The sequence below is a fragment of the Croceicoccus esteveae genome (assembly GCF_031846435.1).
GTDB lineage: Bacteria > Pseudomonadota > Alphaproteobacteria > Sphingomonadales > Sphingomonadaceae > Croceicoccus > Croceicoccus esteveae.
This window is the reverse complement of the sequence record NZ_JAVRHS010000001.1, coordinates 1-115343: the sequence shown is the minus strand read 5'-3', so window position 1 is coordinate 115343 and position 115343 is coordinate 1. Positions and strand designations below refer to the sequence as shown.

At 60.5% G+C, this 115343-nt stretch carries 97 protein-coding genes, 1 other RNA gene and 1 pseudogene (1 of these 99 running past the window's edge); 44 read left to right on the top strand and 55 right to left on the bottom strand.

Going from position 1 to position 115343, the window contains the following annotated elements:
- Positions 1 to 711: the 3' portion of a [protein-PII] uridylyltransferase gene (locus RM533_RS00500; RefSeq protein WP_311339230.1), read on the top strand. 2097 nt of this gene lie to the left of the window's left edge; only the last 711 of its 2808 coding nucleotides appear in the window; its start codon lies beyond the left edge, outside the window; its stop codon occupies positions 709 to 711.
- 17 nt (positions 712 to 728) lie between these two features.
- Here RM533_RS00500 and gltX read toward each other — a convergent pair whose 3' ends face one another.
- From gltX to rpoB, 4 genes are all read right to left on the bottom strand, one after another.
- The gene (gene gltX / locus RM533_RS00495; RefSeq protein ID WP_311339229.1) at positions 729 to 2078 is read right to left on the bottom strand and encodes a glutamate--tRNA ligase; all 1350 of its coding nucleotides are present in this window, start codon (positions 2076 to 2078) and stop codon (positions 729 to 731) included.
- A gap of 77 nt (positions 2079 to 2155) precedes the next feature.
- Positions 2156 to 2416, bottom strand: a complete 261-nt coding sequence (locus RM533_RS00490) for a hypothetical protein (RefSeq protein ID WP_311339228.1) — start codon at positions 2414 to 2416, stop codon at positions 2156 to 2158.
- Positions 2417 to 2528: 112 nt separating this feature from the next.
- A complete protein-coding gene (gene rpoC, locus RM533_RS00485) occupies positions 2529 to 6869 on the bottom strand; it encodes a DNA-directed RNA polymerase subunit beta' (RefSeq protein ID WP_311339227.1) in 4341 nt (1446 codons plus the stop codon).
- 70 nt (positions 6870 to 6939) lie between these two features.
- Positions 6940 to 11130, bottom strand: a complete 4191-nt coding sequence (gene rpoB / locus RM533_RS00480; RefSeq protein ID WP_311339226.1) for a DNA-directed RNA polymerase subunit beta — start codon at positions 11128 to 11130, stop codon at positions 6940 to 6942.
- 442 nt (positions 11131 to 11572) lie between these two features.
- On the opposite strand from rpoB, the gene RM533_RS00475 reads away from it, so the two are divergent.
- Positions 11573 to 14524 carry a M16 family metallopeptidase gene (locus RM533_RS00475; RefSeq protein ID WP_311339225.1) on the top strand — a complete coding sequence of 984 codons (2952 nt, stop codon included), beginning with the start codon at positions 11573 to 11575 and terminating at the stop codon, positions 14522 to 14524.
- A 92-nt stretch (positions 14525 to 14616) separates the two neighbouring features.
- Here RM533_RS00475 and gatB read toward each other — a convergent pair whose 3' ends face one another.
- From gatB to rpsU, 5 genes are all read right to left on the bottom strand, one after another.
- Positions 14617 to 16113: an Asp-tRNA(Asn)/Glu-tRNA(Gln) amidotransferase subunit GatB gene (gene gatB, locus RM533_RS00470; protein ID WP_311339224.1), complete on the bottom strand. Its 1497-nt coding sequence runs from the start codon at positions 16111 to 16113 to the stop codon at positions 14617 to 14619.
- Positions 16110 to 17606: an Asp-tRNA(Asn)/Glu-tRNA(Gln) amidotransferase subunit GatA gene (gene gatA, locus RM533_RS00465; RefSeq protein ID WP_311339223.1), complete on the bottom strand. Its 1497-nt coding sequence runs from the start codon at positions 17604 to 17606 to the stop codon at positions 16110 to 16112. Before gatA ends, gatB begins: the two co-directional genes overlap by 4 nt.
- Positions 17606 to 17908, bottom strand: a complete 303-nt coding sequence (gatC, locus tag RM533_RS00460; RefSeq protein WP_311339222.1) for an Asp-tRNA(Asn)/Glu-tRNA(Gln) amidotransferase subunit GatC — start codon at positions 17906 to 17908, stop codon at positions 17606 to 17608. Before gatC ends, gatA begins: the two co-directional genes overlap by 1 nt.
- Before the next feature lie 105 nt (positions 17909 to 18013).
- The gene (locus RM533_RS00455; protein ID WP_311339221.1) at positions 18014 to 18562 is read right to left on the bottom strand and encodes an FKBP-type peptidyl-prolyl cis-trans isomerase; all 549 of its coding nucleotides are present in this window, start codon (positions 18560 to 18562) and stop codon (positions 18014 to 18016) included.
- 222 nt (positions 18563 to 18784) lie between these two features.
- Entirely contained in the window at positions 18785 to 18991 is a 207-nt protein-coding gene (gene rpsU, locus RM533_RS00450) for a 30S ribosomal protein S21 (protein WP_219892616.1), read from the bottom strand.
- 299 nt (positions 18992 to 19290) lie between these two features.
- On the opposite strand from rpsU, the gene RM533_RS00445 reads away from it, so the two are divergent.
- Genes RM533_RS00445 through RM533_RS00425 form a run of 5 tightly spaced genes read left to right on the top strand, consistent with a single transcriptional unit; the run spans position 19291 to position 22670 of the window.
- Positions 19291 to 19707, top strand: a complete 417-nt coding sequence (locus RM533_RS00445) for a fluoride efflux transporter FluC (protein ID WP_311339220.1) — start codon at positions 19291 to 19293, stop codon at positions 19705 to 19707.
- Entirely contained in the window at positions 19704 to 21086 is a 1383-nt protein-coding gene (locus RM533_RS00440) for an RluA family pseudouridine synthase (RefSeq protein WP_311339219.1), read from the top strand. Before RM533_RS00445 ends, RM533_RS00440 begins: the two co-directional genes overlap by 4 nt.
- Entirely contained in the window at positions 21083 to 21739 is a 657-nt protein-coding gene (locus tag RM533_RS00435) for an HAD-IA family hydrolase (protein ID WP_311339218.1), read from the top strand. The genes RM533_RS00440 and RM533_RS00435 overlap by 4 nt, the downstream gene beginning before the upstream one ends.
- Positions 21736 to 21951 (top strand): hypothetical protein, encoded by a 216-nt coding sequence (locus RM533_RS00430; RefSeq protein WP_311339217.1) that lies wholly within the window; start codon positions 21736 to 21738, stop codon positions 21949 to 21951. The genes RM533_RS00435 and RM533_RS00430 overlap by 4 nt, the downstream gene beginning before the upstream one ends.
- Complete coding sequence (locus RM533_RS00425) at positions 21951 to 22670, top strand: ATP12 family chaperone protein (RefSeq protein WP_311339216.1); 720 nt, start codon at positions 21951 to 21953, stop codon at positions 22668 to 22670. Before RM533_RS00430 ends, RM533_RS00425 begins: the two co-directional genes overlap by 1 nt.
- A gap of 99 nt (positions 22671 to 22769) precedes the next feature.
- On the opposite strand, the gene RM533_RS00420 is transcribed toward RM533_RS00425, so the two are convergent.
- The 4 genes from RM533_RS00420 to RM533_RS00405 are packed head-to-tail and all read right to left on the bottom strand — an operon-like array spanning position 22770 to position 26484.
- Positions 22770 to 23411 carry an ABC-type transport auxiliary lipoprotein family protein gene (locus RM533_RS00420; protein ID WP_311339215.1) on the bottom strand — a complete coding sequence of 214 codons (642 nt, stop codon included), beginning with the start codon at positions 23409 to 23411 and terminating at the stop codon, positions 22770 to 22772.
- Positions 23412 to 23413: 2 nt separating this feature from the next.
- Positions 23414 to 24358, bottom strand: coding sequence for an MlaD family protein (locus RM533_RS00415; RefSeq protein ID WP_311339214.1), 945 nt, complete (start codon positions 24356 to 24358; stop codon positions 23414 to 23416).
- An 8-nt stretch (positions 24359 to 24366) separates the two neighbouring features.
- On the bottom strand, positions 24367 to 25344 hold the full coding sequence (locus RM533_RS00410) for an ABC transporter ATP-binding protein (RefSeq protein ID WP_311339213.1): 978 nt from the start codon (positions 25342 to 25344) through the stop codon (positions 24367 to 24369).
- 30 nt (positions 25345 to 25374) lie between these two features.
- Entirely contained in the window at positions 25375 to 26484 is a 1110-nt protein-coding gene (locus RM533_RS00405; RefSeq protein WP_311339678.1) for an ABC transporter permease, read from the bottom strand.
- Between the two features lie 144 nt (positions 26485 to 26628).
- On the opposite strand from RM533_RS00405, the gene RM533_RS00400 reads away from it, so the two are divergent.
- A complete protein-coding gene (locus tag RM533_RS00400) occupies positions 26629 to 29481 on the top strand; it encodes a valine--tRNA ligase (protein WP_311339212.1) in 2853 nt (950 codons plus the stop codon).
- A gap of 4 nt (positions 29482 to 29485) precedes the next feature.
- Positions 29486 to 30229, top strand: coding sequence for a 7-carboxy-7-deazaguanine synthase QueE (locus RM533_RS00395; protein ID WP_311339211.1), 744 nt, complete (start codon positions 29486 to 29488; stop codon positions 30227 to 30229).
- Positions 30230 to 30234: 5 nt separating this feature from the next.
- On the opposite strand, the gene RM533_RS00390 is transcribed toward RM533_RS00395, so the two are convergent.
- The 5 genes from RM533_RS00390 to RM533_RS00370 all read right to left on the bottom strand — a co-directional run bounded on the left by RM533_RS00390 (position 30235) and on the right by RM533_RS00370 (position 36537).
- Entirely contained in the window at positions 30235 to 31950 is a 1716-nt protein-coding gene (locus tag RM533_RS00390) for an ATP-binding protein (protein WP_311339677.1), read from the bottom strand.
- Between the two features lie 141 nt (positions 31951 to 32091).
- On the bottom strand, positions 32092 to 32874 hold the full coding sequence (locus RM533_RS00385) for a TIGR02186 family protein (protein WP_311339210.1): 783 nt from the start codon (positions 32872 to 32874) through the stop codon (positions 32092 to 32094).
- Positions 32871 to 33788: a sulfite exporter TauE/SafE family protein gene (locus tag RM533_RS00380; protein ID WP_311339209.1), complete on the bottom strand. Its 918-nt coding sequence runs from the start codon at positions 33786 to 33788 to the stop codon at positions 32871 to 32873. Before RM533_RS00380 ends, RM533_RS00385 begins: the two co-directional genes overlap by 4 nt.
- A gap of 107 nt (positions 33789 to 33895) precedes the next feature.
- Positions 33896 to 35074, bottom strand: a complete 1179-nt coding sequence (locus tag RM533_RS00375; protein ID WP_311339208.1) for a hypothetical protein — start codon at positions 35072 to 35074, stop codon at positions 33896 to 33898.
- Complete coding sequence (locus RM533_RS00370) at positions 35071 to 36537, bottom strand: glycosyl transferase family protein (protein ID WP_311339207.1); 1467 nt, start codon at positions 36535 to 36537, stop codon at positions 35071 to 35073. Before RM533_RS00370 ends, RM533_RS00375 begins: the two co-directional genes overlap by 4 nt.
- 167 nt (positions 36538 to 36704) lie before the next feature.
- Here RM533_RS00370 and nhaA point away from each other — a divergent pair, with 167 nt between their 5' ends.
- Positions 36705 to 37922 carry a Na+/H+ antiporter NhaA gene (nhaA, locus tag RM533_RS00365; protein WP_311339206.1) on the top strand — a complete coding sequence of 406 codons (1218 nt, stop codon included), beginning with the start codon at positions 36705 to 36707 and terminating at the stop codon, positions 37920 to 37922.
- Between the two features lie 114 nt (positions 37923 to 38036).
- Here nhaA and RM533_RS00360 read toward each other — a convergent pair whose 3' ends face one another.
- Positions 38037 to 38474, bottom strand: coding sequence for a VOC family protein (locus RM533_RS00360; protein WP_311339676.1), 438 nt, complete (start codon positions 38472 to 38474; stop codon positions 38037 to 38039).
- A 383-nt stretch (positions 38475 to 38857) separates the two neighbouring features.
- Between RM533_RS00360 and RM533_RS00355 the strand changes: the two genes are divergently transcribed.
- Both RM533_RS00355 and RM533_RS00350 read left to right on the top strand, forming a co-directional pair.
- The gene (locus RM533_RS00355) at positions 38858 to 39604 is read left to right on the top strand and encodes a metallophosphoesterase family protein (protein WP_311339205.1); all 747 of its coding nucleotides are present in this window, start codon (positions 38858 to 38860) and stop codon (positions 39602 to 39604) included.
- 39 nt (positions 39605 to 39643) lie between these two features.
- Complete coding sequence (locus tag RM533_RS00350) at positions 39644 to 41017, top strand: UDP-glucose dehydrogenase family protein (protein ID WP_311339204.1); 1374 nt, start codon at positions 39644 to 39646, stop codon at positions 41015 to 41017.
- Positions 41018 to 41216: 199 nt separating this feature from the next.
- On the opposite strand, the gene rnpB is transcribed toward RM533_RS00350, so the two are convergent.
- From rnpB to RM533_RS00330, 4 genes are all read right to left on the bottom strand, one after another.
- Positions 41217 to 41639, bottom strand: an RNA gene (rnpB, locus tag RM533_RS00345) — RNase P RNA component class A.
- A 25-nt stretch (positions 41640 to 41664) separates the two neighbouring features.
- Positions 41665 to 42414, bottom strand: coding sequence for an N-acetylmuramoyl-L-alanine amidase (locus tag RM533_RS00340; RefSeq protein ID WP_311339203.1), 750 nt, complete (start codon positions 42412 to 42414; stop codon positions 41665 to 41667).
- Positions 42411 to 43064, bottom strand: coding sequence for a histidine phosphotransferase family protein (locus RM533_RS00335; protein WP_311339202.1), 654 nt, complete (start codon positions 43062 to 43064; stop codon positions 42411 to 42413). The genes RM533_RS00340 and RM533_RS00335 overlap by 4 nt, the downstream gene beginning before the upstream one ends.
- 169 nt (positions 43065 to 43233) lie before the next feature.
- Positions 43234 to 43668, bottom strand: a complete 435-nt coding sequence (locus RM533_RS00330; protein ID WP_311339201.1) for a M67 family metallopeptidase — start codon at positions 43666 to 43668, stop codon at positions 43234 to 43236.
- A 17-nt stretch (positions 43669 to 43685) separates the two neighbouring features.
- Between RM533_RS00330 and RM533_RS00325 the strand changes: the two genes are divergently transcribed.
- The 4 genes from RM533_RS00325 (at position 43686) to RM533_RS00310 (ending at position 47604) form a co-directional block, all read left to right on the top strand.
- Positions 43686 to 44669 (top strand): RluA family pseudouridine synthase, encoded by a 984-nt coding sequence (locus RM533_RS00325; RefSeq protein WP_311339200.1) that lies wholly within the window; start codon positions 43686 to 43688, stop codon positions 44667 to 44669.
- A gap of 148 nt (positions 44670 to 44817) precedes the next feature.
- Complete coding sequence (gene rpoH / locus RM533_RS00320) at positions 44818 to 45717, top strand: RNA polymerase sigma factor RpoH (protein ID WP_311339675.1); 900 nt, start codon at positions 44818 to 44820, stop codon at positions 45715 to 45717.
- Positions 45718 to 45912: 195 nt separating this feature from the next.
- Positions 45913 to 46569: a monofunctional biosynthetic peptidoglycan transglycosylase gene (gene mtgA, locus RM533_RS00315; protein WP_311339199.1), complete on the top strand. Its 657-nt coding sequence runs from the start codon at positions 45913 to 45915 to the stop codon at positions 46567 to 46569.
- A gap of 39 nt (positions 46570 to 46608) precedes the next feature.
- Positions 46609 to 47604 carry a cation diffusion facilitator family transporter gene (locus RM533_RS00310; protein ID WP_311339674.1) on the top strand — a complete coding sequence of 332 codons (996 nt, stop codon included), beginning with the start codon at positions 46609 to 46611 and terminating at the stop codon, positions 47602 to 47604.
- Here RM533_RS00310 and ruvB read toward each other — a convergent pair.
- From ruvB to RM533_RS00270, 8 genes are all read right to left on the bottom strand, one after another.
- Positions 47601 to 48638, bottom strand: coding sequence for a Holliday junction branch migration DNA helicase RuvB (gene ruvB / locus RM533_RS00305; protein ID WP_311339198.1), 1038 nt, complete (start codon positions 48636 to 48638; stop codon positions 47601 to 47603). The genes RM533_RS00310 and ruvB overlap by 4 nt on opposite strands.
- Positions 48638 to 49234, bottom strand: a complete 597-nt coding sequence (ruvA, locus tag RM533_RS00300; protein WP_311339197.1) for a Holliday junction branch migration protein RuvA — start codon at positions 49232 to 49234, stop codon at positions 48638 to 48640. The genes ruvB and ruvA overlap by 1 nt, the downstream gene beginning before the upstream one ends.
- Before the next feature lie 76 nt (positions 49235 to 49310).
- Positions 49311 to 49805 carry a nucleoside deaminase gene (locus RM533_RS00295; RefSeq protein WP_311339196.1) on the bottom strand — a complete coding sequence of 165 codons (495 nt, stop codon included), beginning with the start codon at positions 49803 to 49805 and terminating at the stop codon, positions 49311 to 49313.
- Entirely contained in the window at positions 49792 to 50271 is a 480-nt protein-coding gene (gene ruvC, locus RM533_RS00290) for a crossover junction endodeoxyribonuclease RuvC (protein WP_311339673.1), read from the bottom strand. The genes RM533_RS00295 and ruvC overlap by 14 nt, the downstream gene beginning before the upstream one ends.
- 47 nt (positions 50272 to 50318) lie before the next feature.
- A complete protein-coding gene (locus tag RM533_RS00285; RefSeq protein WP_311339195.1) occupies positions 50319 to 51077 on the bottom strand; it encodes a YebC/PmpR family DNA-binding transcriptional regulator in 759 nt (252 codons plus the stop codon).
- Between the two features lie 443 nt (positions 51078 to 51520).
- Positions 51521 to 52381, bottom strand: a complete 861-nt coding sequence (locus RM533_RS00280; RefSeq protein ID WP_311339194.1) for an SDR family oxidoreductase — start codon at positions 52379 to 52381, stop codon at positions 51521 to 51523.
- 113 nt (positions 52382 to 52494) lie between these two features.
- Positions 52495 to 52770, bottom strand: a complete 276-nt coding sequence (locus RM533_RS00275) for a DUF2312 domain-containing protein (protein ID WP_311339672.1) — start codon at positions 52768 to 52770, stop codon at positions 52495 to 52497.
- Positions 52771 to 52897: 127 nt separating this feature from the next.
- Positions 52898 to 53194, bottom strand: a complete 297-nt coding sequence (locus RM533_RS00270) for a DUF1244 domain-containing protein (RefSeq protein ID WP_311339671.1) — start codon at positions 53192 to 53194, stop codon at positions 52898 to 52900.
- A gap of 174 nt (positions 53195 to 53368) precedes the next feature.
- Here RM533_RS00270 and pyk point away from each other — a divergent pair, with 174 nt between their 5' ends.
- The 4 genes from pyk to RM533_RS00250 all read left to right on the top strand — a co-directional run bounded on the left by pyk (position 53369) and on the right by RM533_RS00250 (position 59172).
- A complete protein-coding gene (gene pyk / locus RM533_RS00265; protein ID WP_311339193.1) occupies positions 53369 to 54829 on the top strand; it encodes a pyruvate kinase in 1461 nt (486 codons plus the stop codon).
- 54 nt (positions 54830 to 54883) lie between these two features.
- Positions 54884 to 57142, top strand: a complete 2259-nt coding sequence (locus RM533_RS00260; protein ID WP_311339192.1) for a TonB-dependent receptor — start codon at positions 54884 to 54886, stop codon at positions 57140 to 57142.
- A gap of 97 nt (positions 57143 to 57239) precedes the next feature.
- Complete coding sequence (locus RM533_RS00255) at positions 57240 to 58241, top strand: threonine aldolase family protein (RefSeq protein ID WP_311339670.1); 1002 nt, start codon at positions 57240 to 57242, stop codon at positions 58239 to 58241.
- Position 58242: 1 nt separating this feature from the next.
- Positions 58243 to 59172, top strand: a complete 930-nt coding sequence (locus tag RM533_RS00250) for a DMT family transporter (protein WP_311339191.1) — start codon at positions 58243 to 58245, stop codon at positions 59170 to 59172.
- Here the strand turns inward: RM533_RS00250 and RM533_RS00245 are convergent.
- Positions 59156 to 59983 (bottom strand): Rossmann-fold NAD(P)-binding domain-containing protein, encoded by an 828-nt coding sequence (locus RM533_RS00245; RefSeq protein ID WP_311339190.1) that lies wholly within the window; start codon positions 59981 to 59983, stop codon positions 59156 to 59158. The genes RM533_RS00250 and RM533_RS00245 overlap by 17 nt on opposite strands.
- An 85-nt stretch (positions 59984 to 60068) precedes the next feature.
- Between RM533_RS00245 and pepN the strand changes: the two genes are divergently transcribed.
- A complete protein-coding gene (gene pepN / locus RM533_RS00240; protein WP_311339189.1) occupies positions 60069 to 62741 on the top strand; it encodes an aminopeptidase N in 2673 nt (890 codons plus the stop codon).
- Positions 62738 to 63508, top strand: coding sequence for a peptidoglycan editing factor PgeF (gene pgeF, locus RM533_RS00235; protein ID WP_311339188.1), 771 nt, complete (start codon positions 62738 to 62740; stop codon positions 63506 to 63508). Before pepN ends, pgeF begins: the two co-directional genes overlap by 4 nt.
- A gap of 93 nt (positions 63509 to 63601) precedes the next feature.
- Here pgeF and RM533_RS00230 read toward each other — a convergent pair whose 3' ends face one another.
- Positions 63602 to 64609: an NAD(P)H-dependent flavin oxidoreductase gene (locus RM533_RS00230; protein WP_311339187.1), complete on the bottom strand. Its 1008-nt coding sequence runs from the start codon at positions 64607 to 64609 to the stop codon at positions 63602 to 63604.
- A 144-nt stretch (positions 64610 to 64753) separates the two neighbouring features.
- Between RM533_RS00230 and RM533_RS00225 the strand changes: the two genes are divergently transcribed.
- Positions 64754 to 65026: a ribbon-helix-helix domain-containing protein gene (locus RM533_RS00225; RefSeq protein ID WP_311339186.1), complete on the top strand. Its 273-nt coding sequence runs from the start codon at positions 64754 to 64756 to the stop codon at positions 65024 to 65026.
- A 52-nt stretch (positions 65027 to 65078) separates the two neighbouring features.
- On the opposite strand, the gene RM533_RS00220 is transcribed toward RM533_RS00225, so the two are convergent.
- Both RM533_RS00220 and murA read right to left on the bottom strand, forming a co-directional pair.
- Positions 65079 to 65324, bottom strand: coding sequence for a hypothetical protein (locus RM533_RS00220; protein ID WP_311339185.1), 246 nt, complete (start codon positions 65322 to 65324; stop codon positions 65079 to 65081).
- Between the two features lie 84 nt (positions 65325 to 65408).
- A complete protein-coding gene (gene murA / locus RM533_RS00215) occupies positions 65409 to 66692 on the bottom strand; it encodes a UDP-N-acetylglucosamine 1-carboxyvinyltransferase (RefSeq protein ID WP_311339184.1) in 1284 nt (427 codons plus the stop codon).
- Between the two features lie 120 nt (positions 66693 to 66812).
- Here murA and galU point away from each other — a divergent pair, with 120 nt between their 5' ends.
- Positions 66813 to 67694, top strand: a complete 882-nt coding sequence (gene galU, locus RM533_RS00210; protein ID WP_311339183.1) for a UTP--glucose-1-phosphate uridylyltransferase GalU — start codon at positions 66813 to 66815, stop codon at positions 67692 to 67694.
- 151 nt (positions 67695 to 67845) lie between these two features.
- On the opposite strand, the gene RM533_RS00205 is transcribed toward galU, so the two are convergent.
- The 4 genes from RM533_RS00205 to glnE form a co-directional block, all read right to left on the bottom strand.
- Positions 67846 to 68595, bottom strand: coding sequence for a M23 family metallopeptidase (locus RM533_RS00205; RefSeq protein ID WP_311339182.1), 750 nt, complete (start codon positions 68593 to 68595; stop codon positions 67846 to 67848).
- A 173-nt stretch (positions 68596 to 68768) separates the two neighbouring features.
- The gene (locus tag RM533_RS00200; RefSeq protein ID WP_311339669.1) at positions 68769 to 69542 is read right to left on the bottom strand and encodes a ferritin-like domain-containing protein; all 774 of its coding nucleotides are present in this window, start codon (positions 69540 to 69542) and stop codon (positions 68769 to 68771) included.
- A gap of 134 nt (positions 69543 to 69676) precedes the next feature.
- A complete protein-coding gene (locus RM533_RS00195; protein WP_311339181.1) occupies positions 69677 to 70198 on the bottom strand; it encodes a peroxiredoxin in 522 nt (173 codons plus the stop codon).
- On the bottom strand, positions 70195 to 72972 hold the full coding sequence (gene glnE, locus RM533_RS00190; protein WP_311339180.1) for a bifunctional [glutamate--ammonia ligase]-adenylyl-L-tyrosine phosphorylase/[glutamate--ammonia-ligase] adenylyltransferase: 2778 nt from the start codon (positions 72970 to 72972) through the stop codon (positions 70195 to 70197). The genes RM533_RS00195 and glnE overlap by 4 nt, the downstream gene beginning before the upstream one ends.
- 181 nt (positions 72973 to 73153) lie before the next feature.
- On the opposite strand from glnE, the gene RM533_RS00185 reads away from it, so the two are divergent.
- Genes RM533_RS00185 through RM533_RS00175 form a run of 3 tightly spaced genes read left to right on the top strand, consistent with a single transcriptional unit; the run spans position 73154 to position 75155 of the window.
- Positions 73154 to 73861, top strand: coding sequence for a CoA transferase subunit A (locus tag RM533_RS00185; RefSeq protein WP_311339179.1), 708 nt, complete (start codon positions 73154 to 73156; stop codon positions 73859 to 73861).
- A 50-nt stretch (positions 73862 to 73911) separates the two neighbouring features.
- Positions 73912 to 74547: a 3-oxoacid CoA-transferase subunit B gene (locus RM533_RS00180; protein WP_311339178.1), complete on the top strand. Its 636-nt coding sequence runs from the start codon at positions 73912 to 73914 to the stop codon at positions 74545 to 74547.
- A gap of 59 nt (positions 74548 to 74606) precedes the next feature.
- Entirely contained in the window at positions 74607 to 75155 is a 549-nt protein-coding gene (locus tag RM533_RS00175) for a glutathione peroxidase (RefSeq protein ID WP_311339177.1), read from the top strand.
- Positions 75156 to 75163: 8 nt separating this feature from the next.
- Here RM533_RS00175 and RM533_RS00170 read toward each other — a convergent pair whose 3' ends face one another.
- The 7 genes from RM533_RS00170 to hisS all read right to left on the bottom strand — a co-directional run bounded on the left by RM533_RS00170 (position 75164) and on the right by hisS (position 83074).
- Positions 75164 to 75799: a lysozyme gene (locus RM533_RS00170; protein WP_311339176.1), complete on the bottom strand. Its 636-nt coding sequence runs from the start codon at positions 75797 to 75799 to the stop codon at positions 75164 to 75166.
- 26 nt (positions 75800 to 75825) lie between these two features.
- Positions 75826 to 77085, bottom strand: coding sequence for a methionine adenosyltransferase (gene metK / locus RM533_RS00165; protein WP_311339175.1), 1260 nt, complete (start codon positions 77083 to 77085; stop codon positions 75826 to 75828).
- Positions 77086 to 77125: 40 nt separating this feature from the next.
- A complete protein-coding gene (gene lnt, locus RM533_RS00160; protein WP_311339668.1) occupies positions 77126 to 78742 on the bottom strand; it encodes an apolipoprotein N-acyltransferase in 1617 nt (538 codons plus the stop codon).
- 38 nt (positions 78743 to 78780) lie between these two features.
- Positions 78781 to 79563 carry a DUF4167 domain-containing protein gene (locus RM533_RS00155; protein WP_432264996.1) on the bottom strand — a complete coding sequence of 261 codons (783 nt, stop codon included), beginning with the start codon at positions 79561 to 79563 and terminating at the stop codon, positions 78781 to 78783.
- 232 nt (positions 79564 to 79795) lie between these two features.
- Positions 79796 to 80701 carry a peptide chain release factor N(5)-glutamine methyltransferase gene (prmC, locus tag RM533_RS00150; RefSeq protein WP_311339173.1) on the bottom strand — a complete coding sequence of 302 codons (906 nt, stop codon included), beginning with the start codon at positions 80699 to 80701 and terminating at the stop codon, positions 79796 to 79798.
- A gap of 52 nt (positions 80702 to 80753) precedes the next feature.
- On the bottom strand, positions 80754 to 81824 hold the full coding sequence (prfA, locus tag RM533_RS00145) for a peptide chain release factor 1 (protein WP_311339172.1): 1071 nt from the start codon (positions 81822 to 81824) through the stop codon (positions 80754 to 80756).
- 2 nt (positions 81825 to 81826) lie between these two features.
- Complete coding sequence (gene hisS, locus RM533_RS00140) at positions 81827 to 83074, bottom strand: histidine--tRNA ligase (RefSeq protein ID WP_311339171.1); 1248 nt, start codon at positions 83072 to 83074, stop codon at positions 81827 to 81829.
- A 184-nt stretch (positions 83075 to 83258) separates the two neighbouring features.
- Here hisS and ppa point away from each other — a divergent pair, with 184 nt between their 5' ends.
- On the top strand, positions 83259 to 83798 hold the full coding sequence (gene ppa / locus RM533_RS00135) for an inorganic diphosphatase (protein ID WP_311339170.1): 540 nt from the start codon (positions 83259 to 83261) through the stop codon (positions 83796 to 83798).
- A 139-nt stretch (positions 83799 to 83937) separates the two neighbouring features.
- Here the strand turns inward: ppa and RM533_RS00130 are convergent, their stop codons facing one another.
- Together RM533_RS00130 and RM533_RS00125 are read right to left on the bottom strand one after the other, a co-directional pair.
- A complete protein-coding gene (locus RM533_RS00130; protein ID WP_311339169.1) occupies positions 83938 to 85422 on the bottom strand; it encodes a mechanosensitive ion channel domain-containing protein in 1485 nt (494 codons plus the stop codon).
- Positions 85423 to 85424: 2 nt separating this feature from the next.
- Complete coding sequence (locus RM533_RS00125; protein WP_311339168.1) at positions 85425 to 86765, bottom strand: TldD/PmbA family protein; 1341 nt, start codon at positions 86763 to 86765, stop codon at positions 85425 to 85427.
- Positions 86766 to 87050: 285 nt separating this feature from the next.
- On the opposite strand from RM533_RS00125, the gene lptB reads away from it, so the two are divergent.
- The 3 genes from lptB to ctrA all read left to right on the top strand — a co-directional run bounded on the left by lptB (position 87051) and on the right by ctrA (position 90200).
- A complete protein-coding gene (gene lptB, locus RM533_RS00120) occupies positions 87051 to 87794 on the top strand; it encodes an LPS export ABC transporter ATP-binding protein (protein ID WP_311339167.1) in 744 nt (247 codons plus the stop codon).
- 52 nt (positions 87795 to 87846) lie between these two features.
- Complete coding sequence (gene rpoN / locus RM533_RS00115; protein WP_311339166.1) at positions 87847 to 89307, top strand: RNA polymerase factor sigma-54; 1461 nt, start codon at positions 87847 to 87849, stop codon at positions 89305 to 89307.
- Between the two features lie 197 nt (positions 89308 to 89504).
- Positions 89505 to 90200, top strand: a complete 696-nt coding sequence (gene ctrA, locus RM533_RS00110) for a response regulator transcription factor CtrA (protein WP_311339165.1) — start codon at positions 89505 to 89507, stop codon at positions 90198 to 90200.
- A gap of 215 nt (positions 90201 to 90415) precedes the next feature.
- Here the strand turns inward: ctrA and RM533_RS00105 are convergent, their stop codons facing one another.
- Both RM533_RS00105 and RM533_RS00100 read right to left on the bottom strand, forming a co-directional pair.
- Positions 90416 to 91189, bottom strand: coding sequence for an SDR family NAD(P)-dependent oxidoreductase (locus tag RM533_RS00105; protein WP_311339164.1), 774 nt, complete (start codon positions 91187 to 91189; stop codon positions 90416 to 90418).
- Positions 91186 to 92421, bottom strand: coding sequence for an NADH:flavin oxidoreductase (locus RM533_RS00100; RefSeq protein WP_311339163.1), 1236 nt, complete (start codon positions 92419 to 92421; stop codon positions 91186 to 91188). Before RM533_RS00100 ends, RM533_RS00105 begins: the two co-directional genes overlap by 4 nt.
- Positions 92422 to 92687: 266 nt before the next feature.
- Between RM533_RS00100 and RM533_RS00095 the strand changes: the two genes are divergently transcribed.
- From RM533_RS00095 to RM533_RS00070, 6 genes are all read left to right on the top strand, one after another.
- The gene (locus RM533_RS00095; protein ID WP_311339162.1) at positions 92688 to 93560 is read left to right on the top strand and encodes an amidohydrolase family protein; all 873 of its coding nucleotides are present in this window, start codon (positions 92688 to 92690) and stop codon (positions 93558 to 93560) included.
- Positions 93561 to 93562: 2 nt separating this feature from the next.
- Complete coding sequence (locus tag RM533_RS00090) at positions 93563 to 94696, top strand: Rieske 2Fe-2S domain-containing protein (RefSeq protein WP_311339161.1); 1134 nt, start codon at positions 93563 to 93565, stop codon at positions 94694 to 94696.
- Positions 94697 to 94978: 282 nt separating this feature from the next.
- A complete protein-coding gene (locus tag RM533_RS00085; RefSeq protein ID WP_311339160.1) occupies positions 94979 to 95737 on the top strand; it encodes an SDR family NAD(P)-dependent oxidoreductase in 759 nt (252 codons plus the stop codon).
- Between the two features lie 310 nt (positions 95738 to 96047).
- Positions 96048 to 98231, top strand: coding sequence for a GumC family protein (locus RM533_RS00080; RefSeq protein WP_311339159.1), 2184 nt, complete (start codon positions 96048 to 96050; stop codon positions 98229 to 98231).
- Between the two features lie 34 nt (positions 98232 to 98265).
- A complete protein-coding gene (locus RM533_RS00075) occupies positions 98266 to 99579 on the top strand; it encodes an outer membrane beta-barrel protein (protein WP_311339158.1) in 1314 nt (437 codons plus the stop codon).
- 72 nt (positions 99580 to 99651) lie between these two features.
- Positions 99652 to 100644 (top strand): glycosyltransferase family 2 protein, encoded by a 993-nt coding sequence (locus RM533_RS00070; protein ID WP_311339157.1) that lies wholly within the window; start codon positions 99652 to 99654, stop codon positions 100642 to 100644.
- On the opposite strand, the gene RM533_RS00065 is transcribed toward RM533_RS00070, so the two are convergent.
- Positions 100632 to 101627 carry a hypothetical protein gene (locus RM533_RS00065; RefSeq protein ID WP_311339156.1) on the bottom strand — a complete coding sequence of 332 codons (996 nt, stop codon included), beginning with the start codon at positions 101625 to 101627 and terminating at the stop codon, positions 100632 to 100634. The genes RM533_RS00070 and RM533_RS00065 overlap by 13 nt on opposite strands.
- A 1095-nt stretch (positions 101628 to 102722) precedes the next feature.
- Positions 102723 to 102868: pseudogene (locus RM533_RS00055) on the bottom strand (transposase); the annotation flags it as partial.
- 287 nt (positions 102869 to 103155) lie between these two features.
- Between RM533_RS00055 and RM533_RS00050 the strand changes: the two are divergent.
- The 6 genes from RM533_RS00050 (at position 103156) to RM533_RS00025 (ending at position 110353) form a co-directional block, all read left to right on the top strand.
- Positions 103156 to 104565 carry a dihydrolipoyl dehydrogenase gene (locus RM533_RS00050; RefSeq protein ID WP_311339155.1) on the top strand — a complete coding sequence of 470 codons (1410 nt, stop codon included), beginning with the start codon at positions 103156 to 103158 and terminating at the stop codon, positions 104563 to 104565.
- Between the two features lie 35 nt (positions 104566 to 104600).
- Positions 104601 to 105689, top strand: coding sequence for an alkene reductase (locus RM533_RS00045; RefSeq protein WP_311339154.1), 1089 nt, complete (start codon positions 104601 to 104603; stop codon positions 105687 to 105689).
- A gap of 41 nt (positions 105690 to 105730) precedes the next feature.
- The gene (locus tag RM533_RS00040; RefSeq protein ID WP_311339153.1) at positions 105731 to 106480 is read left to right on the top strand and encodes a hypothetical protein; all 750 of its coding nucleotides are present in this window, start codon (positions 105731 to 105733) and stop codon (positions 106478 to 106480) included.
- 261 nt (positions 106481 to 106741) lie between these two features.
- Positions 106742 to 108523, top strand: coding sequence for a gamma-glutamyltransferase (gene ggt / locus RM533_RS00035; protein WP_311339152.1), 1782 nt, complete (start codon positions 106742 to 106744; stop codon positions 108521 to 108523).
- Positions 108524 to 108716: 193 nt separating this feature from the next.
- Positions 108717 to 108851, top strand: coding sequence for a hypothetical protein (locus tag RM533_RS00030; protein WP_311339151.1), 135 nt, complete (start codon positions 108717 to 108719; stop codon positions 108849 to 108851).
- A 555-nt stretch (positions 108852 to 109406) separates the two neighbouring features.
- Positions 109407 to 110353 (top strand): IS630 family transposase gene (locus RM533_RS00025; protein WP_311339150.1). Its coding sequence is split into 2 segments (ribosomal slippage): positions 109407 to 109746 and positions 109746 to 110353, totalling 948 coding nucleotides; the frame shifts between segments, so codons are not numbered across the junction.
- 186 nt (positions 110354 to 110539) lie between these two features.
- On the opposite strand, the gene RM533_RS00020 is transcribed toward RM533_RS00025, so the two are convergent.
- On the bottom strand, positions 110540 to 111547 hold the full coding sequence (locus tag RM533_RS00020) for a formylglycine-generating enzyme family protein (protein WP_311339149.1): 1008 nt from the start codon (positions 111545 to 111547) through the stop codon (positions 110540 to 110542).
- A gap of 32 nt (positions 111548 to 111579) precedes the next feature.
- On the opposite strand from RM533_RS00020, the gene RM533_RS00015 reads away from it, so the two are divergent.
- Positions 111580 to 111717, top strand: a complete 138-nt coding sequence (locus tag RM533_RS00015; RefSeq protein WP_311339148.1) for a hypothetical protein — start codon at positions 111580 to 111582, stop codon at positions 111715 to 111717.
- A gap of 109 nt (positions 111718 to 111826) precedes the next feature.
- Here the strand turns inward: RM533_RS00015 and RM533_RS00010 are convergent, their stop codons facing one another.
- On the bottom strand, positions 111827 to 113476 hold the full coding sequence (locus tag RM533_RS00010; protein WP_311339147.1) for an arylsulfatase: 1650 nt from the start codon (positions 113474 to 113476) through the stop codon (positions 111827 to 111829).
- Positions 113473 to 115343: TonB-dependent receptor (locus RM533_RS00005; protein ID WP_311339146.1), on the bottom strand; the 1871-nt coding region annotated here is incomplete at its 5' end. The genes RM533_RS00005 and RM533_RS00010, both read right to left, overlap by 4 nt.

Here is a 115343-nt window from a genome sequence, read left to right as displayed (position 1 = left end):
AGCGAGGATGTGATCGCACACAATCTGCGGCAGATCGCTGATACCGGGCAAACGCCACTTTCTGTGGTTTGCCGCTATTCACCCGATCGTGGTGGAACATTGGTAATGGTGGTGACTCCTGACCATCCGGGCTTGTTTTCGCGCATAGCGGGCGGCATCCATCTTGCTGGCGGCGATATCATCGATGCACGCATCTACACCAATCGCGACGGGCTGGCGGTGGACAATTTCCTGGTGCAGGACCCGCTTGGCCGGCCGATGACGGAACAGGACCAGATCGACCGGCTGACCCGGGCCATCAGCGATTCGCTGGCAGATCGGCTGCGTCTGGCCCCGCAGCTTGCCGCACGTCCTTTGTCGCACGCCAGATCAGCCGCCTTTGATGTGCAGCCCCGCATCACTTTTGACAATGATGCATCAAACCGCTTCACCGTCATCGAGGTGAATGCCCGTGACCGTCCGGCCCTGCTTTACCATCTGGCCAGTGTGATGTCGCAAGCCAATCTGCTGATCAATTCGGCACACATTACCCATTACGGCGAACGTGCGGCCGATACTTTCTATGTGACCGACCTTCTGGGAGGCAAGATCACTTTACCCGACAGAATTGAGAAATTGCGCCAGCAACTGCTCGACGCTGCAGGAGAAGCCGAATGGAAAAACTCTGAAACCCAAACCCAAGCGCCAGCCACAGTCGCAGATGGGCATTGAAGCGCGCTGGCGCCTGATCAGCGGGAGGCCGCGCGCAGCCGCTCCACTGCTTGGCTCTGGCCAATCAACGGCAGCAGTGCACCCATGTCCGGCCCGTGCGTCATACCCGTCAGCGCAAGGCGCAACGGCAGGAATAGCCCCTTGCCCTTGCGGTCCGTCTGCGCCTTCATCTCGTCTGTAAGCCGCGTCCAGACATCCTTGCTCCAAACAAGGCCGGCGAGCGTTTCGGCAGCCTTGTCCAGATACGCCCGGTCCTGCTCCGACAGTTCGTCTGCAAAAGCTGTCACTGTCACAGGGCCGGTAATGACCAGCGACCAATCGGCTGCTTCGGCAACAGTTCGCAGATTAGGGCGGATTGCCAGCCAGGCCTCTTCGTCCAGTTCTGCGGGCAGGCGTTCCTGGACCTCGCCAAATGGCATCGCGTGAACAAGCTGAGCGTTCATTCGCAACAGTTCCGTCTCATCGAAACGAGCAGGCGCACGGCCAAAGCTGGCAAGATCGAACGAAGCTGCCATGGCACCGATGTCGGTTTGTGCCACCACGGGCTGCGACGTGCCGATCCGGGCAAGCACTGATAGCACCGCGGCAGGTTCCAGCCCCTGTTCACGCAACGCATCGACGCCAAGCGAGCCGAGCCTTTTCGACAGCTTGCCTTCGCTGCCGGTAAGCAGCGCCTCATGTGCGAAACGCGGTGGTGCGGCGCCCAGCGCGGTGAACATCTGCACCTGAACAGCAGTGTTGGTCACGTGATCCTCGCCCCGCAGCACATCGGTCACAGCAAGTTCGATATCGTCGACTACGCTGGGCAACATGTACAGCCACGATCCGTCGGCGCGTCGGATCACCGGATCGGACAGACTGTCGGCGTCGAAAGCCTGCGGCCCGCGGATGCCGTCATCCCAAGTGATCGCTTCGGCATGATCGAGATGAAAACGCCAATGCGGCGCCACGCCCTGTTCCGCAAAGGCGGCGTGGTCCCGTTGTGTCAGCGCAAGCGCAGAACGGTCGTAAGTTGGCGGCAGGCCGCGACCCAGCAACACCTTGCGTTTGAGCTCAAGTTCCTGTGCGGTTTCATACGCCCGGTAGACGCGTCCTGCCTCGACCAGCCGCTGAAACGCTGCGTCATAGAGGTCAAGACGGAGTGACTGGCGCACCTCTCCGTCGGGCTGCAGCCCCAGCCAGGCAAGGTCGGTCCGGATGGCGTCGACAAATCGTTCCTCGGATCGTTCACCATCGGTATCGTCAACCCGCAGCAGGAATGTGCCACCGCTGCGGCGCGCCAGCAGCAAATTGTGCAACGCGGTGCGTATATTCCCGACATGCAGGCGGCCGGTGGGCGAAGGTGCGAAGCGGGTGATTGTGGTCATGGATGCTGCGGTAGCGGCTCTTTGACGATCATACGAGAGGGATGACAAGCAGCGCAGTCGATAGGACTGCGGCAGGATCAGCCGGTCTCGTCCCCAAGCAGTCGATCGGCCAGTCGCGCGATCTCTTCAGGTTCAAGAATCCATGTGCGGGTGGCGCGACCATCACGATGCACGGGCTTGGTCAGCAAGATGCGGGCGTTCTGCCGCGCATGTTCTTTATAAAGAGCGAAATGCTTCGCGCATTCGTAAATTACCCCGATGATGGGTGTGCGGCCTTCAAGGTCGATCATCGTCGCCGGCTGGTCGCCCGGAATATCGTCTTGCGTGTATTTTTCCATACAACCTATCTTTGTATCGGCACCGGCAATCGCAAGCTGTGATTGATATGAAAAACCCCTGCAGGATCGCACCTGCAGGGGTCTTTGCGTTAGTTCGAGGCGGTGAGAAGACTTATTGCTCTTCTTCCTTCTTCGCCTCGATATCTGCTTCAGGCACTGTGCCGTCGTGATCGGCCGCTTCCGGGTTCAGATAATCGCCCGCATCGGCGTCGGTGCCATGCGTTTCGCCCTCGACCGTAGCGAGCGGATCGTCGCCGATGGCAGCTTCCGGACCCTGCGCCAGTTCAGCCTCGCGTTCCTGTGCTGCCGTTTCGGCCGCAATCAGGGCCTCCTGCAGCTTGCGTTGCTGCGCCCGTAGCGCTGCATCGCGGCTGCTTGCCGCAACCCGCAAGCGGTTCATGCCCGCGCCCGTGCCCGCCGGAATGAGGCGGCCGACGATCACGTTCTCCTTCAACCCGATCAGCGAATCGCGCTTTCCTTCGACCGCCGCCTGCGTCAGCACGCGGGTGGTTTCCTGAAACGATGCCGCCGAAATGAACGACCGGGTCTGAAGCGAGGCCTTGGTTATGCCAAGCAAAACGGGCTTGCCTTCGGCAGGAGCCTGATTCTTGGTCAGCTTCGCATTGTATTCGAGCATCTCTTCATAATCGAGCTGCTCGCCGGGTAGCAGCGTGGTGTCGCCGCCATTAGTGATTTCCACCTTCTGCAGCATCTGGCGCACGATCACCTCGATGTGCTTGTCGTTGATCTTCACGCCCTGCAGACGATAGACTTCCTGAATTTCATTGACGAGATATTCCGCCAATGGCTCGATGCCGAGCACTTCCAGAATGTCGTGCGGATCGGGCGAACCGGAAATGAGATTGTCGCCCTTCTTGACGAAATCGCCTTCCTGCACGTCGATCACCCGCGTCTTGGGGATGAGATATTCAACCGGATCACCCTCTTCCGGGACGATCGCGATCTTGCGCTTGGCCTTGTAGTCGCGGACGAACTCGATCCGACCGGCGATCTTGGCGATGATCGAATTGTCCTTGGGCTTGCGCGCCTCGAACAGTTCGGCAACTCGCGGCAGACCCCCGGTAATATCGCGCGTCTTGGCCGCTTCCCGGCTGGCACGCGCCAGGATGTCACCTGCCGACACTTCCTGCCCGTCTTCGACCGACAGCGACGTGCCGGGCGCCAGCATGTAGCGCGCAGCCTCTGTTTCATCGCCTGCCTCGTTGAGTAGCGTCAGACGCGGGCGCAGATCCTCCTTCTTGGATCGACCTGCGGCACGGTATTCGGTCACGACCCGCTGGGCGATACCCGTGGCGTCGTCGATCTGTTCGGCCATCGTCTTGCCATCGGCAAGATCCTGATACCGCACGATACCCGAACTTTCCGTGATGATCGGCAAGGAGAATGGATCCCACTCGGCAAGCCGGTCGCCCTGCTTCACCTCGCCGCCATCCTCGTGCATCAGCACGGTGCCATAAGGCACCCTGTGCATCTCGCGCTCGCGCCCCTCGGCATCGATCACGATGATCTCGCCGCTGCGCGCGAGGCTCAACCGGCGACCGCGCTTGTCAGTGATAGTCGGCATGTCACGATAGTGCACCTTGCCTGCCGACACCGCCTCGAGGTGCGAGGTTTCGTTGAGCTGCGCCGCACCGCCGATGTGGAACGTCCGCATCGTCAGCTGCGTGCCCGGCTCGCCGATCGATTGTGCGGCAATCACACCGACCGCTTCACCGATGTTCACCGGGGTACCGCGTGCAAGATCACGACCATAGCAGGTACCGCATACGCCCTGCTGCGCCTCGCAGACCAGAGGTGAGCGGATCTTGGCCACCTGAACTTCGGCTTCCTCGATCGCCTGCACCATAGGTTCGTCAAGCAGGGTTCCCGCCTTCACGATGACTTCGTTGGTCTTCGCATTGACGAGATCGTCTGCCAGTGTGCGGCCAAGGATACGCTCGCCAAGCGAGGCGATGGTCGAACCGCCTTGCACGATCGCACGCATCTCCAGCGCCTTTTGCGTGCCGCAATCTTCCTCCACGATGACACAATCCTGCGACACATCGACCAGCCTGCGGGTAAGATAGCCCGAGTTCGCCGTCTTCAACGCCGTATCGGCAAGACCCTTGCGGGCACCATGCGTGGAGTTGAAATATTCAAGAACGGTCAACCCTTCCTTGAAGTTGGAGATGATCGGCGTCTCGATGATCTCACCCGACGGCTTGGCCATCAAACCACGCATGCCGGCCAGCTGCTTCATCTGCGCCGGCGAACCACGCGCACCGGAATGCGCCATCATGTAGATCGAGTTGATCTGCGCCTCGCGGCCGTTCTCGTCCTTTGGCGTCGCCTTGATGCGGTCCATCATCTCGCCCGCGACCTTGTCGCCGCACTGGGACCAGGCATCGATCGCCTTGTTGTATTTTTCCTGCCAGGTGATCAGGCCATCCTGATATTGCTGTTCGTATTCAGCCACCTGCGCCTTGGTGCTGTCGATCATCGCATCCTTGGTTTCAGGGATGATCATGTCGTCCTTGCCGAACGAGATACCGGCCTTGAACGCGTGGCGGAAGCCGAGCGACATGATGGCGTCGGCAAACAGCACCGTGTCCTTCTGCCCGGTGTGGCGATAGACCTGATCGATAACATCGCCGATTTCCTTCTTGGTAAGAAGGCGGTTGATGACTTCGAACGGCACCTTGTGGTTGGCGGGCAGGCACTCACCGATCAACATGCGGCCGGCGGTCGTTTCCACCCGCTTCATGTAGGTCTTGCCCTTCTCGTCCGTCTGCGGAACCCGGCTGGTGATCCTGGAGTGGAGCGTGACCGAACCGACCTCCAACGCCTGATGCACCTCGGCCATATCGGACAGCATCCGTCCCTCGCCCGGCTCGCCTTCGCGATCCATGGACAGGTAATAGAGGCCCAGCACCATGTCCTGCGACGGCACGATGATCGGCTTGCCATTCGCCGGCGACAGAATGTTGTTCGTGCTCATCATCAGCACGCGGGCTTCAAGCTGCGCTTCAAGGCTCAACGGCACGTGAACTGCCATCTGGTCGCCATCGAAATCGGCGTTGAACGCGGAGCAGACCAGCGGGTGCAGCTGGATCGCCTTGCCTTCGATCAACACGGGCTCGAACGCCTGGATGCCGAGCCGGTGCAGCGTGGGCGCCCGGTTCAGCAGCACGGGATGTTCGCGGATGACCTCGTCAAGGATGTCCCAGACTTCCTTGCGTTCTTTTTCCACCCATTTCTTCGCCTGCTTCAACGTCATCGACAGGCCCTTGGCGTCGAGCCGGGCGTAGATGAACGGCTTGAACAGTTCCAAAGCCATCTTCTTGGGCAGACCGCATTGGTGCAGCTTCAGTTCCGGGCCGGTCACGATAACCGAACGGCCGGAATAATCGACGCGCTTGCCCAGCAGGTTCTGTCGAAAGCGGCCCTGCTTGCCCTTGAGCATGTCGCTGAGCGACTTCAGCGGCCGCTTGTTGGCGCCGGTGATGACCCGGCCACGACGACCATTGTCGAACAATGCGTCGACCGCTTCCTGCAACATGCGCTTTTCATTACGCACGATGATGTCGGGCGCGCGCAGCTCGATCAGCCGCTTCAAACGGTTGTTGCGGTTGATGACCCGGCGATAAAGATCGTTGAGGTCCGACGTCGCAAAACGGCCACCATCCAGCGGCACCAGTGGACGCAGTTCAGGCGGGATGACCGGCACGACTTCCAGGATCATCCACTCGGGGCGATTGCCTGAATCAATGAAGCTTTCGACGACCTTCAGCCGCTTGATGATCTTCTTGGGCTTCAGTTCGGACTTGGTGACGGCCAGCTCATCCAGCAGGTCCTGCCGTTCCTGGACCAGGTCCAGTTCCATGAGCATGGTCTTGACCGCGGCGGCGCCAATGTCAGCGGTGAACGCATCCTCGCCATATTCATCCTGCGCGTCGAGGAGTTCATCCTCGGTCAGCAACTGGAACTTTTCAAGCGGCGTGAGGCCGGGTTCGGTAACGATATAGCTTTCGAAATACAGCACGCGTTCCAGCTGCTTCAGCTGCATGTCCAGCAGCAGGCCGATGCGCGATGGCAGTGATTTCAGGAACCAGATATGCGCAACCGGCGCGGCGAGCTCGATGTGGCCCATGCGCTCGCGACGAACCTTTGTGACGGTGACCTCGACGCCGCATTTTTCGCAGACAACGCCCTTGTATTTCATGCGCTTGTACTTGCCGCACAGGCATTCGTAGTCCTTCACCGGACCAAAGATACGGGCGCAGAACAGGCCATCGCGTTCAGGCTTGAACGTGCGGTAATTGATCGTCTCGGGCTTCTTGATTTCGCCGAACGACCAGGACCGGATGCGTTCAGGCGAAGCAAGCCCGATGCGGATCTGATCGAAAGTCTCGGTCTTGGCGACCGGATTGGCGAATTTTGTCAGTTCGTTCATTCTTCAGTTCCCTTAAGGGAGAAAATCAGGCGGCAACCGGGGTGGCGCACAATTGCGCCACCTCGATGCATCATTCCGCCGCGATCGACAGACCGTCCTCGTCGTCACCGTCTTCCAGTGAGGAGAGTTCGACGTTGAGGCCCAGCGACCGCATTTCCTTGACCAGCACATTGAAGCTCTCTGGAATGCCAGCCTCGAAGGTGTCGTCACCCTTGACGATCGCCTCATAGACCTTGGTCCGGCCGACGACATCATCGGACTTCACCGTCAGCATTTCCTGCAGGGTATAAGCTGCACCATACGCCTGCAGCGCCCAGACTTCCATTTCGCCGAAGCGCTGCCCGCCGAACTGGGCCTTGCCGCCCAGCGGTTGCTGCGTGACGAGGCTGTAAGGGCCGATCGATCGCGCATGGATCTTGTCATCGACAAGGTGATGCAGCTTGAGCATGTAGATATAGCCGACGGTTACCTGTCGATCGAAAGCATCACCACTGCGGCCATCGAAAAGCGTGACCTGACCCGATCCGGGCAGCCCTGCCTTTTCCAGCATTGCGGTCACGTCGCCTTCGCGGGCGCCGTCGAAAACCGGAGTGCCCATCGGCACGCCGTTCTTCAGATTGGCTGCAAGCTCGACGATTTCATCAGTTGATCGGCTGTCGATTTCCTCATGATACTGATCGCCGTAGATGTCCTTGAGCTTGTCGACCACCGCTGTCGGAGGCGCTGCCGCTTCGGGATCGGGGTTGGCTTCGCGCCAGGCATCCAGCGCGGCTGTTACTTGCTGCCCAAGCCCACGTGCCGCCATGCCGAGGTGCGTCTCGAAGATCTGTCCGACGTTCATCCGGCTTGGCACGCCAAGCGGATTAAGCACGATATCCACCGCCGTGCCGTCTTCAAGGAACGGCATGTCCTCCACCGGCAGAATGCGCGAGATCACGCCCTTGTTGCCGTGACGGCCCGCCATCTTGTCGCCCGGTTGCAGCTTGCGCTTCACCGCGACGAACACCTTGACCATCTTCAGCACGCCGGGAGCGAGCTCATCGCCTCGCTCCAGCTTTTCCTTGCGATCGTCGAACTTGGCGTTGATTGCCTTCACGCTAGCGTCGTATTGCGCCTTGATCGCTTCCAGCTGCGACTGCCGCCCATCGTCGGCGACGGCGAACTTGAACCAGTCGTGCCGCTCCACCTCGGCGAGCAGATCTTCGCTGATCTCCTGCCCCTTCTTCACCCCCTTGGGCGCCGCCGAAGCGGTCTGGCCAAGCAGCATGTCGCGCAGCTGATTGTAGGTAGCCCGGTTAAGAATAGCCCGCTCGTCCTCGCGGTCCTTGGCAAGCCGTTCGATCTCCTCGTTCTGAATGGCGCGGGTGCGATCGTCGATCTCGATACCGTGGCGATTGAACACGCGCACCTCGACCACGGTGCCCGACACGCCGGGTGGCAGCTTCAGCGATGTATCACGCACGTCGCTTGCCTTCTCGCCAAAGATCGCACGCAGCAGCTTTTCTTCCGGCGTCATCGGGCTTTCGCCCTTGGGCGTGATCTTGCCGACCAAAATATCGCCCGGGTGCACCTCTGCGCCGATGTAGACGATGCCTGCTTCGTCAAGACTGCGCAGCGCTTCCTCGCCGACATTTGGAATGTCGCGGGTGATGTCCTCTGGCCCCAGCTTGGTGTCGCGCGCCATCACCTCGAATTCCTCGATATGGATCGAGGTGAACACGTCATCCTTCACGATGCGTTCGGAGATGAGGATTGAATCCTCGTAATTGTAACCATTCCACGGCATGAAGGCGACCAGGCTGTTGCGGCCCAGCGCCAGCTCGCCAAGATCGGTCGACGGGCCGTCTGCAATTATGTCGCCAGTCCGCACCACTTCGCCCACCTTCACCAGCGGACGCTGGTTAATGCAGGTATCCTGGTTCGAACGCTGAAACTTCTGCAGGCTGTAGATGTCGACACCAGACTGACCGGCCTCGACGTCACCTTGTGCGCGCACCACGATGCGGGTGGCGTCAACCTGATCGACAATACCGCCGCGCTTGGCCGCGATGGCAGCGCCGGAATCGCGCGCCACGGTTTCTTCCATGCCGGTGCCGACAAAAGGTGCCTCGGCCCTGACCAGCGGCACCGCCTGGCGCTGCATGTTGGAGCCCATCAGCGCCCGGTTGGCGTCATCATTTTCCAGAAACGGGATCAGCGACGCGGCAACAGAGACAAGCTGCTTGGGCGACACGTCCATCAAGGTGACCTGCTGCGACGGGCTCATGACGAATTCGCCATTCTGCCGGGCAGAAACCAGATCTTCGACGAAAGTGCCTTCCGCGCTCAGTTCCGCCGATGCCTGAGCAACGGTGTTCTTCTGTTCTTCCATGGCAGAAAGATATTCGACCTCGCCGGTCACCTTGCCATCGACGATCTTGCGATATGGCGTCTCGATGAAACCGTATTTGTTCACCCGCGCAAAAGTGGACAGCGAATTGATCAGGCCGATGTTCGGACCTTCAGGCGTTTCGATAGGGCAGATCCGACCGTAGTGGGTGGGGTGCACGTCGCGCACCTCGAACCCGGCGCGTTCCCGCGTCAGACCGCCAGGACCCAATGCCGATACGCGCCGCTTGTGCGTCACTTCGGACAGGGGGTTGGTCTGATCCATGAACTGCGACAGCTGCGACGAGCCGAAAAACTCGCGCACCGCGGCAACTGCGGGTTTGGCGTTGATGAGGTCGTTTGGCATCACCGTCGATACATCGACCGACGACATGCGCTCACGCACCGCCCGCTCCATGCGCAGCAGGCCCACGCGGTACTGGTTTTCCAGCAGCTCGCCCACCGAGCGCACCCGCCGGTTGGCAAGGTTGTCGATATCGTCAACGTCGCCCTTGCCATCCTTCAGATCGACCAGCTCCTTGACCACGGCAAGAATATCCTCGATCCGCAAGGTCGTGATCGTGTCCTCGGCATCAAGACCAAGCCGCATGTTCAGCTTGACCCGGCCAACAGCCGACAGATCGTAACGCTCAGGATCGAAGAACAGACCTTCAAACAGTGCTTCTGCGGTTTCCTTGGTTGGTGGCTCGCCGGGGCGCATGACCTTGTAGATCGCCTCCAGCCCCATGTCGCGGTTTTCCGCCTTGTCCACCTGCAGCGTATTGCGCATCCAGGCGCCTGTGTTCACATGGTCGATGTCCAGCAGTTCCAGCTGTTGGATACCGGCCGCATCAAGCAATTCGAGGTTCTCGGGCGACACCTCGTCGCCCGCCTCGATATAGATGCGGCCTGTGCTCTCATCGATGAGATCGCGAGCGGCATAGCGCCCGAAGATTTCCTCTGTCGGAATGAGCAGATTTTCAAGGCCATCCTTGACCGCCTTGGTGGCAGCACGCGGACTGATCTTCTGCCCGGCGGGAAACACCACCTCTCCCGATGCCGCATCGACGATATCGAACGCAGGCTTCTGCCCACGCCAGCCTTCAGGCACATAGCCGATCTTCCAGCCGCCGCTTGTACCGGAGCTGTCCAAAGCCCGTTCCCAGACAGACGTGGCATAAAAATGGTGGAGAATCGCCTCGCTGTCCATGCCGAGCGCAAAAAGCAGCGATGTGACCGGCAGCTTGCGTTTGCGATCGATGCGGACATTGACGATGTCCTTGGCATCAAACTCGAAATCAAGCCATGAGCCGCGATAGGGGATAACCCGCGCGGCAAACAGATATTTGCCCGAAGAATGCGTCTTGCCCCGGTCGTGGTCGAACAGGACGCCCGGCGAACGGTGCATCTGCGACACGATGACGCGTTCGGTGCCGTTGATGAAAAAAGTGCCGTTATGCGTCATGAGCGGCATGTCTCCCATGTACACGTCCTGCTCCTTGATATCGAGCACGCTGCGCGCTTCGGTATCGGGGTCCACTTCGAACACGATCAGGCGCAATGTCACCTTCATCGGCGCTGCATAGGTGATGCCGCGCTGGCGGCATTCGGTCACGTCGTACTTGGGCGGCTCCAGCTCGTAATGCACGAAATCGAGCTCGGCCGTGCCGGCAAAATCGCGGATCGGGAAGACGGAGCGAAGCGTCTTTTCCAGACCCGACACATAGCCTATTGCAGGATCCGACCGCAGGAACTGCTCGTAACTTTCGCGTTGCACTTCGATGAGGTTGGGCATTTCCACTGCTTCATGGATGTCGCCGAAAATCTTGCGGATGCGCTTTTTCGCGGTCGGGCGCAGCGCGCCTGTTGCCGGATGGTCAGCCTGAGTCGCCATGAAGGATCGTGCCTTTGTCGCTTCGAGTGGAGCCGGTCATGCGATATGGTGGTCGCAGCCGGAGAAATGTTTCCGCACGTGAATGATCGCCAGATCGAAGTTGCGGCATCAGGATCAAACGATGGAACCGGTCACGGACCGAACGCACCTGAAACAAGGTGCCATCGCCAGATCTGCCGCGCTCATCTGGAATGCCGCCGCTTCCATCCTGTCCGGCCCCCGCGCAAGGGCCGCGTTGCTCGAAGCATGCGGTCTGCGTGCGATATAGAGCGTAGCGCGCCCGATGTCAAAGCCCGCACTGCATCAGATCGCGCTCGGATTGCTGCTGCAAGCCTGTGCCTGTATATCCCGGCTGCGCAGCGCCAGTTGCAATGCTACCAAGGCGCTTGAAACCGGGCCATGGCGGGCTTGACGACGCTTCGTTCATATAATGAGGATGCAGATGCTTTCACGATCTTTTCTTCTGGCCGCAGTGTCGGCGCTCGCCATGAGCGCGCTGCCCGGCCCGGCAATCGCAAAGACGGCGCAAGCTGCGCCCGGGACGACGCTCACCGGGCCTGCCAAGCAGGTGACTGCGGGGCAGATCGCATTGGCGGAACCTGCGCCGCTTTCGCAATTGCTCGCGCGGGTCGACATTCCCCATGAAAGATTTGTCCTTGATAATGGATTGACTGTATTGGTTCATGAAGACCGCTCTGCTCCACTGGTGGCGGTGTCGATGTGGTATGCGGTCGGCTCCAAGAACGAGCCGGAAGGCAAGACAGGCTTTGCCCATCTGTTCGAGCACCTGATGTTCAACGGGTCGGAAAATGCGCCGGGCGATTTCTTCGCGCCGTTGCAGGATGCAGGCGCGACCGATTTCAACGGCACCACCTGGTTTGACCGCACCAATTATTTCCAGACCGTGCCGACGGGCGCGCTCGACCGGGCGCTGATGCTGGAAAGCGACCGCATGGGTCATCTGCTCGGCGCAGTAACGCAGGAAAAGCTCGATAACCAGATTGGCGTGGTGCAGAACGAGAAGCGGCAGGGCGACAACCAGCCGTTCGGGCTGGTCGAATATGAAGCTCTGGAAACACTCTATCCTGCCGGTCATCCCTATCATCACTCCACGATCGGCTCGATGGAGGACCTGTCCTCGGCGACGCTCGATGATGTGAAAAACTGGTTTCGCGATCATTACGGTCCGAACAATGCCATACTCGTGCTGGCTGGCGATATTGACACCGCGACTGCGCTGCAGAAGGTAACCGCGTGGTTCGGCGCTATTCCCGCAGGGCCGCAGGTTGCGCCTGTCGCGGTGCCGGTGCCGACCTTGCCGGCGCCGGTGGCAAAGACCATTTACGATCGGGTCGCGACCACACGCATTTACCGGATGTGGGCAACGCCAGGGCTCGACAATCCCGACTTTCTGCCGCTGGCGCTCACAGCTTCCGTGCTTGGCGGGTTGAGCAGCTCGCGGCTTGATAACGCGCTCGTTCGCGAGGAGGAAATTGCAGTGCGCGTGGCTGCCAGCGCCAGCACATTTGCGCAGGGCGGTCAGTTCACCGTCTTTGCCGATGTGAAACCCGGCGTTGATCCGGCGGTTGTCGGCCGTGCACTTGACCGCGAGATTGCGCAGATCATCGCGCAGGGCCCCACCGAAGACGAACTGCTGCGCGCCAGAACCCGCTATGTCGCAAGCGAGATCCGGGGCCTTGGCAATCTGGGCGGTTTTGCCGGCAAGGCGCCTACCCTTGCACAAGGGCTGCTCTATCAGGGCAACCCCGATGCTTACCAGCAGGACCTGCGCCGTGCCTCTGCGCTCACCACAGGTGAGGTGCAGGAGGTGGCACAGAAATGGCTTAGCCGACCGGTCTTTGCGCTGACGGTCGAGCCGGGGGATCGCACCGAAGGAGGTGAGCAACGTGGTGGCTACGTGACCAGCTCTGATGCAGGCCTGCCCGGCCCTGCCTGGTTTGCAGAACCCGGCACGGCCAACATGTCGCGCACCGCTGTCAATGACGCGGACCGCTCGAGCCTGCCGGAGATCGGGACGCTTCAGCCGCTCGATTTTCCCGAGATCCAGCGCGCCACCCTGTCGAACGGCATTAAAGTGTATTTCGCCCGCCGAACTGACATACCGACAGTGGCAGTTCGGGTGAGCTTCGATGCGGGCTACGCGGCCGATCCGCGCGACGCGCTGGGCACACAGTCCCTGCTCCTCCAGCTGATGGATCAGGGCACCACCAGCTTTGACGCAAATGCGCTGGCGATGGCGCAGGAGCGGCTTGGCGCCAACATCTCGGCCTTTGCCACGCTTGATGAAACCGCGCTGCAGCTTGACGCGCTTGTCCCCAATCTTGCCCCGTCGCTCGAGCTTCTGGCCGATTACATCCGCCGTCCGGCGCTTGCCGCGCGTGATCTGGAGCGGGTGCGCGCGCAGCAGCTCAACCGCATCGAGAGCGAGTTGACCTCGCCGGAGGGGCTTGCACAGCGTGCGATCTTTCCCCTCATCTACGGGCCCGGGCACCCCTATGGCATTCCGCCGTCGGGACTGGGTGAACGCGCAGCGGTAGAGACGGTCTCACGCGACGACCTTGCCCGCTTCCATGACCGATGGCTGCGCCCCGATCTGGCGCGGATCCTTGTTGTGGGGGATACCACGCTTGCGCAGCTCACTCCCTTGCTCGAGCAAAGCTTCGGCAGCTGGCAGGCGCCTGCAACACCCGCTCCGCAGAAGGATTTTGCTGGCGGCGTGCCTGTCCCGCGCTCACGCATCGTGCTTATCGATCGACCCGATTCGCCACAGTCGGTTATCTGGGCTGGCCGGGTACTCGATCGCAAAGGCACCGATGATCTGGTGCCGCTGGGCAGTGCCAATTATGTATTCGGCGGCAACTTCCTGTCCCGCATCAACATGAACCTGCGCGAAACCAAGGGCTGGTCCTATGGCGTGCGCAGCATGGTGCAGCAACCGCAGGACCGCGCATCGTTCATGATCTATGCCCCGGTACAGGCGGACCAGACAGGCGCTTCACTTGCCGAACTGCGCAAGGATCTTGCCAGCTTTACAACCGGTGAGGGAGTAAGCGACGATGAGTTGACGGCGCTCGTCAACAGCAATGTGCGCGAACTTCCCGGATCGTTCGAGACGCAGGGCGATGTGCTCGGCGGGCTTGCCAATATCGTGCGGTTCGGGCGTCCGGACGATTATTATGAAACGCTGGCGGATCGTTACCGGAGCCTTGACCGGCAGCAACTCGACCGGGAGGCGCAGGCAGAGTTGCGGGGTGACGATCTCGTGTTCGTCGTGGTTGGCGATGCCGATGTGGTTGCGCCGCAACTCGACGCGCTAGGCCTTGAGGTGGAAGTGCAGGATGCCCCGGCATCGTCAACAACCGCACAGCCATAGGGGAGCCATGCAAGAAAGGGTGCCGCAGATCGTGCTGCGACACCCTTTCGATTTTCCGTCCCGCCCGCTGTGCAAGCCAACGCGCGACAGGTTCAGTCCAGCTTCTGCTTCAGAACATCGTTGACTACCTGCGGGTTGGCCTTGCCCTGCATCGCCTTCATCGTCTGACCGACGAAGAACCCGAACAACCGGTCCTTGCCGCCGCGATAGGCTTCGACCTTGTCCTGGTTTTCGGCAATCACCGCATCGGCGGCCGCTTCGATCGCGCCGGTATCGCTCTCCTGCCGCAGCCCCTCGCGTTCCACGATGGTGCCTGCACTGTCGCCCGTCTCCAGCATCCGCTCCAGCACCTGCTTGGCAATCGAGCCCGAAATCGTGCCGTCGCCGACCAGCGCGAGCAATTGCGCTGCACTGGCAGGTGATACCGGGCTGTCGCCAAGGCTGCGGCCGATCCTGTTCAGGGCGCCGAACAGTTCGGACATCAACCAGTTCGAGGCCTGCCTGGCGACCTCTGCCTGCGGCTTTGCCTGTTGGTCGGCAGTTTGTTGCAGCAATTGTTCAAACCAGATGGCGATTTCCACCTCCGCCGTCAGCACCGCCGCATTGTAAGGCGGCACGCCAAGCTCCTGCTCGTAACGGCGGCGCTTGGCATCGGGCAATTCGGGCAGACTGGCGCGCGCATCGGCCAGAAACGCTTCGTCAAGCTCGAGCGGCAGAAGGTCAGGATCAGGAAAATAGCGGTAGTCCTGCGCATCTTCCTTGGAGCGCATGGACCGCGTCGTTCCACTGTCAGGATCGAACAGGCGGGTTTCCTGCACAACGGTGCCGCCATCCTCGATTAGCGCAACCTGCCGGTTTGCCTCATGCTCGATCGTCTGCATGACGAAGCGAACAGAATTGACGTTCTTGGTTTCCGTGCGGGTGCCGAACGGCTCGCCAGCCTTGCGGACACTGACATTGACGTCAGCCCGCATCGATCCTTCCTCCATGTTGCCGTCGCACGATCCGACATAGCGCAGGATGGTGCGAAGCTTGCGCACATAGGCCCCTGCTTCTGCGGGCGAACGCATGTCGGGCATGGAGACAATCTCCATCAATGCAACGCCTGACCGGTTCAGATCGACATAAGACATGGTCGGGTGCTGATCGTGCATCAGCTTGCCGGCGTCCTGCTCCACATGGATGCGCTCGACGCCAATGCGTCGCGTGCTGTTTTCAGGGTCCTTTTCGTCAAGAACGATGTCCAGATGCCCCGCTCCCACCAAGGGATGAAACAGCTGGCTGATCTGGTAACCCTGCGGCAGATCGGCATAGAAATAGTTCTTGCGATCGAACCGGCTCCAGGCGTTGATCTGCGCGTCGATCGCCATGCCGGTGCGTACCGCCTGCCAGATACATTCCCGATTGGGGACAGGCAGCATGCCGGGCATTGCGGCATCGACAAGGCTGACTTGCGTGTTGGGCTCTGCGCCAAATTCCGTTGCTGCGCTGGAGAACAGCTTGGCCGCCGTCCTGATCTGCGCATGAACCTCAAGCCCGATGACTACTTCCCAGTCGCCGGTCGCGCCGCTGATGCGATAGCTGTTCATGCTGTCCACCAATTGTTCGGACGCGCCGTGAACGCCGCCCGTTCCTCGATCGCCAGCCCTGCATTCAGCACACCTTGCTCATCCAGTGGCTTGCCGATGATCTGCAGGCCGAGGGGCAAGCCGTGACGATTTAGACCCGCTGGCACGGACATGGCAGGCAGGCCGGCAAGGCTGGCCGGGACGGCAAACACGTCGTTCAGATACATTGCCAGCGGGTCTGACACCTTGTCGCCCAACGCAAATGCCGCCGATGGACAGGTTGGCGTGAGGATCACATCGCATTGCGCCCAGGCTTGCTCGAAATCGCGCGCAATCAACGTCCGCACCTTTTGTGCGCGCGTATAATAGGCGTCGTAAAACCCGGCACTCAGCACATAGGTGCCGATCATGATGCGCCGTTTGACCTCATCGCCAAACCCGGCCGCGCGGGTGGCGGCGTACATGTCCTGCAGACCGGCGCCGTCAGGCAGTTCGCGCAAACCGTAACGCACGCCGTCATACCGGGCGAGGTTCGACGATGCTTCCGCAGGCGCGATGATGTAATAGGCGGGCAGCGCATATTTCGTGTGCGGCAGGGAAATGTCGACGATCTGTGCGCCTGCATCCCTCAGCCACGCAATACCGTCGTCCCAGCTTTTGGCGACGTCAGCATCCATGCCATCCATGCGATATTCGCGGGGCACACCGATGCGCTTACCCTGCAAGTCGGTAGTGAGGCCCGCTTCCCAATCGGGCACCGGCAAATCGAGGCTGGTCGTATCCTTGGGATCAAAACCCGCCATCGCTCCCAGCATGATGGCGCAGTCGCGGGTATCGCGGGCCATCGGTCCGGCCTGATCCAGGCTGGAGGCAAACGCGACAACGCCCCAGCGCGAGCAGCGACCATAGGTAGGTTTTATTCCGGTGATGCCAGTAAAAGCCGCGGGCTGGCGAATGGATCCGCCTGTATCGGTGCCCGTGGCTGCCGGGCAGAGTCCGGCTGCCACCGCAGCGCTGGATCCGCCGGATGACCCGCCGGGGGCGAGATCCACGTCAGGCGCGGCGGTGTCACGCCATGGATTGATTACCTTGCCAAAACAGCTTGTCTCGTTCGATGACCCCATCGCGAACTGGTCAAGGTTGAGCTTGCCGAGCATGCCGGCTCCCGCTTCCCACAGCCGGGCGGATACGGTGCTTTCATAGGGCGGCAAGAACCCTTCCAGGATGCGGGTCGCGGCAGTGGTCTGCACGTCCTTCGTTGCGAAGAGGTCCTTCATGCCGATAGGCACACCGGCCATGCTGCCCAGCTTGCCGCCCTTTGCACGCTGTTCGTCCGTGCGCCGGGCTGCGTCGAGCGCATGTTCAGGCGTAGTCACGATAAAGGCGTTGAGGGCTGATCCAGCGGCGACGCTGGCGTTGAACGATTCTGCCACCTCAACCGCGGTGAAATCGCCAGCGGCGACGCCATTGCGGATCTGCGCCACACCCAGTCGCGCAAGTTCATGGTCAGCCATTACTCGATCACCTTGGGTACACCGAAAAAGCCGTGCTGAGGCGCAGGAGCATTGGCGAGCACCGCATCGCGCACTCCACCGCCGGTCAGCGGATCGGCATCGACGACATCGTCGCGAAGGCGCAGCGCATTAGGGATGACAGACGTGGTGGGTGCAACCCCTTCCACGTTCACCTCCTGCAATTGCTCGACCCATCCTAGGATATTGTTCAGTTCAGGAACCAGAGCTTCGACCTCGGCATCGGACATCGCGATGCGGGCGAGGCTGGCAACCTTTGCGACCATGGCTTTATCAACAGACATGCCGCCCGATAGCCACCCTGCTAACGCTTGCCAAGCGCCTCTTGCTGGCAAGCGATCATTAGAACTTGCGACCCATTCGCCGCACAGTTGCGGAATGTCACACGACTATTGCGCTGGCACCACCGGCTGCGGCACGACAGGAACACCAGCGCCGGGAATGCTGCCAGCACTCGGCCCACCAAGGCCGAGCGCCCGAAGCTGTTCCTGCAAGGCCCTGATCTCGTCCTCGCTCCGGAATTCGAGCAGTTCTACCGTGAACAGAAGATCGCTATCGGGAGGGATCGGTCCTGCCCCTTCTGCCCCATAGCCTTGCTCGGCTGGAATGAAGACTTCATAACGGCCACCGGCCTGCATCCGCGTCAACGCCTCTGCAAAACCGGGAATGACGCCGCCGCCAAGCGGGAAAGCGGCCTGCTCACCGCTGTCGAACACAGTGCCATCAGGAAGGCGTCCTTCATAATTGACCAGCACCACATCCTGTGTCGTGGGTGAAGGACCCTCTCCGACGACCAGCGTCTCGACAGTGACACCTTCATGGCGTGCAGCCCATGCGGCACCTGCCGCCAGCAATATCGCAATTGCAATACCCAGCCAAAGCTTGGTCAATATGCCTTTGCCAACCGGCTGCAGCGGAACCCGAGTCACTTCGGTCATAACGATCCTAATCCTTGTCCCGCCGTCTGGGTCCCGCCGCCTGGGTGAACCCCGCTATCACACGCAGTATCAATTGCACCAGACGCCGGTCAGGCGCAATGCCCGCCAACAGCCTTGGTCAGACCCGCAGCAGATCATGCGCCTGATAGCGGCACTTCATGACAACGCGCCGTTTACCCGAAGCGATGGCAGCCGCAAATGCAAGACCTTGCCAGGCAGGTCTTAACGAACGCCGTCACGCTCTGCGCGCTTGCGATCCATCTTCCGCGCGCGACGAACGGCTGCAGCCTTTTCGCGGGCGCGCTTCTCGCTTGGCTTTTCATAATGGCGGCGCAGCTTCATTTCGCGATAGACACCCTCACGCTGCAATTTCTTCTTCAAAGCGCGCAGGGCCTGATCTACATTATTATCGCGAACCATGATTTGCATAAGCTGAAACTACCCTCATGTATGAAATATCTGGCGGCGAACCAACTGCTCGCGCACCTGCAAAAAAAACAAGCAACCGGCCGAATCCATCTGGCTGAAGAAAGCAGCCGGAACGGCGCCGCCGCTACCACCCGGCTAGGGCGAAGGCAAGCGCCAAGCCTTGATGTATAACACAAGATAGAGTGGCAGGGCAAATAGCCAGCGTCATTTCGCCTTGCCATGCTGTTACGGCCACACCAGCAAGCGCACCACGTACTCTTTGCCAATCGAGACAACACGGCTAAGGCAGTTCGGCCGCCATGAACCAGCCTTCTTCTCTTGTCGCCCCGCTGCTTGTCGCCACAGGAGGTGGAGCAGGCGCAGTGCTGCGTTATGCAGTCGGACGGCTGGTCGCCCACCGCTTTGCAATCCCCGCAGAGGCTTTCCCCATCGCGACGGCCTTCGTCAATATCGTTGGCAGCCTGCTGATGGGCGTGCTGGTCGGCTGGCAAGCAAATGGTGGATCAGCATCCGGAACAGAAGCACAGGCCTGGCGGCTTCTCGTCGGCATGGGGCTGCTGGGCGGCTTTACGACATTTTCGTCATTCAGCCTTGATCTGGTGGTGATGTGGCAGCGCGGCGCGATCGGTGCTGCGCTTGGCTATGCAGCGCTGTCGCTTGGCGGCGGCGTGGCTGGGCTGCTGACGGGTCTTTACGTCATGCGAGGAACAGGATGAACCACGACCCCAATGCCGGATCCAAGGCCGACGCCGATCCTGCCCCAGATCCCGCACAGCCGGCTCAAGCCGTCTGGCAACCTGCCGGTCACGGCGGCACCAGTGCAGACGTGCGCAAGTTCACCGTGGGCAGCGACGATGCAGGCGTGCGGCTCGACCGCTGGTTCAAGCGGCACATGCCGCAGGTCGGCTTTGCCACCGTGTCGCGCTGGGTGCGTACAGGACAGGTTCGGGTGGATGGCGCACGCGCCAAGCTGGACGACAGGGTAAACGCTGGTCAGCAGATCCGCGTGCCACCCGTCGGCGACGCACCTGCCGGCGCCCGCGAACGCAGGCAGCTCTCGCCTGCGGAACTGGAACAGGCAGATGCGATGCTCCTCCACCGCGACCGCGCGGCAATCGTGCTGAACAAGCCACCAGGGCTTGCAACGCAAGGCGGAACAGGGACCCACAGCCATGTCGATGGCATGCTGGACGCTTATGTCGGATCAGGCGACAAGGCACCGCGGCCACGTCTGGTGCACCGGCTTGATAAAGACACTTCGGGAGTTCTGCTCATCGCGGCGACCCCGGGCAGCGCGGCGTTTTTTTCCAGAAGCTTTGCCGGCCGCTCCGCGCGCAAGATCTACTGGGCGTTGGTAGTGGGCGTGCCCAAGGTCCCGGCCGGACTGATCGACCTGGCAATTGGCAAGCAGCCTGGCACCGGCGGTGAAAAGATGATGCCGGATGAAAAGGGGCAGGCGGCACGCACCCGCTATCGGGTGATCGAACGTGCCGGCAACCGTGCGGCCTGGGTGGAGCTGGAGCCATTGACCGGTCGCACTCACCAGTTGCGTGTGCATCTTGCCGCCATTGGTCACCCTATCGTTGGCGATGGCAAATACGGCGGCCCCGACGGGTTCCTGACCGGATCGATCAGCCGCAAGATGCACCTTCATGCCCGCAGACTGGTCATCGAGCACCCCGATGGCACGCCGCTCGACATCGTTGCGCCGCTGCCGGAGCATTTTTCGGCAAGCATGGAGCAATTGGGCTTTGATCCGGGTCTGAGCGATGCCACACCCCATGACATTCCCGAACCCACACGGGAGGATCGCAAGCAGTTTGCCCGCCGTCACGCCAAGCAGGTGCGCAAGGAGCGTCGGGGCGAACGTCGCGGAGAGCGGCATGGCAGTCGCCGGGGCAAGGACGGCACCGAAGCCGCACCCGGCAAACCGGCCAGCGGCAAATCAGGGCCCGCTGCACAGGGCCGCCAGCGTCCTGGTGGGCGTCCGGCAGGTGGCAAAGCTGCTCCCGGTAAACGGCCGTCCCCTTCGGCGAGCCGCAAACCCGGCAGGGATCCGGGCCGTCGGCCGGATCAGGGCCCGCGACTCAGATGACACAGCTGGCGATATTCGACTGCGATGGAACCCTGGTGGACGGGCAGGCCAATGTCTGTGCCGCGATGGAGCATGCTTTTGGTGCTGCAGGTCGTGCGCCCCCGCCGCAGGAACGCATCCGCCGTATCGTCGGCCTCTCCCTGCCGCAAGCCATGGCAGCGCTGCTGCCCGACAGCAGCGCGCAGGAACATCAGACGCTGGCAGGGCTGTATCGGGAAGCGTTCAGGGCACAGCGTGCAGCCGGGCTGGTATCCGAGCCTTTGTTCGACGGCATTCACGCACTGCTGAACCGCCTGCATGGCGATGGGTGGACGCTGGCTGTGGCCACCGGCAAATCTGCGCGCGGGCTGGCGCATTGCCTTGCAAAGAACGACATCGCGGACCTGTTCATCAGCCTGCAGACCGCCGATGACCACCCTTCCAAGCCGCACCCGTCAATGATTATCAGCATTCTACAGCAGACCGGGATGAAATCCGATACAGCGGTCATGATCGGCGACACGTCCTTTGACATGGCCATGGCAGGTGCAGCGGGCATTCGCGGCATCGGCGTGGCGTGGGGCTATCACCGGCCAGCAGAACTCCTTGTCGCCGGGGCGGCAGGCGTGGCGCGCGATGCGGCAGACCTTAGCAAGTTGCTGAGGGCTGCATGAGCGATCCCGCGGCATCACGCTTCCTTGCGATCCAGATGGTACGGATCGCCGGTGTCTCGTTGACCGTCTACGCACTCCTGGTATTGCGCAGTCGGGCGCCATGGCCTGCCAGTGTGCCTGTGTGGTTCGCTGCGATCTTGCTGCTGACCGGCCTGCTCGGCGCCTTCATCGCACCACAGCTGCTTGCACGCCGCTGGCGGAGCAATCCTTGATGAAGCGCTTTTACAGCAGTGTCACGGTATGCGAAGCAGCGCAGGGGTGGCGCATCGAGCTCGACCAGAGGCCAGTGCAGACCGTGGGCGGCGCACCGCAGCTGCTCGGTACACAGGCGCTGGCGGACAGCATGGCTGAAGAATGGCGCCAGCAGGGGTCCGAGATCGATGTGCGCAGCTTCCCCTTTCGCGATCTGGCGGATCTTGCCATCGACGATGTTACCAACAATGTAGATGATACGGTCGCCAAGCTGCTGCAATTTGCCCAGACCGATACGCTTTGTTACAGGGCAGAGCCGGGCGAACCCCTGCGGCTCCGTCAGGACGAAGTGTGGGAGCCGCTGCTGCAGGCCGCCGAAACGCGGCAGGCTGTCCGATTTGCCCGGATCAGCGGGATCATTCACCACCCGCAGCCTGCCGATACCCTAGCCAGACTGCGTGCGCATCTTGTCGCCATGGATCCATTCACGCTTGTGGCGGTGCAGATGATGGCCGGACTTGCCGGCTCGCTCATCATTGCGCTTGCGGCACTCGAACCGGAAGCGGACGTGGAGCAATTGTGGAATGCGGCCAATCTGGAAGAGGATTGGCAGGCCCTGCACTGGGGCTGGGACACAGACGCGTTGAAGGATCGCACCATCCGCAAGGACGCTTTTGCCACGGCCAGTCGATTTGCCGCCTTGGCGCGTCACGGGAAGCTGGCTCGTCACGACAAATAGATCATGCAGCGTCAGCGGCTCTGTGTTCCTACGGTAAGAGCCCCCCGATGCTGCTGTGCCACTGCATGACGCCGCCCGATGCGCGGCTCCCGACTTTGTTCAGGAGCCGAGCCAATCCGCCACTTCTATCGCGACCACGTTTGCAGCCTGGTTCAAGGCCACGGCCACGCCAGTCGCATCTGGGGCAATACCCGGCACTGAACTGGAAAAACGACGTGACGCGATCTGTCCATCGGGCAGCGTGCGTATCGCATCGAGAGTGACCGTGACGCTGCTGTCCGGGACGTTATAACCCATTTCGATCAAGCGGCTGTAGAGGCGGGTTTGCGCCTCTACGCCCGGCTCGGCATTTTCCAGCACCAGCCGGCCGGTCCGCGCCCGCAGCGTTTCGGCCAACAGGTGCTGCATCAGCCGCGCCGGCGTGTCGACAAGAAAGGCTTCGTCGAGATAAGCAACGCTGGTCGCATCGATGCTGACCGGCACGCGCTTGAGGTTCAACCTGTCTTCCACCTGCGGTTCAACCACGGCAATTGCCTGATCGACGGAAGCTGTGCTGCCGAGCCCGGGCATTGCCGTTGCCTGCGCGGTCAGCGTGATGAGTTGCGCAGGCGGATCTTCTCCTGATCCGATGCTGAGACAGCTTGCCAGCAGGCTGGTGGCGGCAACCAGCGCAACGGCACGACCCGCCTGGACGGCAAAAGGTCTGGCGATCTGGCGCATGGGCCCGGTACGTTCCACCATCATCATTTCCTCGGCTCGTATACAGGAACCTTCTGGCCGCTCAACAGGCCGGTAGCGCCTTCGTCTTGCAGCGTATTGGTGATGTTGCGCAGCGAGGTGGTCGTTGCACGCAGGTCACGGATCGCGGCTTCGGCTTCTGGCAGGGTGCTTTGCGTTACCTGCCGTGCCACCGGGCGCACATCGCCAAGTGTCGCCTTCAGTTCAACCATGGCTTCCTGTGCCGTACCCAACGTGGTGCGCACTTCATCGGCAAGCGAATTGCCCTCCGCATTGATCAGCTGGTCAGTCGATGCCGCCACCTGCTCGAACTCCGCCAGGGTTCGGTTCGCCTGCTGCAGGGTTGTCTGCAACTGCGCCATCGTGTCGTTCAGCATCGGGCTCGCGTCAGCAAGATTGCCACTCAACCGCTCTGAATTGGACAGGATGCCGGTCAACGCCTGCTGATTTTCATCCGAAAGCACCAGGGTGAGCCGTTGCGTCAGCGTGGAAAGCCGCTCGAGGAGCAATGGTGCGTTGGACAATAGCTCGCCAAGACCGCCCAGCTTGGTGGGGATGACCGGCACCCCTTCAGGTCCAAGGGCAACAATCGGCGGAGCGCCGCGCACCGCGCCTTCCATCTGAATGGTGGAAACGCCGGTAAAGCTGCCCTGCACGGTCGCGGTGGTTCCCTGCAGGACCGGAACGTCGTCTGTCACTGCAATGCGCACGCGGACAAACTCAGGATCCTTGTCCCACAGGCGGATCTCGGTCACCTGCCCCACGGGCACTCCGGAATAGGCCACTTCGGAGCCACGGGCGAGACCGCTGACCGATTGCTTGAAGAAGATGTCGTATTTCTGGATCTCGCCTTCGTTCAGCCGGGCAAGCCAGACCACGAACGCGGCAAGAGCAGCGAGCAGCAGCAGCGTGACTACGCCAACCCACAGATGATTTGCGCGTGTTTCCATTGATGGCCCTATGCCCCCTTGTGCCCGGTCTTGTCCATGGCCCCGCTGCGATCGCCTGCATTGGCCTGGCTCCACCCGCTAGCGCCACCTGCGTCGGCAGCCTGCCCGGCTGCACCGGGACCGGCACTGGCACTGGCACTGGCACTGGCACTGGCACTGGCACTGGCAGCCAAATGGGCGTCGGTTGCCTTGGCTGCACGTCCACGCGGACCGTTGAAATAATCCTGTATCCAGGGATGTTCGGTCTGAAGCAACTCCGCGATGGTGCCCACTGCAATCACCCGCTTTTCGGCAATCACCGCGATGCGGTCGCAGATCGCATAAAGCGTATCAAGATCGTGGGTGATCAGGAACACCGTCAGACCAAGCGTATCGGTGAGCGACCGGGTCAGCTCGTCAAAGGCCGCAGCGCCGATGGGGTCGAGCCCTGCTGTCGGTTCATCAAGAAACAGCAGTTCAGGATCGAGCGCGAGCGCGCGGGCAAGGCCTGCCCGCTTGCGCATGCCGCCTGAAAGTTCAGACGGATATTTGCTGGTCGCCTCCTCCGGCAGACCGGACAGCCTTACCTTGAAGCGGGCGATCTCGTGCCGCAGATCATCGGACAGTTCGGGGAAGAACTGCTGGAGCGGAACCTCCACGTTTTCAGCCACGGTGAGCGTCGAGAACAGCGCACCGCCTTGAAACAGCACGCCCCAGCGCGCGCGGATATCTCCCTGATCGTCGGCAGCGCCCGTCATCGAATGACCCAGCACCTCGATGCTGCCCGCAGCCGGGTTCTGCAAACCGATGATGGAACGCATCAGCACCGACTTGCCGCTGCCCGAGCCGCCGACCACGCCGAGGATCTCCCCGCGGCGCACCTGGAGGTCAAGGCCGTCATGCACGACCTGCGGACCGAAGCGATTGACCAGCCCCTCGACAATGATGGGAAACTCGCCCTTGAAGAGCGGCGGGACCGGCTGCGCTTCGCGCACCGCGCGCTTCATCAGCTTCCTTGCCCGGACACTTGTCATGGTTCAGCCCCAGCCCAGCTTGGTGAAGAACACGGCAAAAAAGGCGTCAAGCACGATAACCATGAAGATGGCCTGCACCACCGCCTTGGTCGTGCGCTTGCCCACTTCCTCCGCATTGCCGGAAACCTGCATTCCCTGATAGCACCCTGCAACCGCAACGATCAGCCCGAACACCGGGCCTTTGACCAGGCCGACATAAAGGTCGGTGATCGGCACCACTTCGCGCACCCGCAACAGAAACGTCAAAAACGGAATATCGAGCGCAAAATTGGCAATGAACGCGCCGCCGATGATTGCCAGAACGGACGCATAGAAACCGAGCAGCGGCATCATCAGCACAGACGCAAGAATACGCGGCATGATCAGCCGCTCCATGGGCGACACGCCGATCGTGCGCATCGCATCCACTTCTTCTGTCAGCTTCATGGTGCCGATCTGCGCGGCAAAGGCACTGCCTGAACGGCCCGCCACCATGATCGCAGTCATCAGCACGCCCAGTTCGCGCAAGGCAAGCCGGCCAGTCAGGTTGATGGTGTAGATCTCCGCACCGAACTGCTGCAATTGCACCGCGCCCTGCTGTGCAATGACGATGCCAATGAGAAAGCTCATCAAGCCGATGATGCCGAGCGAAGACACGCCGACCAGCTCCACCTGCCGTACCAGCGCCGTGGTTGAAAAACGGCGGGGATGGCGAATGAGCGAGCCTGCCGACGTGACCACATCGCCGAGAAAGGCGACCACGCCCAACGCGCCGGCTCCCCATCTGCTGACCAGACCGCCGACCGCTGCGGGCACCCGTTGCGCAAAAGCAGCACGTACCGGGCGGATCGGTGCGCCGCTGTGCGCCTGCTCTACCGCGGCAAAAAGCCGTTGCGCCTGCTCACTGGCACCGGTGATCTCCGCCGACCTTTCCTTCGATGCGCGCCATACTGTCCAGGCGCCGACGGTATCGACGTCGGTCACGCCCGAAAGGTCGATCCGGACAGGGTCGTATTCCAGTTCGCGCAGGCGATAGTCCAGTGGCCCGACCGATGCGACCGTCAGCGGACCGCTGACGGCGAGCACCTTGCCGTCAGCGGCATCGGTGGTGTTGAAATCGGCCCATTCACGCATTCTGCGCGTCATGCGGTAAAAACCTGCCCGTCACAAGCATTTCACTGCACAGGTCACAGCACCAGATACCGCAACCAGCAGAAACGCTGCTGCGGGATCATGCGCGGTCTTGCCGCATCGGGTGCACGCTGGCAAAGCGCAGGCATGACCAGCGACAGTTCCCCGCCCTCCATTGGCCAAGCACAAGCCATGCTTTCCAAAACCTTCGACCCCGCCGCAATCGAGGCGCGCTGGTACGCGCATTGGGAGGCGAACGGCCGGTTCCGTCCCGACCGTCCCGATGCGCAGCCCTTCACCATCGTCAATCCGCCGCCCAATGTGACGGGTTCGCTCCACATCGGCCATGCGCTCGACAATACGTTGCAGGATATCATCATCCGCTACGAACGGCTGCGCGGGAAGGATGCGTTGTGGGTGGTCGGCACCGATCATGCCGGCATCGCGACGCAGATGGTCGTGGAACGCCAGATGGCCGAACGGGGCGAAAAACGCACCGACATGACGCCCAAGGAATTCGCGGAACGCGTGTGGGAATGGAAAGCCGAAAGCGGCGGCACCATCACCGGGCAGTTGCGGCGGCTGGGCTGTTCCATGGACTGGAGCCGGGAGCAGTTCACCATGGACCCGCACTTCAGCAAGGCGGTGACCAAGGTGTTCGTCGACCTGTACAATGAAGGTCTGATCTACCGGGACAAGCGGCTGGTCAACTGGGATCCGGCGCTGAAAACCGCCATTTCCGACCTTGAAGTCGAGACGCGGGACGTTGCCGGGCATTTCTGGACGTTCCGCTATCCGCTGGCCGATGGAGTGACGCTGGACGACGGGGGCGATTTCATCGAGATTGCCACGACGCGCCCTGAAACCATGCTTGCCGACATGGCGGTGGCCGTGCATCCTGACGATCCGCGATATACAAGCGTGATTGGCAAAGAGGTCGTGCTGCCGATTACCGGACGGCGCATTCCGATTGTGCCCGATCAACATGCCGATCCGGAACTGGGTTCTGGCGCGGTCAAGATCACGCCCGGGCATGATTTCAACGATTTCGAGGTGGGCAAGCGGGCGGGCATCGAACCTGCCGACATGTTGAACATGCTGAATGAGGAAGCGCGGGTCTGTCAGACGCTGGACGGCCGAATACCGGACGAGCTGATCGGGCTGGATCGGTTCGATGCGCGCCGCCGTGTGGTTGCGATGATGGACGAGTTGGGCCTGCTGGCAGGCGTGGAGGAACGCACCATCGCTACGCCGTTCGGCGACCGTGGCGGCGTGGTGATCGAACCGTGGCTGACCGACCAATGGTATGTCGATGCAAAGAAGCTTGCCGCGCCCGCCATCGAAGCGGTGAAGAGCGGCGCCATCGAGATCATTCCGAAAAGCTGGGAGAAAACATTCTTCAACTGGATGGAGAATATCCAGCCCTGGTGCATATCCCGCCAGCTGTGGTGGGGGCATCAGGTGCCGGTCTGGTATGGGCCGCGTCTTGATGGTCAAGGACATTTGCAGGTTGGCGACATCATTCAAGCCGCAGCACCGCAGGGGGAACTTGTTGCCACAAAGCGAACGAGAATGGATGACCAGCCGCTTGTCGGAGCAACGAAAACGGAAATATTGAGTTTGGCGCGGACCTATTATCCCGCCGAATACGAAATCGCGTTTGCTGACGAGCCTAGTCAGCGAAGCGACAATAAAACGATTTATTTGCGTCAAGATCCCGACGTCCTCGACACCTGGTTTTCCTCCGCGCTCTGGCCCTTCGCCACGCTTGGCTGGCCCGATGAGGATGCGCCGCTTTACGACAAGCATTATCCCAACGATCTGCTGATTTCCGGCTTCGACATCCTGTTCTTCTGGGATGCGCGCATGGCGATGATGGGCAGGAAGCTGACCGGGCAGAACCCGTGGAAGCGGCTCTATCTCCACGGGCTGGTCCGCGCCGCCGACGGGCAGAAGATGTCGAAGTCGAAAGGCAATGTCGTCGATCCGCTCGTCCTGATCGACAGGTTCGGCGCGGACGCGCTGCGCTTCTTCATGGCCGCGATGGAAAGCCAGGGTCGCGACGTGAAGATGGACGAGCGCCGCGTCGAAGGCTATCGCAATTTCGCCACCAAGCTGTGGAATGCGACCCGTTTCTGCCAAACGAACGGCATCGGCGCATCGCAGACCCTGACCGCACCCACTGCGCAATCGGCCGTCAATCGCTGGATCATTGGTGAGGTGGTCGAAACGCTTGCGCAGCTTGACCGCGCCCTTGCCGATCTGCGCTTCGATGCCGCTGCCAATGCCATTTACCATTTTGCATGGGACCGGTTCTGCGACTGGTATCTGGAGCTGATCAAGCCTGCGTCTGGCGGCAGGATCGATGCCGAGACGCGTGATGTCGCAGGCTGGGTGCTGGACCAGATCCTTGTCATGCTGCACCCGTTCATGCCCTTCATCACCGAAGAACTCTGGCATGCACAGGGTGCGCGTGAGGCGGATCTGATCGTGGCACACTGGCCTGAGCCGCAGGCAGCAGTGGCCGCGGATGCAAAGAACGAGGTTGATTGGCTCATCGCGCTGACTACCGGGTTGCGCGGGGCAAAGAATGACCTTGGCCTCCCGCCCGGCGCAATGCTGACCGCTTTTCTGGAGCATCCCTCGCCCGTTGCGGCACGTATTCTGGCACAAGATGCCGGTGCGGTCGAACGTGTCGCACGTCTTTCAAATGTCGAATTCCGCTCTGCGCCCGCAGGGGCTGCGATGCAGGTCATTGCAGGAGAGGACGTGCTGGTCATTCCCTTGGAAGGGGTGATCGACATCGCAGCGGAACGGGCACGGCTTCAAAAAGCGCATGCCACAAGCGAGAAGGAAGCCGCCGCTCTTGCCAAACGGCTGGACAACCCGTCCTTTGTTGAAAAGGCCCGGCCGGAGGCGGTGGACAAGGCGCGGGCGGATCACGCGCATCATCTTGCGGAGGCAGAGCGTCTGACACAAGCGTTGGCGCGGCTGGGCTGACACCATGCTGACGCTTGCCACGATCAGGCCGGGCGAGCCCGAGATCTTTGCGTCACTCCAGGGGGAAGGCCCGTCAGTTGGTCGGCCCAGCGTGTTTATCCGCCTGTCCCGCTGCAATCTTGCCTGCGTGTGGTGCGACACGGCCTATACCTGGCACTTTGCCGGCGATGAACGGCCACATCGCGATGGCGTTGTTTACGAGCGCGCCGGCAACCAGATGCAGATGCACGAAGAGGATGCAGCGGCACGTATTCTGGCGCTTGGCTCGGACAGGCTTGTGCTGACGGGAGGCGAACCGCTGTTGCAAGCACCCGCTGTTGCCCGGTTGCTGGTCCTGCTGCGGCGGGATCGTCCGAACTTCCATCTTGAGGTTGAAACCAACGGCACGATTGCAGCACCAGCCATGCTCGATCCGCTGATCGACCAGTTCAATGTCAGCCCCAAGCTTTCGCACAGCGGCAATGCGCCGGGCCTCGCGCTGAACCCGGAACGGCTGCGCACCTATGCCGATGATCCGCGTGCCTTCTTCAAATTCGTTGTGGCTGACCTACAGGATGCAGAGGCCGCTCTGGCCTTGCAACGTGACTATTCGATTGCGTCGGATCGCCTGTTTCTGATGCCGGAGGGTACCGACAGTTCCACACTGCTCCAGCGCATGCAGTGGCTGGCACCGTTCTGCCAGCAACATGGCATAAGATTGAGCGACCGCCAGCACATCCATCTCTTCGGAGACACACGCGGTACCTGATCACATCAGCGGCTTTGCGCCCTCCACCGCTGCACGATGCGCTCCACTGCATCGGCTTCCCCGCCAGTTTCGTTCCACAATTCAGCAAAGCTGGGATCAGCGGACGCCGGACGCCGATCCTCTTCAAGATTGTCGAAGGTAAGCCGCATGGGGATTGCGCTTCCTTCGCCGCAGACGATGCATTCCCGGTTGCGCAACGCGGGCACCGACGCGAGCAAACCGCGCGCTCCTTCCGGCATGGCGGCTTTCACGAAGTTTTGATCACGCTCATTGTTCAGCCGCATCGACAGGATGGTTCCGCATTGCGACAGCACACCTTCGGCAAGGTCGGAGGGGCGCTGCGTGATGAGGCCCAGCGAAATACCATATTTGCGCCCCTCCTTGGCAATGCGGGACAGAATGTTGGCTACGGCCGAACCGTGCTCGCTGTCATTGCCCGGAATGTAACGATGCGCCTCCTCGCAGACCAGAAGAATAGGGCGGGTGCGTTCGTCCCTGCCCCAGACCGCAAAATCGAAGACAAGCCGGGATAATATGGCAACGACAGTCCTGGTCGTTTCGGACGGCACGCCCGAAACATCGATGATGGAAATGGGCCGGCCATCGCCAGGCATGCGAAACATCCGCTGCAGGAACGCGGCCATGCTGTCTGCCACCAGCATCCCGGAAAACATGAACTGGTAGCGTGGATCGGATTTCAGCTCATCGAGCTTGCCTTTGACGCGCATGTACGGGGCAGTGTTCGTCGCCTTGTCCAACTTCCCCATCTGCGCCACAATTGCTTTCGAGAGATCCGAAAGAAGGTAGGGAATGGGCGAATCCACGGTCAGCTTGTCCATCTGCTCCGCAAGCCGGTTCCTTGAGCGCGCTTCCAACAGGCATCTGGCCAGAATGTCCATGTCTGCCTGCCGGTCCGCCCCATCGCTGGTGAGCAACATTTCGCAATGCTCTTCGAAATTCATGAGCCAGTAAGGCATCCGCAGGTTGGTCACATCGAGCAGTTCACCGTTACCGGCAAAAGCCGCGGAATATTCACCGTGCGGGTCAATCATCACGATATGACCATCAGGCGCCATGTCGCAGATCCGATGCAGGATCAGTGCAGCACTGGTCGATTTCCCGGTTCCTGTAGAACCCAGGAGAGCGAAATGTTTGCCGAGCAGCGCATCAACATAGAGGCTTGCCCGGATGCTGCCAGTCGGATAGACCCTGCCGATCGATATGGTGGCACGACCATCGCTGGCATACACCTGCTCCAGGTCGGCGGTTGAAGCGGCAAAGACCTTGGCTCCGGGCGCCGGATAACGGCTGATGCCACGACGAAAGCTACTGATGCGGCCATCACCCTGCTCATCCATTCCTTCGCCCAGAAAATCTATCTCTGCCATGATGGTGTCGCACGCATCAGCGCTGCGTTGCGTGCGCACCGAAGCAAGCAGCCACATGTTGCCGACCTGCACCTTTACCTGGCTGCCAACGAGCCCTGCAAGCTGCACCGACTGATCCTCGCTTGCAGCACATGCCCTTAAGCGGTGCAGGACCAGCGACACCTGGGCAGAAGAGCCCGCCACATCTCGAACCGCTCCGATCGCTGCGCCGTGCTCGCACACACCTGCGCCGCCTGCAGGGTTATCGCTCGCGTAGAAATCCTGCGCTGCCACGTCGATCGCCAGACCTGGAACTGGCGCCTCTGCCACACCTTGCGCAATCCTGTCCGCCATCGCCGCTTCAATCCTTGTCACACTTGCGGCAACCCTGTTTCCACACCAGCGTGGAGAGCCGCAGCAGCGTCGCTTTGATCATCAGCCCATTTGACCCACGGATGGTTAAGAATGGCCTAACCCAGGTGCGTCCTGTCTGCGCTATCTGGAGGCAAACAGACGGCCAGCACTCCAGCCCATGAAAACCGACAGCGCAACCGCTGCCAAGCCGTACCAGAACGCCTGCTGGATCGAGAACAGTTCGACGGCCCGTTCAAACCCGCGCTTCACGACTTCCACCTCGCTCGTGGCAGAAGCGACAACACGGCCATCGTCGATAGCAAAGGTTTCGGCGGTGTAATTGCCGGTCGTTACACTCGACGGCAGCGCAATCCGTGCCTGATACAACACGCCTTCACTGATCGTGACGGCGCTCTCGTCCTGCCGGTAAAGCCCGGACGCCACACGTTTTTCCACAAGTCCGGTGGCGAACTGATCCTGCTGCTGCGGATCGATGGCACCAATCGGTGACAATTGCAGCCATTCCAGGCCGAGCTCGTAAATCGCGGCCGTCTTGGCATCTACAATCTGCGAAACCGGACGGGAGGATGCCAGCGCGTAAAAGGCAGGTGCGGAGCGAAAGCTGGTGCTTTCGGCATTAACCCACATGCCCAGCTTCTTGCGCTTTTCACGAAGGGTGATCGCTTCCAGCGGCCCTTTCAGCACGACGACGATGTCATACGCCCTTCCGGTACCAACCCGCGTGCCATCCGGCTCCAGAATAGCTCCGTAAAGCAGCAGATCCGCTCCTGTAAAACCCTGCCGCACGACCACCTCATGCTGCGAGATTTCTGGCACCAGGATCGGTTCGCGCGCAGCGGCCGCCACGCTGAGGATCGACAGTCCGGTGAGAAAGCGCAGCAATATGCGACCCGGCACGATCATAGCGGCACCACGGTGAATATCTCGTCCGGTCGAAAGGTCAGTCCGACCGCCATGCGGGCCGCTACTGCCAGAACCAGCCCTGCCAGGACGAGCCGAAGCACTTCGGGACGTGCGTTGGACGCAAATCGCGTACCGACCTGCGCACCCGACACCGACCCGACGAGCAGCAGCGCTGCCAGTACGACGTCGACCGCCCGCGTGGTCAGCGCATGCATCATCGTCGTGGCCATGGTGACGAACAGAATCTGGAACAATGATGTACCGACCACGACCTGTGCACTCATCCCGAGGATGAAGAGCATCGCCGGCACCAGCAGGAACCCGCCACCGATGCCCATCAACATGGTCAGCACGCCGACGGCCACGCCCAGCAGCAAGGGTGCCAGCGGCGAAATGTAAAGTCCGGAGCGATAGAACCTCCATCGCAGCGGCAGGCTTGCAACCAGCGGATGATGGCGCCGCTTGCTCGGCGGCTTGCCAAACCTTGCCAGTCGGCCCGAGAATACCTGCGGCACCGCCTCCCGCGCCATAATGATGCCCACGCTGCCCAAGACGACGACATAGAGGATGTTGATGGCGACATCGATCTGACCGAGCGCCGAAAGCAGATTGAACAGGACCGCGCCAATGCCGGTACCGACCACCCCGCCGACCACCATCACGCCGCCGATCTGATAATCGATGCCGCCGCGCCGGGCGTGAGCAAAGGCACCTGATACACTGGCCCCGGTAACCTGGCTTGCAGCAGAAGCAGCCGCAACGGTTGGCGGAACGCCGTAGAAGATGAGGAGTGGCGTGGTCAGGAACCCGCCACCGACTCCAAACAATCCCGACAGCAGTCCCGTCAAGGCACCGAGCAGGACAATGACCAGCCCGTTGACCGCTAGATTTGCAATCGGAAGATAAACGTCCATCGCCGCACGCCAGTGATTTCCCGCTCAGCCGCGGTCCGGCCCGCTATGCACGATTGCCTCTGCGGTGTCTGCAACAGTTAGGTCTGATATGGTGCAGATGCCAGTAGTCAGAAACCTGCTGCGACCGTGAACACCGGCCCCGACCCGGGCTGCGCGTCACCTGCGACACGCTGGCGATAATCAAGGCTGGCGCGCGCGTAGACGCCTTTGCCGACTGGCGCGACAGCCGAAACGGTCGGCCCCACATCGATCCGCCCGGCACCTTTTTGAACGCCCCCCCACATGCCTGCGCCCGCGGTGACGGAAATCCTGTCGTTCAAACGGACCATGTCCCGGATCGCGCGCAACTGGCCATCTGCAAAGGCAGTGCTGAAACTGCCGCCAACGTAGCCAGCCTGCGCATAGCTTTCGGCAGTAAAGCCATAGGGCAAGCGGATCGGCGCAGGATTGGCCACCGCAATCACAGCAGGGCGCACCTTGGTGTCGCCCGAAAAGCGGCCGACCCGCACTTCTCCGAGCAGTTCGAGCGGCAAGGATACGAACGGTCTGATACTGGCGCCGCCAGCAATTTCGGCTTGCGACGATCCATCAAGCTCACTGGTGAGCCGCGCATAGATGCGGGGTCGGTAGCGGCTCTGCTGCGCCAGATCATAGCGGATGATAGCGCCTGCCTGACTGCCACCATAAGCAGCGGCGCCGATGGCTGCTGCATCGGCGCCGCTGCCACGCACCAGCACCCATCCATCGCCGGTCCAGCGCGAGCTTGCCTGCTGGCGTGGATCGACCGCAGAGGCATAGAGCGGCACCGGACGCATTGCGCCTGAGCCTGAACCTGCCGGCTGAGCGGGGCTTTCGCTCGACGCTGAAAGTGCGGCAAAGTCCGTTGTTGCACGCGTGACTACAGTATTCGGCGCCTGACCGGCTCTCGACCGGCTGCGACGATCCGAACCCGCCGTGACGCTCGCGAGGCGCGCATTCACAGGCCGCGTCGGCGCTGAGTGCCTGAGCCAGGCAGGCGCGTCATCGCCGGCCACCACATCACGCATTCCAGATAAACTGTCCCCAAGCTGCCGCAAGCCCAGCCTGATCACCTCGGCGCCGGTTGCATCAGCAGCATCGCCTTGCGCAATGCCAGTCTGCATCCCGCCCCGCATTCCTTCTAACGCAAGACTGCTTTGCGCATCGAACGGCCCGGCACCCGGCGCGACGATCCGCGTCACGACCCACACGCCGAGCACTCCGGCAAGAGCGGCCACCGGCGCGCCGCGCATGCGTGCTTTGCTCATGGCTTGACCTCGCTTGGGTGGTAGTCGTGTTCAGTCTTCTCCCACTGCGCAGGTTTACCGAACAGCGTTCCGATGTACCGGAATAGCGCCCGACGGGCCGCGATTATGGCGATGATATTCGCCAGCGGAATACGCAGCACCGCTGTAACACCCTCCAGCACGCCATATTCGTGCGACACCATCGCAAAGCGGACCAGAGCGCGCCACACAAACGCGATTGTCGTGATAACCAGCATCCAGACAATCACGGGCGGCAACGGGGCCTGCTGGTGCCAGCCTGCCCATTGTGCCACTGCCAGCACCAGGGACAACAGCAGCACCATATAGGCAACCGCAAGCACCACTGCGACCAGCGGGCCGCGCCTGTCACGCATGCGCATCCAGAGTTCGGCCGGGTGCATGCTCCACCCCAGCCTGTCCCACCCGTCAAAGGCAATGCCCTGCAACCAGCGCGCCTTCTGCCGTACCGCTGCATCGAGCCGGTGGGGAAATGGCGACCGGGTAGCAATCAGCGATCCGTCGGCGGCCCGCACGCGCAGGAACCTTCCGCCACGCCCGGGGCCGTTGCGATTCGCCCGGCCAATCGTCATGCCAAGTTCGTAATCCTCTGTCATGGCATCGGGAGTGAACGGCTCGCCCCCCGCCTGACCATCGCGGGCCAGCACCAGCCGGTCGAGCGCATTACGGTCAAAGGCGCACCCGACACCTGCCGCCGGAATGCCTGCCTGCAACCTGTCCCGCACCACCATTTCGCGGGCATGCGCTTCTGTAAACTCGTCGGTGTAATGGCCCGCGATCCAGGTGCTGCGTGCCTGCGGCTCGGGCCGGACAGGCAATTGCACGAAATCTGCGGTATCCAACCCACGATCGATGAGGCTGAGCCCTTGCGGATGGACCATGTCCTCTGCATCCTGCAGAATGACAGCACGGAAGCGGAAGCGTTCTGCTTCCTCATCCCTGCGCATCGCGCGGAAGATCGCGTTCAGGCAATCACCCTTCGTCGTGGGGCCATTGCGCCCATTCACGACCAGGCGAACGCGGGTGTCTCCTGCTGCTGCCAGGCGAACGGCCCGCGCTGTCTCGGGGTCATTGCGGTAGACGCCGACATATACGCGCAATTGCGCATGCGGCCATGCAGCAAGGGTATGGCGCACCATCGGACCAATTACCCGCGCCTCCCGCCAGGTCGGCACGAACAATGCGATCGGCGCTGCCAATTGCGGAGACAATGGCTCGAACAGGCGCGGGGTCTGCGCCTTACCGGTCAAACGCAACACAAGCCACGCTGCGTCGAGCGCGAGTTCGTCAATTGCACCGATGACAAACCAGAAGCCAGCAAACAGCAGCAGCTCCACCCGAATCAGATCGAGTGCCGCAAACAGGGCGGATGCCCCCCCATCAGCAAATCCCATCCCCTGAAACTCCCACGACGATCGCCCCATCAATCGCCTTGACTGTGTCATATGGAGATTGTGCACATCTTGCAACTCATGCAGAATTCGCAGAAGGGGTGCGCCATGATCGTATACGAACCCTGCCGCCCTGGCGCCTGTGACTTTGCGGCAGGGCGCTTTGCTGCCTGCCGCGCTGCTCATGAAGGTGGATCTATGCTGCCAGCGGGAGAAGCCGCGTGGTAAGGGAGTCCGCCGCGGTGCTTAACCAGACCCTGAAAAAGTTCTTCGACAACGAAGCGGCGTCAGGCATCCTGCTGATCGGTGTTGCCGTATTGGCGATGATTGTCGCAAACTCACCTCTGGCTTACGAATATCACGCTTTGTTTCACAACACATTGCTGTGGACACCAATCGCCAAGCTCGACAATCTGCACATGTGGATAAACGACGCGCTGATGGTGATTTTCTTCTTCGTTGTCGGGTTGGAGATCAAGCGCGAAGTCGCCGATGGCTCGCTTGCCGACCCCGAAGCCAGGCGCTTGCCGATCATTGCCGCAATTGCCGGCATGGCAGCGCCCGCCGCAGTGTTCCTGCTTGTCATCGCAGGAGAGGGCGCAACCAATCTCAGCGACGGCTGGGCCATTCCTGCCGCGACCGATATCGCCTTTGCCATGGGCGTGCTGGGGCTGTTGGGCAATCGCGTGCCATCGTCGCTGCGCATCTTTTTGCTTACCGTTGCCATTGTCGATGACATTGGCGCAGTCGCGATCATCGCCCTTTTCTACACCGCCAATCTGAAACTGGGCTGGCTTGTTGCTTCCATGCTCGTGCTTGGCGTGATGATTGCCTTCAACCGGTTTCGGGTCGACCGCTGGTGGGCGTATGCCATCTTCTCAGTGATATTGTGGTTCTGCGTGCTCAATTCCGGGGTGCATGCGACAATTGCTGGCGTGCTGGCTGCATTCACCATTCCGATGCGTCTGGATTACAAGGGTGACAGTCTGCTGCTGCGGTTCGAACACACTCTGCTGCCCTGGAACGCTTATCTGGTGGTGCCGCTGTTCGGCTTTGCCAATGCCGGGGTGGCTCTCGCCGGCATCGGTCTTGCCGGCGTCATTGCTCCATTGCCGCTGGGGATTGCAGCGGGACTGATATTCGGCAAGCAGATCGGGATCTTCAGCGCGGTTGCCATTGCCGATCGGCTTGGCATCGTGAAAAGACCGCAAGGGGCAAGCTGGATACAATTGTGGGGGACAGCCGTGCTGTGCGGCATCGGCTTTACCATGAGCCTGTTCATTGCCGCGCTGGCGTTCCCCCGTTATCCGATCCTGATCGAGGAGGCCAAGATCGGCGTGCTGATAGGGTCGCTGATATCCGCAGTGCTTGGCTATACCATCCTGCGGCTGGCATCCAATCGCGACACCAGCCTGTCAGGCACCGCCAGTGCGGTTTGATACAATCGTGCTGGCCACTTGCAGGAAGGCAGCGCTGTAACGCGGATCTGTGCCTGATCCAGTGCGTGATTACGAGCTGCCGATCTGCCTACATCCGGTCTACCAGCTGCCAGCCTACCAGTTGCCGGTATTCGGCATGCTTGCCCATGGCTCCTGTGGTGCGAGTTGCCCGTCCTGCAGCAGTTCGATGGAAATGCCGTCCGGTGTGCGCACGAACGCCATGCGCCCGTCGCGCGGCGGGCGAAGAATGGGATGGCCGGCTGCCTGCAGCGACTCGCAGGCAGCATAGATGTCCTTTACCTGGAAGGCGATATGGCCAAAGTTGCGGCCGCCGTCATATTCCTCGGCAGCAGCGCCATCGCTTGCCGGCCAATTGTACGTCAGTTCAACTTCGGCGATGCCCTCCTGCCCCGGCGCGGCAAGGAAGATCAGGGTAAATCGCCCCGCTTCATTGTCGAAACGGCGCACCTCCTTGACGTCGAACAATTCAAAAAAAGCGATGGTCGCTTGCGGATCGGCAACGCGGATCATGGTGTGCAGGAATTTGGTCATGGTCCCGACAATAGTCTCTTGTTGCCCGAAGATCAAAAGCAGGCCGGCATTGACCGGCAGCGAGACACTCATGGCGGGTGATCCGGGCGACCATCGGCATCATTGCCTGTGCAGGAAAATCAGACATGCCACATTGCAGCCCGCTCCTGCCTCTGATCATCATCCTTTGTGCGCGTCGTACTAGCGCACAGCGGCACTGGCAGAGCCGTTGACCACCCGCGGAAACCTCCAGAAACGCGATCGTCAAAGCTTCCGCATCGGGGGCACGGCGATGCTTTGAGTTGAGAAGCCGGTGCAAACCCGGTAGGATGATGTTTTGAACCAGAGCGGTCCCTATCTTCATGTTGCAAGGCTTTCGTGATCTTTTCAGGCGCGGCAGTCCCGTGCAGCCTTCGCAGCTTTGCGTCCCGGACGGGCAGCGGGTGTATGCAATCGGGGACGTGCATGGACGGCTCGATCTGTTCCGGAAGATGATCAACGCCATCGAAGCGGACAATCACGCCCGTTCGCCCGCCGAGGTGACAGTGATCCTGCTGGGCGACCTGATCGATCGCGGTCCGGACAGTGCCGGCGTCATCCGGCTGGCGCGCCAATGGTCGGAACGGCGTGACGTGCGCCTGCTCCTCGGCAATCATGAGGAAATGTTCCTTGGCGCGCTCGCCAGCCCTGACCTGCTGCGCCATTTCCTCAGGATCGGCGGGCGCGAGACGGTTGAAAGCTACGGCCTGCCGAACGCGGCCTTCGACCTGCCCGCCGACGAAATCTGCGACATGCTCGTCGAGCTCGTCCCGCCCAGCGATATCGCTTTCCTCGAGGCGATGGAGGACCAGATCCGGATTGGCGATTATCTGTTCGTGCATGCCGGCATCAGGCCCGGCGTCACGCCCGAGCAGCAGGAGACCGGCGACCTGCGCTGGATACGCGAGCCGTTTCTCAGCCATCGCCAGCCGCATGGGTTCTGCGTTGTGCATGGCCACACCATCAGCGATGAGGTGGAACAGGTGCCCAGTGCCGATCATCCCTATCGGATCGGAATTGATACAGGTGCATATGCAACAGGGCGTCTGACCGCGATCGGGTTGCAGGGTAGCGACCGCTGGTTCATGGAGACCGCGGTGCCGCAAGGCTGACGTTTTTGAACGGCCGCGGGCCGCAGATGGGATTAGCAGATGAAGATAGCAGTGGTAGGCGCAGGCTATGTCGGCCTGGTTTCAGGTGCCTGTTTTGCCGATTTCGGACATGAGGTCGTCTGCATCGACAACGATCCTGCTAGGATCGACCGCCTGCATGATGGTGTGATGCCAATCTACGAGCCTGGCCTTGCCGAACTTGTTGCCAGCAATGTCGCGGCAAAAAGGCTGTCCTTTTCAACCGATCTTGCCGCTTCCATCGCCGATGCGCGGGCGATCTTCATTGCGGTGGGCACGCCCTCACGGCGTGGCGATGGTCATGCCGACCTCAGCTTCGTCTATGCCGTGGCGCGCGAAATCGGTGCCAACCTGACCGGTCCCGCTGTCATCGTCACGAAGTCGACCGTGCCTGTCGGTACAGGCGACGAGGTGGAGCGCATCCTTGCCGAGGCTGGCGTGACATCGCAGTTCAGCGTGGTCTCCAATCCCGAGTTCCTGCGCGAAGGCGCCGCGATTGGCGACTTCAAGCGGCCGGACCGGATCGTCATCGGCGCCCAGGACGAATTCGGCAGGGAAATCATGCGCGAGGTTTACCGCCCGCTGTTCCTTAACGAATCGCCGATCCTGTTCACGGCGCGCAGGACGGCCGAGCTGACCAAATATGCCGCGAATGCCTTTCTGGCGACGAAGATCACCTTCATCAATGAAATAGCCGATCTGTGCGAAAAGGTTGGTGCCGATGTGCAGGATGTCGCCCGCGGCATCGGCCTGGACAAACGCATTGGCTCCAAGTTCCTGCACGCAGGACCTGGTTATGGCGGTTCGTGCTTTCCCAAGGACACGCTTGCCCTTCTCAAGACGGCGGAGGATTACGAAAGCCCGATGCGGATCGTGGAGGCGGTCGCTTCGGTCAATGAACAGCGCAAGCGGGCAATGGGCCGCAAGATCATCGATGCACTTTCCGCAGGCGGAGGCAGTTCGCCTAGTCATGGAGAACAGCAGAATGGCGGATCGGCAAATAATGGCGCCAAGCAGAATGGGGCACGCGGCAAGCGCGTTGCTCTGTTGGGACTGACGTTCAAGCCCAACACCGATGACATGCGCGATTCGCCTGCCATTGCCATTGCGCGAACGCTGCAGGACAATGGGGTGGAGGTGACCGCCTACGACCCTGAAGGAATGAACGCCGCCGCGCCACTGATGCCGGGCGTCACCATGACGGACAGCGCCTATAGTGCGATCGAAGGATGCGACGCGATCGTGCTGGTGACAGAGTGGGACGCATTTCGTGCGCTCGATCTTCCACGGGTGAAATCATTGGTCACCGAACCGCTGATGATCGATCTGCGCAATGTTTATAATCCACAGGAGATGCGCAAGGCCGGCTTTGCCTATGTCGGCATCGGCCGCTGATCCAGTTCTTGCCGGGCGGCAAACGCGCGCTGGCAGGCGAGGAAGCAATGTGCGGGCGCCGATCCGGCGCTTGGCAACCTGCTCGAGCATAAGGCAGCAAGGCAGCAAGGCAGGGCACAACAAAAAATGGGCTCTGCCGCTCGTTGCGGGTCGGCATCCACCCGCTTGGCGATGTGCGCGGTGACGGTGAAAGGCCCATCATGCCGGGGGGCCTGTAAGCCGGGTTCTGTATCGCGCGCCTGTATCCCGCAAGGGACAGGGCGCACAATGGCAACCATTCCTCTCGACACGGCGTTGCCGCCGTGTTCCAGCGACCAACCCGGGTGATCACGGTCCGAAACGGACCTGCCTCTGGCCAGAGCCATCGGCGCGCCACCCCTATTCGGTCTTGCTCCGGGTGGGGTTTGCCCTGCCATCACCGTTACCGGCAACGCGGTGCGCTCTTACCGCACCCTTTCAACCTTGCCTGTGCCTTGCGGCCATCGGCGGTATGCTTTCTGTGGCACTTTCCCTGAGCTTCGATCCGCAGATCCCGCCCGGCGGGCGTTACCCGCCACCCATGTTTCGTGGAGCCCGGACTTTCCTCGGCGCGGTGAAGCGACGCGGCTGCCCAGCCCCCCGGCACCGCCCGCGATAACGGCTCTGCCCTAGCGTGCAAGCCCTTTGTCACGATCAAGCAGCAGTGCGAACAGCAGTGCGCGCACCTGTCCGTCCACCTGCCCGTCGATGGCTTCAGGCCGGAACCGGCGCTGAAAGGCCCGCACCGCGGCTGCCGGATCGGTGATGTCATAGCCGAAGCGTTCAAGTGCCAGATAGAAAGCGCCATCATTGTCGAACGGGTCACCCAAGGCAATCCCGGGGCGCGGCAGGGCAAGCCGGAGCCGAGCCAGCCGCTCCCAGGGGAACCGTTCGCCCGGATCGATCTTGCGCGCAGGGGCAACATCGCAATGGCCTACGACATTTGCCCGCGCGATATCATGCCGCGTGACGATGTCCGCCAGCAGCAGGATCAGCGCCTGTATTTGCGGTTCAGCAAAATCGACGTAGCCATGGGTGTGCCCCGGGTTGTCAAGTTCGATGCCGACGCTGGCAGAATTTACGTCAGTATGGCCGCGCCAGTAGCTTTTGCCGGCATGCCATGCGCGCCGTGTCTCAGGAACGAGCCGCACGACCTCGCCTGCCCGGCTGATGCAGTAATGCGCACTGACCTTGCTGGCCGGATCGCACATGCGGGCAATCGCCTCCTCCACTTGCAGCATGTCTGTATAATGAAGGACGACCATGCTGACCGGCTGTGTGCGAACGTCGTGGTTAGGCGATGCGATCTCGCGATGGACGATTTCACCCGGCGGCGGGCCGGGTACGATCGTGCTGGAACGGCGCGGCCGGTCAGTCATGCCCCCACCACTGCACCCAGCAATAGGGTGTTGCCGTCATGCTGGTGCTGAAGCCTGCCGCCATTGCGTTCGACGATGAGCCGGATGAGCATTGCCGGCGCAGTGTGCGCTTCAAGCTCGGCAACCGGTATCAGCCCGTCAAGAGCCTGGCCAATGGCGGCAGGAAAGACGACCTTTTGACCCTCTGTGCGCAAAGCGATTTCGTGCGCGTTGCCGCTGGCTTCTGCGACGATGGCAACGCTGCCTCCGCGCGGCAGTGCCTCGATTGCGAGCAGTGCCAGATTGACCAGCACCTTGGCAGCATCCTTGGGAAAATCCGTGGCCGCAAGCGCCCAGTTGATTGTCACATCGCGCGCTTCTGCCGCCACGGCATCGACCGCCGCCTGCAGGTCCGCAGCGGGCAGATGGCTGCCAAAGCCGCCCGCGGTGCCGAATGCCAGCCTGAAAAACTGCAGCTTGGCCGATGCTCGCCGAGCACCTTGCGCCAGAAGATCGATGCACTGGTCCCGCATGGCAGGCTCGGTTTCGGCCGCCAGCAACTCCACCCCGTTCAGCATTCCGCCAACAGGAGACAGCAGGTCATGGCACAGGCGGGAACACAGCAGGCTCGCGAGCAGCGTTTCGTCAACTGGATTGTCGGCATGGGTCATGCGCTGCGCTCCTTGGCACACAATACCCTGCCGCGTCCGCCCGGACAGAAGCAGTTGCGAGACCGCCATCGGCCAGCGCCTTGCAGCATCGGTCCTGCCTGCATAGCAACAGCTGCCCGTGCCGGCAATCGGCTTGCTCCATAATGGCTGCATGTTGGCTGGGCAGCGATCATTCCCGCAGCGGCACGAACCCGGCGGGACAATCCCGCCACAGCTCCACCCGCCCTTCGCCGACGATTGCCCAGATACGCCCGTCTCTTGCGGCAAGCTCCTGATCGATCCGGGAGGGCCGCGGCGGACCAGCGGGATGAGAATGGTAATAGCCAAGCACTTGCAACCCGCCTGCGCGCGAGTTTCGATGCGCGTCGATCAGCACCTGCGGATCGATTTCGAAACGCGTCGCGCGATCGGCAGCAATATTGCGCGCAGGCTGCACCTGGATGATGTCAGCCGCGTCATACCGCGCCTTTTCCACATGGTTGGGATCTTTGTTGGTGTCACCCGCTCCACTGCCGAGCAGCAGACCGCAACACTCGTAAGGGAAGGCTGCTGCGGCATGCGCCAGCAATTGCGCTTCGATGATGCTTGGCAGAATGAGGCCCATAGTTCATCTGCCTTAGCATGACGAGCGGTGATGGCGCCAATGACGATCTTGTAACCGGAGTGCTGGCAGGTGCGGGGCGGCTCGACCGCGGACTTGCCGATGCAACCGGGCTGTCACGCGAGCGGATAAAGGCTCTGATCGCTGACGGACAGGTCACGATTGACGGCAGGCTGGCTGGCTCTGCTTCGGCAAAGGGTTCGGCAGGCGCCGCTTTCAAGATCGTCATGCCTGCCGCCAGACAATCGGCCGCAGCCGCACAGGACATTGCGCTCTCCATTGTCTTTGAGGATGAACATCTCATCGTGGTGGACAAGCCGGCCGGGATGGTCGTGCATCCCGCCGCCGGCAATGCAGATGGCACGCTGGTCAATGCGCTCCTGCATCATTGCGCCGGGCAATTATCCGGGATTGGCGGAGTGGCGCGTCCGGGCATCGTACACCGCATCGACAAGGATACTTCGGGCCTGCTGGTGGCCGCCAAAACCGATCTTGCGCATCACGGACTGGCGCGCCAGTTCGCGGACCATTCCATTGAGCGGGCATACCTTGCCGTGGTCAAAGGGTGGCCAGATCCCGCATCAGGCACGATTGCAGGCCGGATAGGGCGCAGCGCCCAGGATCGCAAGAAGATGGCCGTGCTGCCATCGGAAGCGAAACGCGGCAAACATGCGATCACGCACTATGAAACCCTGCAAAAGCTTTACAGAGCAGCGCTTGTGGAATGTCGGCTGGAAACCGGACGAACGCACCAGATCCGCGTTCACATGGCGTCAATCGGTCATATGCTAATTGGGGACCAATCCTACGGACGCCCGGACCCGGCGCTCCGGCCGATGCTTCTGAAAATCGGATTTCACCGCCAGGCGCTCCATGCGGCGGTTCTGGGCTTCGCCCATCCGGCAAACAATAACAAAATGCGTTTTTGCAGCACTTTGCCAGCCGATATTCTGGAACTTATTGAAGAACTTAATGGTTCTGATTATGAAAATCAACGGGTCTGACGGATTGAAAGCGCCTACAAGCGAAGTCTGCCCTTCATTGGTTGGGGAAGATCAGCTCAGGCACCATGAACGTGGCCCAGACTGCCGGGTGCCTCAACAGGATCTGCGACCCGGGCTGACTACAGAAAGGTTTGATGACAAAGTGGCTATCAGCAAGACAAACAGTGTTCCGGCCCTTGGCGGAGAGCAGAGTCTCAATCGCTACTTGTCGGAGATCAAGAAATTCCCGATCCTGAAACCCGAGCAGGAATACATGCTGGCCAAACGCTATGCCGAGCATGAGGACGGCGAAGCGGCAGCGCAGCTGGTCACGAGCCATCTGCGGCTGGTGGCCAAGATCGCCATGGGCTACCGTGGTTATGGACTGCCGGTGTCCGACCTCATTTCGGAAGGCAATGTCGGCCTGATGCAGGGCGTGAAGAAGTTCGAGCCTGATCGCGGTTTCCGGCTGGCGACCTATGCGATGTGGTGGATCAAGGCGTCGATCCAGGAATATATCCTGCGTTCATGGAGCCTGGTGAAGATGGGCACGACTGCTGCGCAGAAGAAGCTGTTCTTCAACCTGCGCCGCATGAAGAAGAACCTCGAAGCCTTTGAGGATACAGATCTTCACCCAGACGATGTGCGCACTATTGCCACCGATCTTGGCGTGCCCGAGCAGGAAGTCGTCAACATGAACCGGCGCATGCTGATGGGCGGCGATTCGTCGCTCAACGTCTCCATGCGCGGCGACGAGGAAGGCGCCGGGCAGTGGCAGGACTGGCTTACCGACGATCGTCCGTTGCAGGATGAAACCGTCGCCGATGCCGAGGAAAAGCATGTCCGGCATGAAATGCTGGTGAGCGCGATGGATGTGTTGAACGATCGGGAAAAGCATATCCTGACCGAGCGCAGGCTGACTGAAAACCCGCGCACGCTGGAAGAACTGTCGCAGGTTTACGATGTCAGCCGCGAGCGTATCCGGCAGATCGAGGTGCGCGCCTTCGAAAAGGTGCAAAAGGCAATGCAGCGGATCATCGGCGAACGGCTGATCCCCGCCATGGCCTGAGGCCACAACACATGACGAGGCCTGCTCCGCCAGCAGGAGCAGGCCTTTTTCATGTGCTTTGCAGGCGGATGACCGCAGATCATGCCGGGATGCTTCATTCTGCCCGCCATTGCGCGGCGGCCATGCAGCGGGTATTTGGCAGCGTGCCTTGCATTGGCGATGGCATGACCGCCAAGATGATGGATCCTGTCCTGCATGTTCTTCCTGTTCCGGCTCGCCATCCTGTTCCTGATCCTGACGGTAGGATGGGTGGCGCTTTATGCAGTCGTGCCTGTTCCCTATACGGCAACAATGCTGATGGACGAGAACCCGGTAACCAAGGACTGGACCCCGCTTGAGGCGATTGACCGCGACATGGTGCGCGCCGCCATCGCAGCCGAGGACGGCAAGTTTTGCCAGCACAACGGGTTCGATACCGAAGCCATTGCCGAGGCAGCCCGGCGCAATGCGCAAGGCGGGCGCATCCGTGGCGGCTCCACCATCAGCCAGCAGACAGCGAAGAACGCATTCCTGTGGCAGGGTGGCGGATTTTTCCGCAAAGGGCTGGAAGCCTATTTCACGTTCCTGATCGAGAACATCTGGGGCAAACGCCGGATCATGGAGGTTTATCTCAATGTCGCGGAAACCGGCATCGGCACCTATGGCGTGGAAGCTGGCGCACAGCGGTATTTCAACCATGGAGCGCAGGAACTTACCGCCAGCGAAGCCGCGCGAATGGCCGCTGCCCTGCCGCTGCCCAAGCGGCGGGCGGTTACCAACCCGACGGGTTTTACCCGCCGCTACGGCAATACAATTCAGGCGCGGATCGGTCAGGTCAGCCGCGACGGTCTCGATGCCTGTGTCTATGGCTGATCTGCTGGCGGCAACAGTTGTGATGGAAGCGCGGTCGTGATGGAAACCAAGCACGATCATGTCGCGAACGGCGATCCGGGCGGCGACTTCCATGCCGGTCATTCCCATACCGGTCACTCTCATCAGGGCCACTCTCGTCAGGGCCACTCTCATGCCCCGGCAAGTTTCGGCCGTGCCTTTGCCATCGGGATTGCGCTCAACACCGCGTTCGTGATCGCGGAAGCGGGCGCGGGGCTGTACTACAATTCGATGGCACTTGTTGCAGATGCCGGACACAATTTATCCGATGTGCTGTCGCTGCTCATTGCCTGGGGGGCAAGCGTGCTGGCCAGACGGCCACCGTCGGCGCGGTTCACCTACGGGCTGAAATCAAGCTCGATCCTGGCAGCGATTGCCAATGCCGCGTTGCTGCTTGTCGCGCTGGGCGCCATCCTGGTCGAGACATTGCGACGGTTCGGCGACCCTGCACCGGTCGCGCCGGGGCCGATCATGATCGTTGCTGCCATCGGCATCGTCATCAACACGGCCACCGCGCTGTTGTTCATGCGCGGCAGGAAAGGCGATCTCAACATCAGGGGCGCCTATCTGCACATGGTCGCCGATGCCGCGGTATCGGCAGGGGTGGTGGTGGCAGGATTGCTCATCTGGTGGACCGGCCTTGCCTGGATCGATCCGATTACCAGCCTTGCCATCGTGGGTGTCATCGCGGTCGGCACCTGGGGGCTGCTGAAGGACAGCGTGCGCATGGGGCTCCTGGCGGTGCCGGAAAACATTGACGAAGGCGCGGTGCGCCGCCGGCTGGAGGCTCTGCCCGGTGTGGCGGCGCTGCACGATCTGCACATCTGGCCGATGAGCACCACGCAAAGCGCACTGACCGCGCATCTCGTTATGCCCGATGGCTACCCTGGCGACGAATTCCTGCATGATGCCGCGCACCTGCTGCACCAGGATTTCAGCATCGAACATGCCACCTTGCAGATCGAGACCGACATGGACCGGTTCTGCGCGCTGCAGAACGCAGAGGGCTTCAGCTAGGGAACCTCGTCGAGGTCGAACAGCCCGCTTTGCGTTGCACCGCCAGGTGGAGCAAGGCCGAGATGTTGCCAGCCCCGATCGTTCAGGCAGCGGCCTCTTGCCGTGCGCGCAATCAGGCCAAGCTGGATCATGTATGGCTCGACAACTTCCTCGATGGTGTCGCGCGGCTCCGACAGCCCTGCGGCCAGTGTCTCCACCCCGACCGGCCCGCCCTTGTAGATGTCGGCCACCATCGCAAGGTAGCGACGGTCCATCGCGTCAAGGCCGAGCCGGTCCACCTCCAGACGGGTGAGCGAATCATCCGCGATTGCCTGCGTCACCAGCCGCGCGCCGGCCACATCGGCAAAATCACGCACCCGGCGCAGCAGCCGCCCTGCGACACGCGGCGTGCCCCGGGCGCGGCGGGCGATTTCGGTCGCGCCGCCGCTGTCGATGCCAAGATTCAAGAGGCGCGCGGCGCGGGTCACCACCCGTTCAAGCTCCTCCACGGTGTAGAACTGCAGCCGGACCGGAATGCCAAAGCGGTCGCGCAGCGGCGTCGTCAGCAGCCCCTGGCGCGTGGTCGCTCCCACCAGCGTGAACGGCGGCAGATCGATACGCACGGACCGCGCCGATGGCCCTTCGCCGATGATGAGGTCGAGCGCGCGGTCCTCCATGGCGGGATAGAGCACCTCCTCGACCACCGGGTTCAGCCGGTGAATCTCGTCGATGAACAGCACGTCGCCCGCTTCCAGATTGGTGAGCAAGGCGGCAAGGTCGCCCGTCTTGGCAATGACCGGCCCCGAGGTGGCGCGAAAGCCAACGCCAAGCTCCTTGGCAACGATCTGCGCCAGCGTTGTCTTGCCAAGTCCGGGCGGGCCGAAAAACAGGACATGGTCCATGGCTTCGCCGCGCGCCTTCGCCGCTTCGACAAAGACGCGCAGGTTCTCGCGCGCCGCCCGTTGACCGACGAACTCGTCAAGCGTCTTGGGGCGCAGCGCAGCATCGACATCTTCGGGCTGCTTTCCCGAAGCAAGGATGGGATTGCCGGTCATCAGCCCGCCGCCAGCCGCAATGCCACGCGAACAAGATCGTTCAACCCGGCTCCGTCACCAAGCTCGCCCTGCGCCTGTGCGACCGCATTGGCAGCCACCACTGGCTTGAAGCCGAGGTTTTGCAACGCGGAGACAGCATCAGCGTCGGCCGATCCCGGAGCGGCGACAGAAAGGCCCGGCCCGGCGACAGGCAAGCCGCCGGCCTGGTCCTTCAACTCATTGACGATGCGACTGGCAAGCTTTGGCCCTACACCATTGGCGCGTGCAACCGTTGCGGCATCCTGCCCCGCACAGGCGCGTTGCAGATCCTGTGTGGACAGCGCGGACAGGATCGCCAGCGCGACCTTCGAGCCCACTCCCTGCACTGCGGTAAGCAGCCGGAACCAGTCACGCTCGGCGCCGCTGGCAAAGCCGATCAGCCGCATGTCGTTTTCCGAGACCTGAAGGTCGGTGTAGACGGTGCAGCCGTCCCCTCTGTCGCCCAGCGACGACAGCGTGCGGGCGGAACAATGCACCAGATAACCAACGCCGCCGACGTCGATCACCGCCCAGTCGACGCCTGTGTCGTCCAGCCTGCCGGATAGTCTTGCAATCATCGCCAGACGCTAGCGCAGGCGGAACGGGATGGGAACACCGATGCGGCGATGATGCGCAAAAACGCAAAGCTGCGGATCAGCTGTTGGCTTGCTCCGTGTCCGGCACGCTGTCGTGCGGACCATAATAAAGTGCAGCGCAATCTGTTGCCAGCACGCCACCGCTGATCGTCAGGTCCTGCTTGTAGGCGTCGGCAATGTAATCAAGAGCGCCAAGGTGCCGATCCTCAAAATACATTTCGTGCACATCAGCGCGTCCCGCTCCGAACACGATACGCGACATGCCGGCCCAGATACTGGCGAAGCTGCACATGCCACAAGGTTGCAAGGTGGTGTACAGCGTCGCGCCGTCGATCTTCATGTCACCCGTTGCCGCGCCTGCGGCACGCAATGCGACCACCTCGGCATGAGCGGTGGCGTCGCAATCCTCTGCCGTGCGGTTCACCCCGGTGGCGATCAGCACGCCATCGCGCACGACCAATGCGGCGATCGGGGTATCGGCAGGATCGGTTCCCTTGCTGCTGATGGCAAGGCCGATCGCCTCGCGCATCCAGCGTTCGTCATCTTCGTTCATGTGGTTTCAGATGGGCATGGGCAATGGCAACGGCAAGCGCATCGGCGGCATCGGGACCGGCAATGCTGGCGCCAGGCAGCAGCACCTTGAGCATGGCCTGCACCTGCTCCTTCTGCGCGGCGCCTGTTCCTACCACGGCCTTTTTGACGATGCGCGTGGAATGTTCGAATACGGTCACGCCATGCGCGGCGCAGGCGGCAAGCACGCAGCCGCGCGCATGTGCCAGCTTCAGCGTGGATTGCGGGTTCTTGTTGACGAACACCTCCTCGACCGCGGCCATATGCGGGCGATGATCGGCAATCGCGGCGGACACGCCCTGCTGGATTGCCAGCAGCCGCTCCGCGATCGGCAGCTTGCTGTCCGTCGGCAGCTGACCATTGGCAATGTGCGACAATCGTGCGCCTTCCACCCGCACGACACCCCAGCCGGTGCAGGTCAGCGACGGATCGAGCCCCATCACGATCAGCGACACAGGTTGCGCATCATCTCGAGAACGTCAGCACCCGGCGGAAACTACTCGCCGAGCCGTTCCAGAACCGCGTCCGACACTTCATAATTGCCCCACACGGTCTGCACATCGTCATCATCGTCAAGCGCATCGACCAGCTTGAACAGGGTCTGCGCCGATGCTTCGTCGACATCGACGGTCAGGCTGGGCTTCCAGGCAAGCTTCACCGCTTCTGCTTCGCCAAGCGTGCGTTCAAGCGCATTGGCAACTTCGTGCAGATCTTCGGCCGCGGTCCAGATTTCATGCTCTTCCGCGCCTGACTGCATATCCTGCGCGCCTGCTTCCAGCGCGGCTTCAAGGACGCGATCCGCATCCGCAACGACCTCGTTGCCCTGTGCCGGATAGACGATCAGGCCCAACCGTTCAAATCCGTGCGCAACTGAACCCGACGCGCCAAGATTGCCGCCGTTCTTGGAAAAGGCAGTGCGCACGTTGGTGGCGGTCCGGTTGCGATTGTCGGTCAGCGCCTCGACAATGATGGCGACGCCGGCGGGACCGTATCCTTCGTAGCGGACTTCCTCGTAATCATCGCCTTCGTTCGCCGACGCCTTGTCGATGGCGCGCTGGATGTTGTCCTTGGGCATGGACTGCGCCTTGGCCGCGTTGATGGCAAGGCGCAGCCGCGGGTTCATGTCCGGGTCGGCCATGCCCATCTTGGCCGCAACGGTGATCTCGCGCGAAAGCTTGGAAAACATGGCGGAGCGCTTCTTGTCCTGCGCGCCTTTCCTGTGCATGATGTTCTTGAATTTGGAATGGCCTGCCACCTGCCTGCTCCTGCTGTATGGGGCTTTCCCTGGGTGGCACGCTGCTTAGACGGCCTGTCTTTCTTCTGCAAGTTTGCCTGTGACCACCGCCAGGTACAGGTTCGCGACAGCAAAACAGCAGTCCCGCCGTCCGCCGCCATCAGGATCGAACCTTTCTGCACAGCATTTTCAAAGAAGATCGATGCGGATATGCCATCTGCGCCAAACGCGCGCGCCCGGCTTTTGTTTTGGGTCAGCGCCTCGTTGCAGGCGCGGGCAAGCACTACCTTGTGCCTGCCCGAACGCGCCCGGGCCAGATTCGGCAATGGAGGCGAAGAATGTGGGCAACGGATGGCGCCCACGCTCACTCGCCTCTAATGATGCACCCATGTTCCCGCATCTGCCGCCCTAGCTGTCATCATTTGTCGTCAGCACCATTTGCGGGACACGCACCGCCATCCCGGTCAACCGTTGACTACGCTGCCGCCATTTGGGTGCAGAACCTGTCCTGTCATATAAGACGAGTCCGCGCACGCCAGGAACAGATAGGCCGGTGCGACCTCATTGGGCTGCCCGGGCCGGCCCATCGGTACCGACTCGCCGAAATGCTCCATCTTCTCCGGAGGAGAGCCGCCCGCCGGGTTAAGCGGAGTCCAGATCGGCCCCGGCGCAACCGCATTTACCCGGATGCCGTCTTCCACCAGATTGCCGGACAATGACCGGGTAAAGGCAGTGATTGCGCCTTTCGTGGCGCTGTAATCAAGCAAGCCAGGCGAACCCTTGTACATCGTCACACTGGTGGTGTTGATGATTGCAGCACCTTTCTTCAGATGCGGACGGGCAGCCTGCACCATATAGAATTGCGCAAAGATGTTGGTCTGGAACGTGCGCTGCAATTGTTCGGGTGTGATATCAGTGATGTTCTTGTCAGGATGCTGTTCGCCTGCATCGTTCACAAGAACGTCGAGCCGACCCCATTTTGCAACCGTCTCGGCGACGATCCGCTCGCACAGATCCTTGTGCCCAAGATCGCCCGCAAACAGCAATGCCTCGCTGCCTTCATCCTCGACGAGACGCGCCGTCTTCTTGGCATCCTCGTCTTCGGACAGGTAGGAGATTGCAACCTTCGCGCCTTCGCGGGCAAACAGGATAGCGACTGCCCTGCCAATGCCGCTATCTGCGCCGGTGATGATCGCGACCTTGTCCTTCAGCCGGCCCGATCCAGGATAGCGGGGCATGTATTCGGGAGTTGGGTCGAGATTTGCTTCCTTGCCGGGAAGCCCCGGTTCCTCGTCGACTTTCTCGACAAACTTGGCGTCGGCCATGGCTGGTTCCTTTTTCTAAAGCTTGCTTAAGAAAATGAACGACCTGCCCTTGCAGTTCCGCAAGTTGGCGCGCCGGCGCCCCGGACAGTCGGGACGAGGGTGACCGTCACGCCCTATTCGATACCGAGCGCTGCCTTGTAGGTTTCCAGAACCATATCCATTTCGCGCCGGTCATCGGCCTTCATCTTGCGCAACCGCACGATCTGCCGCATGATCTTGGCATCGTATCCGACCGCCTTTGCCTCTGCGTAAACATCGCGGATATCGTCCGCGATGCCTTTCTTCTCCTCCTCCAGCCGCTCAATGCGTTCGATCAGCAGGCGCAGGCGATCGTCATGGGTCTGAGGCTGGGCGCCTGTCTCATCATTGGCGGCAGGAACGGTGGCCATCAGGCTGTTCTCCAACTGGAAGCGGGAATCACGGGTGGACGCGGCTGATAGCGGGACACGGCCGAACAGTGAACCCGCCTCGGGCAATTTCATCCACAATCGAGCCATCTCGGGCCGGTAGCTGCGTTCAAGGCGGTGGGGTGCCTGCCTTGTTGCGCTTCATGCTGACGTCCATGCGGGCAAGCTGCTCCTCGCTTGCGGGGCTCTGATAGCGCTCCTTCCACTGTTCCATCGGCATGCCATGGATCATGGCGCGCGCTGCGTTCCTGTCACCTTCAAAGCCTGCATCCTGCACCCAATCGGCCAGACAATTGCGGCAAAATCCAGCAAGGCCCATGAGGTCGATGTTCTGCGCATCGTGACGCTGGCGCAGATGACGCACCAGGCGGCGAAATGCAGCGGCTGCCTGCGCATCGTCAAGCATGTCGAGCGGGTCTGGTTGGTGATCGGGCAAAGCAGATTTCCTCCATTTGAGACCAGATGGCATTTTGGACCATACGGCATTTTGGATCAACCGGCGCTTGCGGGGCCAGCCTGCACCAAATAGGGCAGCATTGGACATCGGCACTGGGCCGGCAGCAGCAATTCGGGAAATCTCGTGCATAAATTCGATCCTCGCGCGCGCAAGGTCAAGATCCTTGCCACCCTTGGTCCCGCCAGCCGTGAACCGCAAATGATCGACCGGTTGCTCAAGGCAGGAGCTGACGCTTTCCGCATCAACATGAGCCATGGCGAACATGCCGAACATGCCGCAACCATCGCCGCGATCAGAAACGTGGAGCAGCAGACCGGCCGTCCGATCGCTATCTTGTGCGACCTGCAAGGCCCCAAGCTGCGCGTAGGCAAGTTCAAGGGCGGCCGTGCAGTCATCCGCCATTCCGGTCATTTCACTCTCGACCGGATTGACGAACTGGGCGATGACACCCGCGTCTTCCTGCCCCATCCGGAACTCTTCGGGCTTTTGAACAAGGGACAGCGGCTCCTGCTTGATGATGGCAAGCTGCAATTGCGCATCATTCGGGCAGGACCCGACGAGATCCTGTGCAGCGCGGATGTGGGCGGCGTCATTTCGGACCGTAAGGGCATCAATGTTCCCGACGCAGAAATCCCCATCCCGGCCCTGACGGAAAAGGACCGGCGCGACCTTGCCTTTGCCGTGCAGCACAAGGCTGACTGGATCGGCCTGTCCTTCGTTCAGCGGGCCACGGATGTCGCAGAAGCGCGCAAGCTGATGGGTCCATATGGCGCACTGATGGCAAAGATCGAAAAACCGCTGGCAGTGCGTCACCTCGATGCCATCCTGGAGATTTCCGACGGGCTGATGGTGGCGCGCGGCGACCTTGGCGTCGAACTGCTGCCTGAAGAAGTGCCCCCGCTTCAAAAAAGAATTGTCGAACAGGCACGCGCGGCGGGCAAGCCGGTGGTGGTCGCCACGCAAATGCTCGAATCCATGATCGTCAGCCCCGCGCCCACGCGGGCCGAGGTGTCCGACGTGGCCAACGCGGTTTACGATGGTGCCGATGCGGTCATGCTGTCGGCTGAAACCGCCGCGGGGCAGTGGCCGGTCGAAGCCGTGACGATCATGGACCGCATCGCAGGGCAGGTCGAACGCGATCCCGGCTACGCCAGGCGTATCGCGCTCGGTCACGTAAAGCCTGATGCCACCACTTCGGATGCACTTGCCGAGGCATGTTCATCGATTGCGCGCACGCTGAACATCGCGGCGATCTGCGTGTTCACCTCCTCGGGCAGCAGTGCGCGGCGGGTGTCGCGCGAGCGGCCCAACGTGCCGCTCCTTGTCCTTACACCCGAATTGCAGACCGCGCGGCGCCTGGCTCTCTTGTGGGGCGCGCATGCCGTGCGTACGAAAGACATCGGCAGTTTTGAAGGCATGATTGCCAAGGGCAAACGCATGGCGCTGCGCAACGGCTTTGGCGAGGCTGGTGCCAAGCTCGTCGTGCTGGCAGGGGTGCCGTTCGGCCGCCCTGGCGCTACCAATCTTCTGCACGTCGTCACCTTGACAGGAGACGAGCTCAAGAGCCATCCGGAAGAAGTTTGACACCTGCGGCGTGCGCAATGCTGCCTGCATCCGGTTTCTGGAGAGCGACTGACCATGGTTCCACCTCTGCGGCGGGCTGCGCGCCTGCGCATATTTGCAGCAGCAGCTATCGGGCTGTGGGCGTCATCATGGTCCAGCGCCGTTGCAGCACAGGAGATCGTCGTTACCGGCAAGCAGGATGACACCCGTCTTGCCGATTATCCTGGCAGCGCCATTACACTGGACGACCAGGATTTGCAGCTGCGGCAGTTTACTGACCTTTCCTCCTTGAGCTTTGGTGCGCCCAATGTTTCGCTGGACCCGGTCGGCACCTTTGCAGGGGTGGCGAATTTCACCATCCGCGGACTGGGCATCAACAGCTCCATTCCCTCGATCGATCCAGCCGTGGGCCTGTTCGTGGACGGTGTTTACATGGGCGTGAATACCGGCACGGTGTTCGATGCGCTGGATGTGAGAACAGTCGAAATCCTGCGCGGGCCGCAAAGCGTCCTGTTCGGCCGCAACACCACCGGCGGCGCGGTGCTGGTAGAAACAGGGGACCCCACCTTCGATTGGCAGGGCAGCGCCCGGCTGCACGTCGAAGCGCCGATAGACCAAGGGCGCGGTGCTCCTCTTGCCGGCATGCAGGCTGTCATGAGCGGGTCCTTGTCGGATCGGCTGGCGATCAGACTGGGAGCACTCCACACCAGCGACGGAGGATATTTCCGCAACCGGTTCGACAACCGCGATTTCGGCGCTGCTCAAACCACTGTTCTGCGCGCCGCGACGACGATGCTGTTGACGCAGCGACTTACTCTTACGGCAAAAGGCGAGTGGCACGACAGCAGCGGCGACGGCGCAACGACACAGAACCATGGGCAGAACAGCCGGTTCGGATTCAATCTGTCTGTCGACGAGCCGGGATTCTACACCAGCCGCGCTGCTTTTGCAGTGCTGCGCGGAAGCTATGATCTGGGCAGAGGCAAGTTGACCAACGTGTTTGGCTGGCGCGAGTACGACCTTCGCACGCGCAACGACATCGATTCCAGCCCGCAGTTCATCTTTCACTCGGACACGGGCACCAGCCAGGAGCAATTTTCAAATGATCTGTTCTGGTCCGGAGCCGCAGCAGGGGGCACGCTGATCGCGGGCGGATATTTTTTCACGCAGAAGGTCGCCTATGACGAAGACAGATCCCTGCCGGCTCTTGGAACGGCGCGGTTCTTTGGCGGCGGCAGGCAGGACCATGATGTCTATGCCTTCTATGCCAAGGTCGACTACCCGTTGCATGATCGGCTGGACCTTACCGCGGGCTTGCGCTGGTCACGGGAGGAAAAACAGGCGGCAATCACCTATGTCCGCCCGCGCCCGGCCTGCTCCGTCATTGCGGAAAGCTGTCCGACAAGTGGCATCAATCCGATCACCAACGAGCCTAACGGGATCAGCGATGGACAAGGATGGAACAGCCTTTCGCCGCGTCTCGCGCTGTCGTGGCAGCTGAGCCGGGAAGCGCAACCTTATGCAAGCTGGACCCGCGGGCACCGGTCCGGCGGTTACAATCTTCGTGTGACGCAACCCCTTGCCTTTGAACAGATTGCAGGAAGCTTCGGCTCTGCAGCCTTTGACGAGGAGACCGTCGACAGCTTCGAGTTTGGCTTCAAGTGGCAGGATGCTGGCGGGCGGGCGTCAGTCAACGCCGCGCTGTTCTGGAGCGAGGTGCGCGATCTTCAGCGCGAAATCAGCGTGGCAAGCCAAAGCTCGGGCCTTGCGCAATCGGTGTATAATACGGCCGACGCACGCATCCGCGGCGGCGAGATAGAAGGCCGTTTCGCACTCGGGTCCGCCTTGACCATCAGCGCGAACGCCGGCCACACGGATGCAGATTACCGCAAGGTCTTCCTGGACCTTTCGGGTGACGGCGCGCTCGATGCGCAGGACCGCGCGTTGCGCCTGCCGCGTGTGCCAAGCTGGACGTACGGGATCACCGCGCTTGCACAAGCGAATGCCGGCGATGCGACGCTGACAGCGCGGCTCGCGTTTCAGCATCGTGACCGTTATGCCTATACCGACAACAATTTCGGCTATGTCGATCCATTTGACAGTCTGGATGCAAGCATCGGCCTATCGTTTGCCGATCCTGCCATACGCGTCACCATCTATGGTCGTAATCTCCTCGACAGCATCCAGTTCGGCGGAGACACGCAGCTGCCATTTGCAGGCGGCGCCTTTTCCGATGGTGAGGATACACCGTTCGATCCGCGTCCGGCTGCCGGCACGTTCAGCCCTGTTGGCAAGGGCCGGCGGCTGGGTGTTGCGATCAACATGGACCTGTGATGCGGCCATTTTTCGCGCCTTGTTGGCTTCACCGCCTGGTCATTGAAGGTGCTGCCCTGCCCTTGACTGCCAGGTGCCGGCTTCGCATGGGCGGCTGATGCAGTTCCTGTCCGACAACGCCGCGCCTGTGCATCCTGCTGTATGGGCCGCAATGGCCGCAGCAGATGACACCGACCGACCTTATGATGCAGATGCATTGTCAGCCCGGCTGGATGAACGCTTTTCCTTGTTGTTCGAGCAGGAATGCGCGGTCCTCTGGACCAGCACCGGCACTGCGGCCAACTGCATCGCGCTTGCGTGCCTGGTGCCTCCTTATGGCGGAATCGTGTGTCACAGCGAAGCGCATATTGAAGTCGATGAAGGCGGTGCGCCAGGTTTCTTCACGCATGGCGCCAAACTGCTGCTGGCACCGGGCGAAGGAGCAAAGCTCACTCCGCAGGCAATTGCCCAGATCATCGACCCAGTTCGCGACGATGTCCACCAGGTCCAGCCGCACGCCATCGCGATCACGCAGGCCAGCGAATACGGGCAGGTCTACACGCCCGGCGAACTGCATCGCATCGGTGCCTACGCCAACATGCGCAAGCTGCGGCTGCACATGGACGGCGCACGATTTGCCAATGCAGTTGCGTATCTTGGCTGTTCGCCAGCGCAGGCGTCAGCAGCGCATGGCGTCGATACGCTGGCGTTCGGCTTCATCAAGAACGGCGGCATGTCGGCAGAGGCACTGGTGTTCTTCGACCCCTCGCTTGCCGCACAGGCTCGATACCGCCGCAAGCGCGCCGGCCAGTTACAATCCAAGGGACGCTTCATGGCCGCGCAGTTGCTGTCCATGCTGGAGGCGGATCTCTGGCTGCACAACGCCCGGCATGCCAATGCAGCGGCGGGTGAGCTTGCTGGCGGGGCAAGGGATCGCCTGCTCCGGAAGGTGGAAGCAAACGAAGTCTTCATGACACTGAGCGCGCCGGAAGCTGCTGCTCTGCGTGCGCAGGGCTTCAGCTTCTACGACTGGGGCGAAAATGCAGTTCGGTTTGTCACCTGCTGGAATACCCGTGCCGAAGATGCAGCAGCGCTCGCGCGTGCAATCGCCGCCCTTTGACATGGCGCATGAACTGGTAAAACCTGCCGTCGATCCTGCCATGGCAGAGGCGATGCGCCCGCGCATCATCGTGTCCTTCATCCTAGTAACGCTGATCTGGGGTTCGACATGGCTCGTCATCAAGGACCAGATCAGCATGGTGCCGCCCGGCTGGACCGTGACCTACAGGTTTGCACTGGCGACAATCGGCATGTTTGCGCTTGCTGTCTGGCGCAAGGAGACACTGCGCCTGCTTCCCGGTGGCGTGATCATCGCCGCGTTTGTCGGCATCAGCCAGTTCATGATGAACTTCCAGTTCGTCTACCGGGCCGAACTGCACATCACGTCGGGTCTGGTGGCGGTGTGTTTTGCCATGCTGATGGTGCCCAATGCGCTGTTGGGTCGCATCTTTTTAGGCCAGCACATCACGCGCGGCTTCACCATCGGATCAGCAATCGCGATTGGCGGCATCGCATTGCTGATGACGCATGAGTATCGCGCAGCACCTGCGGGCATGAACGTGCCGCTCGGCATCTTGCTGACCGTGGGCGGTATCCTTTCAGCGTCTGTCGCAAATGTTGCGCAAGGGAGCGAACGGGCAAAGCGCCAGGCGATGGTGCCGTTGCTGGCCTGGGCCATGCTGGCAGGCACACTGTGCGATGCCGTCTTTGCCTATGCCACTTCAGGACCACCTGTCTGGGATGGGCGCTGGCAATATGCAGCCGGCATCGCCTATCTGGCCATTGTCGGATCAGTCATCACTTTCCCGCTGTATTTCAATCTCATCCGGCTGATCGGTCCTGGACGGGCGGCATATAACGGGGTGGCAGTGCCCGTGGTTGCGATGATCCTGTCAACCCTGTTCGAGGGGTATCGCTGGACAACGCTGGCAGGTGGCGGAGCGGTGCTTGCAATGGTGGGGCTGGTCATCGCGCTCAGATCCCGGCGCTGACCGGATCTGCCCGATGGGCGCGACAGTCGGTCAGGCATGCCACCAGCCCTTCCCTGAAGGTCGGAAAAGCAGGATACCAGCCAAGCACACGTTTTGCCTTCACATTGGCGACCCGCCGATTTTCGGCATAGAACCCGCGCGCCATGGGAGACAGGTCAGCCTCTTCCAAGGTCTGCATGGCTGGAGGCTTGCGATGCAGCAACCGGCAAGCCTCCTCGACAACTGCATTGTGGCTTGCTGGCAGTCTGTCGGCAAGGTTGTACGCCCCTGCAGGCGCATCAAGCCCCGCAATCACGCCGCGGGCCAGATCCTCGACATGAATGCGGCTGAAAACCTGTTCCGGCAGGTCGATACGGTGCGCCTTGCCTTCGCGCACCCGGTCAAGCGCGCTGCGTCCTGGGCCATAGATGCCCGGTAACCGGAACACCCGCGCGCCCAACGCCAGCCAGTGTGCGTCGGCGTCAACACGCGCACTGCGCCTGCCTGAACCGACCGGCGTGCTTTCATCAACCCATGCCCCGCCCCTGTCACCGTAAACTCCGGTAGAGGACAGATAGCCAATCCAGCCGGCATGGCGTTCCAGTTGCGCGCCGTAATGCAGCAGCACCGGATCATCTCCATCAGTGCGCGACGGCGGAACGGAGGATAGAATGACATCGGCGCCGGCAATGGCACTGCGCACCCGGTCGGTATCGGCAAAATCCACCATGCCGTCACGCCCGGTCGCTGTCACCGTCCAGCCGGCCTCATGCGCAAGGTGGCAGATGCGCTTGGCCGAATAACCAAGCCCGAAGATCAGCATGTGTCTCATAATGGCGTGCTCCGTCGGCTTGCATCGATGCCTGCCCTGCGCCATTTGGCTTGCACGGGGCGATGAAAGGCGCATGTAAAGCGCCATGGACATCAGCCGCAACCCCGCCATGCCTGCTGGCAATCCGCAACTTGCTGATGCAGCACCGATGCCGCAGCAGCCACTCACCGTTCACCGCAAGGATTACCGGCCGCCCGCGTGGCTTGTTCCTGAAGTGCATCTGACTTTCGATCTGGCGCTGACATGCACCTGCGTAACCGCCTTGATGACCGTGCGGCGCAATCCGCAAGCAGCGCGCGAGGAGTGCATCTGTCTCCTTGGTGATGGAATAGTTGCAGAAACGGTGATGGTTGACGGGGGCATTGCGACAGGCTGGCACATGGAAGGCGACGACCTGATCCTGCCGCTTGCACAGGATGATGCGCAAATTACCATCCTTACGCGGCTTGATCCTGCTGCCAACACCCAGCTCATGGGGTTTTACGCATCGCAAGGGATGCTGTGCACCCAATGCGAGGCGCAGGGCTTCCGCCGGATAAGCTTTTTTCCGGACCGGCCGGACGTCCTTTCCACCTACACCGTGCGCATGGAAGGTTCAGCAGCGCAGTTTCCTGTCCTGTTGAGCAATGGCAATTGCGTGCAAAGCGGCGCCCTGGACAATGGCCGGCACTTTGCAGTCTGGCACGATCCGTGGCCCAAACCATCCTATCTCTTCGCGCTGGTCGCTGGCCGGCTGGTGGCCAATCGCGATGATTTCACCACCAGATCCGGCCGCAAGGTCGATCTTGCGATCTGGGTGCGGCCGGGCGACGAGGCGGGGACAGCGCACGCCATGCAGTCGCTGAAGCACGCAATGGCGTGGGACGAGCAGGTCTTCGGACGCGAATATGATCTTGATGTGTTCAACATCGTTGCAGTTTCGGACTTCAACATGGGCGCAATGGAGAACAAGGGCCTCAACATCTTCAACACCCGTTACATCCTGGCCGAACCGGATACCGCGACCGACGCTGATTACGATGCAATCGAAGGCGTGGTCGGCCATGAATATTTCCACAACTGGTCTGGCAATCGCGTTACTTGCCGCGACTGGTTCCAGTTGAGCCTCAAGGAAGGGTTTACGGTCCTGCGCGACCAGCTGTTCAGCGCGGCGATGGGCAGCGATGCTGTCAAGCGGATAGAGGATGTGCGCATCCTGCGCGCTGCACAGTTTCCGGAAGACTCCGGCCCGCTGGCGCATCCGATCCGCCCCGACAGCTACCAGGAAATATCCAATTTCTATACCGCGACGGTCTACAACAAGGGTGCAGAAGTCATTCGCATGATGCGCACCATGGCAGGCGAGGATGCCTTCCGCAAAGGCAGCGATCTTTATTTCGCCCGCCATGACGGAGAGGCAGCGACCTGTGAGGATTTCATATCGGCAATGGAGGACGGCGCGGGGCTGGACCTTGCCGGATTCCGGCGCTGGTATGAACAATCAGGCACTCCGCATGTATCCATGACAATGAAGCATGACAGCAGCACAGGTGCGGTGACGCTGACATTCGTGCAGCGATTATCTGCCAGTGGTGATGATCAGGTGCCGCGGCCAATGGTCATGCCAATGAAAATTGCGCTGTTCGACCGCAGCGACAGTGCACCGGGTGAATTCCGGGCGCAGGAGCATCTCCTGATCCTTGATGCCAGGGAATGTCGGTTCCGCTTTGACGGATTTGGCGAGGCTCCGATGGTTTCGGCCAATCGGGGCTTTAGCGCGCCCATCAATCTTGACATCGCGCATGACGAAAGCCGCTTGCAGTTTCTGGCGATGCACGATGATGATCCGTTTTGCCGGTATGAGGCATTGCAGCAGATCCTGACGACCGAAGTTCTCGCCACGGCCGCACAGGGTGCAGATACGCAGCGCCGTCGGGCAATCACCGACATCTTTTCATTCACGCTTGCAGATGATCGGATCGACGATCTGATGCGTGGCGAACTGATGACGCTGCCGCCTATTTCCGTGCTCATCGAAACCGCGGCGCCAGCAGATCCGGTCGCGCTTCAGACTGCCCGCATTGCGCTGCAGGCGGCGATCGGCACTGCTTGTGCAGATCAGCTGTCTGCCGTGCACACCCGCACAGCGCAGCATCGCTACAGCCTTGATGCCGGGAGCCGCGGTGCTCGCAAGGTCCGAAACCACGCCTTGTTCCTGCTCGCGGCGGCCGATGGAGACGCAGCTGCTCGGCTGGCGCAGCGACAGTACGAAAACGCCGACAACATGACTGACAGGCAAGGTGCACTGGTTGCCATTGCCGGAGTGCAGACCTCGCTTCGCGATACGCTGCTGGAAGATTTTGCCCAGCGTTATCGCGACAACGCGCTGGTGATCGACAAATGGTACGCCATTCAGGCAGGCGCGCACCATCCACACGTGCTCGACCAGGTCAGCAAGCTGGCTAAGCGGGATGATTTCAGCTTGAGAAATCCCAATCGCGTGCGCGCACTTTACATGGCGATGGCAGGCAATCCGACCGCCTTCCACGAAGCAAGTGGAGCCGGTTACGAAATGCTTGCCAGGCTCATCTTGGCGCTGGATCCGATCAATCCTCAGACAGCAGCCCGCTTTGTCCCATCGCTCGGCCGCTGGCGGCGCATTGAACCGGCGCGCTCGGCCTTGATGCGTGATGCTTTGAAGCGCCTTGCAGCAAGCTCCTATTTGTCACGTGACGTGCGCGAACAGGTTGACAAGAGCCTTGGCACAGACGCAGCATGAGCGTGGAGAAAATCGTCACGCAAGGGCTTGCCGGTATCCCGCACGCGTTCATGGGCCGGCAAGGCGGAATATCACAAGGCATCTATGCCGGACTGAATACCGGCCTTGGGTCAGGCGATGAACCCGATGCTGTTGCCGCCAACCGGAACGCTGCGGTCGCCGCTGTTCGCCCCGGCGCTCAGCTATGCAGTGTATACCAGATCCACTCCGCCCGGGCAGTCACTGTCAACGCCCCTGATGCTGGCGGTGCGCAGGCCCGTCCCCGCGCAGATGCCATGGTAACGACCGCGCGCGATGTGCTGCTCGGCATTGTCACGGCGGATTGCGCGCCTGTGCTGCTTGCCGACAGCACGGCAGGTGTCATCGGCGCTGCCCATGCCGGCTGGCGCGGCGCCCTTGCCGGCGTGACTGACAACACCATCGCCCTCATGGAGAAGCACGGCGCCAGCCGCGGTTCCATCCGCGCGGCCATTGGTCCCTGTATCGGCGCCAGAAGCTACGAAGTGGATGACAGGTTCGTGCAGATCTTTGCTGCCGATGATGAAGAAAGCCGCAATTTTTTCAAGGCTGGACGCTGTGGCCATCATCTGTTCGATTTGGGCGGTTATCTTGCCGTCCGTCTGGCGCGCGCTGGCGTTGGCAAGATCGAGCTGGTGGATGAGGATACCGTCGCTCAACCTGATCGATTCTTCTCCTACCGCCGCTCCACATTGGCAGGGGAGGCTGCTTACGGCCGCCAGATCAGCCTGATCGCCTTGCCGACCTGATCCCGACTATTCGATACTTGAGCAATCGCTGGGCGGCCTGGCAGGTCCGGCACCAGGAGCGATGCCCCTGCCCGTCAACACCGGCGCAGAGGATCAGCGACGCGACAGGGCTGCTTCTGCTTCTTCCATCAACGCGAGGATGATGTCGGCAACGGGCTCCTCCTTTGTCACCATGCCGACTGACTGCCCGGCCATCATCGAGCCGTTTTCCACGTCGCCATCGATCACTGCCCGGCGCAACGCGCCTGCCCAGTAATGCTCGATCTGCAACTGCGCCTCTGCCATTTCCACTGTCTGCCCATCGAGGAGTCCAGCCACTTCGCGCTGCTTGGCAGTGAATGCTTCGGCCCCCTTGTTGCGCAGCGCCCGCACAGGAATGACGGGCAGGCGCGCGTCAAGCTGCACAGAGGTAACCGCGTCGCGGGCGCTGGCTCTGAAGAAAGCCTTCTTGAAGTCGGGATGCGCAATGGATTCGGTGGCGCAGGCAAACCGGGTTCCCAGCTGTACGCCTGCCGCACCCATCTCCAGATAACCGGCAATTGCCTCGCCGCGTCCGATGCCGCCGGCAACAAACACCAGATAATCCTTCCCCAGATGGGGCAGGATTTCCTGCGCCAGAACGCTGGTCGATACCGGCCCGATATGACCGCCTGCTTCCATGCCTTCGATCACCATTGCGTCCGCGCCGGTGCGCAGCAGCTTTTTTGCCAGCGCCAATGTCGGGGCAAAACAGATCACCTTGGCGCCGGAACTGCTGATCGCCTCCACGCTGCCCTTGGGCGGCACACCCCCTGCCAGCACCACATGGCCGACCTGATGGCCTGCGCACACATCGATCAGCGCCATGATGTCGGGATGCATGGTGATAAGATTGACGCCAAAAGGCTTCTGAGTCAGTTTTTTCGTCGCGGTGATTTCCTGATCCAGCAAGGCAGGTGTCATGGCTCCGCAGGCAATGACGCCGAACCCGCCTGCATTCGAAATTGCCGCGACGAGATGACGTTCCGACACCCAGCTCATCGCGCCGCACATGATGGCATGTTCGCTGCCGAGAAAATCGGCGCCGCGGCGCATCAGCGATGCTGTCCTTGCAAAACTCATCTTGGCTCCTTCGGGCAGGCCGGATGCCGCATCTAAAGCGGCGCGGACCATCCGACAAGCAGGGATGAAACCAGCAGCCCTGCGTGCCATGCGATCCGCAAATTAGCCTTCGCTGCAAGAAAGGCACAGCGCTATAGAGGCACCATGCCAACGCTGCACTCTCCAACGCCTCCTTACCATCCGCCTGTGAAGCGCTCGGTAGAAATCGCCGGACACAAGACCTCTATCAGCCTGGAGCCGATCTTCTGGGACATGCTGCGCGAGCAGGCCAATGCTTTGCAGATGCCGCTTAATGCTTTGGTTGCGAGGATCGACGCCGAACGGATCGAAGCGCCGACACCATCAGGGCTGGCCGGCGCGATCCGCGTCTGGCTGATGTGCGCGACCGCTGCCGCAGGGCGGCAACCAAACACGTAAAACGGGCGCAGGCCATCAAGACCTGCGCCCGTTCCAAATCTACGGCGATATGTCAGTAAGTTGCTGGCGGATCGCTGGCCGGGAAGCTTTCGTCCATGGCCTGGTCTGTCTTGGACCAGCTGTCCGGCTTGTCACGCATCGAACTTGCGCCTGCGTTGCGCACGGGGGTCGTTGCGCTGTTCGACATGCCGCCCGGTTCGCCCTTGGCGAAAGCGGCAGGCTCATCGTGCTTGTTGGTAAAATATTTGTATCCGGCATAACCGAGCGCACCAAGCACGCCCAAACGAATCAAACCCATTGCGTTTCTCCTGTAATCTTGCCGCATCAACGCGCCGGGCAGGCAATTGGTTTCCGCTATGCAAGTCTAAATTACCAGCAGCCGCTATTCGCTGCCAACCCGCTCGACCCGCGCGCCGACCAGCGCGAGTTTTTCTTCCAGCCGTTCATAACCACGATCAAGATGATACAGCCTGTGCACGATCGTCTGGCCCTTTGCCGCCAGTCCAGCGATTACCAGGCTCATCGAAGCGCGCAGATCAGTGGCCATGACCTCTGCACCTGTCAGCATCGGAACCCCGTGCACCACCGCTGTGCGCCCGGTCGTTTCGATCTGCGCACCCATGCGGCTGAGTTCCGGAACGTGCATGTACCGGTTTTCGAAGATTGTTTCATGCAGAACGCTGGTGCCCTCTGCCCGGCAGAGCAGCGCCATGAGCTGCGCCTGCATGTCGGTGGCAAAGCCGGGATAAGGGGCGGTAGAAAGGTTGATTGCTTTTAACGGCCCGTCCACCCGGACTTGAACACCGTCTGCCGCCTCTTCGACGATCACGCCCGCGCTGCGCAGAGCATGGACCGTGGCGCCCATCTGCGCGATGTTTGCCCCTGTCATGGTAATGTCGCCGCCGGTGATTGCAGCAGCGCAGGCATAGCTGCCCGCCTCGATGCGGTCTGCCATTACGCGATAGGTTGCGCCGTGCAGCCGCGGCACGCCATGGATGACCAGATCGGGCTCACCGATATTCTCGATCTGCGCGCCCATAGCGACCAGCAGATTGCACAGATCAACGATTTCCGGCTCGCGCGCTGCGTTCTCAAGGCGCGTTGTCCCGCTCGCCAGAACGGCAGCCATCAGCGCGTTTTCAGTGGCGCCGACAGAAACCACGGGAAAAGTGAAATCGCCGCCCGGCACCCCGCCATCAGGCGCGATAGCCCGCACGTAACCAGCCGCCATTTCAATCCGCACGCCCATCGCCTCGAGCGCCTTGAGATGAAGGTCGATTGGCCGGTTGCCGATGGCACAGCCGCCGGGAAGTGACACTGTCGCCTCTCCCGCCCGGCCAAGCAGCGGACCGAGCACCAGAATGGAGGCGCGCATCTTGCGAACCAGCTCGTAAGGTGCGGTGGTGCCGGTCAGGCGTGTCGCCTGCAAGGTCATGACACGGCCAAAATCTTCCGGACGTGACCCGGCGATCGCGGTGGACACTCCGAACTGGTTGAGCAGGTGCTGAAATCCGTCGATGTCCGCCAGTCTCGGCAGATTGCGCAGGGTCAGCGCTTCCTCGGTCAGCAGCGCGCAGGGCAGCAGCGCGAGCGCGGCATTCTTGGCGCCCGATATCGGCAGCTTGCCGCACAATCGCTCACCGCCTGTAATGATGATCTTGTCCATCTGCGGCTGTTTACGCACAATCGCGCCGATCACAAGACAACCCTGCGGGTTGAACCCGACGGGCTTGTCTGCGTTACTGCCTGCAACACTTCACTGACAAACAAAAAGGCTATCCACCAGATGACTGATAAATCGCGCAAACCTGTCCGCAAGGCAGTCTTTCCCGTCGCCGGTCTGGGCACTCGCTTTCTGCCGGCTACAAAGGCAGTGCCGAAGGAAATGCTGCCGATCGTCGATCGCCCGCTGATCCAGTATGCAGTCGATGAGGCGCGTGAAGCCGGTATTGAACAGATGATTTTCGTCACCGGCCGGGGCAAGAGCGCCATCGAGGATCATTTCGACATCAGCTTCGAACTGGAAGCAACGATGCGGGAACGCGGCAAGGACATGTCGGCGCTTGACGGCACCCGTCTTGCGCCTGGTCATTGCGCTTATGTTCGCCAGCAGGAGCCCATGGGCCTTGGCCACGCGGTATGGTGCGCGCGCGATATCGTGGGAGACGAGCCATTTGCCGTCCTGCTTCCCGACGAATTGATGTGGGGCAAGACGGGTTGTCTCAAGCAGATGGTGGACGCATATCAGGAAGTCGGCGGCAATTTCATTTCTGTTCTCGAAGTGCCGCGGGACGAGGTTTCAAGCTATGGCGTGATTGATCCCGGCAAGGCGGACGGCGCGCTTACCGAAGTCGTGGGGCTGGTCGAAAAGCCCAAGATGGAGGATGCGCCCTCCAACAAGATCGTGTCAGGCCGCTACATTCTTCAGCCCGAGGTCATGCGTACGCTTGAGAACCAGGGCAAGGGCGCCGGGGGCGAGATCCAGCTTACAGATGCGATGGCCCGCATGATCGGTACGCAACCGTTCCACGCCGTGACGTTCGAAGGGCGTCGATTCGATTGCGGCTCCAAGACCGGCTTTGTCGAGGCGACACTGGCGCTGGCGCTGGAGCGGGAGGACATGGCAGCACAGGTGCGTCAGATCGCCGCACGGCTGCTGCGCGGCTGATAAGGTAAATCGAAATCAGGCCGCGTTGCAATGCGCGGCCTGTATTCTGACGAGCACGCGACCCATGCAACATCAAAAAAACCCGGCGCCTGCAAAGCGCCGGGTTTTTAACCAATCATGTCAGAACATTGGTGTCCTGCTGTGGCCGTATTTACTCCGGGCCACCTGCACCAGTCAGGCCGGTTGCGCTGGCAAAAGCCTGCTGAAAGGTATCTGCCTGCAGATATGGCGTCGGATCGACCGGCTCTCCTGCGATGCGGACTTCGTAATGCAGATGGGGGCCAGTTGAACGACCAGTGCTGCCGACAAATCCGATGAGATCACCCTTTTTCACCTGCTGTCCGGCGCTGACGCTGTATTCGGACATGTGGCCATAGCGGGTCTGCGTTGCGCCACCATGTCCGATCTGAACATAATTGCCATAGCCACCATACCATTTGGCCATTTCAACGGTGCCATCAGCAGTTGCATAGATCGGCGTGCCTGTAGGTGCGGCCATATCAAGGCCATGATGGTTCTTGCGCTGGCCGGTAACCGGATGGACGCGCGATCCAAAGCTGCTGGAAAAACGTGCGTTTTCCACCGGCAGGCGTGACGGAATGGAAACTGCGGCCTGCATGGTGCCGGCAACCTGCGGCACCACTGCGGTCTTCTGTACATTGTCGAGCGTTTTCCAGCTTGCGAACAGCGTCTTGAACTTGCCGTCGCTTGCAACCCCTTCACCAATGCCTTGGCGGGCAGCGTCACGAACCGAGGTGGCTACGTCGGCGCTTGCCACCGCAGTGGCGCTTGCATTCGCCATTGCGGGGGCAGGCGCCATTGCCATGCAGCCGACCGCCGTCACGCTCAGGGTGACACCGCGTACTGCGCGCGCGCCTGAAATCTGTCCAAAAATCGTCATATGCCAAACCTTCCCGTCCGTCGGCGGATCACCCCAAGAGGCTGATATAGCTTGCGTTTACCCGACATCCTGTTGGATTGTCTGCGGCAGACGACCTGCCGCTGGGTATGTTCACGAGCGTTTGGGAACATCCCGTGCTCTGGTGCATTGGGGGTTAGAGGCGAAACGGTTAATCAGACAATACCATCGAGGTAACTGCGCGGCAGACCGGCTGACTTCCGCGCTGAACTGTTGAACGGTGGTTTGAGCGCGCCGCGAAAATGCCTTTTCAACAGCAATTGCCACTCGTGCTGCGGAACAAGGTTCTGCGTTTTGCACCAGTCGGTAAAATGAAGTGTGCCAAATCGGACGTGCCGAATCTCATCGGCTAGTATCCGTTCGAGGATGCGGACCCCATGCCGGTCGCCCTGCGCTTCGACCGTACGGATCGTCTGGGGCGTGATGTCGAGGCCCCGCGCTTCCAGCACCATGGGCACAATTGCCAAGCGCGCAGCCACATCATGTCGCGTGTCACAAGCCGCCTGCCACAGGCCGCCATGTGCCGGCAGCGCTCCGTAAAAGCTTCCCAGCGTGGTCAGCTTGCGGGCGAGCAATGAAAAATGCATCGCCTCGTCGGCGGCCACTGCCAGAAAATCGCCAGTGAAGTCCGGCCCCATCTGAGTTCCGAATCGCCCCGCCATATCAAGCGCAAGATCGATCGCGACAAATTCGATATGAGCAAGGCTGTGCCACAGGGCGATTCGCGTTGCTGGCGAACCTGCCTTGCCTCGGCGTGGCAGCTGCCGCGGCGCAACAAGTTCGGGCTGGTCGGGCCAGGCTGGCTGATCCGGCATGACGCAGGTGCCGCTGCTGCAGGGCTGCAGCCGGGCCAGTCGCCATCGTCGGGCGACACTGCGGGTGGCCATCACCTTTGCGAGCGGATCTGCGGTGAGCAGCGCTGCGCGGATCGCCTGCGCGACGCATGCCGGATCGCTGCAAGGTCTGGCAGTCGTGAACGAGCCCGATGCGAATTCACGATTGCCATGGTGCTCGGTTTTCGCCGGACTGACGACTTTCAGATCGGAAGCTGACGACCCTGCCACTAGCGTGAACCGGCGGGTTGTTCGGCTTCGGCAAGAGCGGCTGCCAGCACTTCATCGGCATGACCCTTGACCTTGACCTTGCGCCAGATCCTGGCAACCGAGCCATCACCCGCCACCAGGACAGTGGTGCGTTCCATGCCCATGTAGCGGCGCCCCATCATCGACTTCATCACCCAGATGCCGAGCGCATCGGCAAGACCATCTTCCTGTGCATCCGAGCCGAGCGGAGTGGAAAGCGCATGCTTGGCCATGAACCTGGCATGGGAGGCAAGCGGATCCTTGCTGACGCCGACCAGTGTGATGCCTGCGGCATCAAACCGGGGCTTCAACCGGGTGAAATCCACCGCCTCTGACGTGCAGCCGGGCGTATTGTCCTTGGGATAGAAGAAGAACACGACTGGTTTGCCAGCGATGTCCGCGTTGCTCATCGTGCCATTGTCGACCATCTGCAGGCTGAAAATGGGAAAGCGGTCTCCGGCACCGATGCGATCATCGGCGCCATTGGTGCTGGCGTCTGTCATGATTTTATGTCCAGTCGTTCTGAAAAAACTTCCTGCCATGCCTGCGCCACTGCGGCGCGGGCATCTTCGATCGCCACGAGCAATGCCGGCCAGTCCGCTTGTCGGCAGGCGTGTGCCATGATCCCGCGCGCGGCAGGCGCAGGCACTGCCGCATCGGGCGCGACCAGCCGCATCGTCACCAGCGCCCGAGTCAGCAGATCATGCGCGTCATGCAGAGCAGGCGGCACCATGCCTGCCTCGATGAGCATGCGCACCGCGCAGCCAAGATCAGGCGTGAGAAACAAGCCGTCACGCAGCTGCAGGAAATGGACCAGAAACTCCAGATCGACCAGTCCGCCGCGCATCAGCTTTACATCAAGCGCACCGCTCGGCGGTTTGTGAGCGCTGATCTCTGCCCGCATGGCAAGAATGGCGTGCTGCAGGATGCCGGGATCACGCGCAATGCGCAGGACATCCTGTATGCCTGTGTCGATCATGTCCCCGGCGCCGTCAGGCGCATGCAGCACTCTGGCCCGGATCAGCGCCATGTGCTCCCACGTCCAGGCAGCTTCACGCTGATAGCGCAAGAAGCTGTCAGTGCTCACGGCAAGCAATCCCTGCATGCCTGAAGGACGCAGCCTTGTGTCCACTTCGAACAGCCGTCCCTCTGCCGTTGGCACCGACAATGCGGCCGACGTCCGCTGCGCCAGCCGGTTGAAATATTGCGTCGCGCCAAGCGGCCGGCGGCCATCCGATTGCGACTCGCTGTCGCCTGTGAACAGATAGACGAGGTCAAGATCGCTGGCGTGCGTCATCACCGCGCCACCCATTCGCCCCATGCCGAGCACGACCAGCCCGCTCCCTTCGATCCGCCCATGAGCAAGAGCAAATTCTTCTGCGGTCGCATCGGCCAGCACGCGTATAGCGGCCTCTGCCATGCGGGACAGTCCGGCCGCCACTGCGAGGGGGTCATGCGCATTGTCGAGCAGTTGCACACCCAGTTCAAAGCGCAGATCCCCGACCTTGCGCCTGACGCGGTCAAGCATGGCTTCGTAGTCGCTGCGCAGCAGGTTCCTGTTCCCACCGCCGGCAAACAGATGCGTCAGCTGCTCCGCATCGGGCGGCAGGTCGTAGGCGCTGCGATCGATGAGCGTATCGAGGAGATCTCCTCTTTGCCCCAAGGCATCGGCAAGACCCGGTGCCAACGCCAGGATCCTTGCCAGCGTCTCAAGCAGAGCCGGGCGCGCTTCGAGCAGACGGAACACGTTGATGGCGGACGGCAGGCGCGCCAGCATCTTTTCCCACCGGTTGAGCGCGCGCTCGGGCTCAGGTGCGCTTGCCAGCGCCTCGAGCAGCTGCGGCTGAATGGCGGCGAAGGCTTCTCGCGCCGAATCGGACCGCAGCGCCCGGATCGCGCCGCCTTTCCACTTTTCGATGCGAGCACTCAGCATTTCGGCATCGGCAAAGCCAAGCGCGGCAAGGTGCGACTGCGCAAGATCCGGGGCTTTGCCGGCGGGATCTGCACGCGGGGGCTGCGGGCCGGTATGGGTGTTCACCAGAGCATCGAACCGCTCCCGCACCGGAGCGGTAATGTTGCAGATATGCTCTATCAGCGCTGCGCCGTCCGCATAGCCGTCCAGCTGTGCCACGTTGTCGATTGCGGCGGCAGACGCGGGGAGCGCATGTGTTTGCCGGTCCTGAACCATCTGCAGGCGATGTTCGACGATGCGCAACTGGTCGTAACTGTTGCCCAGCGCAGTCGCATCCTCGGCCCTGATGATTGCTGCATCGCAAAGCGCATTGAGCGCAGCGCGCGTACCCCGTACGCGCAGCGAAGGGTTCCGGCCACCATGGATTAGCTGATGCGTCTGTGCAAAGAACTCGATCTCCCGGATACCGCCACGGCCGCGTTTCACATCGAAATCAGGACCTGGCACTGTCGCGCCCTGGTGGCTGTCACGAATACGGGTAACCAGCCGGCCGATTTCATCAATGGCGCCAAAATCCAGGCTCTTGCGCCAGATGAACGGTCGAATGGCCTCGAGAAAGGCAGCGCCGGCAGCGATATCTCCTGCCACTGCCCGCGCCCGGATGAAGGCGGCACGTTCCCATGCAAGCGCGCTGCTTTCATAATGGGTAAGGGCCGCCTCGATGGGAATGGCAAGCGGGCTGACCTCGGATGCAGGTCGCAGCCGCAGATCGACACGAAAGACGTACCCTTCTTCGGTGTTTGCGGACAACGTCTGGACGATGCGGCGTGTGGCGATCTGCGCAGCTTCCCCCGGCTCGTCGCGTGGCCGGCGCGGGATGAGGTCAGGATCATAGAGGATGATCGGATCGATATCGGATGAGAAATTGAGCTCGCACGCGCCATGCTTGCCCAGTGCCAGCCCTGTCATGCCGATGGTTTCGCTGTCGGGCACCCGATGCCGCACTGCTTCGCGCATGGCGGCGTCAAGCGCTCTACTGGCAAATTGCGAAAGCTCGCCTGTCACGAATGGCAGCGAGAAGGCACCGGCAAGATCGCCTGTAGCCAGCACCAGCGCCAGTGCGCGTCGCTGCCGCCGCAAGGCTACGCCCAGATCAGCGGCACCCTCACCTGCATTCTTCGCGGCGTCCAAAGCCGCCGCACCTTGGCCCTGTGCGAGCAGGTCGGCCAGATCGCTTTCCCGCTCCAGCAGGGCAGAAAGGAAGGGCGAGTGTTCACGCACCCTGCCGAGTGCGTCTGTCCAGTCAGGCGTAACCTGCTGCGCGGCGCCTTGGGCAGGAGGCCTGGTGCGTTCATCTTCGTGCATCCTCTCTCCATGTGGCGGCGGGTCCGCCGGTGCAAGGGCATGCCACGAGGAAAGATCGCACTGCGACGCGGCAAGCAGGCGTGACAGGCGCACGATGCGGCGATAACAAGACAGGCAACACAAGCGGAAGTGCGGCAGGGGCAAAGCTTCTGGCGCTGCAACAACAAGAAAGCTGCGCGCAATGAAGAAGCTGTATCCCGATGCCAGATCCGCGCTCGATGGCGTCCTGCGCAATGACATGCTGGTGGTGGCCGGTGGGTTCGGATTGTGCGGCATTCCTGAACGGCTGATCGATGCGGTGGTAGAAAGCGGCGTGAGCGGGCTGACCGTTGCCTCCAACAATGCCGGCATCGATAATGAAGGCTTGGGAAAGCTCCTGCGCACGAGGCAGATCGCCAAGATGATCGCGTCCTACGTCGGCGAGAACAAGGAATTCGAACGTCAGTTCCTCGCCCGCGAACTGGAGGTGGAGTTCTGCCCGCAAGGGACGCTGGCCGAACGGATGCGAGCCGGCGGCGCGGGGATCCCCGGCTTCTATACCCGCACCGGCGTCGGCACGCAGGTTGCCGATGGCAAGGAAACCAAGCTGTTTAATAACAAGGAATATGTGCTGGAACACGGTATCTTTGCCGATCTTGCGCTGGTGAAGGCGTGGAAGGCGGATGAGACCGGCAATCTGGTATTTCGCAAGACCGCGCGCAATTTCAACATGCCGGCGGCGACCTGCGGCAAGATCTGCGTCGTTGAAGTGGAGGAACTGGTGCCCACAGGCAGCCTTGATCCCGACTGCATCCATCTGCCCGGCGTCTATGTGCAGCGGATGATCGTCGGCGCGCCCTATGACAAGAAGATCGAGTTTCGCACCACGCGCCAGCGCCAGGATGCCTGACGCCAACTGCCTGCCCATCCGCCGCTGAATATCACGAACTGGAGAGATCGATGCCTTGGACCCGCGACGAAATGGCCCATCGTGCCGCGCAGGAATTGAAGGACGGGTTCTACGTCAATCTCGGCATTGGCATTCCCACACTTGTTGCCAACCATGTGCCGACCGGCATTGACGTTACGCTCCAATCTGAAAACGGCATGCTGGGCATCGGTCCTTTTCCATTGGAGGGGGAAGAGGATGCCGACCTCATCAACGCCGGCAAACAGACGATCAGCGAACTGGACCGGACAGCCTATTTCGACAGTGCGCAAAGCTTCGCCATGATTCGCGGCGGCCATATCGATCTTACAGTGCTTGGCGCCATGGAGGTTGCCCAGAACGGTGACATTGCCAACTGGATGATTCCAGGCAAGATGATCAAGGGCATGGGTGGCGCCATGGACCTTGTCGCTGGCGTCAAGAAGATCATCGTCGTCATGGAGCATACCTCGAAGAACGGGACGCCCAAGTTCATTCCCGAATGCACTCTGCCGCTGACGGGGCGCGATGTCGTCGACATGATCGTCACCGATCTGTGCGTGTTTCAGCGGCCTGATCACGACAGCCCGTTTCGCCTGATCGAATGCGCGCCTGGCGTAGCTGCAGAGCAGATCGCGGCAAGCACCACGGCGCATTATATCTCCTGATTGAACAAGACATCTCCTGATCGGACAAGACATCTCCTGATTGAACAAGGCGAACAGACATGACCGAACGGCTTCCGGACCTTTCGCTTACTCGCAACGATGGCACACCCGACAGCGTTGGAGCGCATGAAGGCAAGGTCCTGCTGATCGTGAACACGGCCTCGCAATGCGGCCTGACCCCGCAATACGCCGGGCTGAAAGCGTTGCAGGATCGTTTTGGCGAGCAAGGTTTTTCAGTGCTGGCGTTTCCCGCTAATGATTTCGGCGCGCAGGAACCGGGCACCGATGCTCAGATCGCGCAATTCTGCCAGACGCAGTTCGACGTGAACTTTCCCGTCTTTGCCAAGGCCAGCGTCGCAGGTGCCGACAAGCAGCCCTTGTACAAGGCGCTCATCGCTGCCCGGCCGGCAAAGCAAGGCGACACCGACGGTATGCGCAAGATGCTGGAAAGCCACGGGATCGCCACGAACAGCGATCCCGAGGTCTTGTGGAACTTCGAAAAGTTCATCGTGGCGCGCGACGGACGTGTGCTGGAACGCTTTGCCCCCTCCACCGCTCCCGATGACGCGGCGCTCATCGACGTGATCGAGGCTGCCTTGCGCGAGTGAACGATGCCCTAATTCGCAGCTTGCTGTTCCATCAAACGTTCGAGCACCGAAAGGATCTCGATGCTGCGGCCCCTTACCGGGCGATAGGAAGGCCTGGCCACGTCATAGACGAGCGCACGACCATCATTGCTCCACGAAGCATCAAAGAACAAGGCGCGCTCAAGGCGCCGGCGGCGGGTCAGGACAACCGGCCGGCACCAGTTCATGATCGCACGCCGGGCGCCTTGGCGATCACCCTGGCGCAAGCGGCGCATCCATTCCGCTTTCTCGATCGCACCGGTATTCCAGTGGAAAGACAGCGCTGCGCCCAGTTCATGCTCTTGCGGTGCGATACCGGCAAAGGCGCGCAGGACTGCTGGCAGATATCGCCGCTCCAGCGCCCACAGATAAATGCCGAGGCAATGCTCAAGCGGTTGGGGATTGTCACGATAGCGCCCGACGCGATGGCCGCAGGCGTCGGTCAGCCCAACGCTCCATGTCCAGACGCCCACTGAATCCCGGTACGCTTTGGTGACGATCCCTTCATGGGCAATGAGTTCCGCGGCGATACGCGGCGTGATGCGCGGATTGGCAGGATCATAGGATACAGGCTGGATCGGGGTATCGTGCATGGCAAGGCTCCGGTCTGACAGAGCCTTGTTCATGCTGGAGCATCCTGTCGGTAGGAAAATTAAATCTGGTCGGCCATCTCACGGGAAAGAGCGTCCTGCAGTTCGCCAACCAGATCGGTCTGCTCCCAGGGGAACATGCCCCCATCGCTGTCTCGGCCGAAATGACCATAGGCAGCCGTGGCGCGGTAGATCGGGCGGTTGAGCTTCAGGCGGGTGCGAATGCCCCGCGGAGTCAACTCTCCTAATGAATCGATGCTGCGGATGGCATTTTCCAATGCTTCATCAGTAATACCGTCGCGTGCGGTTTCATGCGTGTCTACATAGATCGACAGCGGCCTGGGCACGCCGATCGCATAGGCCAGTTGAATGGTGCACCGGGTCGCGAAACCACCAGCAACAATGTTCTTGGCCAGATATCGGGCGATATAAGCCGCAGACCGATCAACCTTGGTCGGGTCCTTGCCGGAAAAAGCGCCGCCGCCATGAGGCGCTGCACCACCATAGGTATCGACGATGATCTTGCGCCCGGTCAGCCCCGCATCACCGTCCGGCCCGCCAATCTCGAAGGCGCCGGTCGGATTGATATGGTAAACCGTCTCGTCGGACAGAAGATTGTGCGGCAGGATGTCGGCAATGACGCCTTTTACATAATCCTTCAACTGCTGTTCCTGCGCACCCTTGTCAAAGCCAGGCTTGTGCTGCGTCGATACCACGATTGCGGTACAGGCAGACGGCTCGCCATCGTCAAAACGCAATGTCACCTGGCTCTTGGCGTCGGGTTCCAGAAAAGGGGCCGCGCCTGACTTTCGATCATCCGCCATCCGCTGCAGGATCTTGTGACTGTAATCGAGCGTCGCAGGCATGAGATCAGGCGTTTCGTCGCAGGCAAACCCGAACATGATGCCCTGATCGCCCGCGCCCTCGTCCTTGTCTCCAGTCGAATCGACCCCTTGGGCAATGTGCGCCGACTGGCCGTGCAGATAATTTTCGAAGCGCAATGTCTGCCAATGGAATCCGGATTGTTCGTAGCCAATGTCACGCACCACGTCGCGAACCGTGCGCTCGATCTCTTCCTTCGCGCCAGGCGCCCAGAAACCGTTGTCGGACCACTCGCTACGGCTCTCGTCGTACATGGGCTTGCAGCGGATTTCGCCGGACAGCACAACCAGCTGGGTCGTCGTCATCGTCTCGCAAGCGACCCGCGCCTCCGGATCCTTCGCCAGCATCAGATCAACAATTGCATCCGATATCTGGTCAGCGACCTTGTCCGGATGACCCTCGGAAACGCTTTCCGAGGTAAAAAGATAATTGCTGCGCATGGCGCTCCCGCATCATAGTATAAAGCTTTCTTTATATCCATTAGCCACGCGCACGCCGGGTGGCAACTGCTGCGATGACAAGCAGGACCAATGCCCAGAACAGAGAAAGGTAATTGCCCAGACGGGCGAACAAGGTCGGCTGGAAAGCAGGCGGAACCAGCGTGTCGATGCGGGCGGCTGTCCCTCGCCCGATGTGCGCACGCACCACGCCTGCGGCATCGACGATCGCGCTGATCCCGGTGGTGGTCGGCCGCAGCACTGGCAGGCCTTCTTCGATGGCGCGCATCCGGGCCTGCGCGAGGTGCTGTGGCGGACCCCACGCTCCGAACCAGCCGTCATTCGATGGGTTCACGATGTAATCCGGCCGGTCGGCATCATCCACTACGTTACCGGGGAAGATGATCTCATAGCAGATCTGAATGGCAGCCTTGCCCCATTCACCAAGGTCGAGCGTCCGCGGGCCTGGGCCGTCTTCGAAATCAAGCGACCCTTCCACCAGCCGCGACAGTCCGATCGGCTCCAGCAGGCTGCGCATGGGCAGATATTCCCCATAGGGGACAAGATGCGCCTTCGCGTACCCCGCCGCAATCTCACCCTGATCGTCAATGACGGTAACTACATTACGGGCAGCGACAGCCTGCCCAGCTTCGTCGATCACCAGATCCACCGTTCCTGTCAGCAGCAGGCTGTGCGGCCCGATCGTGCGGGCAAGCCGCGCACGAGCAAGCGCAGGATCGCCCGCAAAAGTGGTGCCGTAATATCGTTGCGGGTAGCCGGCGCGCAGATGATCGGGCACTCCGGATTCTGGCCAGAGCACGATGCGGCGCGCCTCGGGCTGCCGGTTGGGTGTGGTCAGCGCCGCGCTTTTTTCGAACTGTTGGCCGAAATGCGCCGGATCATTGAGCAGTTCCTGCCGGACGTTGGGCTGCACCAGCGTAACATGCAAGCCGCCTGTGCGGCTGTCCGCATCAGAGGACGACTGAAGAGGCCAGGGCGCGACAAACAGCAGGAAGGGCAGCAGTGCCAGACAGGCCGTCTGCCACCACTGGCGCGAACGTCCCCGAACCATGGCCCACCACAGCACCCCCGACAGGGCCACGACCAATCCTGACAAGCCGTAAGTGCCAAGCCATGGCAAAGCGGAGGCCAGACCAGGTCGGGCAAAACCGCCCAGCGCCACCGCTCCCACAGGGTTCCAGGCAAAGCCAGTAAATACCCAGCCCCGCAGCCATTCGGTCACGATCCAGGTTCCCGCCAGCGCCGGAACAAGAGTAAGACCCGCGCCATGACGTCGGCTGAGGATCAAGACCGCCGCCCCTGTCGCAAGCGCAGGGTAAATCGCCAGGTACAGCGCCAGCAGCACCACCGCGACCCAACCAAGCCAGGCCGGCATCGCCGCCTGATAGGTAAAAGCCGTCGCAATCCAATTGTTGCCGACCGAAAATAGGCCTACGCCAAATATCCAGCCGAGCAGGGCGGCGCGGCCGGTATGTTGTGCTTGCCTGACAAGTTGAAACAGCAACGCCATTGCAATCAGCGTTACCGGCCACCAGCCAAGCGGTTGAAATCCAAGCGCCGCGCCGCCGCCTGAGACCAGGGCAACGACTGCCTCCGGAAAGATGCGCTTTGACACGCGGCTACCGCGCACGCCGATCATTGCCAAGGAACTGCTGCTCAGAGCACTTGCGACCCGTGTCAGCCGTTGGCCGCCTGCTTTACGTCATCTGCGCTGCCATCTTCCTTGGGTTTACGCGGTCTGCGCGCCCGCTTGGGCTTTTCCGCCGGCTCGCCATCGGTCGTTCCTGTCTCTCCTATTGCGGGAGGCAGTGCCTGCGGATCGAGAGCGCCGCTGTTCTGAACAGTCCGTTCGGTTTCGGATCCTGCGGCTTCGCCACGTCCCGAAGGTTGCCGGGGCTTGCGAACTGCCCGTTTGCGCGGTTCACGCACGAAGGGATTGTCGCTCTCTTCCCCGCTCTGACGGCGCGTGTCCTGGGCGCTGTCGTCATCGGCTTCGTTGCGGACAGGCCTGCCGGTGCGATGGTTTGCCGGCGCGCTACTCGTCTCGTCGTGATCGGAAATAAACCTGTCGTCCCTGCCGCCCATCTCTTCATCAGCGGACCCGCTATCAGCGTCGCTGTCATCATCATCATGCGAACCTGTGCCGCGGCGTTCGTCCCGTCGGGAATTGCCATCTTGCCGGGGATCGTCGCGGGTGTCTTCACGCTTGCTGCGCTGCTCATCCTGCCGGACCTTGCCATCGGCAATCACGCGGAAATAATGGTCTGCAAATTGCAGGTAGTATTCAGCCTGCACTCGGTCGCCATTACGGTGCGCATCTTCGGCAAGCTTCTTGTACTTGTCGAGCAGTTGCGGTGCGTTACCACGGGCGCGACTGTCGATCCGGTTCTGAAACTGGCCACCTTGCTGACGACCGGGACTGCGGCCGCGCCGGCGATTGTTGCCGCGAGTATTGTTCAAAGACACTGTTCCTCTATCCGTCGCGGGCAGAATATCCGCCATTTCGCGATCTTGCCGGAAGCACCCGAAAGCCGGGGCAGGCTGCTCGCCAGGAGCTGTTCGACAGCCCTGTTCAAAGCGTTAGATCATGCGCCAGTTGAACATGCCCGACCCATTTGGCCATAGCACAAGCAGCGATGATCAGATGCGGCAGGAAATCGGGAACGTGTCGGCGTTCGATTGCCTGTCGGCTTTAGCGATTATCGGCAATTTCACGCACTGCCAACCCCTTTTCCTCCATATCCGATTTTTCTGTCCACAATTCCAGGGCACGTGCATGGCCGGACAGGTCGTGATGCAGCCGGCTTTGCATTTGCGATTGCGCCGCTATTTCCTGCGTTGCCGCCGCCTGCCGCGAGCCGATCTCGATCATGGCAATCCCACCAGGCACAAGCAGGTCGGGTAATTGAGGGATGAGCATGCGATAGGCATCAAGGCCGTCTGATCCTGCAAACAGCGCGCCTTCAGGCTCGTAACGGCGAACATCGTCAGCAAGATCGGGATCGTCATCGGCAACATAGGGCGGGTTTGCCAGAACAAGATCGTAAGCAGCCGGGATCTTCTGCTGCCAGCCAAGCTCATTCCAGTCTGCAAGGCGCAATGTAGCCCGCGCGGCAAGACCGAGCTGTTCTGCATTGTGCTGCGCTATTGCCAGCGCCGCACCTGACTTGTCGATGCCAATACCCTGCGCTTGTGGCCAGATGTGGAGCGCCGCCAGAAGCAGCGCGCCCGACCCGATCCCCAGATCCAGAATGCGTTGCGGTGGCCGGTCTGCCAATACCTGCCGCGCCACCTCCAGCAGCACTTCGCTATCGCTGCGGGGCACCAGCACATGGCGTGTAACTGCAAATTCCAGCCCCCAGAAGGACTGGCGACCCAGGATATAGGCAAGCGGTTCACCTGCCAGCCGTCGGGCAACAAGATCGCCAAACCGCTGCGGCGCCGGACCGTCCAGATGGTCGAGCAACAAGGCCGATCGCGTCACGCCCAGCGCCTGCGCCATGATCCACTCAGCATCCAGCCGCGGATTTTGCGCGATTGCCGCCAGCTTGCCTGCGGCATCGCGCAAGGCTGCGGCAATGCGCAGATCCCCTTCCATCAACGCACTCCCGACCGTGGTCGGTGTACATGGGTGCGTTGCATGGCCGGAATCACTTGTTGTTTGCCGCAAGCCGCGCTGCCTGGTCCTGCGCGGTCAGTGCATCGATCAGTTCGTCGAGTCCCGAACCTTCCAGAACCTCAGGCAGCTTGTGCAGGGTTAGCCCGATGCGGTGATCGGTAACGCGGCCTTGCGGAAAATTATACGTGCGGATGCGTTCCGAACGATCGCCTGTTCCCACCATCGCCCGGCGCGCCTCGGCCTCGGCGCCCTGAGCCCGGGCGCGTTCCTGCTCGTAGACGCGCGCGCGCAGCACCTGCATTGCGCGCGCGCGGTTCTTGTGCTGGCTGCGCTCGTCCTGCTGGGTCACCACGATTCCTGTCGGCAGGTGGGTGATCCGCACGGCAGAATCGGTCGTGTTCACATGCTGCCCGCCGGCACCGGAGGCGCGGTAGATATCGATCTTGAGGTCGCTTTCGTCGATCTGCACGTCAATTTCATCCGGCTCGGGCAAGACAGCGACAGTCGCCGCGCTGGTGTGAATACGGCCGCCGCTTTCGGTCGCCGGGACACGTTGCACCCGATGTGCGCCGCTTTCATACTTCAATCGCGCGAACACGCCGGTGCCTGACACATGCGCAATCGCCTCCTTGAAGCCGCCGACATCGGAACTGCTCGCGCTGATGAGCTGCATCTTCCAGCCATGTTCCGCTGCAAACCGTTCGTACATCCGGTAAAGATCGCCTGCGAACAAAGCAGCTTCGTCTCCGCCAGTTCCTGCCCGGATCTCCAGCATGGCCGGCCTTGCATCAGCACTGTCGCGCGGCAACAAGCCGATTGCAAGCTCCTGCTCCCTGGCCTCAAGCGCATTCGCCAGCCGAGCGATCTCCTCTGTCGCCATGGCAAGCATGGCAGGGTCAGGGTCGTCCATGGCCCGCAGATCGGCCAGTTCGTCACGCATCGCGACGATTTGCGCGGCCTGCTGCGCGACTGGCTCCAGCTCTGCATAATTGCGGCTGGCGGCGACGAACGCCTCCCCTTCCAATGTGCCACTGGCCAGTCTTGCCTCCACCTCGGCAAGGCGCTGCACAATCTGGGCAAGGCGTTCATCGGACAATTGCATGATCAGGTCGCCAGGAAAGCTGCCAGCTGGTCCAGCGCCATTCGCCGCTGGTCCCCGCTCGACAGCATCTTGATCGTTGCCTCGCCTGCATCAAGTTCGTCATCGCCGATGATGATGACGCAACGTGCACCCGCTTCATTGGCGCGGCTCATGCGCTTTTTCATGGAGCCCTTTGAGACAAGGTCGGTTTTCACCCCTGTGCGCCGCAGTGTCGCAGCCATGCCGATCGCCGCCAACTGCGCCCGGTCACCTATGGGGATGATCACTGCCACTACCGAAGGTTCTGCCTGGCTGCCCATCAGCATCGCCAAGCGCTCGATACCGGCAGCCCAGCCTACTGCCGGTGTCGCCGGACCGCCCAGTGTCTCGATCAGGCCATCATAGCGCCCGCCGCCCAGCACCGTTCCTTGCGCGCCCAACCGGTCGGTAACAAACTCGAAGGCGGTGTGCCGGTAATAATCCAACCCGCGCACAAGGGTAGGCGATCGCGTCCACGCAACACCCGCTTCATCCAGTCCCTGCGTCACCTTGCCGAAAAACTCCTGCGCCTCTCCCGAAAGAAAATCGTCGATCACAGGAGCAACAGCGACAAGTGCCTGATCCCGGCGATCCTTGGAGTCGAGGATGCGCAGCGGATTGCGCTCCAGCCGGTCTTGCGAATCATCCGAAAGATCCGCACGATGATCACGGAAATAGGTGATCAGCGCATCGCGCCAAGCTTCCCGACTTTCCTGATCGCCAAGCGTATTGAGCTGCAAGGTGACGTCCCCTGCAACCCCGAGGTCGCTCAGGAACTGGTCGGCCATTATCAGCAGTTCGATATCGGCCGCAGGCTCGGCGATGCCGATCAGCTCTGCGTCGACCTGGTGGAACTGGCGATAACGTCCTTTTTGCGGCCTTTCATATCGGAACAGCGGGCCATGTGTCGCAAGTTTCAAGGGCAGGTGCTGCTGCCAGCCGTTGGTCAGAAAGGCGCGCGCGAGCCCTGCGGTAAATTCCGGCCGCAGAGTCAGCGATTCTCCGCCTCGATCCTCGAAGCTGTACATTTCCTTCGCGACCACATCGGTTGTTTCGCCCAAAGAACGAGCAAAGACCGCCGTTTTTTCGAAAACCGGCATTTCCACTCGGGTAAAGCAATATAATTGCCGCACTCTCTCGAATACGGCGACAACCTGCACAAAGCCGTCCGCATCTGCGGCAAAGATATCCTGGGTGCCGCGAATGGCCTGCGGTATTGCCTGTCGTTCCATGCCAGCGGCTCTACCCACAAACGCCGGTCGTGAAAAGCAGCCGCTGCGCCGCATCTGCCATTGCGTCAAGAACCTGCCTGTTTCAATTCGCGGCGGTTCGGCAAAGCCCCTTGGCGACGAGTATGGCGCAGGGTAACGCGCGGGCACTTAAATGCTGCACAGCAAAGCAAAAACAGGAACAGACATGCGCATCGACTTGCTCCCCATCGGCGACAATCCACCCGAAAGCCTCAACGTCATCATCGAGGTGCCTACAGGCGGTGAACCTGTAAAATACGAGTTCGACAAGCAGTCGGGCGCGCTGTTTGTCGACCGCATTCTGCACACGCCGATGCGCTATCCCGCCAACTACGGTTTTGTGCCTCATACCTTGTCGCCCGACGGCGACCCGCTCGACGCTCTGGTCGTGGCGCGCAGCCCGTTCGTACCCGGCTGCGTGGTGCGGGCGCGCCCGATCGCCGTGCTCAACCTCGAAGACGAACATGGCGGTGATGAAAAGCTGGTCTGCGTGCCGCTTGACTCGACCTTTCCCTATTACACCAAGGTCGAGGAAAAAAGCGATCTGCCACCGATCGTCTTTGAGCAGATCGAGCACTTCTTCACCCATTACAAGGATCTGGAATCCGAAAAATGGGTCCGGGTCGGAACCTGGGGCGGTGCGGATGAAGCCAAACGGATCGTCCTGGAAGCGATCGAGCGGGAAAAGCAGAGCAAGCAGGGCTGAAGCAAGCAGATCAGGTGACAGGCAAGGACGCATCACGGGTCCAGCCTGTCACCTGAATTTGGCAACGCACGCAGCGGTAACATCCCCGTGCACCTGCGCATGACCACCCGCGCCTCCAGGCACTCACTGGCAACGCGCGCTATTCGATAGGGCGGTTTGCATCGAGCAGGTCTTTCTCCGCGGCTCCTGAACGCTCCTGCTGAACCAGTTCGGCGACGTGATTTTCAGGCCTGGTGCTTTGCGCCTGCGCCTGACTGCCCGAATTGGCCCGGCGGGGTCGGGGTCTCTGCTGATCGGAGGACGACCGTTCACGTTGCCGATCGTCCGACCTTTGCTGCGGGCCTGCTTGCCCATCGGCTGCCATGATCTGCGCCTTGTTTGCATTCAAGAGAGCATTGCCTGCATCGAAGCGCAGCCGGTAGATTGGCTCGGGCAAGGCAAATCCTGCTTCTTCCAGCGCCTGCTTGACCGCCTTGATGGCGATGGAGCGGCCTTTCAGGAAATCGGTATGGGTCTGGTCGACCCAGCCCATGAACTCGATGACGATGTTGGAATCGCCCACCTGCTGGATGACGGCACCGGGTTCCGGATCATCGAGGACATAACCAAGTGCACTGAGCGCCTCCATCCCGGTTGCCATGCCATCCACCGGATCATCATCGGCATCCACTCCCAGTTCAAAGGTGAAGCGCCGCTGCGGATTGCGTGTGTAATTGAGGATCACTGCCTTGAAAACGGTCGAATTGGGGATGCGCAAATGGTTTCCGTCCAGAGTCATCAGCAGGGTGGCCCGGCTGGTCAGGCGCACGACGCGACCTTCGCTGCCTTCGATCACGACATGATCGTTGGCACGGAACGGCTGGCGCAGCGACAGCATGACACTGGAGATGTAATTGTCGATGGTGTCGCGTACAGCAAAACCGATCGCGATGCCTACCACCCCGCCAATTCCCAGCAGCGCACCCAGCAAGGCTGTCGCACCAAGGATCTTCAACGCAAGATAAGCGCCGAACAGAACACCGACAAAACGAATGGCGCTGGACAGAAGTTCTGTGACAAAGGCGTTCGGCGTCACGCGCGATAACAGGCCATGCATGCGCGCAACGCCCGCAAACAGCAGCGCAACGATGATCGCGACCAGCAGCGCTGCTCCTATGAGCGGCAGGCTGCGCACCACATTGCGCGTTTGATCGACCATGTTGCCGATGGTGGGGGCAAGGTTGCTGCCTACATCAAGGTCGCGCTCGATCTGGTTGGCGACAGTCACGACGCCGTTCACGCGGGTGGCAATTGCCTCTGCCTCCTTGCGGTCGTCCGCCTGACTGACGCTCCCGGTCAGAGTGACGACCCCTTCCTCCACTTTCACCTGCACTTGCGACAGGCTTCCGATCGCGGAAAAGATGTTGCGGATCCGGCGGGCGATCTCGATGTCGTCGCTCTTGTCCTGTTTGGCTTCGATGCGCGGGGCAGCCGCCCCGGCATCGGGGGGGGCTGCCCCGGCGCCCGCCAGATCGGGAATCGCCGGCAGGGCAGCGCCTGCCGGCATCGCCAGCAGGCCAGCGCAGACCACCAGCAGAACCGCGCCACGCCGCGCCACGCCGCGCGCCTCTGGCCGCACCTGCACGATCAGCCGCCTGCCACGGTCATGCCGTCAATGCGCAGCGTAGGCGCGTTGACCGCGCGGTGCCGTTCCAGATCATTGGCGGGAGTCAATTGCCCGAACATGGCAATCAGATTGCCGGCAATCGTCAGCCCGGCAACCGGTTCTGCAATAATGCCATTGCGGATGCGCCTCCCGGATGCTCCGCGGCTGTAATCGCCGGTGACTGGGTTTACTCCCTGCCCGATCAGCTCGGTCACAAGCACGCCATCCGCAATGTCACCGATCAGCTCAGCAACAGTGTTGCTGCCTTGCGCCAGCGTCGCATTTGACAGCGTGACACCTGTCGAGCCGCCGCCGCGGGAGGCGTTCCCGGTGGGCCGCCGGCCAAGCTTTCTGGCAGCCGCACTGTCCAGCAGCCATTCGCCAAGCTGGCCATCCTGCACCAGATCGCGCGTTTTGGCAGGCAGCCCCTCGCCATCGAAAGGCCGGGAGCCAAGCCCGCGCGGCCGCAAGGGATCGTCGGTAATGGTGACCCCCCTGGCAAAGATACAGGCTCCTTCGCGACCGAGCAGAAAACTTGCACCGCGTGCAATCGCCTCTCCCGACATCGCCGCGGCCAGATGGCCGATCAGCGATGCCGCGACTTCGCGGTCGAACACCACCGGCAGCTTGCCGCCCGTCATTGCTGCAGGGTTCAAGCGTTCAAGTGCGCGCTTGGCGGCTTCCTGACCAAGCTGTGCGTCGTGCAGCAAGTCATCCGCATGATGGGCGCTGCGCATCATCCAGCCGCGTTGCATGGCGGCGCCTGTTCCCGCTACGAACGCGGCCGAGCGGCTGTGCCGCGCCTGTTCGAAACTGCCGGCAAACCCATGGCTGGTTACCAGCGCAAAACGATCCCGCCCGTAATGTGCCGCAGCCCCTTCAGAGTTCGTGATGCCAGCCATGCTGCGGCCGGCATCCTCAACCTGTCGGGCCGCATCCTGCAACACCTGCGCTCCGGGATCGGGCGATATGAGGTCGAGCAGCGGCAATGGCCCGTTCATCAGCATGTCGTGCGGTGCCAGACCTGCCCAAGGATCTTCAGGCGCAGCGTGGGCCATGGCCATTGCCCGTTGTGCCAGTTCGCCCAGCGATGCGTCATCGGCGGTGGCCGAACCAATCGTGGCGCTGCGCTGACCTGCAAAGACGCGCAAGGCAAAGTGCTCGCTTTCGGAGCGGTCCACCGTCTCGATCTGACCTTGACGAATGTGAACGCCGTGCGAAGCCTGCCCGACATATACGGCATCGGCCGCATCGGCGCCAAGGGTGCGCGCCCGCGTGACAAGATCGAGGCAACGGTCGAGCGACGCTCCCTCGTTCAGCATGACAGCACTTGGGGCAAACCTGTTTCTCCTCACTGCGGGAGAGCGGTATTAAGCCGCGCCGTGATTGCGGGCAAGCATGCGCTGTTCCTGCGACTGCAGCATGGCCCGCCCCATGCGCACCATCATATCTTCCCGCGCGCAACACACAGGGCTTCCACGCCGCGTCTGCCGTGATAAAGGCAACAGACGCAATCTGTCTGTCAGCCATACCCTTCAACCCGAACCTGCGGAGCCTTCAACATAGAGACGCAAGCATCGCTCGATCCGTCTGTTGATCCAGACAAGATGGCCGCGCCGCCTACCCTGCAAGGCGGGCTGGAAGTGCTTTCCATCGCCAAGAGCTATGACAAGAGGGCGGTGCTGACCGATATCTCCCTGTCAGTGGCAAAAGGCGAGGTGCTTGGCCTGCTGGGCCCCAACGGCGCGGGCAAGACGACGTGCTTCTACTCCATAATGGGCCTGGTGCGGCCTGATTCGGGGCGCGTATTGCTGGACGGGGCGGATATTACCCGGCTGCCGATGTATCGTCGCGCGGTGCTCGGCCTTGGCTATCTTCCGCAGGAAACCAGCATTTTTCGCGGCATGACCGTGGAGCAGAATATCGCTTGCGTCCTCGAGCTGGTCGAGCCCGACAAGGAGATGCGGACGACCGAGCTGGAGCGATTGCTGGATGAGTTCGGACTGATCCGACTGCGCACCAGTCCGGCCATGGCACTTTCGGGCGGCGAGCGGCGTCGGTGCGAAATTGCGCGCGCATTGGCAGCAAAACCATCGATCATGCTTCTGGATGAACCGTTTGCCGGCATTGACCCGCTGTCGATCCGCGACATTCGCGACCTCGTTCGAGATCTGAAGCGGCGCGGTATCGGTGTGCTCATCACTGACCACAATGTGCGCGAGACCTTGGAAATCGTTGACCGAGCATGCATCATCTACGGCGGGCAGGTTCTTTTTGCGGGCAGCCCCGAAGCGCTGGTGGCCGATGAAACCGTGCGCAGACTATACCTTGGCGAGGGGTTTACGCTATGACAACCACAGGGCCGCGACAATGATGATGGCGTCGTTTCGCGACATCTAAACCATGGTTCTTACCCCTCGCCTAGATCTGAAGCAGTCACAGACGCTGGTCATGACGCCGCAATTGCAGCAGGCGATCAAGCTTTTGACACTGTCGGGAATGGAACTGCAAAGCCACATTGCCGAGCTGATGGCCGATAATCCGCTGGTCGATGTAGATAATGAAGCGCAAGCGGCACAAGATCCGGTGCCGCAGGATACCGCCGGCATGACAGAAGCGCCGCCTGCCGATGCCATGTCAAGCAATGGCGAAGCTGCCCTGGACATCGCGCCCGACAGCATCGACAGCGAGGTCCAGACTGGCGAAGCCGGGTTTGGCCCGCCGGGCGGCTCAGCCAGCGCCGATTGGGCAGATAACGACAGTGTTGCCGAGCGAGAGACAACGCTGGCCGGCCACCTGCATGCCCAGATCGGCATGGCAGGCGGTCAGCCGGTGCACCAGTTCATTGCCCGCAATCTCATCGACCAGCTCGATGATGCTGGCTATCTGCGGCTGCCGCTGCAGGAAATCGCGACCATGCTTGGGGTCAGGCTGGATGATGTGGAGCAAGCGCTACGGCTGGTCCAATCGCTCGATCCGACAGGGGTTGGTGCGCGCGACCTTGCCGAATGCCTGACGCTGCAGGCCATTGAGGCGGATCGTTACGATCCATGCATGCAGGCGCTGCTTGGCAAGCTGGACCTCCTTGCGCAGGGGGCAATGGCGCAATTGTGCCGCTGCTGCGGGGTAGATCGTGACGAGCTGGCGCAAATGATCAGTGAATTGCGCGCCTATGATCCAAAGCCCGGCAGCCGGTTTGGCGAGCCGGTTCTGCAACCGGTCACCCCCGAGGTGCTGGTCCGGCGAACCGCTACCGGGTGGGATCTTGCCATCAATCTGCGCACGCTGTCACGGCTGGTTGTCGATCGGGAATATTATACGCAGCTTAAGACAGGGTGCACTGACAAGGCCTCGGCAAGCTGGCTCAACACCAGGCTTGCGGATGCGGACTGGCTGGCAAAGGCACTCGATCAGCGGCAGAAAACCATCCTGAAGGTGGCGACTGAGATTGTCCGCCGGCAGGAGCGTTTTTTCGCCGAAGGGCCTGCAGCGCTGATCCCGCTCACGTTACGCGAAGTGGCCGATGCCGTCGAACTGCACGAATCAACCGTCAGTCGTGTGACTGCCAACAAATATCTCAATTGTGGGCGCGGCACTTTTGAATTGAAATATTTCTTCTCCTCGGGCGTCACGGCAACGAACGACGAGGGCGCTGCTTCAGCAGAGGCGGTCAGGACGCTGATCCGCCAGATCGTTCAGGCTGAACAGGCAAGCGACATCCTCTCGGATGATGCGCTTGTTACCATGCTTGAGCAGCAGGGTTTTTCGCTGGCCCGCAGAACAGTCGCCAAATATCGCGAATCGATCGGTATTGGATCTTCTGTGCAACGGCGTCGTCAGAAGCGGATCGCCGGAGAACGCTGAAGTTCGAAACGTTACTGCGCGTGTTGCGCAGGGTCGTTCATGGCATTTGCATGTCGGAACGGCGCTTTCTCGCTTTGCCTCGTCAGCAATTCACCCGTTATTAACCTGTTTCCGACACTTTTCGTTGAGTTAATCAATTCGGGCGAACCTTTCGAGAAGCGAACGTTCATGTCCGAAATGCAAGGAAACGGATTATCATGCGTATTCTTCTGATCGAGGACGATCCGACGACTGCACGGTCCATAGAACTGATGCTGGCGGCAGAAACATTCAATGTCTACCAGACCAATCTTGGCGAAGAAGCCGTCGATCTTGGGCGTCATTATGATTACGATATCATTCTGCTCGACCTTAACCTGCCCGACATGCACGGCTACGACGTATTGAAGAAACTGCGTGTCGCCAAGGTGGAAACGCCGGTGCTCATCCTCTCCGGAATTGCAGAGATGGAGTCCAAGGTGCGCAGCTTTGGCTTTGGCGCCGATGATTATGTAACCAAGCCATTCCACAAGGATGAGCTGATCGCGCGGATCAGGGCGGTTGTGCGCCGTTCGCAAGGCCATTCGCAATCGATTATTACGACGGGACGACTCGCCGTGAATCTGGATACCAAGACTGTTGAGGTAAGCGGCGCGCGCGTTCATTTGACTGGCAAGGAATATGCCATTCTTGATCTTCTGTCCCGCCGCAAAGGCACGACACTGACGAAGGAAATGTTCCTTAATCAGCTGTATAACGGCATGGACGAACCCGAATTGAAAATCATTGATGTATTCATTTGCAAGCTGCGCAAGAAGCTTGCGCTGGCATGCGGAGGGGACAATTACATCGAGACCGTCTGGGGTCGGGGCTATGTTCTCAGAGACCCGCAGGAAGAAGCCGAGGCGGCCTGAGCGAGCCGCTGCCGGCGAGACGCGGGCAGCGGCTCGCCGGCTCATCAGACTTCTGCCGCACTGGCGCCTATAACTTTGTAGCAGACAGGCAGATCGGACAGTAAGCGCATCTCGTGGGTATCAACATGAAGAGCTGAGCTTTGTGTCCGGTCCCGCTATCACCGGTGCCTTATGCGGACACCGGCGATAATGTCGAATGCCGCGCCAATCTGCCGTCAGGAAGGCAGATACAATTGCGCAGCCTTGCCGCCATCCACAGGCAGGGCAACGCCGGTAACGTAGGCTGCGGCGTCGGAAAGCATGAATATGATGGCTTCGGCAAGCTCATCCGGCGTACCGCCCCGGCCCATGGGGATCGCATCGGCAGTCTTGGCCGCGACCTCGGGAGCCTTGCTGGCGAAATCCTCGGTGCTCGCCGTCTGCACCTGCCCCGGCACGATCGCATTCACGCGAACGTTGGAACGCGCCGCTTCCATTGCCGCTACCGCCGTGAACTGGATCAATGCAGCCTTCGAAGCCGAGTAGCTCGACATGTAGGGCGCAGCCCTGATCCCGCAGGACGACGAAATATTGACGATCGACCCGCTGCCGGCAGCCATCATCACTTTCAAGGCGGCCTTGGTGCCCACGAAAACGGCATCGGCATTGACGGCGAAATCCTTGCGCCAGTGCTCCAGCGTAAGATTTGCAATTGGCGCATAATGCACCGACATCGCGTTGTTGACCATCATGTCCAAACGGCCATGCCGTTCAGCCACTTCTGCAACAAGATTGGCAAAATCCTCGCTGTTGGTCACGTCAAGCGATACGGTCTCAACACTGCCGCCTGCGGCTTCGATTTCGGCTTTTGCCTCGCTCAGCTTCTCCTTGCGGCGTGCGCAGATGATAACGTGCGCGCCACGTTGAGCAAGCAATCGGGCGGTGGCTCGCCCAATCCCGTCGCTCCCTCCGGTAACGATTGCGACCTTGTCCTTGAATGGTTGGCTCATGCGGCTGCTCCTGCGTGCATCAAATTGAGTTTCGGATCCTGTGCGCCGGTCAGAATGCAGTGCGTTCCGCTCGGCATGTACATCATCGTGACGCACTGGTTGCAGGTGGTGCAACCTGATGTCTCGTGCGATCCGTTCTTCCATCTGTCGATGATCTGCGGATCGTGGATGAGTATTCGGCCCATTGCAATGGCATCGAAACCATCCGTCATCGCCTGCTCGACTCCGTCGAATGACTGAATGCCGCCAAGATACGCAAGCGGCATGTCCGTTGCCGCCCTGATCCGACGGGCTTTTTCCTGAAGATAATTTTCATGAAAAACTACGTTTTTGGGCGCGGTCATCCGCTGCACCTTCATACCCAGGCCCACGATGGGATTTGCCGCCTTCGTCGATGTCGCCGGCAACGGGGAGCCGAACGTGGCAGTGACGGACTCTACATTCAGTCCGTTCGACAAGACTGCCATGTGCGCACCGGCTTGGGCAACTGAACGTGCGATCGCGATGCCGTCACCGATCTGATTGCCGTGGCTGACTCCGTCCGTCATGCTGAACTTGACCAGCACTGCAAGTTCCTTGCCGACAGCATCAAGCACTTTGGTCAACACTTCGACCGGATAGGTCATGCGCTTTTCGATCGTGCCGCCATAAGCATCGCGGCGCTTGTTATAGACGGGCGAAACAAATTGGCTGAGCAGATAACCGTGCCCCATATGCAATTCGACCGCGTCGAAACCGGCCTCACGCGCCAGTCTGGCCGCGATGACGAATTCGTCTGCGATGTCGTCCATCTGCTGCCGGTTCATCGCTTGCTTGAACCAGCGCTTGGACAGCATGCCCACCTTGTTGAACCCTCCGCTGGATGTCAGCGGCTTGTCCGTAGCAAGTTCCGACTTCGGCAGGAAAGTGAATGAACCCGCATGAGTCAATTGAGCGCAGATCGCTCCGCCCTCGCGGTGGATAGCGGTTGTCATGGCTTTGAGGTCATCAAGCGAATTGCGATCAAGCACCACCTGATCGATGAATGTTCGTCCGTCTCGACTGACTGCACAATAGGCAACGGTCGTCATGCCGACGCCGCCCTTTGCCATCCGCTCATGAAACAGCGACAGGCCCCGGCTGACAATCCCGCCCTTGGCCATGCCTTCGTTGGTGGCGGCCTTGATGAACCGGTTGCGCAGCGTCAGCGGCCCGATCGTCAGGGCTTCGAAAGGCACGTGCCCTATGGCCATAATCTATCCTCTTCCATTACCGGAACGCATTTGACAATAAGCGTTGAGTTGTGTCAATCGGATGCGTAGGATAAAAGCATTGTTTCTACGTAATTAGATGATGGGCAACATTTCGCCCACTGCTGCGTTGATCCGATGTGTGCATTTGCTGGCAGGAGCAGAGCGTTCGGCATAGCACAAATGGCAGCTTGGCGGGCCCTGATATCGCCTGCGCATTCTGACGATTAAAAAGACATGAAGACGGCCCTGTTACGAGGATAATGTTGATGAGCTACCCTAAGGATATCGGGATTGTAGATTGCATGCTGGGCGTTCCTGAGGGTGAAAGCCGGTCCGACTGGTACGATACCTTTAAGCCGCTGCTCAAGGATGAGCAAAGCCGCGAGGCTTTCAAGATGCCTGCGCAGTACATGTTCAAGGACATTCCCGATACGGGCAAGACCGATGATTTCGTTGCCTGGACCGTGGATCAGATGGACAGGTTCAACATTCAGAAGGCATTGATCGGCTGGAATGAAAACGACACTTCGCGGCGCGCAAAGGAAAAATACGGCGACCGGTTCTTCTTCGACCTGCCCTGCAATCCGAACAATGGCATGGAAGAAGTACGGCGGATCAAACGGATCCATGCCGAAGTCGGGTTGAGCGCGATCAGCGTGTTCCCCGCCGGCACCAATCCGCAGGTGCCGATAAATCACAAGCACATGTTCCCGCTTTACGTCTGTGCAGTGGAGCTGGATTTGCCGATCCTGCTCAATGTCGGAATACCGGGGCCGCGCGTGCCCATGGAAACGCAGAAGGTGGAGCATCTTGACGAAATCTGCTGGTTCTTTCCCGATCTCAAGATCGTCATGCGCCACGGCGCTGAACCGTGGCAGGACTTGGCGGTCAAGCTGATGCTTAAATGGCCGAATCTCTATTATTCGACCAGCGCCTTTGCGCCCAAACATTACCCCAAGGCGATCATCGACTATGCCAACACGCGCGGCGCGGACAAGATCATCTATGCGGGCTATTTCCCGATGGGGCTGAGCCTGGATCGCATCTTTTCCGATATGGAAAATGTGCCCTTCAAGGACCATGTATGGCCCAAGTTCCTGCGTGAAAACGCGACCAACCTTTTCAAACTGGGAGACTGATCATGACTGCAAGCGCAACACACGGCGAAGTCGCTGTGGAAGATGCCCGCACACCACCGGTCGCCGTTTGGCAAGTGCTTGAGAAGATGAGCAAGGCCGAGCGTGAGGAGTGGCGTGTCGCTCCGCTCAAAAACGCCGTTTCCGCACAAGAGCGTAATCTGGATTACGGCTTTCCGCTTGGCTGGTATCCCATGATGCTGAGCAACGAGCTTGAAATTGGCGAAGTTAAGCCGCTGCGTTACTTCGCTAACGATCTTGCCATCTGGCGCGGAGAGGACGGCGATGTGCGCATGGTGGACGCTTATTGCCGTCACCTCGGTGCGCACATGGGCCACGGCGGCAAGGTTCATGGCAACCTGCTGGAATGCCCGTTCCATGCGTGGCGTTATGATGGCGAAGAAGGCGTAGTAAAGGAAATCCCCTACTCCCGCACCATTCCGCCACAGGTAAAGCGCAAATGCACGCGAACCTGGCACATGCGCGAAGCGAACCAGGTCATCTGGGCCTGGTATCATCCGCAAGACGAAGACCCGCTGTTTGATATCGTCCACCTTCCAGAAGCGTCCGATCCTGAGTGGACTGAATTCGACGAATGTCGCTGGACCATCTACGGCAGCATCCAGAACATGGCAGAAAACGGCGTCGACTTCGCGCATTTCAAATATATTCACGGCACAGCGACAATGCCGACAGCAGAGCTGGAATGGGGCGACTGGAACCGCCGCGGTATCGTGCGGGCAAAGCTTGGCACGCCCCGCGGCGAGGTCGACGGCAAGATCACCGCAACGTCAAACGGTCCGGGCCAGAACTGGGTCCGGTTCGAAGGGATTTGCGAAACATTGCTCATCGCGTGCATCACGCCTGTCGAATACGATGAACTGCATGTCCGCTACTTCTACACCCAGCCCAGGACGCAGAAGGATGGTCCCACCGCAGGTCTGGCAAGGGCGATCATCGCCGATGTCAACAAGCAGTTGGATCAGGACAAGGTAGTCTGGGACCGGATGCGTTACGAAGCCAACCCGATCATCTGCGAAGGCGACGGCCCGATTCCGAAGTTCAGGCAGTATTACGAACGCTTCTACCCGACGCGTGCGTCAAAGGCGGAACGGAAACCTGAACTGGCCGACGCCTGATCGGTCCACCGATCGGGAAGTTGATCAATCCGCAGCGACAGTCAATGTGCGCTGCGGATCGATCGGGTGACCGCCTGGCCGGCCGCGACACAAAGCCTCCATTACGGCGGCAACACCCCTTGTGGATCAGGTCGCGCTCTCATGGTCCATCTGGCAATCACGGTTTGGCGTTACCGATTGCCTTGGTGGAATGCTGACACGACAGATGCAATCTGATGCCTTCGCCTGACTGCAACATGTGGTAGTCGCCGGTGCGGAAATTGACGAATAAAGGAAGAAAAGATGCGTGGCCTTGCTGGAAAGTCCGGAATCATTGCAGGAGGCGGGCGCGGGATTGGTGCGGCCACTGCTCGCCGTCTTGCCGAAGAGGGTGCGCTGGTGATCATCGGCGATATCGTCGAGGAATGGGCGCAGCAAACCGCCGACGACATTGTCAGCAAGGGCGGCACTGCAATCGGAATGCGGCTTGATGGCACCTCGCCGCAGTCACAGCAGGAGATTGTGCGACGTGCGGTCGAGGCGTTTGGCGGGCTGGATTTCTTTCATTCAAACCTGGCGGGCGGAACAGAAGGGGATGTGAATGCCCTTGACTGTCCGCTGGACGTTTTTGACAAATCGATTGAAATCAACACCAAAAGCCATCTCATCGCCACACAGGCCGCGTTGCCGGTTCTGCTGGAGCGCGGCGGCGGAGCGATGATCTACACCAGTTCAGGCGCGGCCACGGGTGGCTCTCCGTGGCAGGTGGCTTACCCCATGGCGAAAAACGCGATCCATGCGCTGGCCCGGCATGTCGCGACAAAATGGGGCAAGAACGGCATTCGCGCCAATGTCATCTGCCCCGGTCTTGTTCTTACCGAGGCGGTGCAGCAGCACATGACAGAAGAGCAGGTGAGCATGGGCAAGCGGGTGGTCCCCAGCCCCCGGTTGGGCAAGCCAGATGACATTGCCGCAATGGTTGCCTTGCTGGCATCTGATGATGGCGAATGGATCAACGGGCAGGTTTATCACGTCAACGGCGGCGGCCAGATGCGCGGCTGAGCGGTCTGGCGTTGAGCCGCACCGATCGTTTACAAGCCCGGTTTCGCTGCTCCTGCCCCTCTTTGCCGATCACGCCGTACTGGATCCTGGTTCACATCGACCCCTGATCCAAAAATGAACAATTTGTATCGCGCACGGTCACGCTCGGCGTGATGGTTGACGTTTCTGCCGAATACAGGCACCCGTCAGTGAATTATGGCAATGCTTGTGTAATGCTTTGGCAAGGCGCGTTCCTGTAAAAGCACTGCGCTGCCAACGTGCAAGAACCGTGACAAGCGGCTGTATGCGCTATGCCTGACAGGGAATGATGATGAACGATACGCGATCAGTGGGACAAGCTGTGGATGAAGCGGTGCACCCGGTGGACCCTGCCGATGGCGGGGGCGAAGGGTTTGCGCCGGGCATGAAGGAGCGCTCGCTGCTGCCGGACCCGGCATTTCTGTGGCAGGTGTTCCGTCGCAATCTCCTGCTGTTCCTGATCGTGGTGGCGGCCACGCTTGCCCTGACGGCGCTGTATCTTGTTGTGGTGGAGCCGCAGTATCGTGCGCAATCCAGTCTGCTGATCAAGCCCACCAGCGGCCCGGTTCAGACGTCAGAACCCGGCCAGTCGCCAATTATCAATGCAGATGAAGTCGATACCGAAATCCGGCTGATTGCCTCTCCACTGGTGGCAGAGCGTGCCGCCGCGCTTTACGCAGAGCGTTTCGCCTCCCCCGACGGCGATCCGTTCACAGAGGTTGAGCTTGCCGCGCTGGCATCCAACATTCGTGGCACGTCGCAGATTTCACGCTCCGGTCAGACCAGCGTCGTAGACATCACCGTTACCGCTGCCGATCCGGCTTTTGCGGCGGCGGCAGCAAACCTTCTGGCCGAGGCTTATCAGCAGTCGCAGGTTGATGCGAAAACCAATGAGAGCGCTAGCGCCAGCGAGTTCATCAATGAACGCCTGTCCGAACTTGAAAGCAACGCGCTGCGCACGCAGAGCGCGCTCGACAATTATCGCGCAGACAGGGGCCTTGTCACTGCCGGCGGCTCGACCAATGCAGGTCAGGAGGTGTCCAACCTCAACCAGCAACTGGCGTCTTCGAGGGCGGAACTTGCCGAAAAAGTCGGTCGTTATAATGCTGCACGATCACAATTGTCGCGCGGGAGCGGCGGTGCCGACGTAGGCGCCGCATTGGGTTCGGGCACGATCAGCAGCCTGCGGCAGCAGGAAGCGCGCGCCAGCGCCGAATTGGCAGTGCTTACCGAGCGCTATGGCCCGCTCTACCCTGAACGTCGCCAGACGGAGCGGGAGCTTGCCGATATACGCAGCCGCATCCAGGAAGAGATCAACCGGGTTCTTTCCAATCTTCAGGCCGATGTCCAGACTGCCCGCTCGCGCGTGGCATCTCTGGAAGCAAGCCGCGGTTCCGCGATCGGCTCGCTGGCGCAAAGCGGAAGAGCGCAGGCTGGGATGAGCGAGCTTGAGCAAAAGGCACTCGCCGCACAATCAATCTATCAGTCCTTCCTCAAGCGGTCGCAGGAGACAGGTGCGCTGCGGGACAGCGCAATGCCCGATGCCGCGATCGCATCGCGCGCCACAGTGCCGACAACGCCTGTCAGTCCTAATTACCCGCTGACCATCATCTTTGGCACGATCCTCGCATTTGCCGCCGGTTTTACAGCCATGCTGCTGGCCGAGTATCTGCGGCGCGGTGTGCAGACCAAGCGCGACGTGGAGCGGCGGCTCAGCCTGCGCTACGCCGGGGCCATTCCGTCGCTCAAATCGACGCTTAACCACCGCAACGCTATGGAACCGCCGCAGGAATACGTGCTGAACCACCCGCACTCGCTGTTTGCGGAATCATTCCGGTCGATCCGTACGTTCCTGACGCTGTCGCCAGGCGCGAAACCGCGGGCAATCGCCATTGCATCGGCATTGCCGCGCGAGGGCAAGACCACCACCTCTGTCTGCCTTGCACAGACAACTGCGGCCGAAGGAACGCGCGTTATCCTCATCGATGCCGACCTGCGGCGACGCGGTGCAAGCGAGGTGCTGGGGTATGAAAACGAACACGACATCTACGATTATCTCGCGGGCACCAGCCCATTGGCTGACTGCATCCATGAAGATCCGCGCACGGGGCTCCACGTCCTGGGCAGCAATGCCGCACCACCGGATGCGCGCAACCCGTTGACCGAGGCGCGCGTGCGAGCGATGTTCGCGCAGATGCGTGAGCTGTACGATGTGATCATCGTCGATACGGCTCCGGTACTGGGTGTCGCCGAAGCTCGGATCCTCGCGACTGCAGCTGACCGGGTCCTGTTGATTACCCGGTGGAAGACCACATCGATCCGCGCGGTGGAAGCCGTGGTGGACATGCTGCTCGATGCAGGCGCCAAGGTGACGGGCATTGCGCTGACGCAGGTAAATATTAAGAAATACGCCAGCACCGGGGATGGCGACATTTATGCGTATTCCAACAAATTTCGTGGATATTACACCAACTGACGCGTCAGCTATCCATGTCGAGCAGGAACATGCCATGAAGAAAATAACGAAGCGGCCGCTGCGTCACGCCTGTCAGGCATCGGGCGCATTGGTGATCCGCACAATGGCTACCGGGGCACTGATCATGGGTGCGGCCCTGCCGAACGTAGCTCAGGCGCAGGATATCGGCGAGAACACCGGCAGATCAAGCGGTGGCCCGACCGGTTACGAGCCGGTGCCGTTCTATGTCGGCCAGTTCCAGGTGTTTCCGCAGATTGACGGCCAGATCGAATACAATGACAATATTCGCGGCTCGGAAATAGCTGCAGTCGACGATTTCATCGTGTCGATCACGCCGGCTATTTTTGCAGAAGACCGGCGTGCCGATCGTGAGATCTTTCTAAGCGGACGATTGGGGTTCGACACCTATCTTCAGGGCTCCCGCAACGATCAGCTGCGCGGCGAACTGAAAGGACGATATCGCGGCGGGCTTGGTTCGCTCACCAAGCCGTTCGGCAGCTTCGAGATCAGCGCAAACAACTCCCAGAGCCGCACCGAGGATGATGATCTGCGCGATCTGGCGCAACCGATCACCGTTACAACCCTGCGGGCAAATGGCGGCCTGGAGCAAATCTTCGGGCCGCTGATCGGGACAGTGGAAGCTGACTTTTCGTCTGCTGATTACAGCGGCACCATCCTTGTCGGTGGTGACGAAGTGGAGATGAACTTTCGCGACAATGTGCGCTATGTCGGACGGGTGCAACTCGCCTATCAACGGTCGCAGAACCAGCGCATTTTCGTCGAGGCCATATTCAACAAGTTTGACTTTGAAGGCGCCGCGCCGGAGCTTGACCTGCCTGCCAATCTTGGGCTTGATCGCAGCTCGTCGGGCGTGCGGCTACAGGCTGGGTTCCGGCGCGAAGTCACAAGGCTGGTCAGCGTGATTGCCAAGGTTGGCTATCTGCAGCAATCCTTTGAAGATCCGCGGCTCTCCAGCATCAGCGGCCTGTCTTTCGAAGGCAATGCAGAGCTCAACCCGACACCGCTGACCCGCATCGAACTTTCTGCCCTGCGCGCGATCGACCAGTCGGCCAATCCGTTGCTGACCGGCCGTTTGCGGACGCAATTCTCCACCAGGCTGCAGCACGAACTGCGCCGCGACATCGTCCTGTCAGCAAGCGCCCGTTATGCTCGCATTACGCGGCAGTCGCTGGATCAGGACGTGGCGGAATGGGAAGTGGCAGGCACGGCGCGTTACCGACTGACGCCGCAATGGTCATTGGCGCTTCGCGGTGAACATTTCGAGCGAGATCAGGCATTTGCCTTTGCGCAAAACCGGGTAATGACCAGCGTTCGCTACAATTTCTGATCCGATGCGCCTCCGCATCGCCGACGGCTTCGCGGCAGGACGATGCTGCCGCCGCTTGAGAAAGCCCCTTTGATGCCGCCCGCTACCAACCAGCGGAATGCGGGCGAATGCGATGTCAGCTTTGCTGTCGCATTGTTCAACGCCATGCCTTTTCTACCCGATGCCATCAACTCCGCTCTGTCGCAAAATGGCGTGACAGTAGAAGTGCTGATCGTTGATGATCATGGCAGCGATGAGGGGCTTGCGTGGGCACAGGCGCTGGCGGCACGGGATAGTCGCGTCAGGATCTTTCAAACACCTGTCAACAGTGGCCCGGGCGGCGCGCGCAACGTGGCGATCGAAAATATGCGCGGACGCTGGTTTGCCGTGCTCGACAGTGACGACTGGATCGAAAAGGATCGAACCGCAGCGCTTATCGCAGAAGCCGAGCTTTGGGACGCTCACTGCATAGCCGATGATCTGGTCGTGTTCGGCGAAGGACGCCAGGAGACCCGCTATTTAGGTCCGGATGAAGCAGGAACAGGGTTCTGGCTTGATCTGGACACCTACTTCAAAGCCGCCGTGATGTATGGGAAAGCCCCCAATCCGGGGTTCCTGAAGCCAATGATCCGTTGCGACTTGATCGAACGGCTGGGCCTGCGCTACAATCCCGCCTTGCGGATCGCAGAGGATGATGAGCTTGTGGTCCGGCTGTTGCTGGACGGCGCCCGCTATCGCGTATCGCCCCAAGCCATGTACCACTATCGCAAGCATGCCGCATCGATTTCTCACAGGTTGAGTGCACGAAATGCGGAACGCATGCTGGAAGTCGAACAACATATCCGCGCGCGCTTGATAGCAGAGGATCGGCTGACCACCGCCTATGCTGCACGGTGGCATGCATTGGTGGCAGCGGTATCGTTTGCCCGCTCTATCGAGCACCTGAAACATCGGCGCTGGGCAGGAGCCCTGTCAGAGGCTGTTCACCATCCGCGGTCCATCGCGCTGTACGCAATGCCATTGCGCGCGCGCATTGCCCGCATGTTCGCACGAGACACCAAAGAGGCCCCGCCTCAGGGAAGATAACGGCTGTACGCATCCAGATAAACACGTGCGGTTTCGCTCGGCCGCAAGATTTCGGCAACATAGCTGCGCGGCAGATAATCCGGCAGCCCCGCCAGGAACAGGTCCAGCCGGTCTTCCATGTCATTAATGGTAAAAACCATGCCACAGCGTTCATCGAAATAGGGAACGGAGCTTGGCCGCAGGTCAGCGCTTGCAAAGGGCTGCTGCAACGGATCGATCAGCCGCCCCTCGTCCCAGGCAAATACCGGGACATTCATCGCCAGCGCTTCCTCGCACGCAAGTCCTTGTGTTTCATGTTCGCATAGAAATGCCATGGAGCGGGATTTTGCCAGCGTGGCGAAATAACTCTGCTGTGTGTGGTGTCCGTAGCGTAGCACTTTGTAGGAAAGCCCGCGATCTTCGCACGCTTTGATCAACCGGTCCCGAACCGCTGAACCAACGCTTTTGCGATGCCAGCGGATCTTGTCGTAGATCAATACGTCGATTGATTTGGGTCCGGTCGGTTCGGCAATGGCATCAAGGTCTATCCCCACCGGGCAACGCAGCATCTTGCCCGGACAGAAGGGTTCGTAGAACTGGACATACCAGTCCGATGGCTGGATGATGTGCTTCACGTTGGCGCTTTTGGCAAGGCGGCCAGCGACGTCGGGATACCCCGGGTCGCCTGGACCGAAGATTATCGGATTGGTCAGGCGGACCTGTTCGATCACTTCAGGATATCCGGCCAGACCAATCGGATAGTCAGGATTTTTCCTGGCAGCGGCATAATCGTTGATGCGAACCTTGCAACCAAGCTGACCAAGCCCCTTCACAACGGCAAGGAATGCTTCATAAAATCCGGTGTTTACCTGCTGGCCACGCATGCGGCGCACCGCGGCCCGTGCCGTACAGCGCAAGGCATGATATGTGCGGGGCAGAATATTTTCACGAGCCTTGCGTTCATATCCATCATAAAACATCAGGACCGTTGGCGCATCATTCATATCTGCATCCCTGCTGCTTGTGCAGACGAAGCTTGAAGGACGGCCCAAGCCAACCTGTTGCGCCGCCTTTACGGTCAGGCCCGTTGGATCCGCTTTATCCCCGTACAGTCTTTCGATTTGCTAAACAGCGTGGTGCAAAGCAAATCTCATGTTGAGGACCTTCTGATCACTGCATGAGCCATGCATAGGTGCACATCCAGCAGAACAAATGTAGCCTTATTGAGCAGCATGTTTCAGTATGGAACAAACAATGGTACCGTGGTCCTGCGCCCGTCAGGGAAGATTGTCTCTGCTTATTACAGTGCCGGCGCCTGCATTGTGTCAGGTGCTTTAATAATGGCGTTGCTTGCAGGCAGGACAACAGCGAGCCTTCTTCGGATTGCCGCGGTTGAGATGCCCTCGGGTGCCGCTTCCATGCTTCAGAGCGAGCTTAGACCCGCGGTTCAAGAGGTGCGTTTCTCCCATACCCGAGGTATCTGGCGATACCGCACCATTGAAGGTCTGACTCGTCTGGACATGATGGCGCGAAAAAGGTGCTGAATTGGTCGTGCAGTTGCAACCGCAAACGTGGTTCTTCCACGCGGCTGTTCGCTAAACTCGGGTGACGGCGTGGTTGGCCAAGCTTATCTCGCTATGATCGGGATTACCGAGAGCGCTGCCAATACGCACTTCATCTTTTCGGTTTGTCGGTTTCCACGTCCAGTCGGCGCAGTCGCTTTTTGAGATGGTTTCGCTTTTTTGACAGTTTTGCGGCGAAGTTAAGTCAATCCGGAGTGTGTGCCGCCGTTTTTGTCCAGATCATGGAGAACATACCCCATGATCTGAAGCGCCGATCCACCCGTAAGCCTCTTCAGGGGTTTGCCCTGCCAGCCCTGAGTGCGGTCGCTGCGAGTTGCACTAGGTAATCCACCGGACAACGCCAGCACGTTGCTGAAGGCAAGGCCGGTCACTGACTGCTCTGGTCCGTGTTGAACATGTCAGGCTTGCCGAAACGCAAGGACGCTTCTTCCAGTGCCGCGACACAGAAGACAGCACCTTGCGGGTTGGCCAGATCCGCCTCGGTAGCGGCTTTGGCGAGTTCCCCAGCGCCAGCGCGACCGCTTGACGCTTACACGCGGCAATCATCGTGTGGTGATACCAAGCTTGGCGCCCGGTTCCGCCAGCGTCAGATCGCCACGGATCGCCTCCAGTGCCACCTTTGCCTTGCACTCAGCCGAATACCGTCTTCTCGTCGTCTTCATTCCCCGGCATGCTGCTGGTTTGGTGAACCAGAATGGGGTGTCTTCCAAACCGGTTACCACCGTCGATAATTGTGCCTGGACGCAGACAGCACTGCTCGATCATGGCAATTGCTGAAAAGAACAATCGGAAGGATGCTCATGAACGACGAGATCACCACAGTCGGATCAGTAACCAAGGTCCTATTTGCACCCGCGCCTGGCGATTTCGTCATGAACGGGGTTGTTTGATTGAAACTGATCCCGGTGGTGTGCCTTCACCTTCAACAGATCAACAAAGGAGCGGCGGGATGACCTGTCACACAGCAGACGTGACCATAATCGGTGCCGGCTCGGCAGGACTGGCCGCCGAACGCAGCGCACGCGACGCGGGCGCGCGTACCCTGTTGATCGACGAGGCTTTTCGCGGCACCCTTTGCGCCAGTACCGGGTGCATGCCGTCCAAGCTGCTGATCGCCGCAGCCAATGCCGCTTACCAGGCGCGCAACACGGATGTGTTCGGCATTATAGTGAAGGATGTCGAGGTGGACGGAAAGGCCGTCATGACCCGCGTGCGGCATGAGCGGGACAAGTTCGTGGCGGCAGTACAAGCTTCTTTCGACGATCTGCCGGCCGGTACGGCCATGAAGGCCAGAGCCCGTTTCACGGGTCCCACACAATTCGCTCTCGACAATGGCGATACGGTGAACTCCAGATCCGTGGTGATCGCCACCGGCGCCTATGCGTTTATCCCAGAACCCCTGCGCGGCCTTGGCAGTCTTGGTCTTACGAATGAAAGCATATTCGAGATAAGGGACCTCCCCCTATCGCTGGCAGTGATCGGGGGCGGCGCGATCGGGCTTGAAATGGCACAGGCCATGGCCCGGCTTGGCGTGGAAGTCGAACTGTTCGACCATGCAAGAACCCTCGGTGGTGCGCGGCACCCGGACGTGCAGGAAGCTCTGGCAAAGATCATCGGAGGAGAGGTTGCGCTTCACCTTGGCGCAGATGTGACAGCAAGCAAGGAGAATGGCCAAGTGCGTCTTTCCTGGTCGGGGGCATCGCATGGCGAACGCCTGTTCGAACGTATTCTGATCGCAACAGGACGCCCGCCGGCGTTCGACGGTCTCGGGCTGGATGCGGCCGGATTGGAACTGAACGATCACGGGGTGCCGATCTTCGACATCAACACAATGCAATGCGGCGATGCGCCTGTATTTATCGCTGGCGATGCGAACGCGCATGCTGCGGTCCTGCACGAGGCCGGCAATGAAGGCAGCGTGGCTGGACGAAACGCCGCGCTCTATCCCGAGATAGAAGCGCCAACACGTACGCCGCCATTCACGCTGACCTTTACCGATCCGCCGCTTGCGATCCTGGGGGATGCTGCGGACAAGGACACGATCACAGGCTGTGCTTCCTATGCCGATCAGGGGCGTGCCAAAATCAAAGCGCGTGCCAAGGGGCTCGTGCGGATTTACGCTGCGGCATCCGACGGACGCCTGATCGGGGCCGAACTGTACTGCCCCGGTGCCGACCACATGGCGCATCTGCTGGCTCACGCGATCCAGCGCGGCGAAACTGCGAGCGAACTGCTGGAAATCCCGTTCTATCATCCCACTTTCGAAGAAGGATTGAAGCCAGCGCTTCGCCACATCTGCGCCAGCACATCGGCACGCCTGCCCGCGGGACGCGCCAGCCAGGATGCGCCGGGCGCCTGATCCACTTTCTTGACTTAACAGGATAAACTACCCTCATGACCGACCGATCCATTCTCTTTGACCCGCTGCATGTCGGCAATCTGATCCTTCCCAACCGCGTGATCATGGCTCCGCTTACACGCAATCGCGCGCATGCTGACGGCACGCCCAAGGCAATGGCCGAAACCTATTACGCACAACGCGCCAGCGCCGGCCTGATCATCAGCGAAGCCAGCCAGATCAGCGAAATGGGCAAGGGTTATGTCGATACGCCGGGCATTCATAACCAGAAACAGGCCGATGCCTGGGCGCGCATCGTAGAGGCCGTCCATGCAGGCGGAGGGCGGATTGCGCTGCAACTGTGGCATGTTGGCCGGATCAGCCACGTCTCCCTCTTGCCGAATGGGGCGCAACCGGTTTCGTCCAGCGCCGTACGGGCGAACACACCAACCTTCACCGCAAACGGGTTCGAAGATTGTTCACAACCCGTTGCGCTTACCCAGGGCGGCATCGCGCAAACGCTGGATGATTACGCCAGCGCCGCGCAATTTGCGCGACAAGCCGGGTTTGACGCAGTCGAAGTGCACGCGGCGAATGGCTATCTTCTCGATCAGTTCCTGCAGGACGGGGTCAACCGTCGCGAAGATGATTATGGTGGATCCGTTGAGAACCGCATGCGTCTGCTCGGTGAAGTGCTCGACCGGGTGGCGGACGCTTTTGATCCTGCGCTCATTGGCGTGCGCCTTTCTCCTCTGGGACAGGCCAATGATATCTCGGATAGCGATCCGGAGGCTCTGTTCGGCCAAGTGGTCGACATGTTGTCGCCGCGCCGTCTCGCCTATCTTCATTTCGTCGAAGGATTTGGCGGCAACGACACCTCGGACGCGGATCGCAAGATGCTCGAGCGGTTACGAGCCCGGTTTGACGGCCCCTATATTGGCAATGGCGGGTATGATGTCGCGACAGCCGTCAGCGCGATCAGAGCCGAAAAGGCCGACGCCATTTCGTTTGGGCGTCTGTTCATCGCCAACCCCGACCTGCCCGAGCGATTTCGTCAAGGTGCGCCACTGATCGAGCCTGATGACAACAGTTTTTACGGGGGCGGCAAAGAAGGCTACACAGACTATCCTTTCCTCGACCGTTAATCTCCTGTGATGAACAGGCCAATGCCAGAAGGAGCCGATTGATGGCTGAAGAAATCGTCGAGGCGGGCAAGGACTTCTGGAATATCCGGGGCGACCTGCGCATCGCGGGCATTGTGAACATCGGCACGCAATGCTCGCTGGTCAGGCTTTCCGAGGATCGCTTCATCTTTCTCGACAGCTATACATTGACAGGAGATATCCGCGAGCGCGTGATGGCGTTGACCGATCAGGGCCGCAAGGTGGAAGCGGTGCTGAACGTGCACCCCTTTCACACCTTGCACTGCGCCCGGATGGCCAAGGATTTTCCCGGCGCGACATTTCATGGCTCGTCGCGCCATGTGCGGGTCGTACCGCAAGTCGCATGGTCGCCCGAAGCGGTGGAAAGCGAGGCTGTCGCTGACCGCTATCCCCAACTGGCTTTCTCGCTGCCAGACGGGATCGACTATATTTCAAAGGATGAAAACGTTCATGCAGGATCGCTGCTGGTCTTTCACGGCTCAAGCGGGACGCTGCATGTTGACGACACGTTCAACGTCCTGCCCGGCCTGATCCGCAAAGTCTTGCCAGTTCCGCAGATCGCCTTTCATCCCATGCTGAAGGCTGCCCTGCATGACACTCCGGATGCGGGCGCGCGTTTCTGCAACTGGGCAGACCGGATCGCCACTGAATGGTCGGGAACACGGACACTGTGCGCGGCACATTCCGCGCTCAGCAGGTTTGATGAAGGTGAATTTTCAAAAGCCTTGCGCGCGACCACAAGAAAAGCGCGGGCCAAGCTGACAGGTGCCTGATGATGGGTGCAGCCTGTATTTGCTCCGGCTGCACCTGCCCCGCTGCTCTCACCGGCGCCACCAAGGGCCTGAACCTGGGTGTCTATTTAATCTGGGCAGGATCATTAACGACCTTGATGCTGGTCGTTGGGCATACCTTGCGTTGCTGTCTGGCAAATCATCAGCACAGGGCGTGCAACTGGCCGCATGGGGCGGCAGCCAAGCTGCTTGTCACAGCGACGCAGAACGCGCAGAAAGCGGCACAAGCCTGAGGAGAATATCATGAGGATTGTCATGGCAGCAGCAGCGGCATTGGCCCTCGCGGGAGCGCCTGCCAGTGCGCAGGACAGCAGGCCGGTTGAACAACAGATCGGCGCAGGCGGAAGGCCGGTCGGCGCCAACTGGTCGCGCAGCCCGGTTATTGCGGGACATGGCATGGCAGCAACAGCCCACCCGCTGGCAACGCAGATCGCGCTCGACATCCTGAAAGCGGGCGGCAATGCCGTCGACGCAGCTATCGCCGCCAACGCCGCGCTCGGCCTGATGGAGCCGACCGGCAACGGCATCGGCGGCGATCTGTTTGCCATCATCTACGATCCGGCGACCGACCGGCTTTACGGCCTTAACGGATCGGGTCGCTCGCCCCGAAAGCAGACGCTGTCTCAATTGCTTGAAAAGCTGGACGGCGCAGATGTCCTGCCACCGGTCGGCCACCTGCCGGTCACGATCCCGGGAACGGTCGATGCCTGGTTCACCATGCACGCGCGTTTCGGCACGCTGCCGATGAACGAGGTTCTGGCGCCGACCGTCACCTATGCGCGTGAGGGGCACCCGATCGCCCCGGTCGTCGTCATGTCGCTTGACCGCAGCATGCGATCCTTTGAAACGCGGGCTGCAGCAGGCATGTTCGACTTCTCCAATGCGCGGCGGGTGTGGTTCGCCGATGGAACCGCCCCCGAGGCAGGCGAAATCTTTCGCAATCCCGATCTCGCCAATACGCTGGAGACGCTGGGTCGCGAAGGGCGCGACGCATTCTACAGCGGCAGGCTGGCCCAGATCATGGCTGAATACCTGCAGCGGCAGGGATCAAGTTTCACGGCTGATGATTTCCGCGACCATTCGAGCAACTGGGTCGAACCTGTCTGCGCGCATTACCGAAAGGGCTATGAACTGTGCGAACTGCCGCCGAACACGCAGGGGTTTGCCGCGCTCCAGATGGTCAATATCCTGAAGAACATCGAACTGGAGCAATGGGAACGCGGCAGCCCCGAGGTGATCCACTACATCACCGAAGCCAAGCGCCTCGCTTATGCCGATGTCGCGCGTTTCTACGCCGATCCCGATTTTGCACAGCTTCCGGCAGAGCTGTTGACCGAGGAATATGGCCGCCAGCGTTTTGCTCTGATCGACCCTGCGCGTACAACGGCAGAATTCGGGCCGGGCGAGCCCAAGCTGGAAGGTCCGGGTGACACCACCTACCTTACCGTTGCCGATGATAATGGCATGATGGTCAGCCTGATCCAGTCCAATTACCGCGGCATGGGCAGCGGGTTGGTGCCCGACGGGCTTGGCTTCATGTTGCAGGATCGCGGTGAACTCTACAGCCTCGACCCTGCGCATCCCAATGCCTACGAACCGGGCAAGCGACCATTCCAGACCATAATTCCAGCCTTTGTAAAAAAGGACGGCAAGCCGTGGATGACGTTGGGCCTGATGGGCGGTGGCATGCAACCGCAGGGTCATGTGCAGGTGCTGATCAACCTTGTCGATTACGACATGAACCTGCAGGAAGCAGGCGATGCGGCACGGATCAATCATGATGGAGGGCGTCAGCCGACTGAACGGCAGAGCGGTCCCTCCGCCGATCCGCTCGGCACGTTATATGTCGAACCGGGCATCCCGTCGGCCAGTGTCAACCGTTTGCGTGCGATGGGCCACAAGGTGGAGGTGCTGGACGATGGCATCATGTTCGGAGGGTATCAGGCGATTGCCCGCGATCCGCAAAGCGGCGTCTATACAGGTGCGACCGAAATGCGGAAGGACGGCCAGGCGAGTGGCTACTGAACGGTCAGTGGGCGGCGATCCTGGCCGGAAGTTCGCACCCGATGCGTAGATCCCGATCCGCTGATACGGTTCTGAAACGGCCCTAGATTTGCTTTGTCCTGATGCAGCCTGATTCTCAACCGCCAAGCATGTCATAACAGAAAGCTTCCCGGGTTCCCTTGCCGCCATGTAGCGGGCGGATTTCTCAAGCCGGATGGCCAGGCTGACGGCTGGCGACGCCCCGATGATGACCAAGCTGGATCCGCTGCGCCATGACGCCATGGACGTGCACCCTATTGTCAAACGGCTTGCAGGCGAGGGCCTCCGGATTCGCTGCCTTGCCCTTTAGGGGCGTGGACGACACCAGCGGCCTAGCCATTGTTGCCGCAAGGCGGACAACTTCCGTTTACGCCTTTCCGGCCAGTGGCCTGTCTTTGTCAGAAGGACACACGGATCGGCAGCTACAACCCCGCCATCTTGTATCTTCCGAAAAGAATAAGCAGCAGAGTGTATCCTTTGAATAGGACGGAACCGACACTACCCAAAGGTCTTCTCATGCAAATGCTGCCGCATCAAAAGGGTTCTATTCCATGCATGATTGTCTGGGCACGTTTCAGCGTTATTGATGATCCTCTCGCCTTACGGTCACCTTATCGCCGTTCTTCACAAGACGCGCACGTATTGCCATCTTCAGCTTCGGTGAGACGAACCGCCATGCATCCTGCTTAGGAGTTCTACGGATCAGGGGATTATTCGACCTATCGAAACCGGTAAGTATTTGCGGTACGTTGAGACTGTAATCACCAACATTAGAGCGGTTTCCACACGATCTGACTCAAGAGGGATTCCCATTGCTGCGCTGATGTGATTCACGCTGCCTGCTGGTGACAGGAGGCCAGCTTGGATGGCACGGACGCTTTCACAGGACCTTCGAGACCGGGTCATTGCCGCGATCGACGGCGGCATGAGTTGCCGCGCGGCGGCGGCACATTTTGGGGTTAGCGCATCGAGCGCGATCCGCTGGCGGCAACGGGCACTTGAGCTTGGTCAGGCAGTTGCCAAACCGCGCGGCGGTGACCGGCATTCGAACAAGATCGAGGCGCATGGCGGCTTCATCCGGGAGTTGATCGCTGAGCAGGGCGACATGACCCTGGTCGAGGTCCAGGCGCGGTTGATGGAGCGTGGCACGTCGGTCGGCATCGGCACGGTGCACCGCTTCTTCCAGCGCCATGGGATCACGCGTAAAAAAAGACCGGGCACGCGATCGAGCAAAACCGTCCCGACGTCCTGAAGCAGAGGCGGCAGTGGTTCAACGGCCAGCTCGATCTGGAACCGGAGCGCCTCGTGTTCATCGACGAGACGTGGACTGCCATAAACATGACCCGCAGCCATGGCCGCTGCGCCAAGGGCGAGCGTCTGCGGATGGGCTTCCCGCATGGTCACCGCAAAACCACCACGCTGGTCGCGGGTCTGCGCATGACCGGAATGGTTGCGCCGATGGTGCTGGACGGACCCATCAACGGCGACTGGTTCGAGGCCTATGTGACGCAAGTTCTCATACCCGAGCTTCGACCTGGCGATGTCGTGATCATGGACAATCTATCGAGCCACAAGCGCGCATCGGTGCGCGAACGGATCAAAGCAGCTGGCGCAACCCTGCGCTTCCTTCCGCCCTACAGCCCGGACTTCAATCCGATCGAGAAAGCGTTCTCCCGCCTCAAGGCCATGCTCCGCAAGGCGGGTGAACGAACCGTCAGCGGCCTGTGGGACCTGATCGGCAAGCTCATGGACATCTTCCAGCCAGACGAATGCGCCAACTACTTCAGCTCCTGCGGATATGAACCGGAATGAACGAAAACCGCTCTAAAGTTTGTTCGGACAATTGTCTCTATTCCAGTTGGAGGAAAGCTGGAGTCATCAGAACAAGAAACGCGATGTGTTCAGGCAATCTCCTACCCATCGGAGAGTCCTTGAATCGACGTCCCCCGACGCTTTTCAATAGGCTGGTTAGGGTTTGAACCAGGTAGCGATGCTCACTCAAACACCATCAGGCGCGGCATCGTAGACCAGCCGGAAGCCCACGTTGCTCGCGCCGAGCCCGGGATCACGCCCTTGACGTGCCGCCGGCCGATAACGTTGGCAGTAGTTGGGCGCGCAAAGATAGCTGCCCCCTTTCATCGTTCGGGAGGCAAAGCCGGGATTGAATGGATCATAGGCAGCATTTTCGCTGGGGCCGCCTGGATTGTCGTTGTCGGCAGGATCATGACCAGGACGATAGAAGTCGGCAGTCACTTCCCAGACATTACCTATCATGTCGTATAATCCATTGGCGTTCGGCGAATAGCAGCCAACTGGAGCGACGCCCCTGAAGCCGTCTTTCTCTTGATTGACAACAGGAAAGATCCCTTGCCAGCTGTTTGCTTCGTCTGGCTGTTCGCGTGTTGACAGCTTGCCGGCACTCGCGGCGTATTCCCACTCGGCCTCTGTCGGCAAGCGCCCGCCTTTCCATTTTGCGTAGGTTGCCATGTCGGCCCATGCCAAATGCACCACCGGTTCTCCCGGAGCGGCATCGGGGCCGTCCGGGCCATACGGCTTTTGCCATGACGCACCGGGCATGTAGCGCCACCAGTCTGCGTAATTGGTGGATGCATGGTCAGGAGGGGTAAACACCGCAGAACCAGGTTTCAGCATGTCGGCGGGGATCTGCGCCACAGGCACGTTGAACAACGAGGGATCGACACGATTTTGTGCTACCGTGCGATAGCCGGTCGCTCTGACGAATTGTGCAAATTGCCGGTTCGTCACCTCATGCGGATCAATCCAGAAACCGTCGACGCGTGTCTGTCGTACCGGCCCTTCTTCGGCATAAACATCTTCCTGTCCCATGAGGAATGAACCACCCTCAAGACGAACGGGTGTGTCGCTGACTTGCGGGCACGTTCTGGCAGTAGATGCGGGCACAGCGTCGCTCTTGGCCGTTCCATTGCACGCAGCCACTGCCGATGCCAGTAGCCCCACAAGCATAGCAGCGGTAGCGGTTTGCATGTTGAACATTCCTATGTCAGCGCTCGCCTGGCGTGCCTCTCCCAATGCAACTCTATCGAGACGCTGTCGATCGCGTCGTCAACGAAAAGATAGCCTGGTGGCGCATCCGCCGGATAATTACCGGCTACGGATCGAAGATCGATACCGACATCGAATGTGTTATTGATTGAGAAGAATGCCGGGAGACTGGCGGGCGGGCCCCCTTCTCCTGCAGGAGTACGGTTGACCCTCATCGACAGCCCGCCTCCCTTGGCATAGCCACCTCCATCATAGTCAACTTCAATTGCCGGGAATTTGTGGCGAAACTACGCCTGTGCGGTCGGCATAAGCCTGCCATTGTGCCTTGAGCTTTGCCAACTCTTCAGGATTTGAGGCTGCCTTGTCGTTTATCTCGCCGGGATCGGCAACGACATCATAAAGTTGCCAGGTGCCCGGACCGGTTGGAGGCGGGATCATAACTGCTTTCCACCGACCATGGCGGGCGTAGAGGCGGCCGAACATTTCCCCGTTGGCGACGACCACGTCGTTGGCCGGGTCTGAACTTCCCGGAATGAGCCAATCCCGCACAGAACGGCCCTGCGGAGCGAGTACGGTTTGTCCCGAAACTTCCGTGCCACTGGGCACGCCAGCATAATCCAGCAAAGTTGGCACAACATCGCGGACGGACATGTAAGTATTAGATATGCCGGTGCGAACGCGCTCCGGACCGCTGATGAATGCAGTTACCCGCGTTCCACCTTCAGTTGGAAAGGATTTGTAAAGGCGCGACGGTACGGTCGCAGCCTCTGCCCAGTTCGAACCATACCAGATGTAAGACTTAGCCGTGCCTATCGATTCCAAGCGATTATCGGCGCTGGCCAGGATACGCTTGCCCTGCTCTGCCGCAATTACCGATTCGTCGAGCCGATGTCCTTCGGCACCATTGTCTGACAGGAAAACGATAATCGTGTTTTCGTACAGACCTCGCTGCTTCAGTGTCTGAACCAGTCTCCCAATGTTTTGATCAACCCGATCCACCATTGCAGCGTAAACTTCCATTAGACGGGCTTCTACGGCTTTTTGCTCGGGCGACAATGCCGTCCAACGCACCGGCGAACTTCGAGGGTGCGGTACGGTTCCAGGCTTTAGCAGCCCAAGCGCTTGTTGCCGTTCCAGCCTTTCATCATGAAGAGCATCATAACCAGCGTCGTAGCGCCCCTTGTAACGCGCAATATCCTCGGGAGGAGCCTGCAGAGGATAATGAGGTGCGGTTAAGGCAAGATAAGCAAAAAAGGGCTTGTCTCCTGCTTTCGCCGGCAAATTGCTGATCAGCCGATCAGTGAAGGTGTCAGATGAGTAGAACGGCTGCGGCGTCGGCACCACAACACCGTTCTCAGTGTACTTTGTGCCCGCGTTGGGAATTGATATTTTGTATGGCAGATCCTGGCCAAAATGATTGTGCCCCCCGCCCAGCAGAACAAATGACTTTTGAAACCCACGGTTTGCTGGATTAGCGCGGGGATCGTAGCCGAGGTGCCACTTGCCTGACATGAGGGTGGAGTAGCCTGCCGACTGCAGCCGCTCTGCAATGGTGGCAACGCGTTTGGTCAGGTAACCTTCATAACCAGGGTGGCCCTTCTGATTGTCTTGAATCAATTCGGGGAAGTTGCCGATACCAGTCTGGTGATGATCGACACCGGTGAGCAACTCGGCACGAGTTGGCGCACATACGGGAGTAGTGTGAAAGTTGGTGAGCCGAAGTCCGCCGGTGGCCAAAGCATCAAGATGGGGAGTTTGGATCTCACCGCCGAATGCGCCAATATCAGAGAACCCCAAGTCATCTACCAATATGACGAGGATATTAGGTTGCTGTGACAAAACGGCAGGAGCCGACATGATTGCTGCGACAAGGGCGGTCGCAGTGAGTGCGGCACGAAGGTGCTGGATCATAGTCTTGTCCTCATGCTGACACCGTAAGTACGCGGATCACCTAACCCACCAGAAGACTGGCCGGTGTTGAAGGCGCCTGGATTGATGTTGATGATGTAATCTTCGTTAAACAGGTTACGCGCAAATATTGACAGATCCCATGACCCGCTCGATTGGCGCAGACCTATGCGAGCATTGGCAACACCGTATCCAGAGATATTTGAATCAGCAGCCAAATTATAAGTAGCGTTGTATTTCGAACGGTAGCTGTAGTCAGCGTTTAAATACGCATCCGTTCGCCCGCTCACTTCAGCGGAATAGGTTCCGCCAATTGACGCCGAATATTTCGATATGCCAGGAAGATTGCGGCCTGAAAGGTCGCAAACTGTTTGCAACCCAAGATACTCGACGGGACACGGTGCATTAGTAAAGTCGCGGTAAGTCGCGTCAATGTAGCTGCCCGATGCAAACAGGTTCAAACCGCGCATTGGCCGCAATGACAGATCTGCTTCCAGCCCTCGTGACCTAACGGTTCCAACATTGGCAATATAGGCAGTCTGAGCGACGGCAGTATCAATCTGCTGGCTTTGGTAGTTACTAATGCGAGTAGAAAAAGCGGATAGGTTTAATGTCAGACGCTTGTTAAATACCGATGATTTTAGCCCAACCTCAAAACTGTCAACCTTTTCTGGTGCTATTACGCGCGGCGCCGCAGTGGCATTCAAGTTTAGGCCTCCCGACTTAAAGCCGCGAGAATATGTAAAGAAGCCGAGAATGTCGTTCGTGACGGCGTAAGATGCCGTAATGAGACCTGAGAATTTGCTTTCCTTGGTCTCGGCGTTTGAACGAGGTATTACCGCGCCGAACGCATTGCGAATTGCCTGAGCGCCGAGCAGGATTTGCTCAGATGTCAGCGTCGGTCCGCTCTGTTCCTGCGCAAAAAATCCCGATTTCTTCTCCCAAGTGTATCGGATTCCACCAGTCAGATTGAATCTGCTGGTAATATGGCCAACGACCTGCCCAAATCCCGCGTAGCTTTTTGTATCCGCACGCGCGGTACCATCAACCTGCAAGCCGTTGAGTGCTGCCTGTCCCGCAACCGACGGGCCGGCACTGTTTGCAGCAGGGCCGAGGATCCAAAGCGCCGCATCAGGCCCGTAATAGGTAAAGAACTCGTCATCGATACGCTGGTCAAAATAATATACACCAGCCACATAATCGATGATATTCTCGCCAGTTGAGGCAATTCGCAGTTCTTGGCTGAATTGCTCCTGCTCCTCCTTCACTCCCGCGTTTGTAAAGATATCAAGACTGGTTGTATCACCGTCGATGTTAGGCGAATATTGTAATGATCGCCAAGCAGTGACTGAGGTGATCGCTGCTGATCCAAGGTCGACATCAAGTATGGCGGTGCCGCCACCAGTCTGCAAATTCAGATTGGTAGGACGATTGAGATCAACCAAACGTGCAAATGGATCAACTGGCAGAGGCACATAATCAAATCGCGCCGCTCGAACAAGAAAGTTGTTAGGCAAAGGTGAGCCGTCAACTCTCGTTGTTCGTAGCGTGGTCACTGATCCGATACAGCAGTCCTGCTGCAAATCGCTATAATCTCCGATCAAGCGCAACGACAGCCTATCAGCAACCTCGAACAGCAATTGACCACGGACGCCAAAGCTGTGCAAATCAGCCAGACGTCCACCTTGAACATTGCGGATAAACCCTTTGTTGCGGGTAGTGTCGGTCAACGACAAGCGCATAGCAACACGGTCGCTGAGTGCGGCACTTCCACTGGCTCGCACTTGCACTGATTCATAATTGCCGACGCTTATTTCACCTTTGAACTCTGGATTGAAGCTTGGGGCAGATGTGGTTATATTGATTGCAC

Coding starts and splice junctions, on each gene's coding strand:
- gltX (WP_311339229.1), bottom strand. CDS start 2,078: ATGACCACAATCACCCGCTTCGCACCTTCGCCCACCGGCCGCCTGCAT.
- RM533_RS00490 (WP_311339228.1), bottom strand. CDS start 2,416: ATGGAAAAATACACGCAAGACGATATTCCGGGCGACCAGCCGGCGACG.
- rpoC (WP_311339227.1), bottom strand. CDS start 6,869: ATGAACGAACTGACAAAATTCGCCAATCCGGTCGCCAAGACCGAGACT.
- rpoB (WP_311339226.1), bottom strand. CDS start 11,130: ATGGCGACTCAGGCTGACCATCCGGCAACAGGCGCGCTGCGCCCGACC.
- RM533_RS00475 (WP_311339225.1), top strand. CDS start 11,573: ATGCTTTCACGATCTTTTCTTCTGGCCGCAGTGTCGGCGCTCGCCATG.
- gatB (WP_311339224.1), bottom strand. CDS start 16,113: ATGAACAGCTATCGCATCAGCGGCGCGACCGGCGACTGGGAAGTAGTC.
- gatA (WP_311339223.1), bottom strand. CDS start 17,606: ATGGCTGACCATGAACTTGCGCGACTGGGTGTGGCGCAGATCCGCAAT.
- gatC (WP_311339222.1), bottom strand. CDS start 17,908: ATGTCTGTTGATAAAGCCATGGTCGCAAAGGTTGCCAGCCTCGCCCGC.
- RM533_RS00455 (WP_311339221.1), bottom strand. CDS start 18,562: ATGACCGAAGTGACTCGGGTTCCGCTGCAGCCGGTTGGCAAAGGCATA.
- rpsU (WP_219892616.1), bottom strand. CDS start 18,991: ATGCAAATCATGGTTCGCGATAATAATGTAGATCAGGCCCTGCGCGCT.
- RM533_RS00445 (WP_311339220.1), top strand. CDS start 19,291: ATGAACCAGCCTTCTTCTCTTGTCGCCCCGCTGCTTGTCGCCACAGGA.
- RM533_RS00440 (WP_311339219.1), top strand. CDS start 19,704: ATGAACCACGACCCCAATGCCGGATCCAAGGCCGACGCCGATCCTGCC.
- RM533_RS00435 (WP_311339218.1), top strand. CDS start 21,083: ATGACACAGCTGGCGATATTCGACTGCGATGGAACCCTGGTGGACGGG.
- RM533_RS00430 (WP_311339217.1), top strand. CDS start 21,736: ATGAGCGATCCCGCGGCATCACGCTTCCTTGCGATCCAGATGGTACGG.
- RM533_RS00425 (WP_311339216.1), top strand. CDS start 21,951: ATGAAGCGCTTTTACAGCAGTGTCACGGTATGCGAAGCAGCGCAGGGG.
- RM533_RS00420 (WP_311339215.1), bottom strand. CDS start 23,411: ATGGTGGAACGTACCGGGCCCATGCGCCAGATCGCCAGACCTTTTGCC.
- RM533_RS00415 (WP_311339214.1), bottom strand. CDS start 24,358: ATGGAAACACGCGCAAATCATCTGTGGGTTGGCGTAGTCACGCTGCTG.
- RM533_RS00410 (WP_311339213.1), bottom strand. CDS start 25,344: ATGAAGCGCGCGGTGCGCGAAGCGCAGCCGGTCCCGCCGCTCTTCAAG.
- RM533_RS00405 (WP_311339678.1), bottom strand. CDS start 26,484: ATGCGTGAATGGGCCGATTTCAACACCACCGATGCCGCTGACGGCAAG.
- RM533_RS00400 (WP_311339212.1), top strand. CDS start 26,629: ATGACCAGCGACAGTTCCCCGCCCTCCATTGGCCAAGCACAAGCCATG.
- RM533_RS00395 (WP_311339211.1), top strand. CDS start 29,486: ATGCTGACGCTTGCCACGATCAGGCCGGGCGAGCCCGAGATCTTTGCG.
- RM533_RS00390 (WP_311339677.1), bottom strand. CDS start 31,950: ATGGCGGACAGGATTGCGCAAGGTGTGGCAGAGGCGCCAGTTCCAGGT.
- RM533_RS00385 (WP_311339210.1), bottom strand. CDS start 32,874: ATGATCGTGCCGGGTCGCATATTGCTGCGCTTTCTCACCGGACTGTCG.
- RM533_RS00380 (WP_311339209.1), bottom strand. CDS start 33,788: ATGGACGTTTATCTTCCGATTGCAAATCTAGCGGTCAACGGGCTGGTC.
- RM533_RS00375 (WP_311339208.1), bottom strand. CDS start 35,074: ATGAGCAAAGCACGCATGCGCGGCGCGCCGGTGGCCGCTCTTGCCGGA.
- RM533_RS00370 (WP_311339207.1), bottom strand. CDS start 36,537: ATGACACAGTCAAGGCGATTGATGGGGCGATCGTCGTGGGAGTTTCAG.
- RM533_RS00360 (WP_311339676.1), bottom strand. CDS start 38,474: ATGACCAAATTCCTGCACACCATGATCCGCGTTGCCGATCCGCAAGCG.
- RM533_RS00350 (WP_311339204.1), top strand. CDS start 39,644: ATGAAGATAGCAGTGGTAGGCGCAGGCTATGTCGGCCTGGTTTCAGGT.
- RM533_RS00340 (WP_311339203.1), bottom strand. CDS start 42,414: ATGACTGACCGGCCGCGCCGTTCCAGCACGATCGTACCCGGCCCGCCG.
- RM533_RS00335 (WP_311339202.1), bottom strand. CDS start 43,064: ATGACCCATGCCGACAATCCAGTTGACGAAACGCTGCTCGCGAGCCTG.
- RM533_RS00330 (WP_311339201.1), bottom strand. CDS start 43,668: ATGGGCCTCATTCTGCCAAGCATCATCGAAGCGCAATTGCTGGCGCAT.
- RM533_RS00325 (WP_311339200.1), top strand. CDS start 43,686: ATGACGAGCGGTGATGGCGCCAATGACGATCTTGTAACCGGAGTGCTG.
- mtgA (WP_311339199.1), top strand. CDS start 45,913: ATGTTCTTCCTGTTCCGGCTCGCCATCCTGTTCCTGATCCTGACGGTA.
- RM533_RS00310 (WP_311339674.1), top strand. CDS start 46,609: ATGGAAACCAAGCACGATCATGTCGCGAACGGCGATCCGGGCGGCGAC.
- ruvB (WP_311339198.1), bottom strand. CDS start 48,638: ATGACCGGCAATCCCATCCTTGCTTCGGGAAAGCAGCCCGAAGATGTC.
- ruvA (WP_311339197.1), bottom strand. CDS start 49,234: ATGATTGCAAGACTATCCGGCAGGCTGGACGACACAGGCGTCGACTGG.
- RM533_RS00295 (WP_311339196.1), bottom strand. CDS start 49,805: ATGAACGAAGATGACGAACGCTGGATGCGCGAGGCGATCGGCCTTGCC.
- RM533_RS00280 (WP_311339194.1), bottom strand. CDS start 52,381: ATGGCCGACGCCAAGTTTGTCGAGAAAGTCGACGAGGAACCGGGGCTT.
- RM533_RS00275 (WP_311339672.1), bottom strand. CDS start 52,770: ATGGCCACCGTTCCTGCCGCCAATGATGAGACAGGCGCCCAGCCTCAG.
- RM533_RS00270 (WP_311339671.1), bottom strand. CDS start 53,194: ATGCTTGACGATGCGCAGGCAGCCGCTGCATTTCGCCGCCTGGTGCGT.
- RM533_RS00260 (WP_311339192.1), top strand. CDS start 54,884: ATGGTTCCACCTCTGCGGCGGGCTGCGCGCCTGCGCATATTTGCAGCA.
- RM533_RS00255 (WP_311339670.1), top strand. CDS start 57,240: ATGCAGTTCCTGTCCGACAACGCCGCGCCTGTGCATCCTGCTGTATGG.
- RM533_RS00250 (WP_311339191.1), top strand. CDS start 58,243: ATGGCGCATGAACTGGTAAAACCTGCCGTCGATCCTGCCATGGCAGAG.
- RM533_RS00245 (WP_311339190.1), bottom strand. CDS start 59,983: ATGAGACACATGCTGATCTTCGGGCTTGGTTATTCGGCCAAGCGCATC.
- pepN (WP_311339189.1), top strand. CDS start 60,069: ATGGACATCAGCCGCAACCCCGCCATGCCTGCTGGCAATCCGCAACTT.
- pgeF (WP_311339188.1), top strand. CDS start 62,738: ATGAGCGTGGAGAAAATCGTCACGCAAGGGCTTGCCGGTATCCCGCAC.
- RM533_RS00230 (WP_311339187.1), bottom strand. CDS start 64,609: ATGAGTTTTGCAAGGACAGCATCGCTGATGCGCCGCGGCGCCGATTTT.
- RM533_RS00225 (WP_311339186.1), top strand. CDS start 64,754: ATGCCAACGCTGCACTCTCCAACGCCTCCTTACCATCCGCCTGTGAAG.
- RM533_RS00220 (WP_311339185.1), bottom strand. CDS start 65,324: ATGGGTTTGATTCGTTTGGGCGTGCTTGGTGCGCTCGGTTATGCCGGA.
- murA (WP_311339184.1), bottom strand. CDS start 66,692: ATGGACAAGATCATCATTACAGGCGGTGAGCGATTGTGCGGCAAGCTG.
- galU (WP_311339183.1), top strand. CDS start 66,813: ATGACTGATAAATCGCGCAAACCTGTCCGCAAGGCAGTCTTTCCCGTC.
- RM533_RS00205 (WP_311339182.1), bottom strand. CDS start 68,595: ATGACGATTTTTGGACAGATTTCAGGCGCGCGCGCAGTACGCGGTGTC.
- RM533_RS00195 (WP_311339181.1), bottom strand. CDS start 70,198: ATGACAGACGCCAGCACCAATGGCGCCGATGATCGCATCGGTGCCGGA.
- glnE (WP_311339180.1), bottom strand. CDS start 72,972: ATGCACGAAGATGAACGCACCAGGCCTCCTGCCCAAGGCGCCGCGCAG.
- RM533_RS00185 (WP_311339179.1), top strand. CDS start 73,154: ATGAAGAAGCTGTATCCCGATGCCAGATCCGCGCTCGATGGCGTCCTG.
- RM533_RS00180 (WP_311339178.1), top strand. CDS start 73,912: ATGCCTTGGACCCGCGACGAAATGGCCCATCGTGCCGCGCAGGAATTG.
- RM533_RS00175 (WP_311339177.1), top strand. CDS start 74,607: ATGACCGAACGGCTTCCGGACCTTTCGCTTACTCGCAACGATGGCACA.
- RM533_RS00170 (WP_311339176.1), bottom strand. CDS start 75,799: ATGAACAAGGCTCTGTCAGACCGGAGCCTTGCCATGCACGATACCCCG.
- metK (WP_311339175.1), bottom strand. CDS start 77,085: ATGCGCAGCAATTATCTTTTTACCTCGGAAAGCGTTTCCGAGGGTCAT.
- lnt (WP_311339668.1), bottom strand. CDS start 78,742: ATGATCGGCGTGCGCGGTAGCCGCGTGTCAAAGCGCATCTTTCCGGAG.
- prmC (WP_311339173.1), bottom strand. CDS start 80,701: ATGGAAGGGGATCTGCGCATTGCCGCAGCCTTGCGCGATGCCGCAGGC.
- prfA (WP_311339172.1), bottom strand. CDS start 81,824: ATGCAATTGTCCGATGAACGCCTTGCCCAGATTGTGCAGCGCCTTGCC.
- hisS (WP_311339171.1), bottom strand. CDS start 83,074: ATGGAACGACAGGCAATACCGCAGGCCATTCGCGGCACCCAGGATATC.
- ppa (WP_311339170.1), top strand. CDS start 83,259: ATGCGCATCGACTTGCTCCCCATCGGCGACAATCCACCCGAAAGCCTC.
- RM533_RS00125 (WP_311339168.1), bottom strand. CDS start 86,765: ATGCTGAACGAGGGAGCGTCGCTCGACCGTTGCCTCGATCTTGTCACG.
- lptB (WP_311339167.1), top strand. CDS start 87,051: ATGGCCGCGCCGCCTACCCTGCAAGGCGGGCTGGAAGTGCTTTCCATC.
- rpoN (WP_311339166.1), top strand. CDS start 87,847: ATGGTTCTTACCCCTCGCCTAGATCTGAAGCAGTCACAGACGCTGGTC.
- ctrA (WP_311339165.1), top strand. CDS start 89,505: ATGCGTATTCTTCTGATCGAGGACGATCCGACGACTGCACGGTCCATA.
- RM533_RS00105 (WP_311339164.1), bottom strand. CDS start 91,189: ATGAGCCAACCATTCAAGGACAAGGTCGCAATCGTTACCGGAGGGAGC.
- RM533_RS00100 (WP_311339163.1), bottom strand. CDS start 92,421: ATGGCCATAGGGCACGTGCCTTTCGAAGCCCTGACGATCGGGCCGCTG.
- RM533_RS00095 (WP_311339162.1), top strand. CDS start 92,688: ATGAGCTACCCTAAGGATATCGGGATTGTAGATTGCATGCTGGGCGTT.
- RM533_RS00090 (WP_311339161.1), top strand. CDS start 93,563: ATGACTGCAAGCGCAACACACGGCGAAGTCGCTGTGGAAGATGCCCGC.
- RM533_RS00085 (WP_311339160.1), top strand. CDS start 94,979: ATGCGTGGCCTTGCTGGAAAGTCCGGAATCATTGCAGGAGGCGGGCGC.
- RM533_RS00080 (WP_311339159.1), top strand. CDS start 96,048: ATGAACGATACGCGATCAGTGGGACAAGCTGTGGATGAAGCGGTGCAC.
- RM533_RS00075 (WP_311339158.1), top strand. CDS start 98,266: ATGAAGAAAATAACGAAGCGGCCGCTGCGTCACGCCTGTCAGGCATCG.
- RM533_RS00070 (WP_311339157.1), top strand. CDS start 99,652: ATGCCGCCCGCTACCAACCAGCGGAATGCGGGCGAATGCGATGTCAGC.
- RM533_RS00065 (WP_311339156.1), bottom strand. CDS start 101,627: ATGAATGATGCGCCAACGGTCCTGATGTTTTATGATGGATATGAACGC.
- RM533_RS00050 (WP_311339155.1), top strand. CDS start 103,156: ATGACCTGTCACACAGCAGACGTGACCATAATCGGTGCCGGCTCGGCA.
- RM533_RS00045 (WP_311339154.1), top strand. CDS start 104,601: ATGACCGACCGATCCATTCTCTTTGACCCGCTGCATGTCGGCAATCTG.
- RM533_RS00040 (WP_311339153.1), top strand. CDS start 105,731: ATGGCTGAAGAAATCGTCGAGGCGGGCAAGGACTTCTGGAATATCCGG.
- ggt (WP_311339152.1), top strand. CDS start 106,742: ATGAGGATTGTCATGGCAGCAGCAGCGGCATTGGCCCTCGCGGGAGCG.
- RM533_RS00030 (WP_311339151.1), top strand. CDS start 108,717: ATGGCCAGGCTGACGGCTGGCGACGCCCCGATGATGACCAAGCTGGAT.
- RM533_RS00020 (WP_311339149.1), bottom strand. CDS start 111,547: ATGCAAACCGCTACCGCTGCTATGCTTGTGGGGCTACTGGCATCGGCA.
- RM533_RS00010 (WP_311339147.1), bottom strand. CDS start 113,476: ATGATCCAGCACCTTCGTGCCGCACTCACTGCGACCGCCCTTGTCGCA.